106 protein-coding genes and 4 pseudogenes (1 of these 110 only partly in view) are annotated in these 113818 nt (G+C 59.6%); 41 read left to right on the top strand and 69 right to left on the bottom strand.

Going from position 1 to position 113818, the window contains the following annotated elements; all coding sequences use genetic code 11:
* The 3 genes from J5M57_RS01705 to J5M57_RS01695 all read left to right on the top strand — a co-directional run.
* On the top strand, positions 1 to 233 hold the 3' portion of the coding sequence (locus J5M57_RS01705) for a Mor transcription activator family protein (protein ID WP_207848927.1). 130 nt of this gene lie to the left of the window's left edge; the window shows 233 of its 363 coding nt (coding positions 131-363); its start codon lies beyond the left edge, outside the window; the stop codon is at positions 231 to 233.
* Positions 234 to 390: 157 nt separating this feature from the next.
* Positions 391 to 573 carry a hypothetical protein gene (locus J5M57_RS01700; RefSeq protein ID WP_207848928.1) on the top strand — a complete coding sequence of 61 codons (183 nt, stop codon included), beginning with the start codon at positions 391 to 393 and terminating at the stop codon, positions 571 to 573.
* Positions 574 to 658: 85 nt separating this feature from the next.
* Positions 659 to 1243, top strand: coding sequence for a hypothetical protein (locus J5M57_RS01695; RefSeq protein WP_207848951.1), 585 nt, complete (start codon positions 659 to 661; stop codon positions 1241 to 1243).
* Between the two features lie 330 nt (positions 1244 to 1573).
* On the opposite strand, the gene J5M57_RS01690 is transcribed toward J5M57_RS01695, so the two are convergent.
* Positions 1574 to 2380, bottom strand: a complete 807-nt coding sequence (locus tag J5M57_RS01690; protein ID WP_207848929.1) for a glycosyltransferase — start codon at positions 2378 to 2380, stop codon at positions 1574 to 1576.
* Positions 2381 to 2597: 217 nt separating this feature from the next.
* Between J5M57_RS01690 and J5M57_RS01685 the strand changes: the two genes are divergently transcribed.
* The gene (locus J5M57_RS01685; RefSeq protein WP_207848930.1) at positions 2598 to 3410 is read left to right on the top strand and encodes a VanW family protein; all 813 of its coding nucleotides are present in this window, start codon (positions 2598 to 2600) and stop codon (positions 3408 to 3410) included.
* Positions 3411 to 3447: 37 nt separating this feature from the next.
* On the opposite strand, the gene J5M57_RS01680 is transcribed toward J5M57_RS01685, so the two are convergent.
* The 16 genes and pseudogenes from J5M57_RS01680 to J5M57_RS01610 form a co-directional block, all read right to left on the bottom strand.
* A complete protein-coding gene (locus J5M57_RS01680; protein ID WP_207848931.1) occupies positions 3448 to 3945 on the bottom strand; it encodes a hypothetical protein in 498 nt (165 codons plus the stop codon).
* Complete coding sequence (locus J5M57_RS01675) at positions 3938 to 4132, bottom strand: hypothetical protein (RefSeq protein WP_347709563.1); 195 nt, start codon at positions 4130 to 4132, stop codon at positions 3938 to 3940. The genes J5M57_RS01680 and J5M57_RS01675 overlap by 8 nt, the downstream gene beginning before the upstream one ends.
* Positions 4044 to 4346, bottom strand: coding sequence for a hypothetical protein (locus tag J5M57_RS29130; RefSeq protein ID WP_347709564.1), 303 nt, complete (start codon positions 4344 to 4346; stop codon positions 4044 to 4046). Before J5M57_RS29130 ends, J5M57_RS01675 begins: the two co-directional genes overlap by 89 nt.
* Before the next feature lie 103 nt (positions 4347 to 4449).
* Positions 4450 to 5061 carry an SMI1/KNR4 family protein gene (locus J5M57_RS01670; RefSeq protein WP_207848933.1) on the bottom strand — a complete coding sequence of 204 codons (612 nt, stop codon included), beginning with the start codon at positions 5059 to 5061 and terminating at the stop codon, positions 4450 to 4452.
* Positions 5062 to 5222: 161 nt separating this feature from the next.
* Positions 5223 to 5609, bottom strand: a complete 387-nt coding sequence (locus J5M57_RS01665; protein WP_207848934.1) for an Imm50 family immunity protein — start codon at positions 5607 to 5609, stop codon at positions 5223 to 5225.
* A 10-nt stretch (positions 5610 to 5619) separates the two neighbouring features.
* The gene (locus J5M57_RS28890; protein ID WP_347709676.1) at positions 5620 to 5775 is read right to left on the bottom strand and encodes an HNH/endonuclease VII fold putative polymorphic toxin; all 156 of its coding nucleotides are present in this window, start codon (positions 5773 to 5775) and stop codon (positions 5620 to 5622) included.
* 243 nt (positions 5776 to 6018) lie between these two features.
* A pseudogene (locus J5M57_RS01655) lies at positions 6019 to 6365 on the bottom strand (RHS repeat-associated core domain-containing protein); the annotation flags it as partial.
* A gap of 54 nt (positions 6366 to 6419) precedes the next feature.
* Positions 6420 to 6665, bottom strand: coding sequence for a hypothetical protein (locus J5M57_RS01650; RefSeq protein WP_207848935.1), 246 nt, complete (start codon positions 6663 to 6665; stop codon positions 6420 to 6422).
* A 207-nt stretch (positions 6666 to 6872) separates the two neighbouring features.
* On the bottom strand, positions 6873 to 7178 hold the full coding sequence (locus J5M57_RS01645; protein WP_207848936.1) for a hypothetical protein: 306 nt from the start codon (positions 7176 to 7178) through the stop codon (positions 6873 to 6875).
* Positions 7179 to 7546: 368 nt separating this feature from the next.
* Positions 7547 to 7837: a hypothetical protein gene (locus tag J5M57_RS01640; RefSeq protein ID WP_207848937.1), complete on the bottom strand. Its 291-nt coding sequence runs from the start codon at positions 7835 to 7837 to the stop codon at positions 7547 to 7549.
* A pseudogene (locus tag J5M57_RS01635) lies at positions 7837 to 8604 on the bottom strand (RHS repeat-associated core domain-containing protein); the annotation flags it as partial. The pseudogene J5M57_RS01635 and the gene J5M57_RS01640, both read right to left, overlap by 1 nt.
* Before the next feature lie 208 nt (positions 8605 to 8812).
* Positions 8813 to 9199, bottom strand: coding sequence for a hypothetical protein (locus tag J5M57_RS01630; protein ID WP_207848939.1), 387 nt, complete (start codon positions 9197 to 9199; stop codon positions 8813 to 8815).
* Complete coding sequence (locus J5M57_RS01625; protein ID WP_243435186.1) at positions 9200 to 13858, bottom strand: RHS repeat-associated core domain-containing protein; 4659 nt, start codon at positions 13856 to 13858, stop codon at positions 9200 to 9202.
* Positions 13858 to 14595 carry a DUF4123 domain-containing protein gene (locus J5M57_RS01620; RefSeq protein ID WP_207848941.1) on the bottom strand — a complete coding sequence of 246 codons (738 nt, stop codon included), beginning with the start codon at positions 14593 to 14595 and terminating at the stop codon, positions 13858 to 13860. The genes J5M57_RS01625 and J5M57_RS01620 overlap by 1 nt, the downstream gene beginning before the upstream one ends.
* Complete coding sequence (gene tssI / locus J5M57_RS01615; RefSeq protein WP_207871952.1) at positions 14585 to 16627, bottom strand: type VI secretion system tip protein TssI/VgrG; 2043 nt, start codon at positions 16625 to 16627, stop codon at positions 14585 to 14587. Before tssI ends, J5M57_RS01620 begins: the two co-directional genes overlap by 11 nt.
* A 131-nt stretch (positions 16628 to 16758) precedes the next feature.
* The gene (locus J5M57_RS01610; RefSeq protein WP_003226246.1) at positions 16759 to 17274 is read right to left on the bottom strand and encodes an Hcp family type VI secretion system effector; all 516 of its coding nucleotides are present in this window, start codon (positions 17272 to 17274) and stop codon (positions 16759 to 16761) included.
* A 407-nt stretch (positions 17275 to 17681) separates the two neighbouring features.
* On the opposite strand from J5M57_RS01610, the gene J5M57_RS01605 reads away from it, so the two are divergent.
* Positions 17682 to 18359, top strand: a complete 678-nt coding sequence (locus J5M57_RS01605) for a type 1 glutamine amidotransferase domain-containing protein (protein WP_207849903.1) — start codon at positions 17682 to 17684, stop codon at positions 18357 to 18359.
* 109 nt (positions 18360 to 18468) lie between these two features.
* Here J5M57_RS01605 and J5M57_RS01600 read toward each other — a convergent pair whose 3' ends face one another.
* From J5M57_RS01600 to J5M57_RS01575, 6 genes are all read right to left on the bottom strand, one after another.
* Positions 18469 to 19857, bottom strand: coding sequence for a VOC family protein (locus J5M57_RS01600; protein WP_207849902.1), 1389 nt, complete (start codon positions 19855 to 19857; stop codon positions 18469 to 18471).
* 88 nt (positions 19858 to 19945) lie between these two features.
* On the bottom strand, positions 19946 to 21166 hold the full coding sequence (glcF, locus tag J5M57_RS01595) for a glycolate oxidase subunit GlcF (RefSeq protein WP_207849901.1): 1221 nt from the start codon (positions 21164 to 21166) through the stop codon (positions 19946 to 19948).
* Between the two features lie 2 nt (positions 21167 to 21168).
* On the bottom strand, positions 21169 to 22218 hold the full coding sequence (glcE, locus tag J5M57_RS01590; RefSeq protein ID WP_169841275.1) for a glycolate oxidase subunit GlcE: 1050 nt from the start codon (positions 22216 to 22218) through the stop codon (positions 21169 to 21171).
* Positions 22218 to 23717: a glycolate oxidase subunit GlcD gene (gene glcD / locus J5M57_RS01585; RefSeq protein ID WP_169841276.1), complete on the bottom strand. Its 1500-nt coding sequence runs from the start codon at positions 23715 to 23717 to the stop codon at positions 22218 to 22220. Before glcD ends, glcE begins: the two co-directional genes overlap by 1 nt.
* Before the next feature lie 184 nt (positions 23718 to 23901).
* Positions 23902 to 24828 (bottom strand): alpha/beta fold hydrolase, encoded by a 927-nt coding sequence (locus J5M57_RS01580; RefSeq protein WP_064588099.1) that lies wholly within the window; start codon positions 24826 to 24828, stop codon positions 23902 to 23904.
* A gap of 21 nt (positions 24829 to 24849) precedes the next feature.
* Positions 24850 to 26301, bottom strand: a complete 1452-nt coding sequence (locus J5M57_RS01575) for an NAD(P)/FAD-dependent oxidoreductase (protein WP_207849900.1) — start codon at positions 26299 to 26301, stop codon at positions 24850 to 24852.
* Between the two features lie 190 nt (positions 26302 to 26491).
* Between J5M57_RS01575 and J5M57_RS01570 the strand changes: the two genes are divergently transcribed.
* Both J5M57_RS01570 and J5M57_RS01565 read left to right on the top strand, forming a co-directional pair.
* Positions 26492 to 27565, top strand: coding sequence for a diguanylate cyclase (locus tag J5M57_RS01570; RefSeq protein WP_207849899.1), 1074 nt, complete (start codon positions 26492 to 26494; stop codon positions 27563 to 27565).
* A gap of 122 nt (positions 27566 to 27687) precedes the next feature.
* Positions 27688 to 28920 (top strand): M20/M25/M40 family metallo-hydrolase, encoded by a 1233-nt coding sequence (locus J5M57_RS01565; RefSeq protein WP_207849898.1) that lies wholly within the window; start codon positions 27688 to 27690, stop codon positions 28918 to 28920.
* A gap of 284 nt (positions 28921 to 29204) precedes the next feature.
* Here the strand turns inward: J5M57_RS01565 and J5M57_RS01560 are convergent, their stop codons facing one another.
* The 8 genes from J5M57_RS01560 to J5M57_RS01525 form a co-directional block, all read right to left on the bottom strand.
* Positions 29205 to 30074 carry an oxaloacetate decarboxylase gene (locus J5M57_RS01560; protein WP_064588095.1) on the bottom strand — a complete coding sequence of 290 codons (870 nt, stop codon included), beginning with the start codon at positions 30072 to 30074 and terminating at the stop codon, positions 29205 to 29207.
* 185 nt (positions 30075 to 30259) lie between these two features.
* A complete protein-coding gene (gene astA, locus J5M57_RS01555; protein ID WP_207849897.1) occupies positions 30260 to 31294 on the bottom strand; it encodes an arginine N-succinyltransferase in 1035 nt (344 codons plus the stop codon).
* Positions 31295 to 31355: 61 nt separating this feature from the next.
* A complete protein-coding gene (locus J5M57_RS01550) occupies positions 31356 to 32372 on the bottom strand; it encodes an arginine N-succinyltransferase (protein WP_207849896.1) in 1017 nt (338 codons plus the stop codon).
* Positions 32373 to 32491: 119 nt separating this feature from the next.
* Positions 32492 to 33841: an APC family permease gene (locus tag J5M57_RS01545; protein ID WP_083368685.1), complete on the bottom strand. Its 1350-nt coding sequence runs from the start codon at positions 33839 to 33841 to the stop codon at positions 32492 to 32494.
* Positions 33842 to 33928: 87 nt separating this feature from the next.
* Positions 33929 to 34681, bottom strand: a complete 753-nt coding sequence (locus J5M57_RS01540; RefSeq protein WP_207849895.1) for an N-formylglutamate amidohydrolase — start codon at positions 34679 to 34681, stop codon at positions 33929 to 33931.
* A complete protein-coding gene (locus tag J5M57_RS01535) occupies positions 34665 to 35996 on the bottom strand; it encodes a glutamine synthetase (RefSeq protein ID WP_169841283.1) in 1332 nt (443 codons plus the stop codon). Before J5M57_RS01535 ends, J5M57_RS01540 begins: the two co-directional genes overlap by 17 nt.
* Positions 35993 to 36637, bottom strand: coding sequence for an isochorismatase family cysteine hydrolase (locus J5M57_RS01530; RefSeq protein WP_083368687.1), 645 nt, complete (start codon positions 36635 to 36637; stop codon positions 35993 to 35995). The genes J5M57_RS01535 and J5M57_RS01530 overlap by 4 nt, the downstream gene beginning before the upstream one ends.
* 2 nt (positions 36638 to 36639) lie before the next feature.
* Positions 36640 to 37494: a MurR/RpiR family transcriptional regulator gene (locus J5M57_RS01525; protein ID WP_083368688.1), complete on the bottom strand. Its 855-nt coding sequence runs from the start codon at positions 37492 to 37494 to the stop codon at positions 36640 to 36642.
* A gap of 332 nt (positions 37495 to 37826) precedes the next feature.
* On the opposite strand from J5M57_RS01525, the gene J5M57_RS01520 reads away from it, so the two are divergent.
* Both J5M57_RS01520 and cobF read left to right on the top strand, forming a co-directional pair.
* Positions 37827 to 38396 carry a histidine phosphatase family protein gene (locus J5M57_RS01520; protein WP_207849894.1) on the top strand — a complete coding sequence of 190 codons (570 nt, stop codon included), beginning with the start codon at positions 37827 to 37829 and terminating at the stop codon, positions 38394 to 38396.
* Positions 38396 to 39151: a precorrin-6A synthase (deacetylating) gene (cobF, locus tag J5M57_RS01515; protein WP_207849893.1), complete on the top strand. Its 756-nt coding sequence runs from the start codon at positions 38396 to 38398 to the stop codon at positions 39149 to 39151. The genes J5M57_RS01520 and cobF overlap by 1 nt, the downstream gene beginning before the upstream one ends.
* 135 nt (positions 39152 to 39286) lie before the next feature.
* Here the strand turns inward: cobF and ftrA are convergent, their stop codons facing one another.
* A complete protein-coding gene (gene ftrA / locus J5M57_RS01510; RefSeq protein ID WP_207849892.1) occupies positions 39287 to 40261 on the bottom strand; it encodes a transcriptional regulator FtrA in 975 nt (324 codons plus the stop codon).
* A 102-nt stretch (positions 40262 to 40363) separates the two neighbouring features.
* Here ftrA and J5M57_RS01505 point away from each other — a divergent pair, with 102 nt between their 5' ends.
* The 4 genes from J5M57_RS01505 to J5M57_RS01490 all read left to right on the top strand — a co-directional run bounded on the left by J5M57_RS01505 (position 40364) and on the right by J5M57_RS01490 (position 44103).
* Positions 40364 to 40792 (top strand): rhodanese-like domain-containing protein, encoded by a 429-nt coding sequence (locus J5M57_RS01505; protein ID WP_169841287.1) that lies wholly within the window; start codon positions 40364 to 40366, stop codon positions 40790 to 40792.
* Between the two features lie 327 nt (positions 40793 to 41119).
* Positions 41120 to 41899 (top strand): ABC transporter substrate-binding protein, encoded by a 780-nt coding sequence (locus J5M57_RS01500; protein WP_064588083.1) that lies wholly within the window; start codon positions 41120 to 41122, stop codon positions 41897 to 41899.
* A gap of 200 nt (positions 41900 to 42099) precedes the next feature.
* Positions 42100 to 43212, top strand: coding sequence for a M14 family metallopeptidase (locus J5M57_RS01495; protein WP_207849891.1), 1113 nt, complete (start codon positions 42100 to 42102; stop codon positions 43210 to 43212).
* A gap of 174 nt (positions 43213 to 43386) precedes the next feature.
* Positions 43387 to 44103, top strand: coding sequence for a prolyl oligopeptidase family serine peptidase (locus J5M57_RS01490; RefSeq protein WP_207849890.1), 717 nt, complete (start codon positions 43387 to 43389; stop codon positions 44101 to 44103).
* Between the two features lie 3 nt (positions 44104 to 44106).
* Here J5M57_RS01490 and J5M57_RS01485 read toward each other — a convergent pair whose 3' ends face one another.
* Complete coding sequence (locus J5M57_RS01485; protein WP_207849889.1) at positions 44107 to 44673, bottom strand: hypothetical protein; 567 nt, start codon at positions 44671 to 44673, stop codon at positions 44107 to 44109.
* A gap of 91 nt (positions 44674 to 44764) precedes the next feature.
* On the bottom strand, positions 44765 to 45547 hold the full coding sequence (locus tag J5M57_RS01480) for a hypothetical protein (RefSeq protein WP_207849906.1): 783 nt from the start codon (positions 45545 to 45547) through the stop codon (positions 44765 to 44767).
* Positions 45548 to 45679: 132 nt separating this feature from the next.
* Between J5M57_RS01480 and J5M57_RS01475 the strand changes: the two genes are divergently transcribed.
* Both J5M57_RS01475 and J5M57_RS01470 read left to right on the top strand, forming a co-directional pair.
* Positions 45680 to 46216, top strand: coding sequence for a chalcone isomerase family protein (locus J5M57_RS01475; RefSeq protein WP_207849888.1), 537 nt, complete (start codon positions 45680 to 45682; stop codon positions 46214 to 46216).
* A 144-nt stretch (positions 46217 to 46360) separates the two neighbouring features.
* On the top strand, positions 46361 to 47680 hold the full coding sequence (locus J5M57_RS01470; protein ID WP_207849887.1) for an Nramp family divalent metal transporter: 1320 nt from the start codon (positions 46361 to 46363) through the stop codon (positions 47678 to 47680).
* A 225-nt stretch (positions 47681 to 47905) separates the two neighbouring features.
* On the opposite strand, the gene J5M57_RS01465 is transcribed toward J5M57_RS01470, so the two are convergent.
* From J5M57_RS01465 to J5M57_RS01455, 3 genes are read right to left on the bottom strand one after another with little or no spacing between them, the layout of a single operon-like run.
* Positions 47906 to 49087: an acetyl-CoA C-acetyltransferase gene (locus J5M57_RS01465; protein ID WP_207849886.1), complete on the bottom strand. Its 1182-nt coding sequence runs from the start codon at positions 49085 to 49087 to the stop codon at positions 47906 to 47908.
* A gap of 11 nt (positions 49088 to 49098) precedes the next feature.
* The gene (locus tag J5M57_RS01460) at positions 49099 to 49764 is read right to left on the bottom strand and encodes a CoA transferase subunit B (RefSeq protein WP_083368698.1); all 666 of its coding nucleotides are present in this window, start codon (positions 49762 to 49764) and stop codon (positions 49099 to 49101) included.
* A gap of 26 nt (positions 49765 to 49790) precedes the next feature.
* A complete protein-coding gene (locus J5M57_RS01455; protein ID WP_207849885.1) occupies positions 49791 to 50489 on the bottom strand; it encodes a CoA transferase subunit A in 699 nt (232 codons plus the stop codon).
* 231 nt (positions 50490 to 50720) lie between these two features.
* On the opposite strand from J5M57_RS01455, the gene J5M57_RS01450 reads away from it, so the two are divergent.
* Positions 50721 to 51596 carry a LysR family transcriptional regulator gene (locus tag J5M57_RS01450; RefSeq protein WP_207849884.1) on the top strand — a complete coding sequence of 292 codons (876 nt, stop codon included), beginning with the start codon at positions 50721 to 50723 and terminating at the stop codon, positions 51594 to 51596.
* A 114-nt stretch (positions 51597 to 51710) separates the two neighbouring features.
* Here the strand turns inward: J5M57_RS01450 and J5M57_RS01445 are convergent, their stop codons facing one another.
* From J5M57_RS01445 to J5M57_RS01430, 4 genes are all read right to left on the bottom strand, one after another.
* Positions 51711 to 52553, bottom strand: coding sequence for an NAD-dependent protein deacetylase (locus tag J5M57_RS01445; RefSeq protein WP_207849883.1), 843 nt, complete (start codon positions 52551 to 52553; stop codon positions 51711 to 51713).
* 142 nt (positions 52554 to 52695) lie between these two features.
* On the bottom strand, positions 52696 to 53742 hold the full coding sequence (locus tag J5M57_RS01440; protein ID WP_207849882.1) for a class I SAM-dependent methyltransferase: 1047 nt from the start codon (positions 53740 to 53742) through the stop codon (positions 52696 to 52698).
* 169 nt (positions 53743 to 53911) lie between these two features.
* Positions 53912 to 55240, bottom strand: a complete 1329-nt coding sequence (locus J5M57_RS01435) for an ATP-binding protein (protein ID WP_207849881.1) — start codon at positions 55238 to 55240, stop codon at positions 53912 to 53914.
* Positions 55237 to 55977, bottom strand: a complete 741-nt coding sequence (locus J5M57_RS01430) for a response regulator (protein ID WP_169841298.1) — start codon at positions 55975 to 55977, stop codon at positions 55237 to 55239. Before J5M57_RS01430 ends, J5M57_RS01435 begins: the two co-directional genes overlap by 4 nt.
* A 294-nt stretch (positions 55978 to 56271) precedes the next feature.
* On the opposite strand from J5M57_RS01430, the gene J5M57_RS01425 reads away from it, so the two are divergent.
* On the top strand, positions 56272 to 56535 hold the full coding sequence (locus J5M57_RS01425) for a DUF2790 domain-containing protein (RefSeq protein WP_207849880.1): 264 nt from the start codon (positions 56272 to 56274) through the stop codon (positions 56533 to 56535).
* Between the two features lie 272 nt (positions 56536 to 56807).
* Complete coding sequence (locus J5M57_RS01420) at positions 56808 to 57620, top strand: class I SAM-dependent methyltransferase (protein WP_207849879.1); 813 nt, start codon at positions 56808 to 56810, stop codon at positions 57618 to 57620.
* A gap of 120 nt (positions 57621 to 57740) precedes the next feature.
* On the opposite strand, the gene tuf is transcribed toward J5M57_RS01420, so the two are convergent.
* Positions 57741 to 58916, bottom strand: a complete 1176-nt coding sequence (gene tuf, locus J5M57_RS01415; RefSeq protein WP_169841301.1) for an elongation factor Tu — start codon at positions 58914 to 58916, stop codon at positions 57741 to 57743.
* Between the two features lie 343 nt (positions 58917 to 59259).
* Entirely contained in the window at positions 59260 to 59982 is a 723-nt protein-coding gene (gene pcsA, locus J5M57_RS01410; RefSeq protein WP_169841302.1) for a phosphatidylcholine synthase, read from the bottom strand.
* A 250-nt stretch (positions 59983 to 60232) separates the two neighbouring features.
* On the opposite strand from pcsA, the gene J5M57_RS01405 reads away from it, so the two are divergent.
* On the top strand, positions 60233 to 60991 hold the full coding sequence (locus J5M57_RS01405) for a tellurite resistance TerB family protein (protein ID WP_207849878.1): 759 nt from the start codon (positions 60233 to 60235) through the stop codon (positions 60989 to 60991).
* Between the two features lie 115 nt (positions 60992 to 61106).
* Here the strand turns inward: J5M57_RS01405 and J5M57_RS01400 are convergent, their stop codons facing one another.
* Entirely contained in the window at positions 61107 to 61565 is a 459-nt protein-coding gene (locus J5M57_RS01400) for a transposase (RefSeq protein WP_207849877.1), read from the bottom strand.
* Between the two features lie 325 nt (positions 61566 to 61890).
* On the opposite strand from J5M57_RS01400, the gene J5M57_RS01395 reads away from it, so the two are divergent.
* Genes J5M57_RS01395 through ligD form a run of 3 tightly spaced genes read left to right on the top strand, consistent with a single transcriptional unit; the run spans position 61891 to position 66855 of the window.
* Complete coding sequence (locus J5M57_RS01395) at positions 61891 to 63270, top strand: iron-containing redox enzyme family protein (protein WP_207849876.1); 1380 nt, start codon at positions 61891 to 61893, stop codon at positions 63268 to 63270.
* Between the two features lie 10 nt (positions 63271 to 63280).
* A complete protein-coding gene (locus tag J5M57_RS01390) occupies positions 63281 to 64234 on the top strand; it encodes a class I SAM-dependent methyltransferase (RefSeq protein WP_207849875.1) in 954 nt (317 codons plus the stop codon).
* Positions 64235 to 64251: 17 nt separating this feature from the next.
* Positions 64252 to 66855: a DNA ligase D gene (ligD, locus tag J5M57_RS01385; protein ID WP_207849874.1), complete on the top strand. Its 2604-nt coding sequence runs from the start codon at positions 64252 to 64254 to the stop codon at positions 66853 to 66855.
* On the opposite strand, the gene J5M57_RS01380 is transcribed toward ligD, so the two are convergent.
* On the bottom strand, positions 66856 to 67266 hold the full coding sequence (locus tag J5M57_RS01380) for a hypothetical protein (protein ID WP_243435279.1): 411 nt from the start codon (positions 67264 to 67266) through the stop codon (positions 66856 to 66858).
* Positions 67267 to 67346: 80 nt separating this feature from the next.
* On the bottom strand, positions 67347 to 67661 hold the full coding sequence (locus tag J5M57_RS01375) for a DUF2388 domain-containing protein (RefSeq protein ID WP_025111286.1): 315 nt from the start codon (positions 67659 to 67661) through the stop codon (positions 67347 to 67349).
* 187 nt (positions 67662 to 67848) lie between these two features.
* On the opposite strand from J5M57_RS01375, the gene J5M57_RS01370 reads away from it, so the two are divergent.
* Together J5M57_RS01370 and mqo are read left to right on the top strand one after the other, a co-directional pair.
* Positions 67849 to 69462, top strand: a complete 1614-nt coding sequence (locus tag J5M57_RS01370; RefSeq protein ID WP_207849872.1) for a methyl-accepting chemotaxis protein — start codon at positions 67849 to 67851, stop codon at positions 69460 to 69462.
* A 532-nt stretch (positions 69463 to 69994) separates the two neighbouring features.
* Positions 69995 to 71638: a malate dehydrogenase (quinone) gene (gene mqo, locus J5M57_RS01365; protein WP_207849871.1), complete on the top strand. Its 1644-nt coding sequence runs from the start codon at positions 69995 to 69997 to the stop codon at positions 71636 to 71638.
* A gap of 636 nt (positions 71639 to 72274) precedes the next feature.
* On the opposite strand, the gene J5M57_RS01360 is transcribed toward mqo, so the two are convergent.
* The 3 genes from J5M57_RS01360 to J5M57_RS01350 all read right to left on the bottom strand — a co-directional run bounded on the left by J5M57_RS01360 (position 72275) and on the right by J5M57_RS01350 (position 75152).
* The gene (locus J5M57_RS01360) at positions 72275 to 72706 is read right to left on the bottom strand and encodes a nuclear transport factor 2 family protein (RefSeq protein WP_207849870.1); all 432 of its coding nucleotides are present in this window, start codon (positions 72704 to 72706) and stop codon (positions 72275 to 72277) included.
* Positions 72707 to 73251: 545 nt separating this feature from the next.
* On the bottom strand, positions 73252 to 74118 hold the full coding sequence (locus J5M57_RS01355; RefSeq protein ID WP_207849869.1) for a CAP domain-containing protein: 867 nt from the start codon (positions 74116 to 74118) through the stop codon (positions 73252 to 73254).
* Positions 74119 to 74378: 260 nt separating this feature from the next.
* Complete coding sequence (locus tag J5M57_RS01350) at positions 74379 to 75152, bottom strand: alpha/beta fold hydrolase (protein WP_207849868.1); 774 nt, start codon at positions 75150 to 75152, stop codon at positions 74379 to 74381.
* 112 nt (positions 75153 to 75264) lie between these two features.
* On the opposite strand from J5M57_RS01350, the gene J5M57_RS01345 reads away from it, so the two are divergent.
* The gene (locus tag J5M57_RS01345; protein WP_207849867.1) at positions 75265 to 76209 is read left to right on the top strand and encodes an aldo/keto reductase; all 945 of its coding nucleotides are present in this window, start codon (positions 75265 to 75267) and stop codon (positions 76207 to 76209) included.
* Between the two features lie 174 nt (positions 76210 to 76383).
* A complete protein-coding gene (locus tag J5M57_RS01340) occupies positions 76384 to 76587 on the top strand; it encodes a hypothetical protein (protein WP_207849866.1) in 204 nt (67 codons plus the stop codon).
* A 9-nt stretch (positions 76588 to 76596) separates the two neighbouring features.
* Here the strand turns inward: J5M57_RS01340 and J5M57_RS01335 are convergent, their stop codons facing one another.
* The gene (locus tag J5M57_RS01335) at positions 76597 to 77490 is read right to left on the bottom strand and encodes a LysR family transcriptional regulator (RefSeq protein ID WP_207849865.1); all 894 of its coding nucleotides are present in this window, start codon (positions 77488 to 77490) and stop codon (positions 76597 to 76599) included.
* 210 nt (positions 77491 to 77700) lie between these two features.
* Between J5M57_RS01335 and J5M57_RS01330 the strand changes: the two genes are divergently transcribed.
* On the top strand, positions 77701 to 78132 hold the full coding sequence (locus J5M57_RS01330) for a cupin domain-containing protein (RefSeq protein ID WP_207849864.1): 432 nt from the start codon (positions 77701 to 77703) through the stop codon (positions 78130 to 78132).
* Positions 78133 to 78244: 112 nt separating this feature from the next.
* On the opposite strand, the gene paoC is transcribed toward J5M57_RS01330, so the two are convergent.
* The 5 genes from paoC to J5M57_RS01305 all read right to left on the bottom strand — a co-directional run bounded on the left by paoC (position 78245) and on the right by J5M57_RS01305 (position 84585).
* A complete protein-coding gene (gene paoC / locus J5M57_RS01325) occupies positions 78245 to 80443 on the bottom strand; it encodes an aldehyde oxidoreductase molybdenum-binding subunit PaoC (protein WP_207849863.1) in 2199 nt (732 codons plus the stop codon).
* The gene (locus tag J5M57_RS01320; protein ID WP_169841316.1) at positions 80440 to 81396 is read right to left on the bottom strand and encodes a xanthine dehydrogenase family protein subunit M; all 957 of its coding nucleotides are present in this window, start codon (positions 81394 to 81396) and stop codon (positions 80440 to 80442) included. The genes paoC and J5M57_RS01320 overlap by 4 nt, the downstream gene beginning before the upstream one ends.
* The gene (gene paoA / locus J5M57_RS01315; protein WP_268241012.1) at positions 81393 to 82040 is read right to left on the bottom strand and encodes an aldehyde dehydrogenase iron-sulfur subunit PaoA; all 648 of its coding nucleotides are present in this window, start codon (positions 82038 to 82040) and stop codon (positions 81393 to 81395) included. Before paoA ends, J5M57_RS01320 begins: the two co-directional genes overlap by 4 nt.
* Before the next feature lie 321 nt (positions 82041 to 82361).
* Positions 82362 to 84116, bottom strand: coding sequence for an L-lactate permease (locus J5M57_RS01310; protein WP_207849905.1), 1755 nt, complete (start codon positions 84114 to 84116; stop codon positions 82362 to 82364).
* A gap of 196 nt (positions 84117 to 84312) precedes the next feature.
* Positions 84313 to 84585 (bottom strand): hypothetical protein, encoded by a 273-nt coding sequence (locus J5M57_RS01305; RefSeq protein ID WP_207849862.1) that lies wholly within the window; start codon positions 84583 to 84585, stop codon positions 84313 to 84315.
* Between the two features lie 302 nt (positions 84586 to 84887).
* Here J5M57_RS01305 and J5M57_RS01300 point away from each other — a divergent pair, with 302 nt between their 5' ends.
* Positions 84888 to 85967, top strand: coding sequence for a hypothetical protein (locus tag J5M57_RS01300; protein ID WP_207849861.1), 1080 nt, complete (start codon positions 84888 to 84890; stop codon positions 85965 to 85967).
* Between the two features lie 2 nt (positions 85968 to 85969).
* Entirely contained in the window at positions 85970 to 86323 is a 354-nt protein-coding gene (locus J5M57_RS01295; RefSeq protein ID WP_064588048.1) for a DUF1428 domain-containing protein, read from the top strand.
* 116 nt (positions 86324 to 86439) lie between these two features.
* On the opposite strand, the gene J5M57_RS01290 is transcribed toward J5M57_RS01295, so the two are convergent.
* On the bottom strand, positions 86440 to 86634 hold the full coding sequence (locus J5M57_RS01290; protein ID WP_150605187.1) for a hypothetical protein: 195 nt from the start codon (positions 86632 to 86634) through the stop codon (positions 86440 to 86442).
* A 105-nt stretch (positions 86635 to 86739) separates the two neighbouring features.
* Between J5M57_RS01290 and thpR the strand changes: the two genes are divergently transcribed.
* Positions 86740 to 87279: an RNA 2',3'-cyclic phosphodiesterase gene (gene thpR / locus J5M57_RS01285; protein ID WP_207849860.1), complete on the top strand. Its 540-nt coding sequence runs from the start codon at positions 86740 to 86742 to the stop codon at positions 87277 to 87279.
* Positions 87280 to 87581: 302 nt separating this feature from the next.
* Here the strand turns inward: thpR and J5M57_RS01280 are convergent, their stop codons facing one another.
* From J5M57_RS01280 to J5M57_RS01260, 5 genes are all read right to left on the bottom strand, one after another.
* The gene (locus tag J5M57_RS01280; RefSeq protein ID WP_083368726.1) at positions 87582 to 88679 is read right to left on the bottom strand and encodes a polyamine ABC transporter substrate-binding protein; all 1098 of its coding nucleotides are present in this window, start codon (positions 88677 to 88679) and stop codon (positions 87582 to 87584) included.
* 169 nt (positions 88680 to 88848) lie between these two features.
* A complete protein-coding gene (locus J5M57_RS01275; protein ID WP_207849859.1) occupies positions 88849 to 89724 on the bottom strand; it encodes an ABC transporter permease subunit in 876 nt (291 codons plus the stop codon).
* Positions 89721 to 90602 (bottom strand): ABC transporter permease subunit, encoded by an 882-nt coding sequence (locus J5M57_RS01270; protein ID WP_169841920.1) that lies wholly within the window; start codon positions 90600 to 90602, stop codon positions 89721 to 89723. The genes J5M57_RS01275 and J5M57_RS01270 overlap by 4 nt, the downstream gene beginning before the upstream one ends.
* A gap of 29 nt (positions 90603 to 90631) precedes the next feature.
* Positions 90632 to 91774, bottom strand: a complete 1143-nt coding sequence (potA, locus tag J5M57_RS01265; protein WP_003226103.1) for a polyamine ABC transporter ATP-binding protein — start codon at positions 91772 to 91774, stop codon at positions 90632 to 90634.
* A 368-nt stretch (positions 91775 to 92142) separates the two neighbouring features.
* Positions 92143 to 92904, bottom strand: coding sequence for a gamma-glutamyl-gamma-aminobutyrate hydrolase family protein (locus J5M57_RS01260; RefSeq protein WP_064588042.1), 762 nt, complete (start codon positions 92902 to 92904; stop codon positions 92143 to 92145).
* Positions 92905 to 93186: 282 nt separating this feature from the next.
* On the opposite strand from J5M57_RS01260, the gene J5M57_RS01255 reads away from it, so the two are divergent.
* From J5M57_RS01255 to J5M57_RS01235, 5 genes are all read left to right on the top strand, one after another.
* A complete protein-coding gene (locus tag J5M57_RS01255; protein WP_064588041.1) occupies positions 93187 to 94563 on the top strand; it encodes a glutamine synthetase family protein in 1377 nt (458 codons plus the stop codon).
* A 266-nt stretch (positions 94564 to 94829) separates the two neighbouring features.
* The gene (locus J5M57_RS01250) at positions 94830 to 96320 is read left to right on the top strand and encodes an aldehyde dehydrogenase (protein ID WP_207849858.1); all 1491 of its coding nucleotides are present in this window, start codon (positions 94830 to 94832) and stop codon (positions 96318 to 96320) included.
* A 51-nt stretch (positions 96321 to 96371) separates the two neighbouring features.
* Positions 96372 to 97655: an FAD-binding oxidoreductase gene (locus J5M57_RS01245; protein ID WP_169841320.1), complete on the top strand. Its 1284-nt coding sequence runs from the start codon at positions 96372 to 96374 to the stop codon at positions 97653 to 97655.
* A gap of 450 nt (positions 97656 to 98105) precedes the next feature.
* Positions 98106 to 98654, top strand: a complete 549-nt coding sequence (locus tag J5M57_RS01240) for a cupin domain-containing protein (RefSeq protein WP_003226097.1) — start codon at positions 98106 to 98108, stop codon at positions 98652 to 98654.
* A gap of 55 nt (positions 98655 to 98709) precedes the next feature.
* On the top strand, positions 98710 to 99525 hold the full coding sequence (locus J5M57_RS01235) for a hypothetical protein (RefSeq protein ID WP_207849857.1): 816 nt from the start codon (positions 98710 to 98712) through the stop codon (positions 99523 to 99525).
* Positions 99526 to 99598: 73 nt separating this feature from the next.
* Here the strand turns inward: J5M57_RS01235 and J5M57_RS28885 are convergent, their stop codons facing one another.
* Positions 99599 to 99886 carry a fructose-bisphosphate aldolase gene (locus tag J5M57_RS28885; RefSeq protein ID WP_243435278.1) on the bottom strand — a complete coding sequence of 96 codons (288 nt, stop codon included), beginning with the start codon at positions 99884 to 99886 and terminating at the stop codon, positions 99599 to 99601.
* A 511-nt stretch (positions 99887 to 100397) separates the two neighbouring features.
* Between J5M57_RS28885 and J5M57_RS01225 the strand changes: the two are divergent.
* A pseudogene (locus J5M57_RS01225) lies at positions 100398 to 100814 on the top strand (cupin domain-containing protein); the annotation flags it as partial.
* Between the two features lie 279 nt (positions 100815 to 101093).
* On the opposite strand, the gene J5M57_RS01220 reads toward J5M57_RS01225, so the two are convergent.
* Positions 101094 to 101381: a hypothetical protein gene (locus tag J5M57_RS01220; protein WP_207849856.1), complete on the bottom strand. Its 288-nt coding sequence runs from the start codon at positions 101379 to 101381 to the stop codon at positions 101094 to 101096.
* Positions 101382 to 101622: 241 nt separating this feature from the next.
* On the opposite strand from J5M57_RS01220, the pseudogene J5M57_RS01215 reads away from it, so the two are divergent.
* A pseudogene (locus J5M57_RS01215) lies at positions 101623 to 102157 on the top strand (cupin domain-containing protein).
* Between the two features lie 659 nt (positions 102158 to 102816).
* Here the strand turns inward: J5M57_RS01215 and J5M57_RS01210 are convergent.
* From J5M57_RS01210 to J5M57_RS01200, 3 genes are all read right to left on the bottom strand, one after another.
* Entirely contained in the window at positions 102817 to 103560 is a 744-nt protein-coding gene (locus tag J5M57_RS01210) for a DUF4225 domain-containing protein (protein WP_207849854.1), read from the bottom strand.
* A complete protein-coding gene (locus tag J5M57_RS01205; protein WP_207849853.1) occupies positions 103553 to 104053 on the bottom strand; it encodes an Hcp family type VI secretion system effector in 501 nt (166 codons plus the stop codon). The genes J5M57_RS01210 and J5M57_RS01205 overlap by 8 nt, the downstream gene beginning before the upstream one ends.
* A 217-nt stretch (positions 104054 to 104270) precedes the next feature.
* Positions 104271 to 104558, bottom strand: a complete 288-nt coding sequence (locus J5M57_RS01200; RefSeq protein WP_207849852.1) for a fructose-bisphosphate aldolase — start codon at positions 104556 to 104558, stop codon at positions 104271 to 104273.
* A 592-nt stretch (positions 104559 to 105150) separates the two neighbouring features.
* Between J5M57_RS01200 and J5M57_RS01195 the strand changes: the two genes are divergently transcribed.
* The 4 genes from J5M57_RS01195 to J5M57_RS01180 all read left to right on the top strand — a co-directional run bounded on the left by J5M57_RS01195 (position 105151) and on the right by J5M57_RS01180 (position 108673).
* Entirely contained in the window at positions 105151 to 105564 is a 414-nt protein-coding gene (locus tag J5M57_RS01195) for a hypothetical protein (protein ID WP_064588035.1), read from the top strand.
* Between the two features lie 244 nt (positions 105565 to 105808).
* On the top strand, positions 105809 to 106231 hold the full coding sequence (locus tag J5M57_RS01190) for an HD domain-containing protein (protein ID WP_207849851.1): 423 nt from the start codon (positions 105809 to 105811) through the stop codon (positions 106229 to 106231).
* Between the two features lie 140 nt (positions 106232 to 106371).
* A complete protein-coding gene (locus tag J5M57_RS01185) occupies positions 106372 to 107391 on the top strand; it encodes an AbrB family transcriptional regulator (RefSeq protein WP_207849850.1) in 1020 nt (339 codons plus the stop codon).
* Positions 107392 to 107887: 496 nt separating this feature from the next.
* A complete protein-coding gene (locus J5M57_RS01180; RefSeq protein WP_207849849.1) occupies positions 107888 to 108673 on the top strand; it encodes a DeoR/GlpR family DNA-binding transcription regulator in 786 nt (261 codons plus the stop codon).
* Between the two features lie 105 nt (positions 108674 to 108778).
* Here the strand turns inward: J5M57_RS01180 and J5M57_RS01175 are convergent, their stop codons facing one another.
* The 3 genes from J5M57_RS01175 to chrA form a co-directional block, all read right to left on the bottom strand.
* Positions 108779 to 110062, bottom strand: a complete 1284-nt coding sequence (locus tag J5M57_RS01175; RefSeq protein ID WP_207849848.1) for an FAD-binding oxidoreductase — start codon at positions 110060 to 110062, stop codon at positions 108779 to 108781.
* Positions 110063 to 110212: 150 nt separating this feature from the next.
* A complete protein-coding gene (locus J5M57_RS01170; RefSeq protein ID WP_207849847.1) occupies positions 110213 to 111577 on the bottom strand; it encodes a glutamine synthetase family protein in 1365 nt (454 codons plus the stop codon).
* Between the two features lie 528 nt (positions 111578 to 112105).
* On the bottom strand, positions 112106 to 113449 hold the full coding sequence (gene chrA, locus J5M57_RS01165; RefSeq protein ID WP_169841327.1) for a chromate efflux transporter: 1344 nt from the start codon (positions 113447 to 113449) through the stop codon (positions 112106 to 112108).
* Positions 113450 to 113818: the final 369 nt, after the last annotated feature.

Here is a 113818-nt window from a genome sequence, read left to right as displayed (position 1 = left end):
GCATGGCGGCTCACTGGGGAGGTCAGAACGTTTATTTCCCCATGGGGTTGTCGGTCAAGGTGAGTCGTCGGGATCGCCAGATCTACGACGAATTCAACGGCTCCAATCACAGCGACCTGGCTCGCACGTATGGCGTTTCGATTCAGTGGATTTACAAGATCGTCAAAGCCGTCCGAAAGGAGGAGATGGCTCGCCGCCAGGTCGATATGTTTGCCCCGCTCACAGACGATTAAGCGGGGCGTCTTTATTGCGCCCACTGCAACGGAATTACACAAACCATCCCAACCTGTGCCAGCCTATCCCGGAATGGCCCAGGTTTATCTCACGTTCCCCTTGGTATTTATCTCAGTCCTGAACAACTGGACGACCCTGAAGCCTGAGGAGCCCACCATGAAACCCGTCCCCCCCAGCGAACACCCTGACCAACCGCGGCCACCGGGAGAAACCGAGCGCGACAACGACGCCCTGCGCCCGACCGACCCCAAACAGCGCGAGGACAGCAGCAAAGGCACCGCCAGCGGCGAATCCACCGCGCAAGAGACCGCCGCATCACAAACAAAAGCCAAGCCCTGAGCACCGTCTATGCTCAGTGGCACCTCCGGCGCCATACACACGTTGGTGCCGGTTGCTGCCACTCATTACAGGGAAAGTACCGCTTATGAAGCTTCGCGCTCTGGCCAAGGCCATCACCCTCACAACCGTATTGTCCGCCACCAGCTTCGGCGCCATGGCGGCCGATATTCCGCTGTCCGCCACCGTCGAGGCCGATCAGGTCACCACCAAAGTGCTGGTCGTCGACGCGGCCAACCATCAGGTCGTGCTCGAAGGTGCTGAAGGTCGCCAAGTCCATGTTCAGCTGAGCGACAAGGCGAAAAACCTCGACAATCTCAAGGTCGGCGACCTGGTGAAACTCGAAGTTCAACGTTCTGTCGCCGCTTACCTCGACACCGATGTGGATAAAGGTCTGCCTGGCACCGTCGAGCGTACGGGCGAACTGCGCAATGCGCCGGGCAGTGAAAACCCGGGTGGTGAAGCGTACCGGCAGATTCAGGTGCAGCTGAAAATCACCAAAATTGATTTGAAGAATAATCAGGTCACCCTGGAGAACCCTCAGGGACAGTCGAAAATCTTCGACGTGAAGAAGCCGGAAATCCAAGCCAAGCTGAAAGATCTGAAAGTCGGGCAGAGCGTAGTTGTCACTTATACCGATGTATTAAAAGTGACCAGTCAGCATGAAAGTTGAGCATTAACTCTACAAGAGGGTTGTTCTTGTACAGATTATTGTATGAGAACAATCATCTGAAAGGTGTTGTGCCTTGCGTCGAAAGTTTTATGAAAGGTAATCGTCGATAAATATCTATTAACTTCTTCGTACATAAAATTTACATTTGTGTACGACGACATATCTGCCAACTTCTATTAAAATCCTTCCCGTTCGCCCAGTGTCAGGGCTCTTTACCGGTGCATGGATTGCCAGGCCATTACACTGGGCGAACACCTCTTCGGAGCGGATGTATACAATTTCAGATAAAAAAAGGGCGACTTTGAAGTCGCCCTTTTTTTGTGTTCGCGATCAAGCCGATGCCTGCCCCTGAAAGCGTTTGAGGGTGGCCTCGTACATTCTGGTCCGGCGGTGGTTTTTGCCGTAGGTGCCGGCAGCTGCGACGGTTCCTGCCTGGATGTGATCCAGATAGCGGAAAATCTTGCGCGGCGCCAGCAGCTTGATCCCGTAGCCCAACGCTGTCATTTGATCCTGCAGGGTATAACCGGGTACTCGGTCATCCATGCAAAAGTGCAGTCCGTGGGACTTCATCAACTTGGCGTTCCACAACGTGCAGAAACTCTTGAGATGAGTTTCCCGATAAGGTTTCGGCTCTTTGCTGCGTAAACCCAATGAGGTTTTGGCCCGACGGACATAATGTTTGCAAAAGCGCGAAGTTAATCGCCAGGTGTCTCTCAACACTCCACGATTAATCTGTTCGACACACCCGACTGCGGCGATCCCTGAAGTCTTCGTGCACTCATTCAGCATCATCACAAAGACTTCCTTGTCATAGACAAAGGTGTCGGTGTGCAGCAGAAACAGATAGTCGGTTTCAACTTTCTCCAGCGCCATGTCCAGCGCCTTGCCATGGGCAATATGCCCGGCTTCTTTGCCGGGGGAGGGACGTTCGATCAAATTGATCCAGTCCAGCGAGCGCAAGTAATCGAGGCTGGCATCCGCCGAATCATTGTCCACCACCCATACCGGAATGCGTTGTGCCTGAACGTGCTGGCGCAACAGCTCCAGGCACATGCGGGTGATGTCCGGGGTTTTGTAATTTACCAATACAAGACTGAAATTCGGCTGCGTAACGGCTGGTAAATCAAACTGGCTCATGTCGGGAAGCTCATCCACGGTTGATCGACGGCAAGTGTCTGTCGAGCCGGGATGCTAGCGACGCAAGCTTAGTTGAAACTTAATTTGCCGTTCAGCAAGTGAGTCGAAGTGTGTCGAGCCAAGACATCTCAGGCACGACGGAAGCTGGCCCACACGCTAAACTGCGCGCCTCTTTTCACGCTTCAAGGAACAAACGGCGCCCGCCGTAGAATCACGGATGAAACCACTCTCCCTCTACCACCCGGCCCTGTACTGGCTGCGCGTGTGGCAAAAAAGACTGTTCCGCCAGATCGCCTGGCACTGCTCCAGCAAACGCTACGCGCGCCTTGTTGCCGGCGCTGACCGTCTGCCATTTCGCTACCTGAAACACACCTCGAAACTCATCCGCAAACTCGGCGACTTCGACCTCGCCCTGCAACACAACAAAGTCATCAACCTCAAACTCGCCGTCGCCGCCATCGACGGCCTCATCATCGCCCCCGGCGAACACTTCTCCTTCTGCCGCCTCGTTGGCCGCCCCACCCGCAAACGCGGCTACGTCGAAGGCATGGAATTGTCCTTCGGCGAAGCGCGAAGCGGTATCGGCGGCGGAATCTGCCAACTGAGCAACCTGATCCACTGGATGGCCATTCATTCACCGCTGGTGGTGGTCGAGCGCTCCAACCACAGCTTCGACCCGTTTCCGGACGAGGGGCGAGTGCTGCCATTCGGTTCCGGCGCGGCGATTTTCTATAACTACGTTGATCTGGTGCTGCATAACCCGACGGATCGGACTTTTCAGTTGAAGTTGAACGTGGGGCAGACGCAGTTGGAGGGTGAGTTGCTGTGCGATCAGGTGCGGGCGTATCGGTATCACGTGTTTCAGGAAAAGCACCGGTTTGTGCGGGAGGGGGAGCGGGTGTATCGGGAGAATGAGATCTGGCGGGAGGTGCGGGAGAAGGGGCAGGTGGGGGAATTGGTGGAGAGGGTGAGGTTGTATCGAAATCGGGTGGTGGTTAAGTATGAGGTGGCGGACGAGTTGATCGGGTAGGGCGCGCCAATCGCAACATGATATTGGCGCCCACTGGTCAGTTTCTGAAATAGAGCTCATCCAGTTGGCGTTTGCGTATGGACAGATACTCTTCCCATACCTTGGGGAAGTCTTCATCTTTGGTAAGCGGGAAGGTCAGATAGACGTACCTTCCAACCACACTGATATATTGCCTCGCACGCTTGAAGGCCGGTTGTTCGTAAGCTGCCACGCTTACGTCGTAGGCGTCATGGTAGTGATGGATGCTAACTCGGTGCGGGGCGATCATGCACCGCGAAAAATCGATGACCCAGCAGCTATCAACGGCTGTACTCAAATAACCGTAAACACCATCGCTGGATAGGCGAATGCACGAGTTAGCCTGGGCGCCGTCGTCATCGTTGACCAAAATGATCTGGTCCGAGAAGTAACTGATATTTCTGCCGTCAGGCCCTTGCAGGAGCAAGCTCCAGCCTTCGGCTCCCATGCGGAACTCACCGTTGTTTTCGAAGGTGGCGGTCCAGTTGTTGGCGAGTGTGATTTGATGTTTATTCATGGGTGCTCATGTAAACAGAAGGGCCACAAAGTAATGGGTATTTTGTTTTGAACTCTAATAGAGAGTTTTCATTTTCTGCGCGGATAAAAAAATACTCGTCAATCTTCTCTATTCTGATAGTGAGGCTCTCTTGAGTAGGTATGTTTTTTAAGAATAATTCCTTGGCTCCGTTGCAGCTCAAGCCAATGCGGCAAGTGTTGAATCCCATCTTTGTCCATTTTCCAGGTGCGGAGTCGGGGGTTTCTGGGGTTAGCTTGCTTTAAGGAATGCTCTGGGATATCGCTAAGATTTATAGTTAATTCGATTTTTTTGGTTGCAAGGTTAATGTTTCGCCCAAAGCCGAGACTTCTATATCCAACAAAGCGAGGATCGGTAAGCTTTTCTGATGATTTAAATATCATGGCGTTGTTCCTGGTTATGGCAGAGTAATAGGGGGTAGACCACACCTATAAAATCGAATGTAGAATGCCCCCGCTCCTTATCAGATAGCTCATGGTTGAAAACTTAGGTTCTAAGTTCGACGTATTCTTCAAAGAATGAATAGAAGTTGTCTGCTATTTTTTTGGACTGTTTTTTCTTAAATAGATCGTAGCTAATGATCTGTCCGTTCCCCGTGGGTTCGCAATCAATTGCCCAGCAAATTTCGTCATCTTTTAAGTAGATGACGGCAAAGTTACTAGGTAGTTCAAACTCGGTTCGGCAGTACGCGGTGCTGTAACTTACATTCCCGCCATTATCTAATGTCGCATCATTGTTCTCAATTCCGCATATCTCTGAGCCGGCTGCTCCTCCGCCACCGCATACACTCAAGAAATCAACGAAATCTTCAGGTAGCTTTAAACCTAAAATGGTTTCGAGTTTTCTAATTTGCTCAGTAGTGGCAGGGCCGAGCCAGAAAGTTTCTTCGTCGGAGTTTTCGAGCTTTGTTATCAAATATTGATAGTTGTACATGATTTTTGCTCGCTCAAAGTCTTTGACTCGTTCTTTCCAATATGCTTTTCTAAATTTTGCATACTGTAATTCTAGCTTTGGGTCATTCCTGAAGCTGTCACCGTCTTCAATGGTGTCGTGAAGTTCTTTATGATATTCCTTTGACCAGCAAGCGGCCAGAGGCATCGCGCTGATACTCGGTCACCAACGCACTGCCGTCGTCGCCGAATTCAATTTTCTTCAGCAACTGCCCATTGAGGTCGTACTCTCAGGCCGTGCGACGACCGTCGAAGCCAGTTTCCTGTTGGATCAGTCCGTTTGAGTAGTCATCGAGTGAGCGCGTTGCGCTACACGGCGTCGTCATTGTTGTATGCCGTAATATTGGCTACAGTGATGTTTTTTGCTTGGCATATGGCTATACAATTATTTTCAAATTTGATTGTGACTTTATAATTTGAGTTTTCTTTCTCGATTTTTAAGGTGGTGGTGCCGCTAAAGTTGAAGTTTTCTACGTTAAATTTTTCTATGTCTATTATGTAGAGCTGAAATTCATATTCATTGTAATTCTTTTCCAGCCACTTTTTAGGAGCTGTTTGCTCTATTTTGCTGGATAATTTTAAGCATATAGAGTTTCCGTCCAGCATGACGTAAGACGTACGCATGCTTGAGGGGGAATATGTTTCTCCGAAAATAGATGTCCACTGTTTTTTGTTCGATATTGATGATGTCCACATTTTAGATCACTCAAAATACGTAATGATTGGCCACACTTCTTAGAAGGAGTGTTTTGGTTCGATCAGCATTTCCAGTTTCGGGGTTGTATTCTCTAACATTAAAGTGTGGTTTGCGCGATGCATGTGTAGAAGGATATTCTTCGTGCCCATGCGAGTGTTCCTGGATGACGACGCGTTCATTGTCAATGATTTCTATAATGGTACTCTCTCGTCATCACGGTATTGCCTTGAGCACCACGTACGAAATCGGTACCCCCATTAGGAGCCTCCTTGGTAAGAGCGATCCGTTTCACGTCAGTTGGTTCTGTTGTCGTTGTAATTTTCGCATCATGTTTGCGTCTTGGAAGGCGGCTCTTCGGAATTCATAGAGTTTATCACCCCTTTTGAGTTTCTTTTGCTCGGTCCATCCAGTCAAACCCCGCGGGTCAATCCAACCTACGGGGTTAGGTACGTACAGCTGTTCAACCCACCGATAAGTAGGATCGGATCCGACGCCAAAAACTGTCTACTACTTTGATTGTAGTAGCGGTTCCGGTTGTAATGTAACCCTGTCTCGGCATTGAAATACTGACATTGGAAGCGCAGAAGATTATCAATCTCCCTGACGTCCAGCGCAGCGAGGTTACCGTAGGCACGGTACTTCGCGGACCACATGATCTCGCCGCTTTAATCAGTGAGTTCTTGCGGTGTCCCAAGTTGATCAAACTGATAGTAGAAAGGCCTAGCTTTACGTGGGCCTTCGCCATCAAGCATTGCCGATATTAAAATAGATCTGTGCCCTTTGCCCCGTACCCTTTGTCGTCCCAGAGGTCACGACTCCGTTGCCTGAGTGTTACGAGGCGTCTCACAAAAATTAATTTCGCCTTCGCTACTAATACAGCCAATGACTCCAAGGTCGCCTGAGAAAAAATAAGTGTGTTGAGGAATCTCCGAAAATAACCAGAAGGTTTTTTTGAGGTTGACAACTCTTATCTTGTATGAGTTCTCAGTGAGAGAGTCGCCAATAAAAATTATTTCGGAGATGTTGAGATCGGTTATTTTATTGGTGATATCCATAAAGGCTTGATCCGCATCATTTCTAATGTAGCTCAAGCTGTTGGGGAATGAGCCCCAGGCGATCTTTGATCCGGAAAATGGAAATGCTTTGTTGATATTTAAGATAAAATTGACGTGCGCTTCGCTTTTCAGTTTTTCGAAGTTGATATTGGAGTCCGATAGCTATTTTTCAAGTTCTTCGTCGAAATAACTCATTTTTTAAATGCCTTACGCCATTTTTATTTTGCTCAGAGTTTTTTCTAGTACTTTATCAAGTTCTACCCAGGTTTTAGCATTTTCGCTGTAAATGGGCGACTCCCAGTTTTGATTTGAGATTAGTGAAGTTCTAAAGGAGCCATCTTCGCTGAATTCTGGGTACCATCCAATATCTATTATTTGCTCGAGTGGCAGTGATGCCTGTAAAAGATCTTCCTTCAATTCGTCGATTATAAGTGTGATGTCGGATCCAACTAGGTTGGAGATATCATCGAGAGTTATTTTACCGCCGAGCGTGATTATCTTCTGAATGTTCATGGCTTATTTTTTTCTTCTTGGTTGATTTTTTGAAGGCGTCTTCAGATATTGGATGTCCATGAATGGTGTTCGCACTCAGCTTCACCCTCGTATACCGGAGTAAAAGGGGGCGTATTTATTTTTGCGTATTTCTTCGCCGATCTGAATTGAGCGAAAAATAAATCTGTCATATTTTTTATTCTAGGGTTTTTAATTGGTCGCAGATTGAAATATAGCAAAAGGGCGAAAAATTTTTTCATTATCTTCGGGGGCAGTGGAAAATAAAACTGTTCCCTTTAACCGCTGTCCAGAAACTGTAAGCGTCAGGCGGGCGCGGATTGCATCTATATAAGCAAAATCCGTTGAGATTTATATGTTTGAAAACTAAGTTAGTGTTTCCAAAATTTAATCCCTTCCATGTGGCGCTCAATGTCATCCATATCATCATCTCCAAGTGTTGAATCAAAATTCTTGCTTATGATTTTTCTTATTTTGGCAAGGCGTTGGGTTACTCCTTCGTTATCAATGAAATCAGTGGTGGCTTTTTGGTAGTCTTCGATTGGTTTATCGGAGTAATAGCTGCCCATCTTGTGCAGTGAAATTAATATGAACTCGATATCTGCAAGGACTTCGAGAGCATCTTCTCCGTTAAGTACTATTTTTTTGTTGGTTTCTAACATTATTTCCGCCGATTAAATGTGGGGTTTTCGAGCGTCACATTTCCTATGATCGTAAGCTCCATTGTGACGTATCTAGGGTTCTTGCCCCATTCAAGTTGAGAGTCGGGCACATCTGTTTCGATGTAATCACTGCCGCGCCCTCTGCCAATTTGATACTTATCTTCAGCCTCGAGTTGGCTCAAAGGCTTTTTATTGGCAGGTTCTACGTAGACACGATTGTTATCCTGCGCTTGGATTACACCATCATTCTCGATGCCAGTAGAGCCCTTTCTGTTGGTGTAATGCCGGACTCGAGTTGTGCTTTCTCCGTGTGGTGCGGGAGCAGGGGCGGTAGGTCCGCCTTCATTGGCTCTCGCTTTTTCTGTAGGGTTACCGACATTACCGGTAGATTTTGATTTTTTCTTTGGGCACTCACTATTCAGCCCTAACGGATCCACCCACCCCGTAGGTTTAGGCACGTACTGGTAGTTGTTCAATCCGCCCGCAAGCTTTATCGGGTCCGGCGTCAAAAACCGTCCAGTGCTCGGATTGTAGTAGCGATGCCGGTTGTAGTGTAGGCCCGTCTCGGCATCGAAATACTGACCTTGGAAGCGCAGCGGGTTATCAATCTCGCTGACGTCCAACGCAGCGAGGTTGCCGTAGGCGCGGTACTTCGCGGACCACATGATCTCGCCGCTTTAATCAGTGAGTTCTTGCGGTATCCCAAGTTGATAAAACTGATAGTAGAACGGCTTAGCTTTATATGGGCCTTCGCCATCAAGCATTGCCGATATTAAAATAAATCTGTCCCCTTTATCCCGCACTTTGCTTTAAGTTTTATGCTGATTTTCATTCGAGAGTCAATGTGTCACGAGTTCGAAATTTCTATTATTTATACTTGGTTTGTTTAGGTGTAAAATTTCGATAGCGATAGGGTGGAGGTTGTTCAGAGGGTCGGCTACATTTTATTTAAAAAATTGGTGTTATTTTATTTTTTCATATGTTGGTTGGGTGGAGGAAGGTTTTTTTTGCAATTATATCTACGAATATCGGGAGTCTTTGTTTCGTTTGCTCAAGTGAGATTAGTATTATTGATTCTCCCATTTTTAATACTCCACAACCGTCTTCCTCAATAACGATTAACTCTGCTGTGATGTATGTGTGGCATATGTCGAATGATATCGAAGGGATGTTTTTTTTGGAGGGGGTCAGGTTTTCTCCCCAAATAAAATTATCATCGATATTGATTTCGACGTCATATATTTGATTTTCTTTAGGGGGTGAGCCAATAAATACTGAAAAGCCTTTCCCATAGGGTGTTGAATACTCGACAAGTATTTCGTTGGCTGTGCTTTTGATTATGCTTGATATCGTAATGTTCATCTATTTTGCTCCCAGTGGAACCCGTATTACTGTGTTGTCGACATTCATTACATTATTTATTAGATCTAATGTCCAAGTTTCTTCATGGTAATGATGTTTATTCGGTTTGCTATTCATTTCGTGGCTGCCATACCGAATACTTCTCTTGCCGTCGGCAGATACAATTCTATCGTTGTCTGGTAACCCAGTCCTAGGATGAATATTTGTATACGGCCCCTCACCTAAGAAATCTTCCCATCGTTTTACAGCATCTTGTGGTTTTACTGGCTTACTTCCATAAACCTCATTGTGATATCCCTGACCGATAGGCGGTGGTTCTGGGGGAGCAGAAGGTCCAGCATCTTTGACTGTGTTTCCCGAAGTAGACCCAGGGGTTCCACCTTGCGGTAGCTTTTTATCTGCGTCAGGGCAGTTACCGCTCAACCCCAAAGGATCCACCCACCCCGTAGGGTTAGGCACGTACTGGTAGCTATTCAAACCGCCTGCAAGCTTGATCGGGTCCGGCGTCAAAAACCGTCCAGTGCTCGGATTGTAGTAGCGATGCCGGTTGTAGTGTAGGCCCGTCTCGGCATCGAAATACTGACCCTGGAAGCGCAGCGGATTATCAATCTCGCTGACGTCCAGCGCAGCGAGGTTACCGTAGGCGCGGTACTTCGCGGACCACATGATCTCGCCACTGTAGTCGGTGAGTTCCTGCGGAGTGCCCAGATGATCGAGCTGGTAGTAAAACGGCGTGGCTTTGCGCGGGCCTTCGCCATCGAGCATCGCCAATGGACGGAAGCTGCCGGGCTCATAGATGTAGCTGCGGTAGCGGTTGTCGGCGCTTTCAGCGATCAGTCGTTCGCCTTGCCACAGGAACTCCGTGGTCTGGCCGTCGACGGTTTTTTCGATGCGTCGGCCGAAAGCGTCGTATTTGTAGGACGCGGTGCTGCCACCCGGCAGGCTGACGCCGATGAGACGGTGCTGGCAGTCGTAGCGGTATTCGGTGACAAGTTTCTGCCCGGCGCCGCGACGTTCGCGGACGAGGTTACCGTAGGCGTCATAGTCGTAATGGCGGTCACCCTGCATCAGCAGGCGGTTGCCTTTGACGTTGGCGAGGTTGGCGGTGCCTTCGTTGTTCTGACCCAGCAGGTTACCCGCTGGGTCGTGGGCGAAGCTTTCCGGTGTGGCGCCGCGCACGCTGATCAGGCGATCAAGCGGGTCGTAGTGGTAGCTGCGATTGCCTTTGCGGCTGTCGTCGATACCGGCGAGATTGCCGTTAGCGTCGTAGTTGTAGCGACGCTGAAACAGGTTCTTGTCTCGCTGGCCGACGGTGTGGGCTTGCAGGCGGCCTTGTTCATCGTATTGGTATTGGCTGAGCAACAAGCCTTGCTGGCGCTGTTGTTCGCGACCGGCGCTGAACTGGTGAGCGGTCAGACGTGAGCCGTTGAGGTCGATGCTGCTGAGCAGACCGCCGGGGTGGTGACGGTAGTCGAGTTTGCTGCCATCCGGGAGGCGGCAATGGCTCAGCTGGCCGACGCTGTCGTACTCGTAACGCAGGGTGCCCCAGCCTTGGTGTTCCTCGATGAGGCGGTCTTGCAGGTCGTACTTGTAGGCGAGTGGCCAATGGCCGTCGTCGACGTTTACCAGACGACCCAGGGCGTCGTAGTTGTAGTGAATTTCTTCGCCATCGGCGAGGGTTTTTACCAGCAGACGGCCAGCGGTATCGCGCTGGTATTCGGTAACGAGTTCGCTGCCGTCATCGCCGAATTCGGTTTTCTTTAGCAACTGCCCGTTGAGGTCATATTCGTAGGCCGTGCGACGACCGTCGAAGCCAGTTTCCTGCTGGATCAGGCCGTTCGAGTAGTAATCGAGCTGGTAATGCTCGCCGCGCTCGTTTTCGATGTCAGTGAGCAACAGACGCGAGTTGTCGTAGCGGTAGCGCAGTTGGCTGCCGTCCGGATTGATACGGCGGCTTACCAGGTGCAGGTTGTCGGCGTATTCGTAGCGGGTTACACGGCCGAGTTCGTCCCGTTCGGCGGTGACGTTGCCATAGGCGTTGTAGGTGAAGGCACGTGTTGCGCCGCCCGGCAGCGTGACTTGTGCCAGACGGTTGGCCGCATCCCACTGGTATTGGGTGATGGCGCCGGACTCTTCCTGGCGGGTGATCTGACGACCCAGTGCGTCGTAGCGATACTTGCGTTGACCTCCGTCCGGCAGGCGCTCTTCCAGTAACTGCCCGAGGTTGTTCCAGCCGAGTTGATGGCGGCTGCCGTCGGGGTGGCGGATCTCCAGCAGGCGACCCTGGGCGTCGTAGCTGTACAGCGTGGCATTGCCGTCCGGATCGATTTGCTGGGTGATGTCGCCCTGACGGTTGCGTTGGTATTTCCAACGGGCTTTGCCGCGATGAACATCGCTGACGAAACCATTGATGTATTCGTACGTGGTGGCTTCGTCTTCCGGCGGGATGACGGCAGTCATCAGTCCGTTGTCGTCGTATCGGTATTCGGTAACGGCCCCCAACGGATCCTTTTCTGCGATCAATTGGCCTTTGTCGTTGTACGCCTTGAGATGTTCGGCGCCGTCTGGATCAATCTTGCTGATCAGCCGTGCATGGTCGTCGTGGGTGTAGACCTCTTCGCTGCCATCGGCGTTGGTTACCGTTACGCTGCCTTTATCGTCCCAGGCGTAATGCGCTTCCATCTGCGAGAAATTGGCCCAGTGACGGATGCAGCGAGACAGTTTGCCTTCGTTCTCCCACTCCCAGTAGAAGGCCGCGCCACCTGCCAGTTGCCGCTCCAGAATCACGTGCTGATCGTTGTAGCGATAACGCTCGGCTTCGCCGGCTGCGTTCTTCGCTTCGATCAGACGGTGCTGTGCGTCATAGTTGTACGTCACCAGCGTTTGAACGGTGTTCCAGGCATCTTCCAGGTTGTCCGCTGGCAGGAACTGTTGATAGTCCACAGCGATAATGTGTTTGCGGTCGTAACGCAGCAGCAGTGCGCGACCGGCACCGTTATCGAGGCGTTTGATTCGACCATGAATATCGCGCGTAACGTGCAGCCGATTGCCATAGCTGTCGCTGATGGCAATCAGGGTGGCGCCTTTGCTGTTGAAGCGGAAGTGGTAGAACGATGGGCGTTTGCCTGCCTGCGCCAGAACCAGTTCTGATGGATCGTCTCCGAGAAATATCGCGGCCTTCGACAGGCTGTTGGTAATTGCCGGACGTTGTTCGCTTGGGAGGGGGAAGGGCGTTGCGCGGTTTTCGTGGTCGGTCCAGATGACTTCGTCGCCATTGACCTCGATGCGATGCGCCAGAGCATGACTCCAGCCATAGCCCAGACCACAGTCGATTTCCACCGCACTGGTTCGGTAGAGGCGTGTCCATTCAAACGGCAGCAGGCCGTCAAGTTGGCCGTCGGTCAGGGTCAACAGCTCTTCACCGGTCACCATCGAAACCGGGCAACCGTTGGTACAGGTATCGGCGGCGGGCTCTGCGCTTTTATCGGCGTGAGTCTTCGCCTGTTTGGACGCATCGTCAGCTATTTTGCCATCCGCGAGTTTTGCGTTTTTCTTCCCGTCAAAACGCAACTCCGAAATACCGTTTCTAACCTTCGCCGCCACGCCTCGTGCCGCAACAGCGGTGTACTTCGCGACGTACTCCATAAAGCCATTGATGATCTTGAACAGCGACTTCACGAAACCGATGACTGCGTTGATGACCAACTCACCGTACTTCTTCAGTCGGGCGGCGAGGTAGATAACTCCGGTGCCTTCGGCCGCGATGGTCAGTACCACACCAATCACGATGTCGATCGCGATGCCGACGACCATTGCCGTGGTCGCTTTCGCTATGTCGCCAGCCATCTTCATTGGCGGTAAGCCTGCCAGCCAGATCACTGCACTGCGTACCAGCAAAAACAATGCGGCTTCGTCACTGGCCAGCAACATGGCCTTTTTCATGATGTCCGGCGAGCTTTTGGCAACCTTGATCAGCTCGTCTGCTCCGGTGCCGAGATCTTTCGCAAACTTTCCCGGATCCTGCAGAATATCGAGCACCTGATTGATGCCATCCCACACGCCCTTGATGGCCTCCCAGCCACCTTCAAGAATGCCGGTGCCAATGGCCATCGCGGTGCCCGAGGTGGAAAGGTTCGACCATTGTGGCTTGAACCCTGCCCACTCTTTACGCAGGAAACCTTCGAGGTCTGCGGTCACGCCACTGTATGCGCTGAAGAGGGTGTCAATCTGCGCTGGCGTCACTTCGTTGTGAACGCGGATCTGGTAATACTTGCCGGGGATACCTCCGGTCCACGCCGCCTTGCCTTGAGCGTCGAGTTTGACTTTGCTGATTGCACCGCCTTCCACGGCGACGATTTCAACTTCGATATCACCGACAGGGATGTCGTAGACCGACTCGAATTTACTTTCGATCAGCAGCGGGCCCTGGAGCGGACACTGAGCCACGTTCGAGGAGAAATCACCGTCGGTCATGCTCACCGATTTACTGGTGTCGCCAACCTTGATCACACGCTCCATGCCTAGCAGTGAGGGCAGGTCTGCGGCTCGACTGGCCTTGTCGGCGGCTCTCGCGTACCAGGTTTTGGTTTGTTCCTGATACAACTTCAGACTGTCCTTGAAGGTGTTCAGTTGGTTGTCAACAAAGGCAACGCGATCCATCAGCCTTGCTCCAGAATCAGGTGGTTTAACAGTGCTTCTTTAAGGTTTTTCGGCGCATCCGGGCGGCGCACGAAACGGCTGACTTTCAGCTTCAGGTTGTTCTCTGGCCAAGCGTTGTATATGTCCGGACGTTCTTCTTCGAGCCATTGCAGGAGATTGCCAATCAGTGTCGAAGGGTTTTCCTTGGTCAAACTGTCCAGCAACGGCTTCGGCACTTCCCACCACGGCCAATCCTTCACCTTCGGCAAAACCCGTGTCCCAACCTCCAGCGTTTGCCCGTTAATCAGATACCGCTCAAACACCGGCAGTACTTCTCCGGCCTTGTCTCCCAGCCCCTTCAGAATCGGGTAGATATGCCTGCCATCCCAGAAGCGGAAAAACACCTCAGTCCCGTCAGGCATCTTCACTTGTGTCAGGCTGCGCAGGTGCTCGAACACGTCGTTCGGTTCGGCGCGTGAGACGGCCAGCCAGCCCCAGTCGAGGGCGTCGGTTTCGGCGATCCAGGGCAGGAATGCCGAGTTCGGTTTGAGTTCGGTGACGTAGGGCATCACCGGTTGCCAGGTGGAGTAGGGCGTGCCGCCCCAGATCGGCAGGAGCTGGGCGGTGGGTTCGGTCAGGTACAGGGTTTTCAGCGCGTCGGCATCGCTTGCTGCGCTGACGATCAGGTACAGGCGCTCGCCAGTTTGTAACGGCTGTTGTGCCAGCCAGTCCTTGGGTGTCAGTCGATCAGATGGCACAGGCACCTGCCTTGCATTTTTCGCATTCTTCGCAGAACGGCGCGTTACGTTTGAGGGTATTGATCTGGGCCGGGGTCAGGACCTGGCCGGCTTTGTCGGCGTCGGCTTGTTTCAGCACGCCGGGCATCAGCGGGGCGGCGCCGGTGCCGCTGCCGGGGCTGCCGCCGGAGTTCATGTTGATCACCGGGCCGCTCATGGTCACGCCGCCGGCGTCGATCTTGATGAAGCTGCCGCCGCCGATCAGGGTCAACTCGGCGCCGGCTTCGAGCACGACTTTCATGCCGCTGCTCAGGTGGATTTCCTGGCCGGCGTCGATGAATTGGCCGGTGCCGATCTTGATGTGCTGGTTCACGCCCACGGTCAGGTGGTCGTTGGCGCGGGCCTCGACTTTGCGGTCGGCGTAGACGGTGTGGTGTTCTTCGGCCTTGAACTCGGTGTAGCTGTTCTGCTCGACGGTGTCGTGGCGTTCGTTGCCGACGCGGATTTTCTGGTCGTGCTCGATGTTTTCGTCCCAGTCGCGCTGGGCGTGCAGGTAGATCTGCTCCTGACCTTTTTTGTCTTCAATGCGCAGTTCGTTGTAACCGCCACCGCCCATCGAGCTCAGGGTCTTGAAGGTGCTACGGGTCTTGTTCGCCGGCAGCGCGTAGGGGACGGTGTTTTCCTTGTGGTACAGGCAGCCGCTGATCAGCGGTTGATCGGGGTCGCCTTCAAGGAAGGTGACCAGCACTTCCATGCCGATGCGCGGGATAGCGATGCCGCCGTATTGGGCGCCGGCCCAGGCGCTGGAGACGCGCAGCCAGCAACTGGTCTTGTCGTCAGCCTGGCCTTCGCGGTCCCAGTGGAATTGCACTTTGACCCGGCCGTACTGGTCGCAGTGGATCTCTTCGCCTTTGGGGCCGGTCACCACGGCGCTCTGACTGCCGAGGATGCGCGGTTTCGGGTGACGCAGGGGTGGACGGTTCGGCACGTCCCACGGGGTCGCCTGAAAACGGTTGCGGTAGCCCTGATGGAAATCGTCTTTCAGCGCGGTGGTGTCGCTGGTCACCGATTCTTCCAGCACTTGCGGCTGTTTGCCTTCGTGCAGGACTTCGGTCAGCAGCCACAGGTCGTTCCATTTGGCTTTCGGGTGCTCGGTCAGGGCGAGGAAATGGCCGCTGACGAGCAGTGGCTGGTCGCTCTTGCCTTCGGCGAGCTGGAAATCGCTGCGGTGGCGTTCGAGGGCGCGTTTGGCCAGGTGCTTGCCGCGCTCGCGATCGATGAACCGGCCCGGGTAATCGTAGTCTTCGAGGTCGGGCAGGGCGTCGCCACGGTTTTCGCTTTCCAGCGTCAGGCGTGGTTTTTCGAAGTCGTAGTCGCGGCGCGTGGTGCGGCTGGTGCGGGTTTCCAGGCGCAGGTCGAAACGCTTGATCACCGGGTTGCTGGCGACCATGCCGGAGTCTTGCTGGTAGGCCACCGGCTTGAGTTTCGGGAACACCGTCTGGTCATCGCCGAACACCAGCTTGTGCGCCGTGGCGCTGTGCTGGAAGTGGTAGTGGATACCTTCTTCCTCGCACAGGCGCTGGATGAAATGCAGGTCCGATTCATCGTATTGCACGCAGTAGATGCGTTCGGGATAGATCGAACCGGTCTTGAATTCGTAGGCGTTGCTCTGGATGCCGTGCTCTTCGAGGACCATGCCGATGATTTTCGGCACCGTGAGGTTCTGGAAGATGCGTTGGTTGACGCGGTGCGCCAGGTACGACAGTTGCGGGCGCAGGGTCACCGAATAACGGGTCAGGCGTTTGCCCGAGTCACCTTGCGCGGCGCGATAGATCTGGCCGTGGATGCCGCTGCCATCGGGCGACAGCTGCAGGAAGGCCGGTTTGTGCAGCAGGGTTTCGAGGTCCAGCGACGGCTGCTCACTGACCAGCTCCACCTCAAACACAAAAGGCTGGCTGATGGCTTCCCGGCCGGTCAGGGTGAATACCTGAAAATCGGCGGAGAGCCCTTCGATGGTCAGGGCAAAGTGGGTTTCATTGGCCGGCGCGAACATCCCTTGTTCCTCGTGCTGTACAGCGGCGTTCGTCGACTACCGCCAGGCGGATCAACGCACGCGAAATTCTGGAGGGGCGTAAACAACATCGACCAGCAGGGCTGGTCGATGCTTGTAACGATCAGCCGTAATTAAACGACTGGAGCACGCCAGTCATCGGAACCCGAAGTACCGGATACTTCGTGGGTCCAGGTGATTTTGCGGTAGGTGAACTGCACTTCTTCCAGGTGGGTGAAGTGCGAGTTGCCTGGATCCTGGCAGTTGTGCATTTTGTTGTTGATGGCGACGATGATCGCGTCTTCCAGTTTGGTGGTGTAGTAGTGCTCTTGAGTACCTTGAGCAGAAGTACGGTACCACTGGATAACGATTTCGCTCATGCGCTCGCCGGAGGTCAGAGCGGCTTGCAGCAGAGGCGAAGCCTTGTCGTAGACCTTGGTGATGATCACTGGCTTGTGAACGCGCTGACCGGTTGGCTGACCGGATTGTGGGTCACGCGGGATGATCACGTCGTGGCTGAAAGCCTGAACCATAACCTGGTCTTCGTGGCCTTCCTGGTAGGTGTTGCCAACGGAGTCGGCGGTGAAGGCGCCGGCAGTGATCAGGCCTTGTTTTTCGCCGGTAACCGACATGTACGCTGGTGTTGCCATGGGGTGCTCTCCTTGCGGATAAATTTAGGGTGCCCGGGAGGCGGAATCGCCCGGTGGGTGCCTGACTGTTATCAAGGAGCGTGCCAGGTTTGTTGAAGGTCCCGGGAACCGGGGGTGGAGCGGCTCTGGACTGCGGTTGGGACGAAGTTTTCTGCGCAATCGAGGTCGAAAGTGCGCAACTTCTTGCGCAGTACTGCGCAAGAAGTTGCGCACTTGGCTGCGAGCCATGCCAATCAAGGCCTGTAGCGTGATCGGCGGTCGTTTTCGCCGGACAAGTGCGCAAGAAGTTGCGCAGTAAGGCCAAGTGCCAGTTTCGAGCGGTTGAAACGATCCGCCTGCATCGAAGGTCAATCACTCACGAGCGCGCCGAAGGCGTACGAACATTCCCCACATCGAGTGAGAGCGACATGAAAATCCTGATGGTTTTAACGTCCCACGATCAATTGGGTGATACCGGCAAGAAAACCGGTTTCTGGCTGGAAGAATTCGCCGCGCCGTACTACGTGTTCAAGGACGCCGGCGCGCAACTGACGCTGGCCTCGCCCAAGGGCGGCCAGCCACCGCTGGACCCCAAGAGTGACGAGCCTGACGCACAGACCGCCGCGACCGAGCGCTTCCGCAAGGATTCCGCCGCCCAGTCGGCACTGTCCTCCACGGTTATGCTGGACACGGTGAAGGCTGCCGACTTCGATGCCGTGTTCTATCCCGGTGGGCACGGCCCGCTGTGGGACCTGGCTGAAGACCAGCATTCCATTGCGCTGATCGAAGCGTTTTATAACAGCGGCAAGCCAGTTTCAGCGGTGTGCCATGCGCCTGGCGTGTTGCGCCATGCCAAGGACGCGGACGGTCAGCCGCTGGTCAACGGTAAGCAGGTGACCGGTTTCAGCAACAGTGAAGAGGAAGCGGTAGGGCTGACCAACGTGGTGCCGTTTCTGGTGGAGGATGAGCTCAAGGCCAAGGGCGGGGTTTTCTCCAAAGGCGCGGACTGGTCGAGCTACACCCGTGAGGACGGGTTGCTGCTGACGGGGCAGAATCCGGCGTCGTCGGAAGAGACGGCGTTCGCCTTGTTGTCGCGACTGCGCTGATAGCAGCACTTGATTCTGTGGCGAGGGAGCTTGCTCCCGCTGGAGTGCGCAGCGCTCCCAAAACAAGGGCCGCTTCGCAGCCCAGCGGGAGCAAGCTCCCTCGCCACGGTCAGCTCAGTTTCAACCGCAATGCTTGGGCGCATTCTTCAATCGAACGCCGCTGCGTCTCGGCATACAACCCCAGTTCATCAATGGTCGAACGCCCCAGCGCCTGTTCGAACGCCTGACGGTTCGAGTGTTCGCCGTAGTGCGTTTGCGCTGCGTCCCCAAGGTTCGACTGAAAAATCCCCGCGGCACTGACCGGCAGGAAATCTTCGTACACCAATGGTTCGGCTTTCACATGACCGTCGCGGAGCAAATCCTCCAGCGATGCTGACGAGAGACTACCCGCGGCCAAGCCTTTTTCCGTAGGGAAGTAGCGAAAGTACGCCAGCTCCTGCTCACGCATACCGTCGACGCTGTCAGGAAATTCGCCAAAGTGCCGGGTCATCAGTGCGTTGTAGCGCGCGGCATTGCCTTCGTTGGGGAAGTCACCCAGTTCATCGCGCGCGGCATTCAGCAGGCGGTCATACAGCGCCCTGCCTTTGGGCGTCAGCGCCGCACCGCGTTGTTCGATCTCGCCGAAACGCGCGCTGTGGCTGCCGTGGGTGTCGTGCTGGTCGGTGAAGGCGATCGGCTCGTCCAGCGCCTTGAAACTGGTCTGGCGCAGCAGGATCGGGCATTGCCGGCGCGGCGGGCCTTCGATCACCGCTTTCGGGGTGATGCCGTGCACCGGCATTTGCGCCTGGACGATGTCGATGTCCAGCGTGCGCGGGGTCAGGTGATTGATGTGCGGGCCTTTGAACGCCACCACGTCAGCGATCAAACGGTGTTGGGCGCTGAGGGTCTGGTACTGCGCGGCGGTGACAGTCGCGCTGTGATGCCAGCGAAAGGTCTCCAGTGCCTGCAGGACAAATTCCGCCGCCTCATGCTCATTCAAACCACCGGCCGCTTCGGCTTGCTCGATCAGCTTCAGCGCCTGCGGGGTAAAGATCGAACGCTGGTTCAGCACCGCTTCGGCAAAGGCGCGCAACTCGGGATCTTCGATCAACTCCAGCCTTAGCAACGAGGTGAATACCCGAAACGGGCTGACCTGCAGCGCCGCTTCATGCACCGCGCGAAATGCCGTGGAGTGCACCGGCACGCCCGCCGGGGTCAGGTCGTAATAACCCACCGGTTGCATGCCCATCACTGCGAACAGGCGGGCAAGCGTTGCCAGCTCTGTGCCGGTGCCGACGCGGATGGCGCCGTGGCGCTCCATGTCCAGGCGCTCGATCTCGCCGGTGCTGCGCAGTTGTCGGGCGATGTGCGGTTCGCGGGCCAGCACCTCGCGGTTGGTCTGTTCCACCAGTTCCATCAGCGCGCCGTACAACGGCACTTCTTCGCGGTACATGTCGGACATCGCTTTAGAGAAGCGTTGGCGGATCAGGTCAGGGCTGACGAAAGGCTGCACGGTCATGAAAAAAATTCCTGCCACGGTCACGTAAAGGATGGAGGAAAAGATCGCAGCCTTCGCCGGCGGCGGCAAACGAAGAATCCTACGAACTTCATTCTGCCAACGACTGATCCACCAGTTCGATCCAGTGCATCACCTGCGTGCGTCCGGCGCCGGCCAGATGATTCTGGCAACCGATGTTGGAGGTGACAATCAGCTCCGGGCGTCCGCTTTCCAGGGCGTTGAGGCGGTTGTCGCGCAGTTGCCGGGCGAGGGCCGGTTGCGTCAGCGAATAGGTGCCGGCCGAACCACAACACAGATGGCCGTCCGGCACTGGGGTGAGATTAAATCCGAGACGGGTCAGCACCGCTTCCACCGCGCCGCCGAGTTTCAACGCGTGTTGCAAGGTGCAGGGGCAGTGCACGGCGATCCGTCGTTGGGTCGCGGCGCACACCTGTTCCAGCGGTTCCTGCGCGAGGAGCTGCACCAGGTCCAGCGTCCGCTCGCCGATCTGCCGCGCCTTGGCGGCGTAGCGCGGATCCTGTGCCAGCAAATGCCCGTAATCCTTGATGAACGCCCCGCAACCACTGGCCGTCTGCACGATGGCTTGCGCGCCGTTTTCCAGGTGTGGCCACCAGGCGTCGATGTTCTGCCGGGCGCGGTCGAGGCCCTTGGCCTGGGCGTCGAGGTGGTAGTCCAGCGCGCCACAGCAACCGGCTTCTGTCACCGGGGTGACGCTGATCCCCAGCCGATCGAGCACCCGCGCCGTCGCGTCGTTGGTGTTTGGCGACAGGCCCGGCTGTACGCAACCTTCAAGCAGCAACACCCGACGCGCATGGCGTGGCGCAGGGCGCGAGCCAGATACCGGCGCGCGTTGTGGCAGTTTGCTTTCGAGGATTTGCGGTAACAGCGGCCGGAACGTCGTGCCGACCCGCAGCAAGCCCTTGAACACCCCGGGATTCGGCGCCAGTGCGCGCAAGCCCTCGCGCAACAGACGTTGGGCGGCGGGGCGCGGCACGGCCTTGTCGACCACTGCCCGGCCGATGTCGAGCAGGTTGTGATAGTCGACGCCGGAGGGGCAGGTGGTTTCGCAGTTGCGGCAGGACAGGCAGCGATCCAGATGCAGTTGTGTCTGCTCGGTGGCCGGTGCGCCTTCGAGAACTTGCTTGATCAAGTAGATGCGCCCACGCGGCCCGTCGAGTTCATCGCCGAGCAATTGATAGGTCGGGCAGGTCGCGTTGCAGAACCCGCAATGCACGCAGGTCCGCAGAATTTTTTCCGCCTCGGCAGCACGCGGCAGTTGTCTGGCTTGTTCGCTGAGGGTGGTTTGCATGGCTAGAACTCCGCGTACATCCGGCCGGGGTTGAACAGCCCTTGCGGGTCGAGTTGCGCCTTGAGTTGCCGGTGATAGCGCAGCAATGCCGGGGCCAGCGGCTGGAACGGCGTGTCGCTGGCGCCATGGGTGAAGCAGGTGGCGTGGCCGCCGAGTTCCTGGGCGAGCATCTGAATCTGTTCATGATCGGATTTCAGCCAGCGTTGCGCGCCGGCCCAGTCGATCAACTGCTGGCCGGGCCAGTCCTGCGGCCCGAGATTATTCGGCAGCGACAGGCGCCACAGCGGCATGCCTTCGTCAAAAAATGCCAGGCGGTGTTCGTTCAAATCGCGCCAGAACACCGAGTCCAGCGGTTCGCCGCCGAGCCGTTGATGGGCGGCAGTCACCGAGCCTTCGCCGCCTTCCAGACGCAGGTACAGGCTTTGCCCATCGTGACAGGCGCCACTGATCGGCAAGGGTTGCTGGCCCCATTCAGCCAGTCGGGTCAGTGCTCGGGCGCAATCGAGGTCGAGGCGAATGCTCAGGCACTGGCGCGGTTTTGGCAGGACTTTCAGCGAGACTTCGGTGAGCGCGCCGAGGCAGCCGAAACTGCCGGTCAACAGGCGCGACAGGTCGTAGCCGGCAACGTTCTTCATCACTTCGCCGCCGAAACGCAGGTGCTGGCCGAGGCCGGTGATCACCCGGGTGCCGAGGACAAAATCGCGTACCGAGCCAGACCATGGCCGCCGTGGCCCGGACAGTCCGCAAGCGATCATCCCGCCGACGGTGGCGCTGTAGTCGAAGGCCGGCGGCTCGCACGGCAGCATCTGCCCGGCCGCGTCGAGGACGTCCAGCAACTCGCGCAACGGCGTACCGGCGCGCACGCTGACCACCAGCTCCGTCGGTTCGTAGCGCACGATGCCGCGGTGCACGCGGGTGTCGAGCACTTCGCCGGCCACCTCGCGACCGAGAAACGCCTTGCTGTTGCCACCCTGGATTTTCAGCGGGGTGGCGTTGGCCAGGGCCTCGTTGACCTGATCGAGCAGGGCGCTGCTGGCGTCGACGTCGGCCATCAAAAACGCTCCAGTTCGGGGAATGGCAGTTGTCCGGCGTGAATGTGCATCGCGCCGAATTCCGCGCAGCGATGCAGCGTCGGAATGTTCTTGCCGGGGTTGAGCAGGCCTTGCGGGTCGAACGCGGCTTTGACCGCGTGGAACAGGCTCAGCTCAGCGCTGTTGAATTGCGCGCACATCTGATTGATTTTCTCGCGGCCAACGCCGTGCTCACCGGTAATGCTGCCGCCGACCTGCACGCACAGTTCGAGAATCTTCCCGCCCAAGACTTCTGCGCGATGCAGTTCGCCGGGCTGGTTGGCGTCGAACAGGATCAACGGGTGCATGTTGCCGTCGCCGGCATGGAACACGTTGGCGACACGTAAACCGTACTCGGCAGCGAGGCGAGCGATGCCTTGCAGCACGCCGGGCAACTCGCGACGCGGGATGGTGCCGTCCATGCAGTAGTAGTCCGGCGACAAGCGGCCGATGGCCGGAAAGGCGTTTTTGCGCCCGGCCCAGAAGCGCACGCGCTCGGCTTCATCCCGGGCCTGCCGCACCTCGCTGGCGCCGGCCTGAAGCATGACGTCGCGGACCCGCCGGCAATCATCGTGAACGTCGGCTTCGACGCCATCAAGTTCGCACAACAGGATCGCCTCGGCATCGACCGGGTAACCGGCGTGAATGAAATCTTCGGCGGCGCGGATCGCCAGGTTGTCCATCATCTCCAGGCCGCCGGGGATGATCCCCGCCGCGATGATGTCGGCCACGGCGCGGCCGGCCTTTTCCACCGAGTCGAAACTGGCCAACAGCACTTTGGCGACCTGCGGTTTGGGCAGCAGTTTGACCGTAACTTCGGTGATGATCCCCAGCAATCCTTCGGAGCCGGTGAACAGCGCGAGCAAATCAAAACCCGGCGCATCGAGGGCGTCGCTGCCCAGGGTCAGGCGTTCGCCTTCGATGGTCAGCACTTCGATCTTCAGCAGGTTGTGCACGGTCAGGCCGTACTTGAGGCAATGCACGCCGCCGGCGTTTTCCGCGACGTTGCCGCCGATCGAGCAGGCGATCTGCGACGACGGATCCGGCGCGTAATACAGGCCGAACGGCGCCGCCGCCTGGGAAATCGCCAGGTTGCGCACCCCGGGCTGAACCCGCGCAGTGCGGGCCGCCGGGTCGATATGCAGGATGTTGTTGAACCGCGCCATCACCAGCAGCAGGCCTTTTTCCAGCGGCAAGGCGCCGCCCGACAACCCGGTGCCAGCGCCACGGGCAACCACGGGTACGTTGTGTTGATGGCAGAGTTTGAGCAGCGCCTGCACCTGATCGAGTCGCCGGGGCAGGGCGACCAGCATCGGCGTGGTGCGATAGGCCGAAAGCCCGTCGCACTCGTAGGGCTTGAGTTCGTCTTCGCGCCAGAGCAGGTCAAGATCCGGGATGGCGTGCTGCAGGGTTTTCAGCAGTTCAGCCTTGTTCACCGCCGGTAGCGGGCCATCGAGGCGTTCGTCGTAGAGAATGTTCATTCCGACCTTCCGAATCTTTGTCGCCGGGACGGTTTGTTGTGGCGAGGGAGCTTGCTCCCGCCGGGCTGCGCAGCAGACCTGAGAGGGATGCCGTGTCGAGGCAGGCAAGCCGTATTCGCTGGATTACGGCCGCTTCGCGCCCCAGCGGGAACAAGCTCCCTCGCCACGATCCCGGCAGTGGGTTTCATCGCTGATTGCCCAGAAACTCCCGATACAACCGCGCGGTATTCCCCGGCTGTTCAACCATCGGCATGTGCCCGACGCCGTCCCACACGTCGACCCGCAGGTTGGCAATACCCTTGCTCCAGATCGGCACGCTGCTGACGTCGATCAAGCGGTCCTTGCGTCCCCACAACAGCAGCGCCGGGCATTTGATGTCGGCCAGTTTCGGCTCCATCGGCGGGCTGGCGCGAAAGTCGCGGAAGATCTCTTCCAGCTCATCGCGCTGGCGTTCGTAACGCTGGGCGATCGCGTCCAGTACCAGCCCGGGCACCCACGGTGGCGAGGCCATGGTCATCGCATAGAACTGGCGAAACTCTTCCCGGGAATTGATCAGAAACGGGTTATGCCCGCGCGCCAGATGCCGCTCCATGTCGCTGGCCTGCGGTGCGGTGACGCCGGCCGGGTCGATCAGCGCCACCGAGGCGATCCGCTCCGGGTAAGTCGCCGCCAGCCATGCCGCGATGTAGCCGCCCATCGAGTTGCCGATCACGTGCACTTTTTCCACGCCACAGACGTCGAGCAACTGGATCATGCGCTTGGCCTGCAGCGGAATGTCATAGCCACCACCGGCCTTGAACCCGGTTTCACCGTGGCCGGCGATGTCCGGAATGATCACCCGGTACTGCCGGACGAAATGCCGGGCGAAGCGCAGCCACAGGTTCTTGTCGGCGCTGTAGCCGTGCAGCATCAGGATCGCGCTGGCCGCTTCATAGGGGCCGCCTTGCCACGTCGATACGCTCATTTCAGCGATCGGCACCTCGATTTTATGCAGCTTATACAGCTTGGCTTCGAGGGCCGTACTCAGGTCGTACAGCCAATGGCCGACCGCCGGGTAACTCAACCAGCTCCAGGCGACGAAAACCGCGAGAGCGACAAACAGCAAAAGCATCGACGTCTTCCTTTTACGTGTTCAGGACAGAATGTGGTCAGCCGGTTTCAGCGCCCGGGTCAACCGGTAGTAGCTGAAACTGAAGCCCGGAAATATCGCGATCACATGACCGCTTTTGCTCTGATACCAACTGTGACAGCCGCCGGACTTCCATACCGTGCGTTCCATCTCACGGTGGATCATTGCAGTGTAGGAACGTTCCGCTTCGGCGCGCACCTCGATGCTGTGCAGGCCCTTGGCCTCAAGGGTGTGGATGCAATCGAGGATGTAGTTCATCTGCGCCTCGATGATGAACAGCGCCGAGGTATGCCCGATGCCGGTGTTCGGTCCGGTGACGATAAACAGGTTGGGGAAGTCCGGCAGGCTGGTGCCCAAATAGGCGCGCGGGTACTGCGCCCAGACATCCTTGAGCTGTACGCCGTGCTTGCCGGTCACCGGGTAGGACACCACGCCGTCGGTGGCGTCGTAGCCGGTGGACCAGACAATCAGGTCGACCTCAATGTGCTGGCCGTCCGTAGTGGTGATTCCGCTTTCATCGATTTCGGCGATGCCTTGCTCACGACTGTGCAGCGTGACATTAGGCCGGGTCAGCGCCGGGTAATAGGTGCTGGAAAGCAGGATGCGCTTGCAGCCGATGGTGAAGTCCGGGGTGAGTTTTTCGCGCAACAGCGGATCCGGCACCTGTTGCTTGAGAAAGCGCAGCGCCTGACGCTGGACCAGGTGAATCGCCGGTCTGGAATATTTGAAGGCGATCACCCGGGTTTCGAATTGCCAGTAGAGCAGCCAGCGCAGCAGCTTGTACGCCGGTTTCAAGCCCAGCAACCAGCGCTGAAAGCGCCCGAACGTGCGATCGGCCCGAGGCAATACCCAGTGCGCTGTGCGCTGGAACACATGCAGGTGCCCGACCTCGGGGGCAATCGCCGGAATCACCTGCGCGGCACTGGCGCCGCTGCCGACGATGGCCACGCGTTTACCCCGGTAGTCGTAGCTGTGATCCCAGTTGTTGGTATGAAAAGTCTTGCCCTGAAAGCGCTCCAGGCCGGGGAACGCGGGGATCACCGGTTGGCTCAGCGGGCCGCTGGCATTGATCACGAACTGCGCGTAGAAGACTCCGCGGCTGGTCTGCACCGCCCAGCGCTTTTCCGCCTCGTGCCATTCAATGCGTTCAACATTGGTTTGCAGCTCGACACGTTCGCGCAGGCCGAAATGCTCGATCACGTATTGGGTGTATTGATGCAGTTCGGCCTGGGCGGCGAACATCTGCGTCCAGCGATACGGCGCGAACGACAGCGAATACAGCGGCGAAGGCACATCCACCGCTGCGCCGGGGTAGGTGTTCTGACACCAGGTGCCGCCGAAAAAGTCGCGCCGTTCCAGCAGGCGGAAATCGTCGATCCCGGCCTTGAGCAAATTGACCGCCGCACACTGGCCGCCAAATCCGCTGCCGATGATCAACACTCGGTAGGTCTGCATGGGCCTCCTTCTTATAGTCGTTTTTCCGTTTTCATCCTTTCAGGTATAGCTAAATATTTGCCCTGTGCGCGGCGGCGATGCCCCGGTATTCAGCGGCTGGCCGGTGATGGCTATTTAATCGCTGCCTGTTAGACTTCCAGCACATCCGTCTGACGGTGTGCGCAGGTTCCGTTGAGTGGTCGAGGCCCTTATGCGAAACAAGGGGGGAAAGGGACTTTCACTGGCCAGGAGGCTTTATACATCGCGAACCCTCGGCCTGGTGCTGGGGCTGTTGTGCGTGAGCGCGGCGATGTACCCGCTCGAGCCGCCGCTGTGGGTCTGGGCGCTGATGTTGTTCAATGGCCTGCTCTGGCCGCATCTGGCGTTTCAATGGGCCCGTCGTGCCAGCGTTCCCTACCACGCCGAACACCGCAATCTGTTGGTCGACGCATTTATGGGCGGCTTCTGGGTCGCCGCTATGCATTTCAATCCGCTGCCCAGTGCTACCACGATCTCGATGATGGCGATGAACAACGTTGCCATCGGCGGACTGCGTTTTCTCGCGGCGGGCCTGGCGGCGCAGATCCTCGGCATCGGTGTCGGCCTGGTGGTGTTCGCCCCGGCATTCATCCCGCAAACCTCACCGTTGCAGCTCTACGCATGCCTGCCGTTGCTGATGCTGTACCCGTTGGCGCTGGGCTGGATCTGCTTTCGTCAGGCCTACACGCTGGGCCTGCACAAGCGTGAACTGCTGGCGCTGAGCCGCACCGACAGCCTCACCGGGCTGCTCAACCACGGCGCCTGGAAGGATCAGCTGGAAGTCGAGTTTCAACGCTGCCGCCAGCAGAAGCAGGGCGCGGCCATCGCGTTGATCGACATCGACCATTTCAAGCCGATCAACGACACCTACGGTCACGTCGCCGGCGATATCGTGCTGCGCCAGTTGAGCAAGATGCTCAAGCAGAATTTGCGCGCCGCCGACGTGGCCGGGCGTTACGGTGGTGACGAATTCTGCGTGATCCTGCCCGACCTGCCGCTGTTCAACGCCGCCCAGGCCATGGAAGCCTTGCGCGAACGTTTCGCCACCTTGGGTTACGAGCAGAACCCGGCGCTCAAGGTCAGCCTGAGCATTGGCCTGGCCGCCTACGATCCGAGCCATGGCGACGCGACCCGGTGGCTCAACGATGCCGATCAGGCGCTGTACGAGGCCAAGGCCACCGGGCGCAATCGAGTGATCTGCAACAGTGATGATCGGCCGAAACACGAAGTGCTCGATTCGGTCTGACTGCCCACCACAATTCCTGCAGGTGTTCGGTGTCCGCCGCAGAGATGTCGCATCCGGTATAGAGCCTTGCGCCGATGTCAGGTACGGTTTAATCCCCCCCGACGCGAAACAAGGATCGATTCATGACGTTCTCATTTTCCCGCTCCCTGCTGGCCGCCAGCCTTGGCCTGTCCCTTGCCTTCAGCACCGTCAACGCCTTCGCCGAACCGCACAAGCAAGTGCTGGCCGACGCCGAGCAGTATCAACCCGAAGCGCTGAAACTGCTGGAACGGCTGGTCAATATCGACTCCGGCTCCGGTTATGAACCGGGCTTGAAACAGGTCAGCGAGATCGCCATCGATGAGCTGAAAAAACTCGGCGCGACCATCGAGCTGGTGCCCAATACCCCGGAAAAATCCAACCACGTGCTGGCGACCTTCAAGGGCACCGGCAAGGCAAAAATCCTCTTGATGGCGCACATGGACACGGTGTTCAAGGAAGGTTCCGCCGCCGAACGCCCGTTCCGGATCAAGGACGGCCGCGCCTACGGGCCGGGGGTGATGGACGACAAGGGCGGCATCGTCGCCGGGATCTACGCGCTGAAAATTCTGCAGAACCTCGACTTCAAGGACTACGCGCAAATCACCTTCCTGCTCGACGCCAGCGAGGAAACCGGCTCGGACGTCGCCACCGACCTGATCAAGAAAACCGCCAAGGCCCATGACGTGACCCTCAACCTTGAGCCGGGGCGTCCGGCCGATGGCCTGGTGGTGTGGCGCAAGGGCAGTGCGACCGCGCTGGTCGAGGTCAAGGGCAAGGCTGCGCATGCCGGGGTGGCGCCGGAGCTGGGGCGTAACGCGGCAATGGAGGCGGCGCACCAGATTCTGCAACTGGGCAAACTCGGCGACGAGGCGAAGAAAACCACGATCAACTTCACCGTGCTCCAGGCCGGCGATCGCACCAACGTGATCCCGGATCACGCCAGCGCCAAGGCTGACGTGCGCGCGGCGGTACCGGAAGAGTTCGACCGGATCGAGAAAGACCTGGCGCGGGTGTCGCAGGACAAGCTGATCGCCGAAACCGAAGTCACCACCAGCCTCAAGCGCGGCCTGCCGCCGATGCCGCAAACGGCGGAGTCGGATCGCTTGATGGCCATGGCCCAGGGGATTTACGGCGAGATCGGCCGCAAGCTGACCGAGGAGGGCAGCGGTGGCGCGGCGGATGCCAGTCTGTCCGCCGGGGTTGGCACGCCGACGCTGGACGGTTTCGGGATTGTCGGCGGCAATATTCACACGCCGGAGGAATACGCCGAAGTGGCGAGCGTGGCGCCGCGGATTTATCTGTTGTCGCGGATGATCATGGAGTTGGCCAAATAGGCACAGCTTGAACAGTGTTCAGGGATGAAGCGACAGGCCCCATCGCTGGCAAGCCACCCGCAGTGGATCTTCAGTGAACGCAGTCTCTGTGTTCGACACAGATCAAATGTGGGATCGAGCCTGCTCGCGATGGTGTCGGCACAATCAATAGCCATACAGCCTGATCCACCGCCTTCGCTGGCAAGCCAGCTCCCAGAGTGTTGGGTGGTGACCACCCATCGATGGTCTGCCAAATAACCTGTGGGAGCGGGCTTGCCCGCGATGGCGTCAGCCCGGCCAACACGTCACTCCTTGACGCTCATGTATTCCTTCGCCCACAGGATGTAGTCCTCAGGCTGGGTGTAGGTGTGCGTCAGCTCGGTGGCGCTCAGGTCCGAGGCCTGGGTGAAGATCTGCCGCTGTTCGCGCAGGCTGTCGTAGGTGGCCTTGATCGCCGCGAAATACGCGCCGTGACCGTCGATGGTCACGCGCACGCCCAGTTCGGCCAGGCGTTTGTCGTCGCGCAGTGCCGGGTTGCCGTAGGTGACCAGCATCAGCGGCACGGTCAAGTGTTCGGCAATTTGCTCGAGCTGATCGAAGTCCTGAATCCCGACCATGCAGATGCCGTCGGCACCGGCGGCCTGGTATTGCTTGGTGCGGCTGATGATTTCCTGGTTCGGCAGGATGCCGGCGTTGGTGCGGGCAATGATCGCCATTTCCGAATCGACCCGCGCTTCCAGCGCCGCGCGGATCTTGCCGACGCCTTCGGCGACCGAGATCAGGTCGGTGGATTTGCGGCCGAATTGTGCCGGCAGCAGGGTGTCTTCGATGGTCAGGGCGGCGACGCCGGCGCGTTCCAGTTCGACGATGGTGCGCATCACGTTGAGGGCGTTGCCGTAGCCGTGGTCGGCGTCGGCGATCACCGGCAATTGGGCGACGCGGCCGATGCGGGTGGCCTGTTCGGCGAATTCACTGAGGGTGATCAGGGCAAAGTCGGGGGCGCCCAGTACCTGCAACGAGGCCACGGAGCCGCCGAGGATCCCGACTTCAAAACCCAGGTCGGCGGCTATGCGCGCGGACATCGGGTCGAACACCGAGGCGGTGTGGTAGCAGGTGTCGGAAGCCAGCAATTGACGGAAGTTACGGCGCAAATCTTGATGGGAAAGCCTGGTCATACGAGTTCCACCAATACAAAGGAATGGAACGGCTTGAGCAAAGGTGTCAACGCCGAAGAATGAAAAGGCTATCACGCGAATGGGTCAGGGTTCATGACGAATTTGCGAGTGAGGCGTTGATGACGGTTCCAGCGGCTGAAAGGTTTCATCTGCAATCAGCGGATTTTCAGTGGCAGGGCCCGAGATCAGGCCGCTACCGCCTGTTGCTGTTGCCTGGGCAGCAGCACCGCGCGCACCGAATTGCCCGGTTGCAATTGCAGGCGCTTGGCGGTGAGGCGGTCGACCACCAGGGAATTGCCGACCTGACGACCCGCGGCCACGGTGATGCGGCAGTTTTCCAGGCGCCGGTTGTGGATCAGCCATAACGGCGCCTGATCATCCGGCGTGCCCAGGCTCAGGGTCAGCGCCAGGCTGTCGCGCACGGTACGAATGCTGCCGATCGGTGCTTCGATCACCGGGCCGCCGTCGAAGATGTCGATGTAGCCCTTATGGGTAAACCCTTCTTCGCGCAGGATCTTCAGCGCCGCTTCGGTGTTGGGATGCGGTTGGCCAATGACCGCTTGTGCCTGTTCGGTCAGCAGACAGGTGTACAGCGGCTGGCGCGGCATCAGTTCGGCGATGAACGACTTGTTGCCCAGGCCCGACAAGTGGTCGGCGTGGCTGAAGTCCATCTTGAAAAAGTGCCGGCCCAGGCTGTCCCAGAACGGTGAACGACCAAGTTCATCGGCGCTGCCGCGCAGTTCGGCGATCATCTTCTCGCCAAACAACTGCGGAAACTCGGCCACGAACAGCAAGCGTCCCAACGACAGCAGCCGCCCATTGCTGCCATGGCGATGGTCGTGGCTGAGGAACAATGAGCACAGTTCCGACTGGCCCGTCAGTTCGTTATTGAGGAACAGCGTAGGAATCTGTCGCGAAATGCCCAGATCCGGCGCCGAACTCACGGTCAGGCCAACCCGGTAGTTGTACCAGGGCTCACGCAGGCCCACCGCCCCGGTCAGGGCGCTGACGCCGACCACGCGCAGGTCGTCGTCTTCGAGCACGAACAGATAATCGGCGTCGGCCCGCTCGACCTGCTCGGCGAACGCGCGCTGAGCCCAGCGCACCCGATGGGCGAGGCGGTCTTCATTGGCCGGCAGGGTGGTGAACCCCGGGCCGGCCTGTTGCACCAGGGTCATCAGCGCTGGTAGATCGCTGACTTTGACCGGACGGACGATCATGCGGTAACTCCTTGTACGCGCCTGTTCGGGCACTGTCGTTGGGTGTGCAGCCGGGCGTGGTTCACAGGGCTGTCAGCCTGATCGTGCTGCCATCGCTGATATTCAGCGCCGCACACAGGTCCGGTGTGAGCGACAGCGGTTGATCGGGCTGGTAATCCAGATCGGCGACGATGGCCCGGAAGCCCTGTAGTGCGTCGTTGCTCAGCAGATAGCGGCCCCGGGCGTCGATCTGCGGTTGCTGGCGCACGGTGGCAGTCTGGCTGAGGGCTATCGAACGGATGTTCGCGGTGCGCGCATACAGGGTCGGGCCGGCGTCGAACAGGTCGATGTAGCTGTTGGTTTCAAAGCCTTCACGTTCGAGGATGTCGAAGGCTTCCTGGCCGTCAGGGTGAATCCGGCCGATGCATGCCTGCGCCGCCGGGGGCAGCATCGGCACGTAGATCGGGTATTGCGGCATCAGTTCGGCGAGAAAGGTGCGGCTCTGCAGGCCACACAGGCGCTCGGCCTCGACGTAGGGCAGGTCGAAAAAATGCTTGCCCAGGGCGTCCCAGAACGGCGAGTGGCCGTTCTCGTCGCTGTAACCGACGATTTCGGTGATCACCGCATCGGCAAACCGTTGTGCGTGGGCGGCGATGAACAGCAATCGCGCCCGCGACAGCAATTCGGAAAAGGCGCTGCGCACCAGCGCGTTGTCGATGTGAAAGCCGCGCAGCAAGGTGTGGTCGTTGAGGTCGTGACACAGCGACAGCGCCGGCACGCCGTGCTCGATGTTCAATTCCCGCGAGGCACTGGTGAAGTGGCGGTTGCGCAGGCTGTAGAACGGTTCGTTGAAACCGGCAGTAGCGAGGATCTCCGAGCAGCCGACCAGCCGTTGTTGCTCGAGGTCTTCCAGCACGAAGAAGTAGTTCTCAGGGCCTTGCGCCTGAATGTCGCTGTCGAACGAGGCGCAGGAGCCGGTGATTTTTTCGCGCAGGCGCTCGCTGTCGTCCGGCAGCGACGTGACGCCGACCAGACTGTCGCGGGCCAGTTGCTGCAATTGCGGCAGGTCGGTTGGCTCGACTGGGCGTAAGACCAGCATGGATGCACTCCTGTATCAAAGGGTTCGGTGATCCCCACCGAACCTGACTATCACTGTCGGTTGCCACGCTTTAAAGCGGCGGTCGCCTGATTTGTTGTCAGACGCCGCCCTTTTTCTTGTCAGCCATTGCTCGGGTCAGGCAGCGCGGTGCTGGCGCCGAGCTTGTTCAGGAAGAACAGGTACACCAGGCCCAGGGCGATCCAGATCAGACCGAGTTTCTGCGCATCGACGCCCATGTTGTACATGATGGCGGCGACGATGATGAAGCCGATCACCGGGCAGATCAGATGGCGTACGACCTGACCGGATTTCTGCCGACGCCAGTAGTAGTTGATCACTGTCAGGTGCAGCAGCATGAAGCCGCTGAGGGCACCGAAGTTGACCAGCGAGGTCAGGGTGTCGACCGAATTGATGAACAGGTAGCAAATCACCAGCGACAGCACCGCCACCAGGTAAATGCTCAGGTACGGGGTGTTGTGCTTCGGGTGCACCTTGGCCAGCACTTTCGGCAGCTTGCCGTCGCGAGCCATGCCGAACAGCAGGCGCGACACGGCGGCTTGCGAGGTGATCGCCACCGCCACGCCCCAGGCCAGCGCGGTCGCCACACCGGTCAGGGTGGCCAGCCAGCTGCCGGCGGCAATTTCGGCGATTTCATAGAACGCGGTGTCGGCTGACTTGAAGCCCATGCCGGCCGCCAGATCGGTGGCGATCCAGGTCTGCACGACGAAAATCGCGCCCATTACCACCAGGGTGATCAGCGCGGCTTTGCCGACGCTTTTGCCCGGGTCGCCTTTGATTTCTTCCGCGAGGGTCGAGATCGCATCGAAGCCGAGGAACGACAGCACCGCAATCGACACCGCTTGCATCAGCAGGGCGAAGTTGAACGTTTCCGGGTGATACAGCGGCGCCAGGGTCAGTTCGCCGTTGCCCCCACCGTTGTGCAGGGCGTTCCAGGCGTAGAACAGGAAAATCCCCAGCACCACCAGTTGCGCCAGCAGGAAGATGATGTTCATCCGTGCGGTGAAGGTGATGCCACGCAGGTTGACGAACGTCGCGCTGACCAGGAACGCCAGAATGAAGCCGACTTTCGGAATGTCCGGGTACAGATGGTTCAGGGCCATCGCTGCGTAGACGTAGAGCAGCGGCGGAATCAGCAGGTAATCGAGCAGCATCAGCCAGCCGGCGATGAAACCGACGTGCTGATTGAGGCCACGTTGCGCGTAGGAATATACGGAGCCGGCAATCGGAAATGCCCGCGCCATGCTGCCGTAGCTCAGCGCGGTGAACAGCATCGCGACCATGCCGATGATGTAGGCCAGCGGCACCATCCCGGGCGCCTCGGCATTGACGTAGCCATACACGCCGAAGGGGGCGATGGGGATCATGAAGATCATCCCGTACACCACCAGGTCGGTCAGTGTCAGGCTACGTTTCAACTCCTGTTTGTAGCCAAACTCTTCTATTTCCATGAAGCGAACTCCTTGTCAGCCTATCCAGCGTTTTTAGTTGTTATGTCGATCCGTCGGTTACAGCGTCAGCAGTTTTAACAGCATTGGTTACAGCAGGGGCGCCAGGCGCTCGGCCCACAGCGCGGCGGCTTCGGAGCTGCGCAGCAGATCGTTGCGCACCTCGATCAGCACCGACTCCAGGCCTCGGGCATCGCCGTGCACCGGCACGGTCATGTCGCCCAGCGGATCAATCCGGTACGGCTGGTTGCCCGCGACTTTCAGCGGGTACTGGCCGAGGCCGTTGATCACCCGCTGCGCATAGGCGCTGGCCTGACCGAACAGCACGCCGACTTCCAGCGAGCGCGGCTGGCCGTAATACACCGGGGTAAAACTGTGAATCCCTACGACCCGCACCGGCTGGCCCTGCGCGACGCGCTCGTCGATCAAGGTCTGCAACTGGGCGTGAAACGGTTTGAACAGCTTCTGGCGCCGGTATTCGCGGGTGGCCTCATCCAGGTCGCGGTTGCCGGGCACCTGATAAATCTCGCTTTGCGCCGGGATGCTGTCAGGGGCATGCCGGGGCCGGTTGAGGTCGATCAGCAGCCGTGAATAGTTGGCGCTCAACAGCGTCGCCCCAAGTTTTTCCGACAGCGCTTCGGCCAGTTGCAAGGCACCGATGTCCCAGGCGATGTGTTCGCGCGCGGCTGCATCGTCCAGGCCCAGATTGTTCAGGGCTTCGGGGATGTAGCGGCTGGCGTGCTCACACACCAGGATCAACGGATGCGATGCATCTTCGCGGCTCAGGTTGTAGACCGGGCGGGTATACAACCCCAGCTCGGCGGATTCAGTACAGGCGTGCATAGTGCTCACACAGGTCAGCGGGCGAGAGCTGTTCCGTCAGCGCCAGTTCCTCGGTTTTAAGGGCGTGATAAGTGTCGAGCAACGGCTTGGGCAGCCATTGGTTGAAGGCTGCACTGTCACGCAGGCAATCCAGCGCCTGGGCCAGCGAGGCGGGCAGGGCAACGATGCCCCGGGCCTTGCGTTGCTCGTCGTTGAGTGAATCGGGAATTTCATCAGTGATCGCGTTCAGCGCCAGACGCTGTTCGATGCCCAGCCGTCCGGCGATCAGCAGCGCGGCCATCGCCAAGTGCGGCGAGGCGGTGGCGTCCATGGCGCGGAATTCCAGGTTGTACTGCGCCGCCACGGACTTGCCGCCCAGGCTCACGGTCGGGCAGATACGCAATGCCGCTTCGCGGTTCTGCTGCCCCAGGCAGGCGTAGGACGCGCTCCAGTGATGTGGCTGCAAACGCTCGTACGACACCGGCGTCGGCGCGGTGAACGCACACAGCGCCGGCAGGTAATGCAGGACCCCGGCGGCCCAATGCTGGCCGAGGGTCGACAGGCCGTTGCTGGTGCCCGCGTCGTAGAGCATCGGCAGGCCTTGCAGATCGAGCAGGCTGATGTGCAGGTGCACGCCGTTGCACACCGCGTCGGCCTTGGTTTTCGGCGCGAAGCTGACGTCGACGCCCATTTGCCGGGCGATTTCGCGGGTGATCTCGCGCACGTTGACCGCGCGATCCGCCGCTGCCACGCCGCGGGTCGGGCGGCAGGTGATTTCGTATTGATGCTTGCCGTATTCGGGCAGGAACATTTCCGGCTCGACGCCGCCGGCGCGCAGGGCACTGAGCAGCCAGCCGCCGAATTCGGCGCCCTGACGCTGGGCTTCGAGAGAGAACGCCAAGTGTTCGGCGAAGCCGGCATGCAGGTTGAATTCGTGTTCGAACGCGGCGTTGACCTGCAACCCGAGGTCGTCGCGATAGCGCTCGATTTCATCGCGCAAAAGCGTGCGCGGGCAGGCGCTCCACGGGCGGCCATCGGTTTCGCGGATGTCGCCGTGGATGAAGTCCAGCGCCGGGGCTGCAGCGTCCGGGCCGTTGCCGACGGTGACGCGGCTGGCAAGATCGGGGATCAGCCGCAAATCGCCATAAGCGCCCCACGGGTTGCTCGAGGCGATGATGTCCTGGGGCGTCAGCGCACTGTTGGCCGGCACCCAGCCGCAACCGGCGGCTTGATAATGCTCCAGCTCGTCGGTGGGAAACGAGCGGCCACGGGTGATGCCGATCAGGTCGGTGGTGACGATGGTGGTCATCGGCAACGGCGTCAGGCGTTCGCTCATGGGCGCATCTCCTGCAACCGGCCGAGCACGGTTTGCGTGTCGGTGATCCAGCAATAGCCCTTGATCGCGTTCAGGCAGGCGTCGTGTCGCGCCTGGGTGTAGGTGGCACAGGCGTCTTCGACCAGCGTCACCAGATAGCCACGGTCGGCGGCGTCGCGCACGGCCATGTCGACGCATTGGTCGGTGACGATGCCGGCAATGATCAGGTGACGGGTTTCGAGGTTGCGCAGCACGTAATCGATGTTGGTCGAGTTGAACACCCCGGACGAGGTTTTCGGCAGCACGATTTCGTTTACCACCGGGGTCAGGTCGTCGATGATCCGCGCCTGCTCACTGCCCTTGGGCAGGTGCATGTCCGACAGTTTGTGGTCCAGCGAGCGGTCGCGGCCGTCGGCGGTCAGGCTCTCGATGATGGTGTGCAGCACGTTCTGCCGCGCTTCGCGAAAGGCGCTGAGCAACCGGCGTTGATTAGGCACCACCTGCATGTGCGCACGGGTCAGGAAATATTCGGCGTCCGGGCCGTCGAGGTGCGGGTCGAACTGCGGTTCGAGCCAGGCACGCTGCATGTCCACCAGCAACAACGCGGTGTGGTCGGTGACAAACGGCAGATCCCGCGGCGAGCGGTGGGGAAGGCTGAACATCCTTATTTATCCTCCAGCAGGTGGGTGTTGAACTCATTGCGCATGGCATCGATGCCTTCCAGGCGATCGGCCAGATCCGGGCTGCGCAGGGTCAGGCAGGCAATCAGCGCTTCGACCTGGGCCAGCGCCGGCACCATGGTGTCGAACGGCGAGGCCGATTCCACCGGGGCGCTGATGATCAGGTCAGCCAGTTCGCGCAGCGGCGAGGCATAGATGTCGGTGAACAGCACCACCCGCGCGTTACGGCTCTTTGCGGCACTGGCCACGCGCAAGGCCTGGGTCTGGTAGCGGCGATAGTCGAACAGCAGCACCACATCCTGACGTTGCAGATCGAACAGCCGGTCCGGCAGTTGCGCGTTGTCTTCCAGGGCAAAGCAGCCGGGCCGCAGCAGGCGCATGTGATTGAGCAGGTAGTTGGCCATCAGGCCGCTGAAGCGTCCGCCGAAGCAGTAGATCTGGTGCCGGGTGTCGAGCAGCCAGTCCAGCAGAATGCGCACGTCTTCGGGCTGGGTCAGGGCCTGGGTTTCCACCAGTTGGCGCTGACTGTCGGCCAGATAATGGCCCCAGGCATCGTCCTTGTTCAGCTGCGAACGCGGCTGCAACAGTGTGCGTGGTGACCGCAGGCGGTGGTCCATGTCGCTGAGCAGGGCGTCCTGAAATTCGGCATAACCGCCGAATCCGAGCTTCTTCACCAGCCGCACGATGGTCGGATCGCTGACGCCGGCGTGTTCGGCCAGACGCGCCATCGGACCCAGGCCGTTGCGTGGATACTGGTCGAGCAGCGCGCGAATCACTTTGCGCTCCGACGGCGTCAGTTCCAGGCCGGGATCGGTGATCAAGTCTCTTAGAGGGGGCATCCGGGCTCCTGCTGGATGAAGGGGGTGTCGAATTTGTTTCACAATTCGCTAAAACAGTATTTATGTAACTCAGGTTACATGTCTAGTGAATTTTTACCGGTAGCGATTCAGCGTTTAAATAACGTGAGAGGCCTGTGTAACAAGGGCTACACCGATGTCGCTGGTCTTTGTAGTCCATTGCCCATCGGCGTGTAAGACATTGCCGTTTTTTCACCTTCAGCAGGTTGGAAGCCGAGGTTTCGAGCTCACCCGCGCGGCCCGGTTTGCGGCACAATTGCCGCAAGACCGGCCGTTTGCAGCCGATTCAACGATATTCAGCGAGTGCAAACCCTGTGCAATCCACCCGTTTGACTTTGATTTGCCATGCTCGAACCGTCGCACAGAAATTGTCGCGTTTTCCTACGAACGAGCCTGTTGAAAATCAGCCATTGGCGCTCGAAGTGCTGGCGAAACAGTTCGCTAGCGCCACGCGTCTGCTGTGCGGGCCGGAATTGCGCACGCGCCAGACCGCCGAGTGGTTCGGTGCGGCACCGCAAGTGGACGAAGCGTTGCGCGATTGCGATTGGGGGCGCTGGCACGGGCAAGCGATCAAGGAGCTGCAACTGAGCGAGGCCGAGGCCTTGCAGGCGTGGATCAACGATCCGCAGGCGGCACCCCATGGTGGCGAATCAGTGATTCAGCTGGGCACGCGGGTCGCGGGATGGCTGCACAGCTTGCAGGCCACGCCGGGACACGTCGTGGCGATCACCCATCCATTCGTGGTGCGCGCTGCGTTAACGCAGGTGGTGCAGGGGGCTGCGTTCAACGCCATCGATGTCGAACCGCTGTCAGTGGTCGAGTTGCGGTTCAACGGCATCTGGCGGCTACGCTTGCCGGGTATCGATCTTGCGGGAGCACAGTGATGAAACGACTGCTGGTCATCGGCATCGGCGCGGGAAACCCCGACTACATCACCATGCAGGCGGTGAAAGCGCTTAACCGCGTGGACGTGTTCTTCCTGATGGACAAAGGCCAGAGCAAGGACAAGCTGCTCGACCTGCGTCGTGACATCTGTGAACGCTACATCACCAATCCTGGCTATCGATTCGTCGAAGCCCACAGCCCGGAACGCGAGCGTGGCGACGTGGACTACACCCGTGCGGTCGAAGATCTGAACCGCGCCAAGCAGGAGACCTTCGAACGGTTGATCAATGAGGAACTGTCCGACGCTCAGTGTGGTGGTTTCCTGGTCTGGGGTGACCCGGCGCTGTACGACAGCACGATACGCATCCTGCGGGCGATTCTGGCCTCGGGCCGCTGTGCTTTCGAGTTTGAAGTGATCCCCGGCATCACCAGCGTTCAGGCCCTGGCCGCGCAACACAAAGTGCCGTTGAACAGCATCGGCCAGCCGCTGGAAATCACCACCGGCCGGCGTCTGGCGGCGGGGCAGGTGAGTGACACGGACAGCCTGGTGGTGATGCTCGATGCCGAAGATGCCTACCGCCATGTTGCGGATCAGCAGACCGAGATTTACTGGGGCGCCTACCTGGGCACGCCGGATGAGATCCTGATCAGCGGCAAGCTCAAGGACGTGGCGCAGCAGATCGAGCGAACGCGCAAGGCGGCGCGGGCCGAGCATGGGTGGATCATGGATACCTATTTGTTGCGCAAGCCCTGATCTGTTTGGCGTCGGCGCGGGCCTCATCGCGGGCAAGCCCGGCTCCCACAGGTTTCCGGGGTGAAATAGATTTGTATGCACGACGCAAAACCTGTGGGAGCTGGCTTGCCAGCGATGGCGTCCTTAAGGTCAACGTCAGGAAATCGCTTTGACCCCTCGCCCAAACCGCTCCCGATACACCGACGGCGGCACCCCGACCACCCTGCGAAATGCCACGCGAAAACTTTCCACCGAACGGTAACCACAGCGCAGGGCAATCTGTTCGGTGTTGTGTGCCGTGCTTTCCAGCAGTTCCCGCGCCCGGGCCAAGCGTTCGTGTTGCAGCCAGGCCTTGGGCGATTGTCCGCTGGCCTCGCTGAAACGCCGCAGAAAGGTGCGCTCGCTCATCGCCGCTTCGCTGGCCAGATCACGCACTTCCAGCGGCTGGTGCAGGCGCTCGCGGGCCCACTGCATCACCCGCGACAGGTCGTTGCGCGGCGTCGGGCTGACCGGTGTGGGAATGAACTGCGCCTGCCCGCCGGTGCGTTGCGGCGACATCACCAGTCGTCGCGCAACCGCATTGGCGACCTGAGTGCCGAAGTCCCGAGCCACCAGATGCAGGCAGGCATCGATCCCGGCGGCGCTGCCCGCCGAGGTGATCAACTGGCCGGAATCGACGTACAGCACGTCCGGATCCACCGCAATCGCCGGGAAGCGCCGCGCCAGTTCATCGCTGTAGCGCCAGTGCGTGGTCGCGCCGTGGCCGTCGAGCAAGCCGCTGGCGGCCAGCACAAATACGCCGGAGCAGATCGATAACAGCCGCGCGCCCTGGGCGTGGGCCTGGCGCAATGCTTCGAGCAGGGCCGGTGGCACCGGGGCTTCACGGTCACGCCAACCGGGAATAATGATGGTGCGCGCTTGCGCCAGCAGCTCCAGGCCGCCGTCGGCCAGTACGTGAATACCGCCCATGGCGCGCATCGGCCCTTGATCAACGGCGACGATGCGATGCTCGTACCACGGAAAATCGAATTCCGGCCGCGACAGGCCGAAGATCTCCACGGCAATCCCGAACTCGAAGGTACAGAGGCCGTCGTAGGCCAGAATCGCGACCAATCCAGGTGAATCAGGCATTTGGCGGAAAATTCCCGGTGAGTGTCTTGCGCGCCACTGTAGCGCCAAGTGCCGGCCCGATAAAGTCTGTTCATACCTCAACCGATGTAGGAGCCACACAGCATGACCAGCCTGGTTCGCGAAATTCCTGCCGCGCCGTCGGCCATTGCCCTGATGCACTTCAGCAACCGTCTGACCTTTGAAACCGATTGTTCCGACGTCTTCAGCAGCCAGGAGGCCGGTAACGTCGATTTTGTGCTGGTCGATGTGCGCGGTCCGCTGGCGTTCGAACGCGGTCATGTGCCGGGCGCGATCAACATCCCGACCCGTTGGCTGACCGCCGAGGGCCTGGCGGATTATTCGAAGAGCACACTGTTTGTGGTCTATTGCGCCGGCCCGCACTGCAACGGCGCCAACAAGGCGGCGGTGAAACTGGCGGCGCTGGGCTACCCGGTCAAGGAGATGATCGGTGGTGTGACCGGCTGGCTCGATGAGGGCTTTTCACTGAGCGTCGAACAGCCCGCCAATACCCCCATCGCCTGCGAATGCTGACTGTTTTGCAGGCACTGCCGCAGGCTGCGATCTTTTGCCTTTGTTTTTAGAATCAACAGCAAAAAGATCGCAGCCTGCGGCAGCTCCTACATGAGCACCAGGCAGCCTTTTTGAGGGTTTGTCCTACAGCCTTTGCACCATGTCGGCGCACCGTTGATCCCGGTCAACGCGTGCGCCGATTTTCTGTAAGTATTTGTCGCTTAAAAACAATTTGCCCTGTGCGCGCCGCCATAGACTTCCGGCCACTTCGGTTTTCGCTGCTCAATGGCCATGACCGAACGCCAATCGAAAGCTGCCAATAAAAGCCTCCGCACACAGGAGTAATAAATGAAGAAGCTAGTGATGTTCGGTGCCCTGGCACTGTCGATGTTGTCCCTGACCGCTGTGGCCGCAGACGCCAAGCCGATCCGCCTCGGGATCGAAGCCGCTTACCCGCCATTCTCGATGAAAACCGCTGACGGCAAACTGACCGGGTTCGACGTCGATATCGGCGATGCGCTGTGCAAGCAGATGGACGTCAAGTGCGTGTGGGTCGAGCAGGAGTTCGATGGCCTGATCCCGGCACTGAAAGTGAAGAAGATCGACGCGATCCTGTCTTCGATGACCATCACCGACGACCGCAAGAAAAACGTCGATTTCACCATCAAGTACTACCACACCCCGGCGCGCTTCGTGATGAAGGAAGGCTCCGGCGTGACTGACCCGCTGACTCAGCTCAAGGGCAAGAAAGTCGGCGTGCTGCGCGCCAGTACCCACGACCGTTACGCCAGCGACATGGCCAAGGACGCCGGGTTTGAAGTGGTTCGCTACGGCTCGCAGCAAGAAGCCAACCTCGACATGAAATCCGGCCGTCTGGACGCGATGCTGGCCGACTCGGTCAACCTGAGCGACGGTTTCCTGAAGACCGACGCCGGCAAAGGCTTCGAATTCGTCGGCCCGACCTACGAAGACGCCAAGTACTTCGGCGGCGGTGCTGGCATTGCGGTACGCAAGGGCGATACCGAGCTGGCCGAGAAATTCAACAAGGCCATCACCGAAATCCGCGCCAATGGCGAGTACAAGAAAGTCCAGGACAAGTACTTCGACTTTGACGTATACGGCCATTAATACGCTGTAGGAAAAAAGTGGCCCCGTTTGCGCGGTGGCCACTTTTTTTGTGCTCTGATTCATAGGAGAACTCTGTAGGAGTGAGCCTGCTCGCGATAGCGGTTTAACATTCAGCCACTTTAGTGCCTGACAAACCGCTATCGCGAGCAGGCTCACTCCTACAGAGGATCTGCGTGATCCAGCCATTCAGGAGTTTTCTCATGCAACGCATCGACCATGTTCTGCCCTGGAGCCACTTGGGCAGTGAGCGTTCCCTCAGTGTCTTTCGTTACGGCGCGGGCAGCCGCAAGGTCTATATCCAGGCCAGCCTGCACGCCGACGAGCTGCCGGGCATGCGCACCGCGTGGGAACTTAAACAGCGCCTCAATGAGCTTGAGCAGCAAGGGCGTCTGCAAGGCGTGATCGAGCTGGTGCCGGTGGCCAACCCGATCGGTCTCGACCAGCACCTGCAAGGCAGCCACATGGGCCGCTTCGAGCTGGGCAGCGGCAAGAATTTCAACCGCGCGTTTGTCGAACTCAGTGCCCCGGTGGCCGCGCGGATCGGCGAGCGGCTGGGCAGCGATGCCGAGGCCAACATTGCGCTGATCCGTCAGACCATGGGCCAGGTGCTGGATGAGCTGCCAGCCCCGGCCTCGCAACTCGAAGCACTGCACCGCCTGCTGCTGCGTCACGCCTGCGATGCCGACATTACCCTCGACCTGCATTGCGATTTCGACGCGGCGATCCACATCTACGCGCTGCCGCAGCACTGGCCGCGCTGGCAATCGCTGGCGGCGCGACTGAAGGCCGGCGTCGCGCTGTTGTGCGAAGACTCTGGTGGCAGTTCGTTCGACGAATCCTGCTCTTCGCCATGGTTGCGTTTGGCGCGGGCGTATCCGAACGCGGCGATTCCCCCGGCCAACCTCGCCACCACCCTGGAACTGGGCAGCATGGGCGACACCCGGGTCGATCAGGCGCAGGCCAATTGCGAAGCGATTCTCGGCTTTCTTGCCGAACAGGGATTCATCAGCGGCGAATGGCCAGCGGCGCCGCAGGAGTGCTGTGAAGGCATGCCGTTCGAAGGCACTGAATACCTGTTCGCCCCGCACCATGGCGTGGTCAGCTTCCTGCGCAATGCCGGGGAATGGGTCGAGCAGGGCGATGCGCTGTTCGAGGTGGTGGATCCGCTGAATGACCGCCTCACCACCGTCCGTGCCGGCACCAGCGGGGTGCTGTTTGCGATCGATCGCGGGCGTTATACCCAACCGGGGATCTGGCAGGCCAAGGTCGCTGGGCGTGAGCCGATTCGGGTGGGCAAGCTGATCAACGACTGAGTCCAGGCCTCACGCCGTCCAATGTAGGAGCTGCCGAAGGCTGCGATCTTTTTGATCTTGCTCTTAAAAGTCAAAGTCAAAAGATCGCAGCCTGCGGCAGCTCCTACAGGGGTGGGGCAGGTTAAGTCTGTTAGGCTCCACCGATGACCCCTGCATCCCGCGAAGGAAGGCTCTATGTTGAAGGCATTTGCCCTGTTAACCCTGCTGGTGTCCAGCGCCGTCCACGCGCAAACCACGCTGCAAAGCGACTTGCCATTGAAGTACATCGAACAGGTTCACCCAGACGCGAACAGCCGGCCGCTGGTGATTTTCCTGCACGGTTACGGCAGTAACGAAGCCGATCTGATCGGCATGAAGTTCCAGCTCCCGGCGCAGTACAACTACCTGTCGGTGCAGGCACCGCTGGCGTTGGGTGAGGGGCGTTTCCAGTGGTTTCGCAAGAAAGGCGAAGGCGCCTACAACGGTGAGACCGATGATCTGAAGGCCAGCGGTCAGAAGCTGCGGGAGTTTGTCGCCCAGGCGGCGAAGAAATATCACGCCAGCCCGGACAAGGTGTACCTGATCGGCTTCAGCCAGGGCGCGATGATGACGTACGAGGTGGGCTTGCGTCCGCCCGCAGCAGTCGGCGGCATCGCGGCGTTGAGCGGACGGCTGTTGCCGGTGTTGAAAACCGAGCTCAAGGCCGAGCAGCCACCGTTGCCGCTGAAGATCTTCATCGGCCACGGCACCGCCGATGATCGGGTGCCGTACCGCGACGGCACCGAGGCCAATGCGCTGCTGCAAAAACTCGCCTACATCCCCGAGTTTCACGCCTATCCCGGCGTCGGCCACAGCATCAGTGCGGCCGAACTGCGGGATTTGAACGCCTGGCTGCAGCAGCTCAATCCCTAAGGATCATTTGTCCTTGAGGATGGTTTTCACCAGCGCATCGTGACCGCGCTTGTCGCTGACCCGGGAAATCACCTGGACCAGCGCCATGCGCTTGCCGGACGCGGCGAGCAGGGTGGTGTTGAGGGTCTGGCCGCCGCCCTGGGTGGCGGTGCTGTCGACCTGACGCACACCGAGGCCACTGCTTTTCTGGGTCAGGCTTTTTTCGCTGAGCTTGTTGAAGTCCGGCAGGGCCTTGCGCTGGTCATCGATGAAACTCGCCAGGCTACCGTCGAGAAATTCATTGTCGTTGTCCTTGACGCTGGCGCCACCGGCGATCTGGTTTTCCGCCGCGATGACCACGGTCTTGGTGGCCTGGTTGGTGTACATCGTGCCCTTGGCACCGGTCGGGCCGGCCGGCAACGGGTCGGCGGTGAAGCCTTTGGGCAGGACGAACGTGAACTTGCCGTCGAGCATCGACACGCTGTTGGCCGGGGCTTTTTCCTTGGCCTTGGCCGCCTGGGCATTGAGGGCGCCGAGACCGGCGACCGCCGCCAGCAACAGGACGACGGCTTTCTTGCTGAGCAATGACATGTGAATCTCCGAGGGATGGTCGCGCCAGGGCGGCGATGATCCCACGGAGCGTGCATGGCATTCCAGCGCGGCCTGTCGCACAGGTATGGCGTCAGCCTTGGAGCTGTCGGCGTTTGGCCGGTGCTGGTCGGGCCAGCAGTTTGCGGGTGACCCCGAGCATCGCCACCGACACCGCGACAGCGGCGATGAATCCGCTGAGGCCCATGCTTGGCAGAGTCAGCGCCGACACCAGGCAAAACGTCGAGAACGAGTACATGCCGATCGCCGTCGCCCGCAGCAATGCTGCGGTAAACGCCGGGCCGCGGGTCTGTTGCGAGAACACCGCCATCACGCTGCCGAGCACCGGGAACACCGCGAGCAGGCCGCTCCAGCGCTCACCCACGGTGCTGGCAAGCATCGTCACCAGCAGCGTCAGCGCCGCTCCGGCAATCATCCGCCAGAGCAGTTTGTCCGACTTCGGCGCCGGGCCGTTCAGTGCAGGTTGTACGTGGGGGAACAGGTACGGCGCCGCCAGCAGGGCAGTCGCCGCCGCTGCGAGCGAAAACGCCAGCGACGGCGCAATCAGCGACAACACCAGCGCCAGCGCGGCCCACACGGACAGGGAAATCGTCAGCGCCCACGGCCAGTTCGCCCGCTGCGCCACCTGCGCATAGGTGGCGCAGAACGCGATCATTGCGAACATCGCCGACAGCGCCGCGACCGCCGATTGCGCGGCGAACAGTGGCCCTTGTTCGATGGCGAGAAAAAACAGAATCGGCCCGACCACCACCGGCAAACCCGACAGCCACCCGGCCACGCTCGGGCCCCAGCGCTTGCCGGCCAAGGAAATCAGCAATAGAAAACCGGGGATCAGAAGCAATTTGAGCATCAGCACGCGGGCGGCCTCGGGCAGGGAAGTGGCCAAGGTAACCGATTGGCGCATTGATCGACAATTTTTGTATACAAAGCCCTGAGCCGATATCCGCTATGCTCTGGCTATGAGGGTTTACCGGGAGTTGATGCCGCGATGAGCAAACCATCGAAGTTGCTGCGGGGGTGTTGTGGCATCGGCTTGTGGGCGTTGTTGCTGACGCCGACCTGGGCCAATTGGCAGGATGCCGTGCCCGGCGCGCAAATTATCGGCACCGGCAATTTCAGTGTGTTCGGCTTCGACGTCTACAACGCGCGGTTGTGGAGCGCGGCACGCCCGTTGTCCATCGAAAAGCCCTTCGCCCTGGAGCTGATCTACCAGCGCAAGATCTCCCGCGATGATCTGGTGCAGGCCAGCGTTGAAGAGATCAAGCGGCTGGCGGGCTCAAGCGTCAGTAAGGCGCAATTGGACAAGTGGCAAGGGCAAATGCAGCAATCGTTCGTCGATGTGCAGGCCGGCACGCGCATCACCGGGGTGTATTTGCCGGGGCAGGGTGCGCGGTTTTTTGTCGGTCAGCAGTTACAGCACGAGATTGATGACCCGCAATTTGCCCGGGCGTTTTTTGATATCTGGCTGGATCCGCGGACCCGTAACCCCGAGTTGCGTAAGCAGTTACTGGGTGTGAGTCGTTAAGATCAAAACATCGCAGCCTGCGGCAGCTCCTACAGTGCAACGCATTCCAATGCAGGAGCTGCTGAAGGCTGCGATCTTTTGCTCTTCAAGGGTTCAACTGAAACGTCTAAGCTGCGACTTTCCGACTTGTTTCTGGATGTGTGCGTGAAATTCAGCTTACCCAAAATCGCCACTGCGCCGTTCTGCCCGCCGGAAGTGGCCGGCAGTGTCGCGGTTGACCCGAACGCCTCGTTCTTCAAGCGCGTGCTGCGCTTCGCCGGTCCCGGCTTACTGGTGTCGATCGGCTACATGGACCCGGGCAACTGGGCGACCGCCATCGAGGCCGGTTCGCGTTTTGGTTACAGCCTGCTGTTCGTGGTGTTGCTGGCGAGCCTGGCGGGGATGGTCGTGCAGTGCCTGTGTTCGCGCCTGGGCATTGCCACCGGGCGCGATCTGGCGCAACTGTCCCGCGCGCGCTACAGCACGCCGACCGCACGCCTGCAATGGGTGCTGGCGGAAATCTCGATCATCGCCACCGACCTGGCCGAAGTGCTCGGCTGTGCCTTGGCCTTCCACTTGCTGCTCGGTTGTTCGCTGACCTTTGGCATCGCCCTGACCGCCTTCGACACGCTGCTGGTGCTGGCCCTGCAGAACCGTGGTTTCCGCCGCCTGGAAGCGATCATGCTGGTGTTGGTGGCGACCATCGGCGTGTGTTTCTTCGTCGAACTGGTGCTGATCAAACCTTACTGGCCGGACGTGTTCGCCGGCTTCAAGCCGTCGCTCTCGGCGATCAGCGACGCCGCACCGTTGTACCTGGCGATCGGCATTCTCGGCGCGACAGTGATGCCGCATAACCTCTACCTGCACACCTCGATCGTGCAGACGCGGATGATCGGCACGGACCTGGCGAGCAAGCAGGATGCGGTGAACCTGGCGCGCATCGACACCATCGGCTCGCTGGCCCTGGCGCTGTTGGTCAACGCGGCGATTCTGATTCTCGCGGCAGCGGCGTTTCACCAGTCCGGGCATACCGACGTGGTTGATATTCAGGACGCCTATCACCTGCTCGACCCGCTGGTCGGCGGCGCGCTGGCCAGTGTGCTGTTCGGTGTGGCCTTGCTGGCGTCGGGGCAGAGTTCGACCTTCACCGGGACCATCGCCGGGCAGGTGATCATGGAAGGCTATCTGAACCTGCGGATTCCCTGCTGGCAGCGGCGTTTGATCACTCGTGGGCTGGCGCTGATCCCGGCGTTCATCGGCGTGTGGCTGATGGGCGACAACGCAGTGGGCAAGCTGCTGGTGTTGAGTCAGGTGGTGTTGAGCCTGCAACTGCCGTTTGCGCTGTACCCGCTGATCCGCATGACCAGCGACAAGCAACTGATGGGGCCGTTTGTGAACCGGCTGCCGACCCGGGTGCTGGCGTGGGGGTTGTTTGCGCTGATCAGTGGGGCGAATGCGTGGTTGATTCTGCAGATGGTGGTGTGACTGAGGGTTTTGTAGCGTCTGAGCTGGCCCTATCGCGAGCAGGCTCACTCCTACAGTTGTAACGTGTTTCCCTGTAGGAGTGAGCCTGCTCGCGATGGGGTCGGCCGATTCAAAGAAAATTCTGGATAGATAAAAAAACACCCGGTGCAACGCAAGTCGCACCGGGTTTTTGTTGCCAGCGAGCAGCGGATGTCGTGGATCCACCGCCCGCTGTGAACTCGGGGGTTAAGCGCGTTCCAGCGCCAGCGCCACGCCCTGGCCGCCGCCGATGCACAAGGTCGCCAGACCTTTCTTCGCATCACGCTTGATCATCTCGTGCAGCAGGGTCACCAGCACCCGGCAGCCCGACGCACCGATCGGGTGACCGAGGGCGATGGCGCCGCCGTTGACGTTGACCTTGTCCAGATCCCATTGCAGGTCTTTGGCCACCGCCAGCGATTGCGCGGCGAAGGCTTCGTTGGCTTCGATCAGGTCCAGCTGGCCGATGTTCCAGCCCGCCTTGTCGAGGCAGCGACGGGTGGCCGAGACCGGGCCGATACCCATGATCGCCGGGTCAACACCGGCATTGGCGTACGCGGCGATTTTTGCCAGCACCGGCAGGCCCAGGGCCTTGGCTTTTTCGGCGCTCATCAGGATCACCGCAGCGGCGCCATCGTTCAGCGACGAAGCGTTGCCGGCGGTGACGCTGCCATCCTTCTTGAACGCCGGGCGCAGTTTCGCAAGGGATTCGGCGGTGGTGTCGCCGCGTGGTTGTTCGTCAACCTTGAACGCCAGCGGGTCGCCTTTGCGCTGCGGAATCAGGATCGGGGTGATCTCATCAACGAAGCGACCCGCCTCGACGGCAGCCGCGGCTTTGCGCTGCGAGGCGGCGGCGAAAGCGTCCTGTTGCTCGCGGCTGATCTCGTACTTGTCGACCAGATTTTCCGCGGTGATGCCCATGTGGTAATCGTTGAACGCATCCCACAGACCATCACTGATCATGGTGTCGACGATTTGCGCATGACCCATGCGCAGACCGGTGCGTGCGCCCGGCATCACGTAGTTGGACAGGCTCATGTTTTCCTGACCTCCGGCGATGATCACCTCGGCGTCGCCGCAACGGATCGCCTGCGCGCCCAGATGCAGGGCTTTCAGGCCGGAGCCGCAGACCTTGTTCAGGGTCATGGCTGGCACGGCGTGGGGCAGGCCGGCCTTGATCGCAGCCTGACGCGCCGGGTTCTGGCCGGCGCCGGCAGTCAGCACCTGGCCCATGATCACTTCATCGACCTGCGCACCGTCCAGACCGGTTTGTTCGAGCAACTGGCGGATCACCGCCGCGCCCAGATCCACCGCGGACACCGAGGCCAGTGAACCCTGGAAACTGCCGATGGCGGTACGGGTGGCGGCAACAATTACGACGTCTTGCATTTTCGAATTCCTCACTGGGCAGCGAACTGCATTTCCGGTACGTGATCCGGGACGATCAGTTTACCAGCGGTTTTGGCGACGATTTCCTCGACGCTGACGCCAGGTGCGCGTTCCTTGAGGACAAAAGCGCCATTTTCGATTTCCAGGTAGGCGAGGTCGGTCAGCACGCGCTTGATGCACCCGGCGCCGGTCAGTGGCAGGCTGCACCTGGATAACAGCTTGGACTCACCGTCCTTGGACGCGTGGGTCATGATCACGATGATGTTGTCGGCACCGGCCACCAGGTCCATGGCGCCGCCCATGCCCTTGACCAGTTTGCCGGGAATCATCCACGAAGCGATGTTGCCTTCGACGTCGACTTCGAACGCGCCCAGCACGGTCAGGTCGACATGCCCGCCACGGATCATCGCGAAGGATTCGGCGGAGTTGAAAATCGACGCGCCGATGCGGGCGGTCACGGTCTGTTTGCCGGCGTTGATCATGTCGGCATCGATGGTGTCTTCAGTCGGGAACGGACCCATGCCGAGCAGGCCGTTTTCCGATTGCAGCATGACTTCCATGCCTTCGGGAATGTAGTTGGCGACCAGGGTCGGAATGCCGATACCGAGGTTCACGTAGAAGCCGTCCTGCATTTCGCGGGCGACGCGCTGAGCCATTTGTTCGCGGGAAAGTGCCATGTTGTTGTTCTCCGTCTGGGCTTGAGTTATTTGCGGATGGTGCGCTGTTCGATGCGTTTTTCGAACGTGCCGCAAATGACCCGGTCGACGTAGATGCCGGGGGTGTGGATCTGCGACGGATCCAGCTCGCCGGGTTCGACGATTTCTTCGACTTCGACCACGGTGATCTTGCCGGCGGTGGCGGCCAGCGGATTGAAGTTCTGCGCGGTGTGACGGTAGATGACGTTGCCGAAATGGTCGGCTTTCCAGCCTTTGACGATGGCGAAGTCGCCGGTGATGGACTCTTCCATCAGGTACTTGCGCCCTTTGAATTCGCGCACTTCCTTGCCTTCGGCGACCGGGGTGCCGACGCCGGTGGCGGTGAAGAAGGCCGGGATGCCGGCGCCGCCTGCGCGCATTTTCTCGGCGAGGGTGCCTTGCGGGGTCAGGATGACTTCGATCTCGCCCTTGAGCAGTTGCTCTTCGAACAGTTTGTTTTCGCCGACGTAGGAGGCGATGACTTTGCCGATCTGGCGGTCGGTCAGCAGCACACCGAGGCCGAAACCGTCGACGCCGCAGTTGTTGGAGACCACGGTGAGGTCGCGGGTGCCCTTGCGCTTGATCTCGGCGATCAGGTTTTCCGGGATGCCACACAGGCCGAAGCCGCCGGCGATCACGGTCATGCCGTCTTCAAGACCTGCCAGAGCTTCCTCGTAGGAACTCACGCGCTTGTCGAAACCTGCCATATGCACCTCTTTTATTGTTTGTCGGGCGGCTGGCTAGCCGAATGACTGGAGTGTCTCGCTGGAGGATATATTTGTTAAGTTGATTTTTAAGGTTGATTAATAGATAAAACTCAACAATAGATTCCGTTTACCTGTAGGAGCTGCCGCAGGCTGCGATCTTTTGCTCTTGTCTTTCAACGTCAAACGATCGCAGCCTGCGGCAGCTCCTACAAGGATCAAGGCGTATTCAGTATGACCATCAAACAGATCCGCGCCTTTCTAGCCGTCGCCCAGAGCCTGAGCTTCGCCGTGGCCTGCGAGCGCCTGCACCTGTCGCAGTCGGCGCTGAGCCTGACCATCAAGGCGCTGGAAGAGGGGCTGGGCGGGCGGCTGTTCAGTCGCAACACGCGCAACGTCGCGCTGACCGCCGAGGGCGAATCGCTGCTGCCGCTGGCCCGGCGTCTGATCGCCGACTGGGACAACGCCGAAGACGAAATGCGCCAGCGCTTCAGCCTGCAACGCGGGCGGGTGACGCTGGCGGCGATGCCGTCGTTTGCCGGCAACCTGCTGCCGCCGATTCTCAAGACGTTTCGTGCGCGCTATCCGAACGTCAACGTCACGGTCAACGACGTGATCAACGAGCAAGTGCTGGAAATGGTCCGCGACCGGCAAGTGGAGCTGGGCGTGGCATTCGAACCGATGCAGAACACCGCGCTGACGTTTACCCCGCTGCACATGGACCGCTTTGTCGCCGTGGTGCCGCGGGATTCGGCGCTGGCCGGGCGCCGCGACATCGACTGGCAGACCTTGCTGCAGGAACCGTTCATTACCCTGCAACGTCCGTCGACGGTGCGCGTGATGCTCGAAGAACACTTGCAGGCCCGAGGCATGAAGCTGCCGGTGGAGTTTGAAAGCCATCAGCTGGCGACGGTCGGGCGCATGGTCGCCAGCGGGCTGGGGGTGAGTGCGGTGCCGGCGTTGTGTGCCGAGCAGATGCTGGAACTGGGTGCCTGTTGCCTGACCTTGAACGACTCGGTGGAGCGGGCGATTGGTGTGTTGACCGAGCCGGGCAATGAGCTGTCGGCAGCGGCGCAGGCGTTGTTCGATATTCTCAAAGCCGAACACTGAACTGCGATCCCATCCCTGTAGGAGCTGCCGCAGGCTGCGATCTTTTGACGTTGTTTTTAGAAGCAAGATCAAAAGATCGCAGCCTGCGGCAGCTCCTACAGGGGGCGTGCGGATTCAGGTGGTCAAGTGTTGCGCCAGCAACGGCAGCAGCTGTTCGCACGACGCCTCGATCTTCAAATCCAGCAAGTCATCGGCGCGGGTCTTGCCCAGGTTGATCGCCATCAACGGCTTGCGGCGATCGGCGATCACCCGGCACAAGCGAAACGCCGAATACGCCATCAACGACGAGCCCACCACCAGCAATCCTTCGGCATTTTCCGCTGCAGCCATGGCCCGAGCCGCTGTCGGCGGCGCCACGTTCTCGCCGAAGAACACCACGTCCGGCTTCATCCGCTCGCCTGCGCAATACGGGCACTGCGGGGTTTGAAAGCGTGCTTCGAACGCCGGATCGAGCAGCGTATCGCCGTCCGGCGCCTGCACCGCATCGACTCCGGCCAGGTACGGATTCTGCTCGACCATCCGCTGCTGAATGTCATCGCGTGCGCTGCGCTGACCGCAGTCCAGGCACAGCACGCGGTGCAGGCTGCCGTGCAGTTCGATCACATCCGGACTGCCGGCCTGATCGTGCAGGGTGTCGACGTTCTGGGTGATCAATCCGCTGATCTGCCCCTGGCGCTGCAATTGGGCCAGTGCGGTGTGCGCCGCATTGGGTTGCGCCTGACGCACCCGCGGCCAGCCGAGCATGGCGCGCGCCCAGTAGCGACGACGGGATTCGGGGGCGGCGAGAAATTCCTGATACATCATCGGCTGCCGACCCCGACGCACACCTTCACTATCGCGGTAATCCGGAATGCCCGACGGCGTGCTGATACCGGCGCCGGTCAGCACCACAAAGCCGCCATCGGCCATGGCCCGGTGCAGGGTGTCGAGGTGTTTGCGGGTCGGGCTGTCGAGCATGGTCAGCACTCCGGGGCAGATGAATGCCTTGCAGGTTAGCACTGACCTTTGTGGCGAGGGAGCTTGCTCCCGCTGGACTGCGCAGCAGGCCTGCCTTTGTGGGCGTTTCGCAAGCGCCCTCGCCACAGGTGATCGCGGTGAGCTATTTGCGTGCCTCCAGAATCAGATTGAACGGCGTCTGCGTCGCCCGGCGAAAGTGCTTGAACCCGGCCTCGGCAAACACCTTGCGCAAACGCATTTCACCGGCCTGGGCACCGAGACCGAGGCCAACTTCTTGCGACAGCGAATTCGGTGTGCAGATAAAGGTCGACGCTGCGTAAAACAGCCGTCCGACCGGGTTGATGTTGTCGTCCAGCGCGTCGTTGGCGAACGGCTCGACCAGCAGCACCGTGCCGTCGTCCTTCAACGACTCGTAGGCATGCCGGGCCGCGCCGACCGGGTCGCCCATGTCGTGCAGGCAGTCGAAGTAACAGATCAAGTCATAGTCGCCGCCCGGGTAGCTTTTGGCGGTGTCCTGGAAGAATGTCGCCCGGCTGCTGACCCCACCTTCTTCGGCGCGCTGAGTAGCAACGGTAATCGACGGGGCGTGGTAATCGAAGCCGACGAAATTCGAGTTGGGAAACGCCTGGGCCATGATCACCGTCGAAGCACCGTGACCACAGCCGATGTCGGCAACTTTGGCGCCGTGTTCGAGCTTCGCGACGACGCCTTCCAGTGCCGGCAGCCATTCAGCGATCAAGTGACCTTTGTAGCCGGGGCGGAAGAAGCGTTCGGTGCCGCTGAACATGCACGGATGATGATCGCCCCAGGGCAGGGCACCGTTGCCGCGCATGGCCTTGACCAGTTTGTCCTTGTCGTGGAAAAACGACGCCACCACACCGAGCCCGCCGGCGACGTACACCGGCGAGTCCTCGACGGCCAATGCCAGCGCCTGTTCTTCCGGCAGGCGAAACTGGCCATCTTGATGCTCCATGTAGCCGGAGGCAGCGTGGGCGCTGAGCCATTCACGCACCAGTCGGGGGTTGCAGGTGGTCTTTTCGGCGAGGGCTTGCGCGGTGATCGGCTGACTGTCGGCCATCGCCCGATACAGCCCGAGTTCTTCGCCAACGATGACGTTCGCCAGCATCGCGGCGCCGCCCATGTCGTTGACCAGTTTGCCCATGAATGCGTTGAGTCGGGCCTCGTCCATCACATGTGCTCCTCAAACAGGATCACAGTCCGGCGGCGTTGAAGGTCGAGGCATACCCCACCGGGCGGTGGTCATGGATGCGGGCAGGGCGATGGTTGCGTCCTGCAGCCCCCTCGACTGGGTCATCAGTCAGTCTAGCCGGGCCGGGGCAACCTGCAGGGTTTGTGGCTCACGTTATTTCCCTTGTGGGCCAGGAGCGTGGCAATTTCAGTTCAGCACACAAACCACCGCCCTCGCGATTGCTCAGGGTCAGCGAACCGCCGAGGGCCATCGCCAGTTGCTGGGCGATCGCCAGTCCGAGGCCGGTGCCGCCGGTGCTGCGGTTGCGCGAGTTTTCCACGCGATAGAACGGCTCCAGGACCTTTTGCAACTGGTCTTCGGCAATGCCCGGTCCGCGATCCATGACCTTGATGGTAAGGCCCGCGCCGGTTTCGACCTGCAATTGCGCCGCCCCGGAAAATTTCAGCGCGTTATCGGTGAGGTTCACCAGCACCCGGCGCAGGGCTTGGGGGCGGGTGTCGATCACTGCCGCGCTCTTGCCCTGCAACTGCACGTCCTTGCCCATGTCCTGATAGTCGAACACCAGGCTGTCGAGGAACGAGTCGAGGTCGGTGCGGCGGCTTTCCTCGGTCGAGCCGTGGATGCTGCGGGCGTACGCCACGCCTTCGCGCACCAGATGCTCCATCTCGCCGAGGTCATTGCACAGTTTGTCTTTTTCCACCGAGTCGTCCATGAACTCTGCGCGCAGCTTCATGCGGGTGATCGGGGTTTGCAGATCATGGGAAATCGCCGCCAGCAGTTGCATGCGCTCTTTCAGATACGCGGCGATGCGCGCCTGCATTGCGTTGAAGGCCCGCGCGGCGTGCGCCACTTCCGTCGGGCCTTGCTCATCGAGCATCACCGGGTGCGCGTTGGGATCGAGGGTTTCCACCGCGTTGGCGAGGCGGGCAAGGGGGCGGATGGCAATGCGCACCGCCAGCCAGGTGCAGGCGATCAGCAGCGCCAGTTGCCCGAGCAATACCCCTGGCAGCCACGGCGACAGCGGCGGCATGGCCGGACGCACATCGAGGGTCACCGGGCTGCCATCGCTGAGGCGAACATGGGCCTGAAAGTGTTTTTTCTCCCCGGCAAACCGAGTGAAGGTCAGCGGATGGGCACCGCCGATCGCGGCGGTGATCGAGGTCACGGCCACCGGCACCTCGTCGGCATCGGCGTCGAGCGGTGCACCGGCTTCGCCGTCGCTCAACAGATAGTCGTAGTTGGTGCGGGCCAGTCGGCTCAGCCAGGCGGGGCGTTCCTGCATGGGCAGGCGGTCGAGGATCGCGATCGAAGTCGAGACATCGCTTCGCATATTGCCGAGCATGGTGCTTCTGGCACTCTGGAAACGCTCGTAATACTGCGCGCCGAACGACAGCGCCTGAGCGAGGATCAGCCCGACCAGAAAGATCAGCGACAAGCGCGACGCCAGGGTGCGCGGCCACTGCAGTTTGAGGCTCATGCCGAGGCCCCGAGGATTTCTACCGGCAACGAGAACACATAGCCCTCACTGCGCACGGTCTTTATGTAAGCCGGTTCGCGGGCGTCGTCGAGCAGACGCTGGCGCAGGCGACTGACCAGCAGATCAATGGAACGGTCGAACAGATCGGCCTCGCGACCTTGGGTCAGGTTGAGCAACTGATCGCGACTGAGCACCCGCTGCGGGTGATCGAGGAACACCCGCAGCAAGCGGTATTCGGCGCCACTGAGGGCGACCAGCGTACCGTCCTGATCCAGCAGGTGTCGGGCCGAGGTGTCCAGTTGCCAACGACCGAAGGCCAGCAGGCGACCGCTTTCGGTGACCACCAGGTTCGGCGGCAACATGCGCGTACGGCGCAGCACGGCGTTGATGCGTGCCAGCAGTTCACGGGCGGCGAACGGTTTGGTCAGGTAATCATCGGCGCCCATTTCCAGGCCGATGATGCGGTCGGTTTCATCGTTGCGCGCGGTGAGCATCAGCACCGGCGTGGCCTTGTGCTTGCCCACGCGCAATTCGCGACACAGCTGCAGGCCATCGTCACCGGGCATCATGATGTCGAGCACGATCAGGTCGACGGTATTGGCTTCGAGAAAGCTGCGCATCTGCCGGCCATCGGCAACCACGGTGGTGCGCAGGCCGTTCTTTTTCAGGTAATTGCCGACCAGCTCGCGGATCTCGCGGTCGTCGTCGACGATGAGAATGTGATCGACATGTTCCATCGGAGAACCTCTATCAAAGGGCGATGCCGTGCAGTCTATCGAGACTGTTGCGGTTCGCCTGCCCGGGTTTGTATTGCAGTGTATCTGGCGCAACGCCGGATACACACCAACGCAAAAGCGCGAGTTTTCCAGGGCTTTGTATCGCTGTGTATCTCCGGGCGGCGGGGATACACAGCGAGTCATACCGAGCGTTTCCAGACACACACGCGATACCTCGGGCGCCTCAAATAGGCGCCATCGAGGCCCACACCGATGGCCTCGGCCCAAACCCCTACATGCCCCGAGGAAACCGCCATGACCAGCAAATCCGTGATCGCCGCCTGCCTGTTCGCCGCCCTGAACATTTGCACCCTGTCGGCCCGCGCCGAAGCCGATGCCAGCCCGCACACCTACACCTACGGCACACACCTGGACGTGCAGAAAGTGCTGTCGATGACCCAGGACACTTCGGTGACCTGCGGCATTGTCGATGCGCGCATGACCTACCTCGATTCGGCGGGCGAGACCCAGGTGCTGGATTACCGCAAATTCGCCGACGGCTGCAACAACGAGAACTGAGTGCTTATCGGCATCGACCGTCGCTGGCCATCCCTCTAAATGGCTCACAGGTCGCGCACCATGAGCCATGGGTCGTTGTCCCCGGCGCGGAAGTGCTCCAGCAGTGTCCAGCCGCGCTGACCCCGACGGTGTTTCGAGGGCTTTACAAAAGCTCGCCATTCATCGGCCCGGCGCCCGTTTTAAAGGCTCTTCGGACGATTGGCAGGGACGCCGGCGACCCTCCACGCGATAGTGAGTTGGCCAGTCCACCCACCTGCTGCGGAGCATGATTGATGAGCACCCCCATTGATCTGACGGGCCTGAAAGAACGCCAGAAAGTCGCCTGGGCCAGCGGCGACTATGCGCTGATCGGCACCACCTTGCAGATTGTTGGCGAAAACCTTGCCGAGGCCTGCGACCTGCGCTGCGATGAAGAGGTGCTGGATGTCGCCGCCGGCAATGGCAATGCCACCCTCGCAGCGGCGCGCCGGGGCTGTCGGGTGACCTCCACCGACTATGTCGCGGCGCTGCTGGAGCGCGGGCAGGACCGGGCGCGGGCCGAGCATCTGGACGTGACTTTTCAGGTCGCCGATGCCGAAGCGTTGCCGTTTGCCGATGACAGTTTCGATACGGTGCTCTCGACCTTCGGCGTGATGTTCGCCCCGGACCAGCCCACCGCCGCCACGGAGCTGGCGCGGGTCTGCCGGCGGGGCGGGCGGATCGGTCTGGCGAACTGGACACCGGAAGGCTTCGTCGGCCAGATGTTCAAGGTGCTGGGTCGCCACGTGCCACCGCCCGCCGTGGCCCAGCCGCCATCGAATTGGGGCACCGAAACGTGGTTGCACAGCCACTTCGACGAACGCCAGTTTTTGCTGCAGGTGACGCGCCGCAGCTTCAACTTTCGCTATCGCTCGGCGGCGCATTTCATCGACATTTTCCGCCACTGGTACGGACCGGTGCACAAAGCCTTCGCGGCGTTGCCACCGGAAAGCGCCTTGGCGCTGGAGAGTGATCTGGCGGATCTGTTGAACCGCTCGAACCGGGCAGGCGAGGGCTCGCTGGTGGTGCCGAGCGAGTATCTGGAGGTGGTCATTACCAAGCGCTGAATGGCGGAACAGCGCCAAACCCTGTGGGAGCGAGCCTGCTCGCGAAGGGGGTGCGGCAGCCGAATATTGCTCTGCTGACACACCGCCATCGAGAGCAGGCGCAAGCCTGCGGAAAACGTTTCAGTCTAAGATTTCGGACACTACGCCCGCACCGACTGCTCGACCGCCTTCACGGATCGCGAAACGCAGACCTCGCTCCATTGCGATTGGCTTGGTCAGTTCAACTGTGAGTGTCACATTGTCCCCCGGCATTACCATTTCACGGTCCCCTGGCAATTCGATCGATCCGGTTACGTCAGTCGTACGAAAGTAGAACTGGGGTCGATAATTATTGAAGAATGGGGCATGACGCCCGCCTTCATCCTTCGACAATACATAAATACTGGCGGTAAATTTCTTGTGAGGCTTGATTGATCCTGGCTTAGCCAGCACCTGGCCACGTTCAATGTCTTCGCGCTGGAGCCCGGCCAGCACAACGCCGGCATTATCCCCTGCCTTGGCCTGATCCAGCCGTTTGCGGAACATTTCGGCGCCAATGCAGGTGGTTCTTATCGTGTCCCGTAGGCCGACTATTTCCATTTCCTCGCCAACGTTGATAACACCCCGCTCAACGCGACCCGTCGCCACAGTACCGCGATCTGCAATCGAGAAAACATCCTCCACAGGCATCAGAAACGGTTTAGTTTCAGCTTTCGGGGCAGGAGAAAAGGTGCGCTGCATTTCGTCCAGCAGTTTCCTCACGGCACTGACGCCCATCAGACCCTGACCCTGGCCATTCAACGCCATCAACGCGGAGCCGCGTATGACGGGTACGTTGTCATATTGATGGGCACTGAGCAGGGTTTGTACGTCGACTGCTACTTTGTCAGCCTGAGTGTCACTGTCGCTTTCCCAATGGTTCAGGAAAACCACGATGTTTGAAACACCTGTCTGGCGTGCCAGCAGGATGTGCTCGCGGGTTTGCGGCGTTGGCCCATCTTTGACCGAGCAAACGAGGATTGCTCCATCGAATTGGGCTGCCCCGGTGATCATGTTTTTTACGTAGTCCGCATGATCCGGACAGTCCACATGCTCAAAGTAGAAACTGTTCGTTTGGTACTCTACGTGCGCAGTGTTGATGGTAATGCCGCGAGCTTTTTCCTCCGGTGCAGAGTCGATATCGCTGTAAGCCTTGGCTTGCCCACCAAATGCATTGGCGCAGACGGTAGCCAATGCGGCAGTCAGTGTGGTTTTACCGTGGCCTTTTTGTCCGAGGGTGCCGACGTTGATGATGGGTTTGTCAGTCTTGGCGACCATGATGATGAGCTCCCGTGAGTAGCGGCTAATCGAATTTTCGATTTCACGGTAGCGAGTTCAGCGTAACGGCGGCAGCTGTCAAAGTTGACAGTTGACGGTGATTCAAGGAGTGACTATGAGCGCCACTTAACACCGACTAATCAGCTGTTTTAATTGCGTTCAGCGCTAAATGGAAAGTGTTAGTAGTGAATGAGTCTAGAGGCATGATTAAGCATCATGGAGATCCCCCTGTGGGAGCGAGCCTGCTCGCGAATGCGCTGTGTCAGTACAATGAACTACTGACTGAATAAACGCCTTCGCGAGCAGGCTCGCTCCCACCGGGATGGTGTCTGGCTGCCCCGACCTATTTCACCTGCGACCGATCAAACCACTCCAGCGCCGTGCGCCAGATGCAGATCCCCAGGAAGTAAGCCGACATCAGCAACCACAAGCCCATCACCAGCGGGTTGATCACCGGGTGGTTGAGCACCAGCGACAGGCTGCACAGCAACCAGATCGCCGTCACCGCGATGTTGATCGGCATGAAGCGGCGCACGCGGAACGGGTGCAGGAATTTCATCCGCGTCACTGTCAACAGCGCCAGGCCTATCACGGTGAGGAAGGTGATCCACGGCCCCGGGCCAATGATGTACAGGCATAGGGCGACCACGTTCCACGCGGCGGGGAAGCCGACGAAATAGTTGTCCTTGCTCTTCATATTGACGTTGCAGAAACAGAACAGCGACGACACCAGAATCAGCGACACCGTCAGCAACAGGGTGTAGTCGGGCAGGGGAATGTAGCGGTAGATGAACAGCGCCGGGATGAACACATAGGTCAGGTAGTCGATCACCAGATCGAGGATCGAGCCGTCGAAACTCGGCAGTACCGATTGCACATTGACCTTGCGTGCCAGCGCACCGTCGAGACCGTCGACGATCAACGCCACGCCGAGCCACATCAGGCAGTGGGTCGGCTGGTTTTCCAGCAGCGCGAGGGTTGCCAGGAATGCAGTGACTACGCCGGTCGCGGTAAAGCCATGGGCGCCCCATGCTTTGAGCCTGGCGATGTGTACGGTCGATATCACAGGGGCGTTCTCCAGAAAAATGAAGCAAGCCGGGTATCACCCTTGGGCAAAGGGCGCCGGCAAACCGGGTCGGGGTTGCAGTTATCGACCGGTTTGGCCGGGATAAGGTTCACCACCTTTGAATCTTAGCTGGCTGTACAAAAAATACCTTGGCGAAATCCGCCGGTGTCGGCCAGACGGTGCTGGCGCGATGGCTGCGGCGGTCTATCGTTGCCTGACGCAGTCAATGCCAACGCCTGAGGACAAGATCATGAATACCAGCGATTTGCTCGAACAACTGCTGCGGGGCCAGGCCTCGACGGGACAACAAAGTGGTACCCCGGCCGGTGGTGGTCTGGGTGGGCTGGGCGGCTTGCTCGGTGGTCTGCTCGGCGGCGGTGCAAGTGGCGGCGCGGCGCAGTCCGGCGGCTTGGGTGGGCTGGGTGGCTTGCTCGGCGGTCTGCTCGGCGGCGGTAGCAGCGGTGGTTTGGGCGGCGCGCTCGGCGGCGCGCTGGGTGGCGGTACACAAAGCCGTTCTGGCGGTACCAACTACGCGGCGCTGGCCTCACTGGGGATGATGGCGTTCCAGGCGTATCAGGCCTGGCAACGCAGTCAGGCATCGGCCGCACCTCAACAGATTCCGCAAACGGCCAATCTGCTGGCCGGGCCCGAGGTCGAGGAACACAGTCACGCGGTGCTGCGAGCGCTGATTGCGGCAGCCAAGGCCGACGGTGAGATCGACGCCCGGGAGCAGCAGATGATCAAAGGTGAAATCAGCAAGCACACCGACGATCCGCAACTGCAGCAGTGGTTTGAAACCGAAGTCGCCAAACAGTTGGAAGCGGCCGAAGTCGCGCAGGCCGCCAACGGCGATCAGGGCATGGCCGCCGAAATGTACCTGGTCAGTGTGATCATGGTCGACGACCAGCAGGACGCCGAACGCAACTACCTGGATGAACTGGCCGCCGCACTGAAAATCGACCCGCAATTGCAGGTGCATCTGGAGCAGCAGGCCAAGGGGACTGTTTAAAGCAGAATCAAAAGATCGTCCGCACGCGGCCCGAACCTGCGGCAGCTCCTACAGAGGATCGGCGGTTTACTCCAGATACCTGTAGGAGCTGCCGCAGGCTGCGATCTTTTGCTCTTCAGAGCCAGATTGCGTCCCACAAAGGGTAATCACCCAATCGCTGCACCAGACCAGCCCGCAATGGATTCATGACGATATATCGGGCAGCCGCCTTCAAATCTTCATCGCGACGCAAGGCCCTGTCGTGATATCCACGTTGCCATAGGCCGCCCTGTCTACCGGACATCAAATTGATTGACCGGCAACTTCTTGCCTTTACACGACACATCAATTGCGCCAAAGACCCTCGTTTCAACTCGACCAGCCAATGCAGAGGGTCCGGCATGATCACCCAAGCCAAAGATTCAACCAATCCTGCCTCATCTGCCGCGCGCATCTGTGCAACCAACAATCGTCCGATTCTCCAGTCGGTAAAAACCGGCCGACGCTCTTCAACCACCGCCGTCAGCAAATAAACCCGCCCAACCTCCGAATAACGTCCCTTGCGCAAACTGCACGCTGTTGCAGCCTCAGGCATTCCATTGCCCCCCGTGATCATCGTCTTGGAACACTAGCGTTTCCTAGGCCAATCGCGAATCCAGCTCATTACACGATGTAAATGTAGGAGCTGCCGAAGGTTCGGGCCGCGTGCGGACGATCTTTTGATGTTCAAAAATCAAAAGATCGCAGCCTTCGGCAGCTCCTACAGGGGTCAAGTGATCGAATGAAAGAGAATTGGCGCTAATCAGGCCGTCCGTCAGGGCAATTTTCATGTCGATTGAATTTTTCTCCGTGGCGGTTGCTCTGCTGCTGTAGAGGCGTGAAACAACGCCCTGACAGGCCAACCGACCGAGACCCCTGACATGAATGCCCTGACTTCCCTGCAAGCGCCGAGTGCGCAGCAACAGCCGATCATTGCTGCTGGTGATCTGCGGCGTATTTATGAGGCGCTGCTGATCGAGGATCAGCCTGAAAATCTCGCGCAGGATTTTCTCAGCGAACAGTTGCAGCGCGCCGCGCAGTTGCCTGAGGCGCTGCCGCAGGATCCGTCTGCCTGGCAAGCCTGGGTCGCCGAGCACTGCACCGAGGTTGCCCGGCAATACGCCGACTATTTGCAACAGCGTCAGGCTGGCGGGCCGCGCCAATACTTCAGCAACAAGGCGCACGCGCTGTACTTTCTGCAAGCGGTGGCGCCGACCAAACTGGTTGATGGCGCGTGGCTGTACGGCTTGCTGGCGCAATGGCGCGACCCGCGTTTCGACGGATTGTTGTGCACCTATCTGGAAGAACTTGGCGACGGCAATCCTGCGCAGAACCATGTGGTGATCTACCGCAAACTGCTCGCCGAGCACGGCCTGCAGGACGCCAGCGCTATCGCCGATGAACGCTACCTGCAAGGCGCGTTGCAATTGGCGCTCGGCGCTTGTGGCGAGGCCTTGCTGCCGGAGGTGATCGGCTACAACCTCGGTTACGAACAATTGCCCCTGCACTTGCTGATCAGCGCCTATGAACTCAGCGAGTTGGGCATCGATCCGTACTACTTCACCCTCCACGTGACCATCGACAACGCCAGCACTGGCCATGCGCAAAAAGCCGTGCAGTCGGTGCTCGACCTGCTGCCGCTGGAGGCCGATCGTGGCGAATTCCTGCGCCGGGTGTCGCTGGGGTATCGACTCAATGACCTGGGGCAGGGCAGTCACGCGATCATCGAGGGTTTTGATCTGGAACACGAAGTACTGGCGATGCTCGAGCGCAAGCGTCCGTTCGGTCAGCACATGCACTCGGACTACTGCCGCTTCGAAGGCAAAACCGTCAATCAGTGGCTGGCCACCCCCGAGCAGTTGCCCGGGTTCCTGCAGGCGATGCAGGACAAAGGCTGGATCAAACGCAACGAGGACCCGCAGGCCAGCCGCTTCTGGCAGTTGATCGACGGCGACGGTGCGGCGATGTTCGGCGTGTTCAGCCCGTATGAAAAACAGCTGCTGCACGACTGGATTGCTGGCGACTGGACGCCATCCGACCAACGCAAGGCGCCAAGACGCAGCCGTCAGGTTGCAACCCCGGACGCCGCCGTCCCCGAACACGATCCCGATGTGCAACGCCTGAGCGCCGCCCTGCAAGGTCAGGACGGCCACGCGCAGATGGCAACGCTGATCCCGTGGTTGTCACCGGCCCGGCATGCCCACCCTGCAGGGCTGCTCGCAACCCGTCGCTTCATCGAACTCAAATCCAGCCTGCGCTAAGGACATTTTCATGAATCAGGAAGAACAACTGTCTGCCAACGATCTGACACTGCTGCAACTCGGCCGGCGCTTGCAGGCCGACGGCTACCGCTTCATCACGCCAACGCCGTTGACCCATCAGCGGGTCAATCAGCGTGACGAAGGGCAGGTGGCCGATACCCTGCGCGATGTGTTTGGTTGGTCGCGCCCGTTCGAACCGGGGCTGTTGTCTGCTGACGAGCAGCGGCAATTGCAGGAAGCCCAAGTGATCGATGTTTACGACGGCCGCTTGAAGAGCCGGGTGCGCTGGTCGAGCCTGGATGACTTGCTCTTCGTTCACTCCGGGTTTCCCACCGATGCTGCCGATTCGGTGTTTTTCGGCCCGGACACTTACCGTTTCGCGCAACTGATTCACGCGCATCTGCAACAGAGCTTCGCGCCGATTCAACGTGCCGTGGACATCGGCTGCGGCGCGGGTGTCGGGGCTATTCTGATTGCCCGCGCGCGGCGTGAAGCCGAGGTGCTGGCGGTGGATATCAATCCCGCTGCGCTGCGCCTGACCGCAGTCAACGCGGCGTTGGCCGAGGTTGCCAACGTCCAGGTGCAGGCCAGCGATGTGCTGCAGGGCACCGACGGCAGCTTCGACCTGATTGTCGCCAACCCGCCGTTTATGGCCGATCCGGCCGGGCGCGCTTACCGCAATGGCGGTGGCACGCTGGGTGCCGGATTGTCGTTGCGCATCGTCGAGCAGGCGCTCAATCGGTTGGCGCCCGGTGGTTCGTTGCTGCTGTACACCGGCGTGGCGATGGTCGATGGCCGCGATCCGTTTTTCGACACCGTTGTGCCACGGCTGGACTCGGCGCGGTTCGGCTGGACCTATCGCGAGCTGGATCCCGACGTGTTCGGTGAAGAATTGTTGAACCCCGGTTACCAGCGTGTGGACCGGATCGCCGTGGTCGCGCTGACCGTGACCCGCATTGGCTGACACAAGGCAGGTGCGCCATGAACAGGAACCTCGACGACTACAACCGCATGCGCGATTTCTCGGCGACCTCCGAACCCGCCGCCGTCAAGCGCCGTGGCCGCAGCAAGGCCACTGAACATGCGCTGCAGTTCTGCATCCAGAAGCACGACGCTTCGCACCTGCATTACGACTTTCGCCTTGAACTCGATGGCGCGCTGAAGAGCTGGGCGGTGCCCAAGGGGCCGTCGCTCGACCCCAAGGTCAAGCGTCTGGCGGTGCATGTCGAAGACCATCCGCTGGATTACGCCACGTTCGAGGGCAGCATTCCCGAAGGGCATTACGGCGCCGGCGATGTGATCGTTTGGGATCGTGGCGTGTGGATTCCGCAGGAAGACCCGGCCAAGGCCTACGCCAAGGGCAAACTCAAGTTCGAGTTGCAGGGTGAAAAACTGTCCGGGCTCTGGAACCTGGTGCGCACGCACATGCCGGGCAAGAAGGAGAACTGGTTTCTGATCAAGCATCAGGACAGCGCCGCGCGCCCGCAAGACGATTACGACGTGTTGAGTGCAGAGCCGAACAGCGTGCTCAGCGAGCGCACCTTGATCAGCCAACCGAGGCTCGCCGCCGAGCAAGCCAAACCGCTGAAAAAAGCCCCGGCCAAACCGCGCAAAGCGGCGTCCGGCACGCTCACCGGTGCGCGCAAGGCCAAACTTCCGGCACAACTCAAGCCGCAGCTGGCGACTCTGGTCGACAGCGCACCTGGGGGGCAGTGGAGCTACGAGATCAAGTTCGACGGCTACCGGATCATGGCGCGCATTGATCACGGCGAGGTGCAGCTGTTCACCCGCAACGGCCACGATTGGACGCACAAGCTGCCGCAACAAGCGCAGGCACTGGCCGAGTTGAGGCTGGAATCGGCGTGGCTGGACGGCGAAGTGGTGGTCACCAACGAACACGGTGTGCCGGACTTTCAGGCGCTGCAAAACGCCTTCGAAGCCGGGCGCAGCGGCAGCATCATGTTCTACCTGTTCGACATGCCGTATCTCAACGGCGTCGACCTGCGCGAAGTGCCGGTCGAGGAGCGCCGCGCGGCGCTGTCCACGGTGCTCGGCGGGCATGAGCAGCCGTTGCTGCGCTTTTCCGAAGCCTTCGACGAAACCCCGGACGCGCTGCTCAATAGTGCCTGCCAGATGCAGATGGAAGGGCTGATCGGCAAACGCCTCGGCTCGCCCTACGTGTCGCGGCGCAGCGGTGACTGGATCAAGCTCAAGTGCAAACATCGGCAGGAGTTCGTGGTTGTCGGCTACACCGATCCGAAAGGCGCGCGCAGTGCGTTCGGCGCGTTGCTGCTGGGCCTGCACGATCGCGACAGCGGCGAGTTGCGCTACGCCGGCAAGGTCGGCACCGGGTTTAACGAAACGACGCTGAAAAGCATCCTCGCCCAGCTCAAGCCGTTGCAGGTGAAGAAGGCCGTCGTGGTCAATCCGCCGAGCGGCTTCGACGCCAAAGGCGTGCACTGGCTCAAGCCGAGCCTGTTGGCGGAAGTGGCGTTCGCCGAGATGACCAAGGACGGCTCGGTGCGCCACGCCGTGTTCCATGGTTTGCGCAATGACAAACCGGCCAAGGCCATTACCGAGGAGCGAGCGACCCCCGTGAAGACGTCAGCCAAAGCCAGTCCAGCGAAGAAAGCAGCTCCATCAAAAAAAGCCGCTTCATCTGCGACGAAAGCCGAGGCGGCGCCGTCGCAGCTTGGCCTCGCCAGCGGCAAAGTGCGCATCACCCATCCCGACCGGGTGATTGATGCGGTCAGCGGCACCACCAAGATGCAACTGGCCGAGTATTACGCCAGCGTCGCCGAGTGGATCCTGCCGCAACTCAAGGAGCGCCCGGTGGCGCTGGTGCGAGCGCCGGACGGCATCGCCGGCGAACTGTTCTTTCAGAAAAACGCCGAGCGCCTGGCCATCCCCGGCATCACCACGCTGGACAAGGACGTCACCGGCCAACCGGTGATGCTGATCAACAACGCCGAAGCGCTGATTGGCGCGGTGCAGATGAGCACGGTGGAACTGCACACCTGGAACGCCACGACGGTCGATCTGGAAAAACCCGACCGCTTCGTTCTCGATCTTGACCCCGACCCTGCGCTGCCGTGGAAAAGCATGGTCGAGGCCACCGCGCTGACTCTGACCGTGCTCGATGAACTGGGGCTCAAGGCCTTTCTCAAAACCAGTGGCGGCAAGGGCATTCACCTGGTGGTGCCGTTGACCCGCAAGCATGGCTGGGACGAGGTCAAGGACTTCAGCCATGCGATCGTCAGTCACATGGCCAAGCTGTTGCCCGAACGGTTTTCCGCAGTGTCCGGGCCGAAAAATCGCGTGGGGCGAATCTTCATCGATTACCTGCGCAACGGTCTGGGCGCCACCACCATTTGTGCCTACGCGGCGCGCACCCGCGAAGGGTTACCGGTGTCGGTGCCGTTGTTTCGTGAAGAAGTGGGGGAAATCAAGGGTGGCAATCAGTGGAACATCAGCAACGTCCATGAGCGCCTGAACGAGGTCGGCGACGCGCCATGGGCCGATATGAAGAAAACCCGCCAGAGCATCACCGCAGAGATGCGCAAGCGGGTTGGCATGAAGAAATGATCAGGTGTCGCGCAGCAAGTCGTGGGCGTTGAGCAGTTCGAAGGCAATTTTCGGTTGATTGTTCAGCCCTCGACGAATGGCCGCCGGGATGGCTTTGCGTGTCTTGCGGCACAGCCCCGGCAGTTCCTCGATCTGAATCTCGATACCCAGCATGCTGCGCACCTCATGAAACCCCGGGGCGACTTCCACGCGCATGCCCAACTGCTCGTACATACGCGTTTGCAGATGCCGCAGATCGGCGAGGTCTTTGAGTTGCTCAAGACGTGCGAGGAGGATTTTTTCCTGGTCGCGGGTCAGACGCAGGATGCGCAAGTCCGTGCCGGGCGTTTCCAGCAACGATTCGCGCCCGCAATCGCAGGCGCCGGGCGGGCAGGGTGAGCGCAAAGGCGCCACAGGCGCAAGAGTCGTCATGGCCTCCATCATAGAGGCCGTCAGACCGTTTTGCCTATGCGCCTTCGGCAGCCGTCCATCGGCCGCCGCCTGCGTGACCGTTACTGATTCAGACCTTCGTAATGCACCAGAATCGCATTGGCGAGGTCTTCATCGCTGGCGTTCAGCCCAGGATTGTCGTGGCGCACCTGTTGCAGCACCGATTCAAGATAAACCCCACGGATGGCACCGCCGCTGGCGACAAACGCAGACAGGTCGTCACGGGCCGGAATCACCATTTTGTGATCCTTGAAGGTCGAGTACAGCGAAGCCGAAACGCCCGCCGAGGTGGCGACGTCTCCGGCATCAACACGAGCCAGGGCCGAGCCGACAGGAAGGCAGAGCAGGAGAGAAGAAACGAGCACTAACTTGCGCATGACGGTGTTCCTCCACAAGCGCGAAGCAAAAAGGAAGGACTGCATAATGTGAGAGGGGCGCTGCGTGTCGGAGTTCCATCGATGCTGAAGGATACTTGCTGAAGCGCTCGGCTGCGGCGCGTTTGCACAAATAGGCTTAACTGAAACCTCACAGGCGCATTCACGCGAGCCTCAGGAGGAACCCACGGTGTCAATCAAATTGCGTTTGTTGTTGCTGATTGCAACCAGTCTGCTGACAGCGCTGATCGTGAGTCTGGTCAGCTACGTGGGGAATACGCGCATGTCCGGCGCGGTAAACGACAACGCGGTGAGCATGACCGCGCTGCGCAATCACATGGAAGCCGACATGATGCACGATGCGCTGCGCGCCGATGTGTACTCGGCGCTGCTGGTGGGCCTGGGTAAAAGCACCGGCACGGCGGCCGAGGTGCGGGATTCGATCAACGAGCACGCGACACACTTTCGCGAAGTGCTGGATGAAAACCTCAAACTGCCGGTCAATCCGCCGCTCAAGACGGCGTTGGAGCAGATCAAACCCAGCCTGGACACCTACATTGAGGCGGCCGAGCGCATCGTCGGCCTGGCACTGGACAACCCGGACAGTGCGCAACGGGAATTGGGCACGTTCAACGCCGCGTTCAGTCGGCTCGAAGAGCAAATGGCGGCCCTCAGCGAGTTGATCGAAAGCAACACCCGCGACACCCGTCAAGCCACCGAAAGCGCGATCCGCAATGCCAACATCGCCCTCGCCGTGGTGTTGCTCGCCAGCCTGTTGCTGTTGTTGGCGCAAGGACGCTGGGTGACCCGCAGCATCATGGGGCCGCTGAAGTCCGCCAACCACATTGCCCAAAGCATCGCCCACGGCAACCTCAGCGAGCCGATCAGCGAACCTGCGGGCAAGGACGAAGCCAGTACGCTGATCCGCAGCCTGGCAACCATGCAACGCGACCTGCGCAACATGATCGATGTGGTGCGGCGCAACGCCCACGGCGTCAGCGGCATGAGCGAGCAACTGAGCCACGGCTGCCATCAGGTGGCCGACAGCAGTCAGCAGCAAAGCGTCGCCGCCGGCACCATGGCCGCCGCTGCCAGCCAGATGACCGCCAGCATCGAGGAAATCACCCGCCATGCTGAACGCGCGCTGAGCATGGCCAATCAGGCCGAGGCGCTGGCCAAGAGCGGCGGGCAAGTGATCCATCAGGTGGTCAGCGACATGGATGACATCGCCCGCTCGGCGCAGCAATCGGCACAGGTGATCCGCACGCTGGATCAGGAATCCGAAGGCATCTTCAACATCATTCAGGTGATCAAGAGCATTGCCGACCAGACCAATCTGCTGGCGCTCAACGCCGCTATCGAAGCGGCACGGGCCGGCGAGCAGGGCAGGGGCTTTGCGGTGGTCGCCGACGAAGTGCGCAGCCTGGCCGCCCGCACCAGCGCCTCAACCCAGGAAATCGCTGCCATGGTCGCGCGCATCCAGCACAGCACCCGCGAGGCGGTCAGCAGCATGGAGGCCGGCGTGGCCCAAGTCGACAAGGGCATGGCGGTGACGGCCGAAGTGGAACGGGCGATCCGCGAAATCCTCGACGCCACCCTCAGCACCACACAACTGGTCAACGACATCACTCGCACCATCGGCGAGCAAAGCCAGGCCAGCAACGAGATTGCCCATCAGGTGGAAATGATCGCCGGGATGTCCGAGGGCAACAGCAAGGTGATCGGGCAGACGGCCAATACCACGGATGAGCTGTCGAGTCTGGCGGGGGCGTTGGCGCTGTCGGTGGATCGGTTTCGGCTGTAAGGGCATGGTTGGAGCCCGGCCGGATGTGGTGTCCGGTCTGCCGTTATCGCGAGCAGGCTCGCTCCCACTTTGGAATGCATTTCCCCCGTGGGAGCGAGCCTGCTCGCGAAAAGGCCGGTCCTGGCCTGCACATTTTGCTAAAAGCCTTCAGCAAGCCGCTATTGAGGTCATGTTCAGCCCGGATCGGCCGATAAACGCCCAGAGCGGAAAAAGACTCTCAAGTCGGGAACAGACGCGCGGGTTTGCCCTGACGTGATATTCTTCGCGCCAACTTGGTTTGACCTAATTCGGTCTGCCTGCCTTTTGGCGGGCTGACGGGATCCCTGTCGCTCAAGTAGCTGAAGCCAATAATGATAAAAAGTCAGTTCAGAAGGGACATTAACTGAGGTCGATGCGGTACATCGGCCTTGTGTGCCCACCCGTCAAAATTGCAGTGTGAAGGTGCCCGCGACCCTGGCCTGAGTGTCGCGACAAAAGGCCCTCATACCCACAACAGCGGCGGGCGGAAGGCGTTTTATCATAGGTGCAACGGATGTTTAAGAAAGTGAACACAGCCTTGCTCGGGCTGGCTTTGGCGATGGGGATGTCGTCCGCCAATGCTGCAGAAGCAAAGAAAGTTGACGTCCTGCTGATCGGCGGCGGCATCATGAGCACCACCCTGGGTGTGTGGATCAATGAGCTGGAACCGAGCTGGTCGATGGAAATGGTCGAGCGCCTTGATGGCGTCGCCCTGGAAAGCTCCAACGGCTGGAACAACGCCGGTACCGGTCACTCGGCGCTGGCCGAGCTGAACTACACCCCGGAAGACGACAAGGGCAACGTAACGATCCCGAAAGCCGTCGAGATCAACGAAGCGTTCCAGGTGTCCCGTCAGTTCTGGGCCTGGCAGGTTCAGCAAGGCGTTCTGAAGAACCCTCGCTCGTTCATCAACACCACGCCGCACATGAGCTTCGTGTGGGGTGATGACAACATCAAGTTCCTGAAAAAGCGCTACGAAGCCCTGCAAGCGAGCCCGCTGTTTGCCGGCATGCAGTACTCCGAAGACCCGGCTGTGATCAAGAAGTGGGTCCCGCTGATGATGGAAGGGCGTGACCCGAACCAGAAAATCGCGGCCACCTGGAGCCCGCTGGGTACCGACATGAACTTCGGCGAAATTACCCGCCAGTTCGCCGGTTACCTGCAGACCAAGCCTAACTTCGACCTGAAACTGTCGAGCGAAGTCGAAGACATCACCAAGAACGCCGACGGCACCTGGCGCGTCAGCTACAAAAACCTGAAAGACGGCACCAAGACCGAAACCGACGCCAAGTTCGTGTTCATCGGCGCCGGTGGCGGCGCTCTGCACCTGCTGCAGAAGTCGGGCATTCCTGAAGCCAAGGAATATGCTGGCTTCCCGGTAGGCGGCTCGTTCCTGGTGACCGATAACCCGGCCATCGCCGAGCAGCACCTGGCCAAGGCCTACGGTAAAGCCTCGGTTGGCGCACCGCCAATGTCGGTTCCGCACCTGGACACCCGTGTTCTGGATGGCAAGCGCGTCATTCTGTTTGGCCCATTCGCGACCTTCAGCACCAAGTTCCTGAAAGAAGGCTCTTACCTGGACCTGCTGACCAGCACCACCACCCACAACATCTGGCCGATGACCAAGGTCGGCATCAAGGAATACCCGCTGGTCGAGTACCTGGCCGGTCAACTGATGCTGTCGGATGAAGACCGTCTGAACGCGCTGAAGGAATACTTCCCGAACGCCAAAGCCGAAGACTGGCGCCTGTGGCAAGCCGGCCAACGCGTGCAAATCATCAAGCGTGATGAAGCCGCTGGCGGCGTGCTGAAACTGGGCACCGAAATCGTTGCTGCACAAGACGGCTCCATCGCCGGCCTGCTGGGCGCATCGCCAGGCGCGTCGACCGCTGCACCGATCATGCTGAGCGTGCTGCAGAAAGTCTTCAAAGACAAAGTCGCGACCCCTGAGTGGCAAGCCAAGCTGCACCAGATCGTTCCAAGCTACGGCACCCAGCTGAACAGCGATCCGGCCAAAGTGGCACAAGAGTGGGCGTACACCGCCAAGATCCTCGAACTGCCAACGCCGCCGGTCATCGGTCAGGCTGCTCCGGCTGCACCAGCATCTGAAAAAGCTGAAGCACCGAAGGAAAACGCTGCACGTGACATGGCGCTGTAACTAGACGCCAGATACACAAAAGCCCACTGAACCGGCAACGGTCAGTGGGCTTTTTTTGAGCAATACAAATCAGTATCGATCTGTGCCAATTCACCCGTTCAAGGGAGTCTCCTATCGGCTATTTGTCACAGAAACATTGTCCATATGCGCGATAAGTATTCGCCTTTCTTCATGGATAGATAGGATCGTGCATATACCATTGTGAATAAACTGCATCACTTCCTGTCCTGTTGCCTCTGTCTTTTTTACAAGCTTCGCAAATACAGTAGAATTTGTGTTCCTTAGGTAATGGGCTCCCTTTGAGTTCATTTGGGGAGCCCGGGCTGCCTGCGGGTATCGATACGCCTGGCACCTGACTTTTTCCAACTTGGTCTTTGAATACCATTTTCATCTCTCCTTGTTTGTAGGCATCAATCATCTGACGAGAACCCGCATGTGCAGCGAATCCCAATGATTGAACCTCAGGTTAATCATCCTTCCTTTTTTATTAACCTGTAAAATCTGACAGTTCTTTATATTTTTTTTTCATTTCCGAATTAAGAATGAAAAGGTATCGGATATAAGTTTTTTAAAATATTTCATTAAATAGCCCACTAAACCAGTCACGGATCAGTGGTATTTGTTTCGCCGCCGTTTCTAAGCGGGCTTGGTGCTCACCAGATAGGCGCCAAGCCGCCGGCCCATCTCTTCGCCGAGGGCCTGCAACCCACTCAACGGGCGCACCATCACCTCAAACTCGACAATCTTCCCGGCCTCATCGAAGCGAATCATGTCGATCCCCTTCAACTCCTTCGCCCCCACCCTGGCACTGAACTCCAGCACCACATTCAAACCGTCGGCAGTCACCAGTTCGCGGTGGTATTTGAAATCTTCGAACACGTCGAACACGGTGTTGAGGATCATCGTCACCACTGGCGCACCGGGGTAGGGGGTGTGGGCCATGGGCGAGCGGAACACCGCGTTCGGCTCGAGCAGTTCGGGCAAGGCTTTGAGGTTGCCGGTACGGATCATCTCGTGCCAGTGCTTCAGGGATTCGGCGGCGTTGGGGTGCAGGTTCAGTTCGGACATTGACCACTCCTGGGATTGTTGTTGTTCTTCACGCGACGGCAATCACTCTAGTTCAAAGAGGCGGATCACGAACCTTTGTGTGCTGATCTGAATACCGGGCTATGGGCAGAGCGGATCAGATGGGCATCTGATCCGTATTTTTCTCTTGGATCTGCCTCTGTAACCGGTTCAGTCAGGCGCTCAGAATACCCCTGCAAATTCGGTCACTCGCGGCAGTGCTTCATCCCGAAGCGCCCGGTGCACCGCAAGCTCAGCATTAAGGAGAGCAGCATGAACAAGATGGCGATTTTCCTGGGTGGGTTTCTGACATTGACCATTCTGATCGGGATGCTGGCGACGATTTCTCCGGTTTGACGGGTAGCCTGAAGAAAACCCACCCACCCAAGTAACCGGTATCAGCCCTCCCTGAAGTGCCGACCTTCGGGAAACTCTGGGAGGCTGATCCCGGCAGAAATCCGCAGGCTCGCCCCTGTGTTTTCGCAGACACCGGACAACAGGCCGGTGCGAGCCCGCTGGCGAAAGGGCCCGCCGCTTCACTGCAAAAATCATGGCGCGCCAAACAGCATTGTCCAGTAAACCCCTTCATCACTGCGCGCCTCGCTGGCAAACCCGGCCCCCACCTGGGTAAACATCGGGTTCATCAAATTCGCACAATGCCCCGGACTGGCCAGCCATCCGGCCATGGCTTTGCCCGGTGAACTCTGCCCGGCGGCGATGTTTTCACCAATCTGTCGGCCCCGATAACCCGCTGCCCGGGCGCGATCTGCGGGCAGATCTCCATCAGGATCGCGGTGCGCGAAGTAGTTGCCGTAAGCCATGGCCTTACTGTGGCCCTGAGCCGCCGCGCCCAATGCGGCGTTCCAGCTCAACGGCCTCGCGGCGGCGAAACGCTGGCGCCCGCACATCCTTGGGCGCGCGCGGGCGGCGTTGACCTCGGCGAGCAGCGCTTGGCCGACGTTGCGGGTGTCGCCGACATGACTGTCGAGCACCGGTCGGGCCAGCACCACTTGCCATTCACCGCGGGAACGGCTGACGCCAATGTCGGCGTATTGGGCGTCGAGCAGCGCGGTGCAGTGGCTGTCTTGCAGCTGTTCAAAGGCTTCTTCGGCATCCCCGGCACCGATGATGCGGATACTGCGTACCGCCACTGCCGCATAACCCGCGGACTTCAACGTCTCGCGCAAGCCACCGCCGTAGCCATAGCCGATCGGCAGCGCCAGATTCGATTTCAACGACAGTGGCGCCAGACGTTGCGCCGGCCGACGATCGCAGCGTTGCGGATGGGCGCGGTAGTCGTTGATGGCGGCCACCAGTTGCCGCTCCTCGCTGGCGTGAGCGGTCTCGGTGAACAGTGGGGAAAGGATCAGCAGGCACAACGAAACGAAGCGGTATGGGCGAACGGTGTGGCGCATGGGACGGCAAGCTCTGGGAAAAGGACAGTGCTGAAGTGGGCGACCGCAGGGTGCGGCGCCACTAGGACTGGGCTTTTGAGACTTGGTTCATGCTGGCCAAAAGGCTTTTTTGCTGGGTTGATGAAGGGCGGGCCTGAATGTTGTGTTGCATGGACTGGCGCCTTCGCGAGCAGGCTCGCTCCCACAGGGAGCACGCATTGCCAAGGTGAGAGCGAGCCTGCTCGCGAAGCGGCCAGTCCAGGCAATGCAATAAACAGACATCAGCGATTGAGCACATCCCCCATCCACTGCAGATACTGCTCCCGCTCGGAAATCGAGTTATGCCCCGCGTCCGGCACCACCCGCAGCGTCGCCACGCCTTTGGGGAAATGCGCCAGCAGCCGCTGCGTGCTGTCCCGTGGAATCACTTGGTCATCGCTGGCCGCCAGCAGCAACGTCGGCACCTGGATGTGCGCGGCATAGCGGCCCGACTCGAAACGGTCCTTGAGCATCCACTGCACCGGCAGCCACGGGTATTGGCGAACGGCGATTTCTTCGAGGCTGTTGTACGGCGTCACCAGAATCAGCCGGCTCGCTGGACGCTGACTTGCCAGCCGTACCGCCACCCCGGATCCCAGGCTGCGCCCGATCACGGCAATCTGCGGATGGCTGGCGTACACCCGGTCGAACAGGGCCAGTGCATCTTCGGCGATCGCTTCCTCCGAGGGCGCGCCGCCGCTGCCGCCAAACCCCCGGTAGTTCATCAGGAACACTGCGTAATCGGGAAAGGCCTGGCTGAACGACGGCAGGTTGCGCGACACGTCCTCGGCGTTGCCGCCAAAGTAGATCAGCGCCTTTGGCCCGGCGCGTTCGCGAACGCTCACCCAGACATCGGCATCCGGCATCGACAGTTTCAGCCGCGAATCCGGCGTGGCGACGGCGCTCTCGGTCTGCGGGAAATAGATCAGCGAGCGCTGAAACACGAACACCGCCGCACACAGCGCCAGGTACAGCGCGACAATCAATGCGACGAGTGACAGGACGGTTCGGGACATTCGGCTAACTTTAACGGGACGCGCAGGTGCGTAAAGGCAGTGTAGTTCAGCGATAGGTGCTGATCGCCATGCCACACACCCTGCAACAGATCCACGCAGCAGGAGCACCGGCATGCGCCACACTGAGGGTTACTCGCGGCGCCGCCTGCTCACGCTGGCTGCCGGGGTTTCGGCGGTTTTCACTTTGCACCGGGCGTTGGCCACCGCCACCTCGCCGAACACTTCAGGAGGCCAGACCATGCAGACCCGCGCCATCCCTTCCAGCGCCGAATTGCTGCCCATGGTGGGCCTGGGCACTTATCGCGGCTTTGATGTCGCGCCGGGCGATCCGGCTTACAAGCCATTGCCGGCGGTGCTCGACGAGCTGTTCAGAAAGGGTGGCACGCTGATCGACAGCTCACCGATGTACGGCCGTGCCGAGCAAACCACCGGCGAGCTGCTGTCGATCCACGAACCGCGTTCCCCCGCGTTTCTGGCGACCAAGGTCTGGACCCGCGGGCGCGAGGAGGGCATCGCGCAGATGGAACACTCCTTCCGCCTGCTGCGCACCGAGCGCATCGACCTGATGCAGATTCACAATCTGCTGGACTGGCAGAGCCATCTGCCGACCCTGCGCGAATGGAAAGAACAGGGACGCATCCGCTACATCGGCATCAGCCATTACACGTCTTCGGCCTACGACGAAGTCGAAGCGCTGCTCAAGGCCGAACCGCTCGACTTCCTGCAAATCAACTACGCCCTCGATGATCGCAGCGTGGAAAAACGCATTCTGCCGCTGTGCCGTGATCGTGGAGTGGCGGTGATCTGCAATCGGCCGTTCGGTGGAGGCGGGTTGCTCGCGCGGCTCAAGGGCAAACCGTTGCCGGCCTGGGTCTCGGACGTTCAAGTCAACAGCTGGCCGCAACTGGCGCTGAAATACCTGCTGGCGAACCCGGCGGTGACCTGCGTGATTCCCGGCACCGGCAATCCGCGCTACATGGCGGATAACGCCGGCGCCGGGTTCGGGCCGATGCTCACCGATGCGCAGCGGTATCAGTTGATTGAGTGGGTAAAATAACAGGCCGCACCACGGCCCTCTCAGGAGCGAGCAACGTCGGTTTTTGCACAGATTATGCCGGGTTAAGCGTCCTGTTATTTCCAAACCCTCTAAGCAACTGTCAGATATGACAGTTGGCGAAGCCGTTGCTGCGAACAATCATGGAGATCCACGTTTCGATAGGGAAGAACCTCCATGAACCGGGTCTGCCGGATGTTGACCGGCGTTGTCGCGGCCTGGCTGTTGGCGGCCTCCATGAGTGCCTGCGCAGAGACAGCGGAGTACATCTGTCTGGGATATGAGCGCGGACAAGAGGCAACGGTGATCGCCAGTTCGACAGCGGAAGCCGTCGCGCTGGCCAAATCTTACTGGCGCAGTGCCGGGTGTTATAAAAAGTGATCGGCGCGATCAGTGGCGGTAGCGCAACGCCTCCAGCAACAAGGCAAACGCCGGTGCGGCCTGCCGCCGGCTCGGGTAGTACAGGTGATAACCGGCAAACGTCGGGCACCAGTCTGCCAGCACTTGCACCAGACGCCCGTCGGCCAGGTGCGGGGCAACGATGTTTTCCGGGATGTAGCTGAGGCCGAAACCGTCCAGCGCGGCGTCGAGCAGCGGGTAGACGCCATTCAGGGTGACTTGCCCGGACACCCGCACCTTGAGGCTTTCGCCGTCCTTCTCGAACTCCCAGGTGTACAGCCCGCCGTTAGTGGGCAGGCGCAGGTTGTTGCAGGCGTGGGCGGTCAGGTCTCGCGGCGTCTCCGGCCGGGTACGGCTGGTGAAGTAAGCCGGAGAGCCGACCACCGCCATGCGCATGTCCGGGCCGATGCGGGTGGCGATCATGCCTTGCGCGACGTCTTCGCCCAGGCGGATGCCGGCGTCGAAACCTTGCCCGGCAATGTCGACGAAACCGTAGTCGCAGATCACCTCCACGGCGATGTCCGGGTATTTCGGCAGAAACTCCTTGAGCACCGGCCTCAGCAGCCAGTTCAACGAATGGTCGGTGGCGCTGATGCGGATGCGGCCGGCCGGGGTTTCGCGCAGGTTGCTCAGGGCCGCCAATTCGACTTCGATCTCTTCGAAACGCGGGCCGATGGTCTGCAGCAAATGTTCGCCGGCCTCGGTCGGGGAGACGCTGCGGGTGGTACGGGTCAGCAGGCGCAGCCCCAGGCGCGCTTCGAGGGCGCGAATGGTATGGCTGAGCGCCGATTGCGAGACGCCAAGTTTGGCCGCCGCTTTGGTGAAACTGCGCTCGCGGGCCACGGCGAGGAAGGCGAGCAGGTCACTGGCGTTTTCTCGAAGCATTGATGAGTGTCCTGCATAAGTTTTTTCGAATTCTAGTCGATTATCTGAACAGTACGGCTCGCTAAAGTGCTGGAAGTTTTCCTGTAGGAGCTGCCGCAGGCTCGGGCCGCGTTCGGACGATCTTTTGACTTTGTTTTCAGGATCAAGATCAAAGATCGCAGCCTGCGGCAGCTCCTACAGGGAGGTCTCTTACAGATTTGGAGTCTTGTGATGAATTCAGTTGCTGCCAATGCGCCGTTCTCAGGCGTCACCGTCACCGCCAATGGTTCACAACCCTCGGCCAAAGGCCCGGCGGACTGGTTCACCGGCACCGTGCGTGTCGATGCGCCGTTCAAGGGCAGCGATGCCGCGCGTGTCAGCGGCGCCACGGTGACATTCGAGCCGGGCGCACGTACCGCGTGGCACAGTCATCCGTTGGGTCAGACGCTGATCGTCACCGCCGGTTCAGGTTTTGTGCAGGAATGGGGTCAGCCGGTTCGCGAAATCCGCCCCGGCGATACCGTGTGGATCGCGCCGCAAGTGAAGCACTGGCACGGCGCCGCGCCGACCACGGCGATGACGCACATTGCGATTGCCGAAGTGCTGGATGGCGAAGTGGTGGAGTGGCTGGAGCAGGTAAGCGCGGCGCAATACCCGCACTGATCCCTGTAGGAGCTGCCGCAGGCTGCGATCTTTTGCGCTTGTTTGAAGAAGCTAAAGTCAAAAGATCGTCCGAACGCGGCCCGAGCCTGCGGCAGCTCCTACAGGGGGGGAATCAGGTCATCGGCGGCAAAGAATCGAGAACCTTGTCCAGCGTAATCGGATACTCGCGCACCCGCGCCCCGGTGGCGTTGTAGATCGCATTCGCCACTGCCGCACTCACGCCGCAAATCCCCAGTTCCCCCACACCCTTGGCTTTCATCGGCGACGAAATCGGATCGGTCTCGTCGAGGAATACCACCTCCTGATGGGGGATGTCGGCATGCACCGGCACCTCGTACCCGGCCAGGTCGTGGTTGACGAAAAAGCCCAGCCGCTTATCCACCGCCAGCTCCTCCATCAACGCCGCGCCGACGCCCATGGTCATCGCCCCGATGACCTGACTGCGCGCCGCTTTCGGGTTGAGAATCCGTCCCGCCGCGCACACCGCGAGCATGCGCCGCACGCGGACTTCACCGGTTGCCGCGTCCACCGCCACTTCGACAAAATGCGCACCGAAGGTCGACTGCTGATACTGCTTGGCGAGGTCGGCGAACTCGATGCTGTCCTCGACCTCGACAGCGCCATCTTTCGCGGCATCACGCAGCGGCAGAGTCTTGCCACCGGCACGCACCTGACCGTCGACAAACTCGACATCGCTGCCGCTCAAGCCGAGTTTGCCGGCCACCGCTTCGCGCAGTTTCATGCACGCGGCATACACCCCGGCGGTCGAGCAGTTGGCGCCGAACTGGCCGCCGGAGCCGGATGACACCGGGAACGTTGAATCACCCAGGCGCACGCTGACATCCGCCAGTTGCACGCCCATCATCTCGGCCGCTGTCTGGGCGATGATGGTGTAGCTGCCGGTGCCGATGTCGGTCATGTCGGTTTCCACCGTGACCTTGCCGTCGCGCTCCAGGCGTACCCGGGCGCCGGACTTCAACAGCAAATTGTTGCGGATCGCGGCGGCGACCCCCATGCCGATCAGCCAGCGACCTTCGCGACGGCTGCCGGGTGTGGCGTTGCGCTGGTTCCAGCCGAATTTTTCGGCGCCGGTCTGCAGGCATTCGATCAGGCGCCGCTGCGAGAACGGGCGCTCGGTTTTCACCGGATCGACCTGGGTGTCGTTGAGAATGCGGAACTGGATCGGGTCGAGCTTGAGCTGCTCGGCCATCTCGTCCATGGCGATTTCCAGCGCCATCAAGCCCGGCGCCTCACCTGGCGCGCGCATCGAGTTGCCTTCGGGTAGGTCCAGCGGTGACAGACGCATGGTCACCCGGCGGTTTTCTGCGGCATAGAGCAACTGACTCGGCTGCGCCGCGACTTCGACCTTGCCGTCCTTGAGGTTGCCCGACCAGCCTTCGTGGGCGATGGCGCTGAGCTTGCCGTCCGCCGTGGCACCCAAGCGAATGCGCTGGATTGTGGCCGGGCGGTGGGTGGTGTTGTTGGCCATTTGCGGGCGGGCGAGGGCGACTTTCACCGGGCGGTTGGCCAGGCGCGCGCCGAGGGCGGCGAGGATCGCGTCGGCGCGGATAAACAGTTTGCCGCCGAAGCCTCCACCAATGTACGGCGAGACCAGGCGTACGTTTTCCTTGGGCAGGCCAAGGGTGGTGGCGATGTCGCCGACGCTCCAGGCGATCATCTGGTTGGAGGTCCACAAGGTCAGATGATCACCTTTCCACGCCGCCAGTGTGGCGTGCGGCTCCATCATCGCGTGGGACTGATCGGGGGTGGTGTAGGTCTGGTCGAATTGCACCGGCGCGGCGGCGAACGCCTTGTCGAAGTCGCCGTGGGTGACGTCGGGCAGTTCTTCTTTGTCTTCGACACCCTGGTCGCGCACGCTGGCCAGATCGAACTCGCCTTTGGCTGCGACGTAATCCACCTTGACCAGTTGCGCCGCAGCACGGGCCTGTTCAAAAGTCTCGGCGACCACCAGCGCCACGGCCTGATGATAGTGCTGCACTTCGGGCCCGGCGAGCAGCGGCGCCGAGTTGTATTTGCCCTTGCCGAGCTTGCCGGCATTGGCGGCGGTGACAATCGCCAGCACACCCGGTGCGGCTTCGGCCGCGTCGAGATCAATGTGGCTGATACGGCCCTTGGCGATCGCCGAGCCGACCATGAAACCGTAGGCCTGATGCTCAACCGCGTGGTGCTGCTCATAGGCATAGGGTGCCTGGCCGCTGGTTTTCAGCGGGCCTTCAACGCGGTCGGTGGGTTTGCCGATGACCTTCAATTGATCGATCGGGTTGGTGGTGGCGGGCGTGTCGAACTTCATGCTTCATCCCTCGCTTGCGCCAACACCGAGCCGAGCGTGCGCTCGACCAGGGTCAGTTTGAATTGGTTGTCATGGGTTGGCGTGGCACCGTCGAGCAGGCGCTGGCTCACGGCTTTTGCGCCGTTGGGCAGCAACGCGTCGGCGTCTTCGACCCGCCATGGTTTCGGCGCAATGCCGCCCACCGCCACGCGACCGCTGCCGTCCTTTTGCAGGATCAACCCGACCGATACCAGGGCAAAGGCATACGACGAACGATCGCGCACCTTGTGATAAATGTGCGTGCCGCCGACCGGGGCGGGCAGGGTCACCGAAGTGATGAACTCGCCGGGGGTGAGGCTGGTTTCGATGTTCGGCGTGTTGCCCGGGAGCTGATGGAAATCGGCGATGGCGATGCTGCGTGTGCTGCCATCGGGTTTGACCGTTTCAACCTGCGCATCGAGCGCGCGCATGGCAATCGCCATGTCGCTGGGGTGGGTGGCGATGCAGGCGTCGCTGACGCCGATCAGCCCCAGTTGCCGACTGACCCCGCCAATCGCCGCGCATCCGCTGCCGGGCTGGCGCTTGTTGCACGCCTGATTGACGTCATAGAAGTACGGGCAACGGGTGCGTTGCAGCAGGTTGCCGGCGGTGCTCGCCATGTTGCGCAACTGGCCGGAAGCCCCGGCGAGCAAGGCGCGAGAGAGCAACGCGTAGTCTTTGCGCACGCGGCTGTCGGCGGCCAGATCGGTGTTGCGCACCAGTGCACCGATGCGCAATCCGCCTTCGGGTGTGGCTTCGATTTGATCGAGGCCCAGGTGGTTGACGTCGATCAGGTGCAGCGGGGTTTCGATGTCGAGTTTCATCAGGTCCAGCAGGTTGGTGCCGCCGGCGATGAACTTGGCGCCTTCGACTTGCGCCGCCAGCGCTGCGGCTGCGGCGGGGGAATCGGCGCGGCTGTAATTGAACGGCCTCATGCCGGCACCTCCGCAACTTCAGTGATGGCTTCGATGATGTTGGAATAGGCGCCGCAGCGGCAGATGTTGCCGCTCATGCGCTCCTGGAATTCGCTGGCAATCAGTTGCGGTGCGTCGGTCAGGCTGGGGCTGACGTGGCTGGGAATGCCCTCGCGGATTTCCTTGAGCACGGATACCGCCGAGCAGATCTGCCCCGGCGTGCAATAGCCGCACTGGTAGCCGTCGTGCTTGATGAACGCAGCCTGCATCGGGTGCAAGTTGTCGGGCATGCCGAGGCCTTCGATGGTGGTGATCTCACGGCCTTCGTGCATCACCGCCAGGGTCAGGCAGGCATTGATCCGGCGGCCATCGGCGATGACGGTGCAGGCGCCGCACTGGCCATGGTCGCAGCCTTTTTTGCTGCCGGTCAGTTGCAGGTGCTCGCGCAGGGCATCGAGCAGGGTGGTACGGTTGTCGACTTCAAGGGCTCGGGGTTTACCGTTGACGTTGATCGTTACTTTGGCCATGGCCGGTTGCTCCAGACTGGCCGCGTAGGCCTTGAGGCTAATAAAAGGCGGCATTGCAAACGCAGTGGCGGTCACGGCACCGAGGATCAGGAATCTTCGTCGGGAAATCGTCATGCTTCGATTCCTCTCTGGCTTAATCAGGACGGCAGGGATAGAAAGGCCCAATCGGGCGCGCCGGCATGCTTGCCGGTCTCGTTCTTGGAATGACCTGCGCGGAGGGGAAAAGGTTTTTGCGGATTTGCGCTATAGAGTTATGCGCATGGCTCATCAATCTGCTGAGTGGCGCTGAGCTAAATGTGGGTGGGGCGGTGCGACGATTCGACTGGCTCCCGAAGGCGGTGGGTCAGGTCGTCTCTGGTCGAATGACATGGCGCTTTCGCGAGCAGGCTCGCTCCCACAACGCACACGCGTTCCGACTGTGGGAGCGAGCCTGCTCGCGAAGAGGACGTTACGACCGACTCAATGCCCGCCGACCACCATATGCGTAAACGGCGCCACGTACGCCTGCAACGTCACCAGCCCGCCCACCAGCGTCGCCAGCACAATCGAGTGGAAGAACACGTAGCGCAGAATCTCGCCCTCATGCCCATACCAGCGGGTGGCGGTGGAGGCGACCACGATCGATTGCGCATCGACCATCTTGCCCATCACCCCGCCGGAACTGTTGGCCGCCGCCATCAGGATCGGGCTGATGCCCAGCTGTTCCGAGGTCACCCGTTGCAGCCCGCCGAACAACACGTTCGAGGCCGTGTCCGAGCCGGTCAACGCCACGCCGAGCCAGCCGAGCAGGGTGCCGAACATCGGGTAGAACACCCCGGTCGCGGCAAACGCCAGACCCATGGTTGCATCCAGCCCCGAGTAGCGCGTGAGGAACCCCAGCGCGAGCATCGCGGCAATGGTGATCAGCGAAAACCGCACCACCCACAGCGTGCGCAGGTATTGCTTGAGCAACTGCGGGATCGAGTAGCCCATCAGCAGCCCGCCGACAATCGCCGCCAGCAGAATGCCGCTGCCGGTGGCGGTGAACCAGGTGAACTTGTAGATCGCCTCTTCGGCTTTCGGCGCCGGGACCACAGGCGGGACTTTCTGCACTTGCAGGTGCAGGGTGGTGAAGGTCAGCGCCGGCGAAAAAATCGGGTTGGCCTCGTTGAGCGGTTTGCCTTGCGGATCGAGTTTCACCGAGTGGGTCACCGGGTCCAGCGCCGGGCGCACGTCGAAAATGTTCTTGAAACCCTGGGTGCCCCAGGCAAACACGAACACGGTGAGGATGATCCATGGCATCCACGCGCGCATCACTGCGGGGCGCGCCTGATCACTGAAGGCAGCGCTGGCGGTGACTTTTTCTTCCTCGACCCGCGAGTTGTCGACGCGCCCCGACAGCGCGGCCGAGGTGTACACCGTCGCCGGTTTCCAGACCCGCAGAAACAGGGTCAGACAAGCCATGGAAATCAGTGCGGCGATCACGTCCACCAGCATCGGCCCGTGGTAGTTCGAGATGAGGAACTGCGGCACCGCGAAGCTGACCCCGGCCACCAGAATCGCCGGCCAGATTTCCAGCATCTTGCGCCATCCGGCAAACGCCCAGATCAACCAGAACGGCACCAGCACCGAGAAAAACGGCAGCTGCCGACCGACCATCATCGACAGTTCCATTTCATCCAGGCCGGTGACCTTGGCCAGGGTGATGATCGGCGTGCCGAGCGCGCCGAATGCCACCGGGGCGGTGTTGGCAATCAACGCCAGACCCGACGCGGCCAACGGCGAAAACCCGAGGCCGATCAGAATCGCCCCGGTCACGGCCACGGGCGTGCCGAACCCGGCCGCCCCTTCGAAAAACGCACCGAAGCAGAAAGCGATCAGCAATAACTGCAAACGCCGGTCATCGGTGATGCGTGCGAGGGAATCCTGCAGCACTTTGAACGAGCCGTTCTCGGTGGTCAGGCGGTGCAGAAAGATGATGTTGAGCACGATCCAGCCGATCGGCAGCAAGCCGTTGGCCGCACCGAACAGCGCTGCCGAACCGGCCATGCTCGCCGGCATGCCGAAGGCGAAGATCGAGATCAGCAGCGCCGATGCCAAGGCGAGCAGGGCGGCCAGATGCGCCTTTACGTGAAAGAACGCCAGCGCCGCGAGCATCACCACCACCGGAACGGCGGCCATGAGCGTGGAGATCACCGGATTGCCGAACGGGTCGTAGATTTGCTGCCAGACCATGGTCCACCTCTGCTTGTTGTTATCGAGGCGCAGGTCCGTTGCGTCGGGGGTGATAACCAGCAGTATAGGTGGCATTTCGCCGCCGTCCGGGTGCGGACGGCGGGCCGATCAACGGTCGTGGCCGGTCAGTGAATCCAGGTCCGTTTGTTGGGTGGTTTCAGGGGCTGCGTTCGCGCAACGGGAACGTCCTCGGCAATTAAAAATGAGCGCTCGCCCGGACGCTGGAATGCGCAGGCGCAGAGGCCTCGAGATCCAGCAAATGGGTGGCGAGTATGTCGCTCAGAAAGCGGAACTGATCGTTGATGCCGACCACTTCATTGCTGAAGTGATTGCTCGCGGCGGGCATCAGCACATCGTCGAAATCTTCGTTGAACACCAGCGCCTGCGCTTTGCGCGACACCACGTGCTGTTGGTAATAGTTGCTGCCAAACACCGGGAAACTGACGGAGAGTGTGATGGGGCGAATCATGATGGGTACTCCTCGTTGCGTCTCGGATGGGGTAATCGTGCCTCTGCCGGGCGGCGGGCGGAAGGCAATCGTGGCGATGGTGAATATCGACGGCGTTGATGGTTGAGACAGCGGGTGAACTCACTGCCCTTATCGCTGGCAAGCCAGCTCCCACAGAGATCTCCAGTGCGCACATATTTGATGAGCATCCGAAGAACCTGTGGGAGCTGGCTCGCCAGCGATGGCGGCGGCACATCCAGCCTCCCGGAAACTGACACACCTATACTCAATGCTGTCTCCCTCCATTCAAGGACGCCACCACCGTGAACCTGCGTGCGCTGAGCCTTGCCGCACTGTTTCTGCTGGCGGGCTGCGCCTCCTCGGCCCGGGCCCCGGTGGCGCCGCCGGCCGTGGTGGTGTCGCCGGCGACCTGGCAACAGATCGACCGCGACATCGTCAGCGCCTCGCAACAGTCCACCGAGCAGGTCAAGGTATTTGCCCGTGGCTCGATGGAACATTGGCGCACTCGCGTCTATCAGCAAACTGAAGAAAATTTCATCCCGTGGTTCAGCAGCTACTGGACCCAGGAATGGCTGTCGATGAAGGTCAGTTGGTACACGATCAACGCCGGCGGCGAGCAGGATGCGTCGGCCAAGCGTCTGGCGAGCTATCTGCTTGAGCAATATCAGGAAAGGGTGTTGGCGCCGGTGGCGGTGGAGATCGATCCGGACGCGATTCTCGGCCAGGCCACGGCGTTTTATGCGCAACTGATGGCGCAGCAGATGCCGCTCATCGCCCAGCGTTACGGCGTGCCGCTGGCTCAGCTTAACGGGCGTCTGCAAAAGGTTCCGGCCATCGCCCTCGGGCCGCCGCCGGCGCGGGATGCGTCGCTGTATCAGATCATCAGCACCGAACCGCTGAACACCTTGCCGGCGTACGCCGCGCTGATCGACAAGATCCACACCGAGGGCGGCAGCAAGGGGATCGCCTCGACCGACGCCGGCATGGCCCCGGTGGCCAAACGCGCCAGTCAGCGGATGGAAGCCGAAATGGCCCCGCGCGGCGCGGCCAGTGCCGTGGCGGCTGCGGCGGGCAAGCTGGTCGGCGGGGTGATCTCGATCGGCGTGGCGGGCATCCGCGCGATCCTCCAGGCCAATGACCGGCCCGACAGCGAAGCGCTGATCCGCAGCAGCCTGGGCGGCACCTTCGACAAGGCCTGGGCGAAATTACTGCAGAACCCGAATACCGGGGTCATGGCCGCTACGCTGCACATCGCCGGGCAGGTCGAAGGCCGTCTCGGCGGGGGCGAGCAACCGCCGGTCGGGTTGGGGGTGAATCGTGTCGAGTGGCGGCCGCCGCAATCGACTACTCAGCAGATCGAACCCAACGTGCAAGGAGAGTGATCATGGCTTACATCGATATTTTTGTGGCACCCGTGCCGAATGCCAATCGCGAACAGTACAAAAAACACTGTGAGATCGCCGCCAGGTTGTTCAAGGAATACGGGGCAAAGGACGTGGTTCAGTGCTGGGGCGATGACGTGCCGGACGGCAAAGTGACGTCATTCCCGATGGCGGTAAAACTCAAGGAAGGCGAGACGGTTTCGTCCGGCTGGCTGATCTGGCCAGACAAAGCCACCCGCGATGCCGGCATGGCCAAAATGATGGAAGACCCGCGCATGCAACCGGACGTCAACCCGATGGGGTTTGATGGTCAGCGCATGATCTTTGGTGGCTTCAAGAACATTCTTGAATCCTGATGCCTGCACAAATCTCTTGTAGGAGTGAGCCTGCTCGCGATGGCGTCTGCTGGTACAAAACCTGAGTGCCGGACCGACCGCCTTCGCGAGCAGGCTCGCTCCCACATGGGCTGTGGTCACTCTGCCGAGGGCGTGATCCGGCAGCCCTTGCGGTTGCGAATCTGCTCGTCCGTCGGCCGTTCGCGGACGAATTCGAAACGCGGTTCTCCTTCGCTGTAATGCACCAGCCAGCCCCATTCCAGCTCGGTTTCATCCTGCCCGGGGTTGGGTGGTCTGGCCCACCACGGTTCTTTGCTGAGGATCTCGCGCATGGCGGCCTCCGGTTCGATGGCAATCCTTGAACTATAGCCGGGTGTCGCGAGTCGTCAGGGAAGGCTGTGTAGAATCGGCCGATCGACGAGCGAAGGAGCAGGGCCATGACCGATGATGCGCGCAGGGATGAACCGTTCAAGCGACTGTTTTTCGCCCTCGACTGCCCGCCACCCCAACGCAAGGCCATTGCTCAGTGGCGTGGCGATCTGCGGTTGCGCACCGGTAAACCGGTGCCGGCGGATAACTTTCACCTGACGCTGCTGTTTCTCGGTGCCGTGCCGCTGGCGCAGATCAATGAAGTCTGCGAGGCCGCGAGCAACGTGCGCACGCCGGGTGAAACGTTAAGGATTGCGCTGGATCGCCTGCAGGTCTGGCATCGGGCCGGGATCCTGTCCCTGGCACCCGAGCAGGCGCCGCCGGCGTTGTTGAGCCTGGTGTATGCGCTGGAACAGGCGATGCTGCCGTTCGGCTTCGAAGCGTCGCCGCGCGAATTTCGCCCGCACCTGACCCTGGCCCGGGACTACCGCGCAGCGGAGCCGGAATCCGCCACACCGGCGGAATTCTTCCTGCGCGCTGAACGCTTTGCCTTGTTCGAATCGCACAAGGGTCACTATCGGATTCTGCAGGATTGGCCGCTGAATTGAGTGCACAAAAAAAGGCGCCCGAGGGCGCCTGAAATTCACCTGAGCCGAGGGAGCCAGGTGAGGCCGTTCATTGCAGGGTGCAGCGGTGGTAAGGCGCTGCGTGAACGGGAAACCATTAAGTGGCTTGAGCTCTGCACATTCGGGGTTTGGCTCTGTTTGAATCTGATCTCAAATCCCTGTGGGAGCTGGCTTGCCAGCGATGGGGTCAGGACATCCTGCATCATTGTTGTCTGACCCACCGCCATCGCTGGCAAGCCAGCTCCCACAGGTTTTCCGGTGTGTTCAATTAAAGTCCTGTCGGTTTACTTACCGAGCTTCACCCGGGTCCAGCCACGGGTCATGATCCGCTGCGTGGCAATCGGCTGATCCGGCACTGCGTACAGCGTCGCCATCACCGCTTGCGACGGGTACGAGCCCGGATCGTTGCGGATCGCTTCGTCCACCAGCGGCGTCGCCGCCGAGTTGGCGTTGCTGTAGCCGTTGCTGTTGGTGATCTCGGCAATGATGTCCGGGCGCATCAGGAAGTTCATGAACCGGTAGGCGTTGTCGACGTTGGCGGCATCGCGCGGGATGGCGACCATGTCGTAGAAACTGCCGGCACCTTCCTTCGGAATGCTGTAATCGATCTGCACTTTGTTGCCGGCTTCCACAGCGCGGGCCTTGGCCTGCAGCACGTCACCGGAATAACCGACCGCCACGCAGATGTTGCCGTTGGCCAGGTCCGAGATGTACTTCGAGGAATGGAAGTACGCCACGTACGGGCGGATCTTCATGAACAGCGCTTCGGCTTCGAGGATGTGCGCCTTGTCCTTGTCGTTCACCGGATAGCCCAGGTAGTGCAGGGCGGCCGGGATCATTTCGGTCGGCGAGTCGAGGAAGCTGATGCCGCAGGCTTTGAGTTTTTCCGCGTTTTCCGGCTTGAACAGCAAGTCCCAGGAGTTGGTCGGGGCATTGGCGCCGAGCACTTCCTTGACCTTGGCCGGGTTGAAACCGATGCCGATCGAGCCCCACATGTACGGGAACGCGTGAGCGTTGTCCGGATCACTGGCGGAGGCGTTTTTCAGCAGCACCGGGTTGAGATTCTTCCAGTTCGACAGCTTCGATTTGTCGAGCGGCTGATAGACCCCGGCCTTGATCTGCTTGGCCAGGAAACTGTTGGACGGCACGACAATGTCGTAACCGGATTTGCCCGCCAGCAAACGCGCCTCGAGGGTCTCGTTGCTGTCGAACACGTCGTAGGTCACCTGGATGCCGGTCTCGTCTTCGAACTTCTTGACGGTGTCCGGCGCGATGTAATCGGACCAGTTGTAAACACGCAGCACCTTGTCGTTGGCCTGGACGCCCGTGGCGATTGCGCCCATTAAGGACAGTGTCAGCAGAGTCCTGCCAAACATTTTCATCGGTACAACTCCATTCTTTTTATTCAAAAACACAACACAAAACCTGATGTACACACAGCTCTGTGGCGAGGGAGCTTGCTCCCGCTTGAGCGCGCAGCGCTCACAAGCTTTTGGGTCTGCTGCGCAGTCCAGCGGGAGCAAGCTCCCTCGCCACAAGAGCAATCTTGCATTAAGCAGTCGCTGCGGATCGCTGAGGCTGCCACGACTCATTCGCCGTCTGATCCATCGCTTCCTGGATCGCCTTCTTGCGGTTGGCTTCTGCCTTGCGGCCGAAGTACCAGACCAGGAAGGTCACCAGCGACACCGCCAGCAGAATCAGGCTCGCCACGGCGTTGATCTCAGGCTTCACGCCCAGGCGCACCGCGGAGAACACTTCCATTGGCAGCGTGGTCGAGCCCGGGCCGGAAACGAAGCTCGCCAGCACCAAGTCATCCAGCGACAGGGCGAACGACATCATCCCGCCCGCTGCCAGCGACGGCGCGATCATCGGAATGGTGATCAGGAAAAACACCTTGAACGGCTTGGCCCCCAGATCCATCGCGGCTTCTTCGATCGACAGATCCAGTTCACGCAGGCGGGCGGAGACTACCACCGCCACATAAGCGGCACAAAACGTGGTGTGGGCGATCCAGATGGTGACGATGCCGCGCTCCTGTGGCCAGCCGATCAGTTGTGCCATCGCCACGAACAGCAGCAACAGCGACAGACCGGTGATCACTTCCGGCATCACCAGCGGCGCGGTGACCAGGCCACCGAACAGGGTGCGGCCCTTGAAGCGCGTCACCCGAGTCAGAACGAAGGCGGCGAGGGTGCCCAGTGCAACGGCGGCAATCGCGGTGTAGCAGGCGATTTCCAGCGAGCGCACGACCGAGCCCATCAGTTGCGTGTTGTCGAGCAGGCCGACGTACCACTTCACCGACCAGCCGCCCCACACCGTCACCAGTTTCGAGGCGTTGAACGAGTAGATCACCAGGATCAGCATCGGCAGATAAATGAACATCAGGCCGAAGATCAACATGAACTTGGAAAAACCGAAGCGTTTCATCCCCGTGCCTCCATCTCTTTGGCCTGGCTGCGGTTGAACAGCAGAATCGGCACAATCAGGATCAACAGCATCACCACTGCCAGGGCGGATGCCACTGGCCAGTCGCGGTTATTGAAGAACTCTTGCCACAGCACGCGACCGATCATCAGCGTCTCCGGACCACCCAGCAGTTCCGGAATCACGAACTCGCCAACCACCGGAATGAACACCAGCATGCAACCGGCGATGATCCCGTTCTTGGCCAGCGGCACGGTGATTTTCCAGAAGTTGTTGAAGTTGCTCGAGCCCAGGTCCGACGCGGCTTCCAGCAGGCTGCCGTCGTGCTTCACCAGGTTGGCGTACAGGGGCAGCACCATGAACGGCAGATACGCGTAGACCACGCCGATGTACACAGCCGTGTTGGTGTTGAGGATCTCGATCGGGTGATCGGTCAGCCCCGTCCACATCAGAAATGCGTTAAGCAGACCGTTGTTGCTGAGGATGCCCATCCACGCGTAAACGCGGATCAGGATCGCGGTCCAGGTCGGCATCATGATCAACAGCAGCAGGACGTTTTGCGCTTCCTTGCTCGCTTTGGTGATCGCATAGGCCATCGGGAAACCGATCACCAGGCACATCATCGTGCTCAGCGCCGCGACCTTCAGCGAACCGAGGTAGGCCGACAGGTACAGCTCGTCTTCGCCGAGCATGGTGTAGTTACCGATGTTCAGCATCAGCTGGAATTTCTGTTCGGCGTAGGTGTAGATCTCCGAGTACGGCGGGATCGCCAGCGCGGCTTCCGAGAAGCTGATCTTCATCACCAGGAAGAACGGCAGCATGAAGAACAGGAACAGCCAGATGAACGGGATGCCGATGACGAACTTTCGCCCGCTGGGCACCAGGCGCAGGAATTGCTGATTGAAGGTTCTCATGAGCGCAGTACCACGCCGCTGTCGTCTTCCCACCACACGTAGACCTTGTCGTCCCAGGTCGGACGCGCGCCACGGCGTTCGGCGTTGGCCATGAACGACTGGACGATCTTGCCGCCGGGCAGTTCGACGTAGAACACCGAGTGGCCGCCGAGGTAAGCGATGTCATGCACCTTGCCTTCGGACCAGTTGTAGCGGACCTCGGGCTTGATCGTGCTGACGAGCATTTTTTCCGGGCGGATGGCGTAAGTGATCGACTTGTCCTGCACCGAGGTGCTGACGCCGTGGCCTACGTAGATCTTCTGCTGCAAGTCCGGACTGTGGATGATCGCGTGACCTTCCAGGTCTTCCACCACGGTGCCGTCGAAGGCGTTCACGTTGCCGATGAATTCGCAGACCATGCGGCTGACCGGCGCTTCATAGATGTCCACCGGGCTGCCGATCTGGGCGATCCAGCCCAGGTGCATGATCGCGATGCGCTCGGCCATGGTCATGGCCTCTTCCTGGTCGTGGGTCACCATCACGCAGGTCACGCCGACGCGCTCGATGATTTGCACCAGTTCCAGCTGCATCTGCGAACGCAGTTTCTTGTCCAGCGCGCCCATCGGCTCGTCGAGCAGCAACAGCTTCGGACGCTTGGCCAGGGAGCGGGCGAGGGCGACGCGCTGACGCTGGCCGCCGGACAACTGATGGGGTTTGCGTTTGGCGTATTGGGTCATGTGCACCAGACGCAGCATCTCTTCGACCCGGGCGTCGATTTCGCTGGCCGGCAAACGGTCCTGCTTCAAGCCGAAGGCAATGTTCTGCGCCACGGTCATGTGCGGGAACAGCGCGTAGGACTGGAACATCATGTTGATCGGCCGCTCGTACGGCGGCATGTCGGTGATGTCCACGCCGTCGAGCAGAATCCGCCCTTCAGTCGGGCGCTCGAAACCGGCGAGCATGCGCAGCAGGGTCGATTTGCCCGAGCCGGAGCCACCGAGCAGGGCAAAGATTTCGCCCTGATGGATCTCCAGGGACACATCGTCCACGGCGGTGGTTTCGTCGAACTTCTTGGTGACACGGTCGACTTTCACCAGAACCTTTTTTGGTTGCTGGTGGCCTTCAAGTGCCTTCCGGTAAGTGCTGGAGGCGTTTGCCATGTGAAACTCCCAACAGGTTTCGTTCGCTCGGCCAACGTGGCCGGGCTTAAGTGGATTGCAAGCCTGTAAGCGCAATGTCAGTCGTTACACATCCCTCTGTAGGAGTGAGCCTGCTCGCGATGAGGCCATCTCAGTCGACATCTTTTTTGACTGGTCTATTGCTATCGCGAGCAGGCTCACTCCTACAGGGGAATTGCGCATGCCTGACTGACCTTGCACTGCCGAGGTCTTGGTCGGCGCCGCCGTCCTGGCTGCCTGGGTCGTACTTGTTGTTATTACGGTTTGTTGTTTTCACGGATGACGGATGCGCACACGCGCAACCGCCGACCCCGTGGGGGCAGTAAACAGTGTTGAAATCCTGGGTGGTGTCAGCGCTGGTTGCGTCGCGCCGCCCGTTGCCGGCAAGCCTCACCGAACGCCTGGAAAATCTTCAGGTAGTTCGGGTTGTCCAGTACCTGCCATTCCGGGTGCCATTGCACGCCGAGGGCAAAGGTCGGGCTGTGCTCGACCGAGATCGCCTCGATCAGGCCATCCGGCGCCACGGCTTCGGCACGCAGGCCGGGCGCGAGGCGGTCGATGCCCTGGCTGTGAATCGAGTTGACCTGGAACTCGCCCGGCAACGCCAGCGCTTCGAACACGCCACCGGCCAGCACCGTGACGGCATGCGCCGGTGCGTACTGCACGGCCACGTCCGGACTGTCGGCTTCGCGGTGATCGAGCATGCCCGGCAACTCGTGCACCTTCTGGTGCAGGCTGCCGCCGAAGGCTACGTTCATTTCCTGGAAGCCACGGCAAATGCCGAGTACCGGAACGCCCGCCGCAATGGCTGCACGCAATAAAGGAAGGGTGGTGGCGTCCCGCGCCGGATCGTGATCCGTGCCGGGGGCGCTGGCCGGGCCTTGATAGTGGAAGGGTTCCACATTCGAGGGCGAGCCGGTCAGCAACAGACCGTCGAGTTGACCGAGCAGGTCTTCGATTTCAGTCAGTTTGCCAAGGGAAGGAATGACCACGGGAAGACCCTGAGCGCCAACGCTGACAGCACGTACGTACTTGTCGCCGCTGATGTGATAAGGGTGCAGGCCAATCTGTTTGACGCACGCAGTAACGCCGATCAATGGCTTGAATGCCATTTTTATTCACCTCGAAGTTTGACACTTGAACGAGCTTTTCCGGAGCTTAGCCTCGTTGATTTTAATTAACAACTGCCATGTAAAAAATTCTAAACGCCGTTCATCAAATCTTCATGATTCCAGGCCTTGTGGCGCCTGCATTGACACGCAAGTGTTAAAAAAAGCCCGAAAAATAAACGCTGAACGGCCAGGTGTTCGCTATTGACTTCACTTTGCCTTTCGGATTGACTGGCTCGGCGAAACAGCAGTGAACATAATAATTAACAGCTAAATAGGTGCATCATGTCGGTCCCTCTGCGTGCCGTTCAACTCAACGAAGCAAACGCATTCCTTAAGAAATATCCTGAGGTTTTGTACGTCGACCTTCTGATTGCGGATATGAACGGTGTGGTGCGCGGCAAGCGCATCGAACGCACCAGTCTTCACAAGGTTTACGAGAAAGGCATCAACCTGCCGGCCTCGCTCTTCGCCCTCGACATCAATGGCTCCACGGTGGAAAGCACCGGCCTGGGTCTGGACATCGGCGACTCGGACCGCATCTGCTACCCGATCCCGGGCACCCTGAGCATCGAGCCGTGGCAGAAGCGTCCAACCGCCCAATTGCTGATGACCATGCACGAGCTGGAAGGTGAGCCGTTCTTCGCCGACCCGCGTGAAGTGCTGGCCAACGTCGTGCGCAAGTTCGATGAAATGGGCCTGACCATCTGCGCCGCGTTCGAACTCGAGTTCTACCTGATCGACCAGGACAACGTGAACGGCCGTCCGCAGTCGCCGCGTTCACCGGTTTCCGGCAAGCGCCCGGTGTCGACTCAGGTGTACCTGATCGACGACCTCGACGAATACGTCGACTGCCTGCAAGACATCCTCGAAGGCGCGAAAGAGCAGGGCATCCCGGCTGACGCCATCGTCAAGGAAAGTGCCCCGGCGCAATTCGAAGTCAACCTGCATCACGTCTCCGATCCGATCAAGGCCTGCGACTACGCCGTTCTGCTCAAGCGTCTGGTGAAGAACATCGCCTACGACCACGAGATGGACACCACCTTCATGGCCAAGCCGTATCCGGGCCAGGCGGGCAACGGTCTGCACGTGCACATTTCGATCCTGGACAAAGAAGGCAACAACATCTTCGCCAGCGAGGATCCCGAGCAGAACGCCGCGCTGCGACACGCGATCGGCGGTGTGCTCGAGACCCTGCCTGCGCAAATGGCTTTCCTCTGCCCGAACGTCAACTCGTACCGCCGCTTTGGCGCGCAGTTCTACGTGCCGAACTCGCCGAGCTGGGGCATCGACAACCGCACCGTGGCGGTCCGTGTGCCGACCGGTTCGGCCGACGCCGTGCGCATCGAACACCGCGTCGCCGGTGCCGACGCCAACCCGTACCTGTTGATGGCCTCGGTGCTGGCCGGTATCCACCACGGTCTGACCAACCAGATCGAACCGGGTGCGCCGGTGGAAGGCAACAGCTACGAGCAGAACGAGCAGAGCCTGCCGAACAACCTGCGCGACGCATTGCGCGAGCTGGACGACAGCGAAGTCATGGCCCGCTACATCGATCCGCTGTACATCGACGTGTTCGTCGCGTGCAAGGAAAGCGAGCTGGCCGAGTTTGAGAACTCGATCTCTGACCTTGAGTACAACTGGTATCTGCATACGGTGTGATGGTTTCGGCCCTCAAACGCCAAGAGCCCCTCACCCTAACCCTCTCCCGGAGGGAGAGGGGACTGACCGGGTTGCCTTGAGATATCCGGCGACCTGAAAGTTCCAGTCGATTATGGATTCGGCAAAGATTTTTCAGGTCGGCGGAGATTCTGAACATCCCCCAATCGGTCCCCTCTCCCCCCGGGAGAGGGCTAGGGTGAGGGCAGCCATCTCAAGCCAGACGCAACAATCCGACACCCCCAATTCCCCCTTGTCGAGCCACAACAATGACCAACACCCGCAACGACTGGGAACAACGCTTCCAGTCCCTGAGTATCGAATCCCGCGCCTTCATCAACGGTGAATACCGCCCGGCGATCAGTGGCGACACCTTCGAATGCCTGAGCCCCGTCGACGGCCGTTTCCTCGCCTCCGTGGCCAGCACCGATGAAGCCGACGCCAACTTCGCCGTCGAAGTCGCGCGCCAGTCGTTCAATTCCGGCGTGTGGGCCAGCAAGGCCCCGGCCGAACGCAAGCGCATCCTGATCCGCTTCGCCGATCTGATCCTGCAGCACCAGGAAGAACTGGCGCTGCTGGAAACCCTCGACATGGGCAAACCGATCAGCGACTCGATGAGCATCGACATCCCGGCGACCGCCAACGCGATCCGCTGGAGCGCTGAAGCCATAGACAAGATCTACGACGAAGTCGCCGCCACGCCGCACGACCAACTCGGTCTGGTGACCCGCGAGCCGTCCGGCGTCGTCGCCGCCATCGTGCCGTGGAACTTCCCGCTGATCATGGCCAGCTGGAAGTTTGCTCCAGCATTGGCAGCGGGTAACTCGTTCATCCTCAAGCCTTCGGAAAAATCGCCGCTGACCGCGATCCGCATCGCCCAACTCGCGCTGGATGCCGGTATACCGAAAGGCGTGTTCAACGTCCTGCCGGGTTTTGGCCACACCGTTGGCAAGGCGCTGGCGCTGCACATGGACGTCGACGTGCTGGCTTTCACCGGCTCCACCGCGATTGCCAAGCAACTGATGATTTATGCCGGTCAGAGCAACATGAAACGCGTCTGGCTCGAAGCCGGGGGCAAGAGCCCGAACGTGGTGTTTGCCGACGCCCCGGACTTGCGCGCAGCAGCCCAGGCTGCCGCCGGCGCCATCGCCTTCAACCAGGGCGAAGTGTGCACCGCCGGTTCGCGTCTGCTGGTCGAGCGTTCGATCCGCGAGCAATTCATTCCGCTGCTGGTGGAAGCGCTGCAAGCGTGGAAACCGGGGCATGCGCTCGACCCGGCGACCACCGTCGGCGCGGTGGTCGATCAGCGACAGCTGGACAACGTGCTGCGCTACATCAGCATCGGTCGCGAGCAGGGCGCCGAGCTGATTGCCGGCGGCCAGCGCACCCTCGAAGAAACCGGGGGCCTCTATGTGCAGCCGGCGATCTTCGATGGCGTGACCAATGCGATGACCATTGCCCGCGAAGAAATCTTCGGCCCGGTGCTGTCGCTGATCACCTTCGACACCGTTGAGGAAGCGCTGCAGATCGCCAACGACAGCATCTTCGGCCTCGCCGCCGGCGTCTGGACCAGCAACCTGAGCAAGGCGCACACCTTCGCTCGCGGCTTGCGTGCCGGCAGCGTGTGGGTCAACCAGTACGACGGCGGCGACATGACCGCGCCGTTCGGTGGCTACAAACAGTCGGGCAACGGTCGCGACAAATCGCTGCATGCGTTCGACAAGTACACCGAACTGAAAGCGACCTGGATCAAGCTCTGATTTTCTAAAGCGGTGGTCGCCTTTGACGGGCGACCTTCGGAGAACAATAAAATGAAACAACAACACGTAAACAGCTACTACGCCGCCACCCGTAATGAAGTCATCGACTTCCCGACCCTTGAAGAGTCGGTCGAGTGCGATGTCTGCATCATCGGCGCCGGCTACACCGGCCTGTCCTCAGCGCTGTTCCTCACCGAGGCCGGCTACAAAGTGACGGTGCTGGAAGCGGCAAAAGTCGGCTACGGCGCCAGCGGCCGCAACGGCGGGCAACTGGTCAATTCGTACAGCCGCGACGTCGACGTGATCGAAGAACGCTACGGCGACAAGACGGCAGAAATCCTCGGCAGCATGATCTTCGAGGGCGCCGACATCATCCGTTCGCGCATCAAGGAATATGACATCAAATGCGACTACCGCCCGGGCGGTATTTTCGCAGCGATGAACAAGAAACAACTCAACGGTCTGGCCGAGCAGAAGCGCAGCTGGGAGCGTTACGGCAACCGCAATCTGAAGATGCTCGACGCCGCTGACATTCGTCGCGAAGTCGGCTCCGACGCCTACGTTGGCGGCCTGCTGGACATGCAGGGCGGTCACGTTCACCCGCTGAACCTGGCGCTCGGTGAAGCCGCAGCCATCGTGCGTCTGGGCGGCAAGATCTACGAGCAATCGGCTGCCGTGGAAATCAAATACGGTGAGCCGAACGTCGTGCGCACCGCCAAAGGCCAGGTGCGCGCCAAGTACCTGCTGATCGCCGGCAACGCTTACCTGCCGCAAGGCCTGGACAACCGCGTGACCGCCAAAAGCATGCCGTGCGGCTCGCAGATCGTCGTCACCGAACCGTTGACCGAAAAGCAGGCGCGCAGCCTGATCACCAACAACTACTGCGTCGAAGACTGCAACTATCTGCTGGATTACTACCGCCTCACCGCTGACAACCGTCTGCTCTACGGCGGCGGCGTGGTCTACGGCGCGCGCGAACCGGATGACATCGAACAGCTGATCCGCCCGAAGATCCTCAAGACCTTCCCGCAGCTCAAAGACGTGAAAATCGACTACCGCTGGACCGGCAACTTCCTGCTGACCATGTCGCGCATGCCACAATTCGGCCGCATCGAGAAAAACGCCTACTACATGCAAGGCTACAGCGGCCACGGCGTCACCTGCTCGCACCTGGCCGGCAAACTGATCTCGGAGATGATCCGCGGCGACGCCGAACGCTTCGACGCCTTCGCCTCGCTGCCACACATGCCCATGATCGGTGGCCGTACCTTCTCGGCTCCGCTGACCGCTCTCGGCGCCGTCTACTACTCGCTGCGCGACCGCTTCGGCATCTAAGTTACCTCCCCGGCGGCGGTCCCCAAGACCCCGCCGGTTTTTTTACCTGCCAGTGCATGCACCATCCATCTGACGGAAACACCACAGATCAAATTGTAGGAGTGAGCCTGCTCGCGATGAGGCCAGTGCAGCCACCCTCACTCCCGCTGACACACCACAAAACCTGTGGGAGCTGGCTTGCCAGCGATAGCGGTCTTTCAGCAAAAGGGATGTTGAATGTGCCACCAATCGCTGGCGAGCCAGCTCCCACAGGTTTTGCATTTACTTCGCAATTAGCACCAGCAGGCTCTTTTGCCCCACCGTCCATCGAACCTGCTGAGCAACACCGGCAAACGTGATTTAATAGCCGCCTTTCACGGTTCCGGGACACGGGAGCAACGTGATCCGCGCCTCGCGCGGCACCCGCCACCCACCCCCATTGCCCTTAAGTACTACTCACATAAGGCTGTCATGGATACGGGTTCTCGACTCAAACTAGTACGCGAAAGCTACAAACTCTCCCAGCGCGAGCTGGCCCGGCGTAGCGGCGTGACCAATGCCACCATCTCCCTGATCGAACAGAATCGCGTCAGTCCTTCCGTCAGCTCCCTGAAAAAGCTGCTCGAAGGCATCCCGATGTCCCTGGCCGACTTCTTCACCTTCGACCAGCCCCCGCGCGAACACCAATACGTCTTCCGCGCCAACGAACAACCCGACCTCGGCCGCCACGGCCTGCGCCTGCTGCTGATCGGCGCCTCGGTCCCAAGCCGCCAGATGCGTTTACTGCGCGAGCAATACGCACCGGGTGCGAGCTCCGGGGAAGAGCCGATCGTGCATGCGGAAGGCGAGGAGTGCGGACTTGTTACGCGTGGCACGGTTGAGTTGACCGTGGATGGGCAGGTGAGCGTTTTGAATGCGGGGGATGGGTATTATTTTCCGACGACGCTGCCGCATAAGTTCCGGAATATCGGGGCGGATGAGGCTGAGATTATTAGTGCGAATACGCCGGCTAACTTCTGAGATCCGGTAATTATAAGGAATGATAGGAAGCCGTCGTTGATAGGGAGCCTAGGCTGTGGCAGTAAATAAAACAATTGAATTCTTCAATAAGCTACTAAGTGAGCGTCATAACGATCTAAAGGTGTCAGCGGAAGCACTGATTTTAGAGCTGGCGGGCGATGATTATGAGCAAAAAAGAACACTGGCTCAAAAAACTTATGATCTCGCTTTTACGCTGAGTTCGATTATTCCTGGGGCGGATGTTCCGAACTGGCTTAGAGAGGTTCTGGGTTGCCTCGAAAGCTATATTTCAGGGCGCTGGACTGGTGGTTATTTTATAAAGCAATACTACAAACTTCTTCCTTTAGTTTTAAATCATCAGTGGGGACTAGATGATGAGGAAAACTTTGCGTTGGATTTTGACGGTGTATTTGAGCTTTACAGAAAAGAAAGTCGCCTACCTGAGCTATTCGATAAAATCATTGCTCTGCTTGAATCGATCAAAGACAGTGGGGAGATCGATAGTCTGAATATGATGGAGGCATTGGCGAAAATTGTTGCGACCCTGAAAAGCGGTAAGGAAGGGTCGTATTTTTCGTTGGATGGTGCTTGGAAGTTTCTTATGAGCTTTGCCAGTAATTACCTTTGGGCTGAGTTGGAAAAAGTACCATTGTTGGGCACAGCCTTCGAGGCGCTGAGGAAAACAGTTGAAGAAACCGACAGGGAAATGGAAAAACTGCACACGTCGGTCCAGCAAGAGTTAGATCGGAAAGTTAAGCAGGAAATCAGGATGTTTCGTAATACGGGTATTGGTTTTATTTCCTATAGCCGTCAAGGCGGTTTGCTGGAAGTCAGTACGCCATCGAGTGCGGATGTCGATATTCAAGCCTGAGTTCAGTGTCATGTAAAAACGGAATCAAGTAGGTGGCGGATTTATTTGTGCAAGTCCGTCACCTTCAAGTTTTTTAGCCAAAGACACCCAACCCTCGTTGCTCTATAACTCGAAACACATCACTCACGTCCTGCACCATGATTCTGGCGATGTTGGTGACTGTGTTGATGTCATGGTCGGCGTGATCGGGAAGGTGGATGCAGGCCATGAGGTCGAGGTATTTAAGCACGGCGTTCAAGCGTTCGGAGACGCAGGCGTGGAGCTCGGGTAGTGGGGCGTTAGTGTCGATGAGAAGAACGGGGTGGTCGGTGGCGGGGTGGGACATTTTTGCGTAGTGGTGGAGCGGCTTGTCCGTAGGCATAAGTAAAACTTCCTCGTATCTGGGAGAGAAGCCACTGCCATTCGCTGCGAGTCGAAGGGTGGTAGCCATGTGCGGGTTCGCAGACCGAGGATACGAGGAACCCGGCAGACCCGAAGGTCTCCCACACACAGCCACCATTGAACGGATTTTCGGACGCTGATGCGACCGCCGCCGTTTTTTTGGGGGCGCTAGGTTACTACACGTATCGTCGGGGCTGCGAAACCCTGTCTCTGAAAAGTCAGCGACGACACCACTCTAGTCAGCCATTTCAGCCACAACAACCGACCTGTAGGACGCAAAACCAACCCTGTGGCGAGGGAGCTTGCTCCCGCTCGGCGACGCAGTCGGCGTATTCCGGCGCATGCGGTGGACCTGGAGAAAAGGACTGGCCGGTTTTGGGTCTGCTTCGCAGCCCAGCGGGAGCAAGCTCCCTCGCCACAGGTGGTGTTTTCCTACGAAGTTTTCAGACATCGAATTTCGTGAGTTTTTTTGAGGATGACCTTTCGTCCTCAGCTCACTGAAAAAGCTGCTCGAAGGCATCCCGATGTCCCCGGCCGACTTCTTCACCTTCGACCAGCCCCCGCGCGAACACCAATACGTCTTCCGCGCCAACGAACAACCCGACCTCGGCCGCCACGGCCTGCGCCTGCTGCTGATCGGCGTCTCGGTCCCAAGCCGCCAGATGCGCTTGCTGCGCGAGCAATACGCGCCGGGTGCGAGCTCCCGGGAAGAGCAGATCGTGCATGCGGAAGGCGAGGAGTGCGGGCTGGTGACGCGTGGCACGGTGGAGTTGACTGTGGATGAGTCGGTGAGTGTGTTGAATACCGGGGATGGGTATTACTTTTCTACGACGTTGCCGCATAAGTTCCGGAACATTGGGGCGGATGAGTCTGAGCTTATTAGTGCGAATACGCCGTCGAATTTTTGATAAGTGTTTGGTTGGTCTGCCATTATTGAATTTTCGTCCAGTATTGCAACGATAGTATGTATGTTGGCGCTTGAAAGTGCTTTCTGCAGTTGTCGAGTCGGAAAAACATTTAAAAACGGTATTATTGCAGGCCTGATCCAACTGCGACGCTTCGCGCTTTCATGGAAGTGGTTTAAGTGATAAGACTTTTTTGTTTGATTTACGAAATCTTGAATCACCTACCCAAAAGTCGACAGTGACGGCTTTTCGGTAGGTGTCAAAGGTTGTCATAGGTAAATTTCAGACGCTCTTCCCGAGTTTCCAGGGTCCGAGTGAGTCCTCATTTTTCGAAGCATTGAATCCGTGTTTTTCGGGAGCCTGATTGAATTCTTCTGCTGGAACAAATTTTCCCGTCCAAGATTGGTACCACCAGCCGGCCTTTACTTGGTCGGGACAAATCATTTTCATTTTTTCTGGAATGTTATCTAGAATTTGCGTGTCTCCATAATCGTATTCGGTTGACACAACTTGTAACGCATCATGTTTCTCGTTTGCGACTAAATAGGCAATTTTCGGTTTAGTAGCCATCTCGATTTCTCTCCTAGAAGCAAAGATTTTTGACTCGCACTTCACTCTATGATTAAGCTCAAGCTATATACACCTGTAATAATTGACAGGTTTTTAGCTTTTTTTGCTATAGGTAGAAATCATTTGCGGAATATGGAGTTTTGTCGAATTACGATGTTTAAACTCTTCTCTGCCGAAAAAGGTGACGGCCGAAAAAGATGACTGATCTATTTTCATTGAGTCGTTTTCACATAAGGCTGTCATGGATACGTGTTCTCGACTCAAACCAGTACGTCTCCCAGCGCGAGCTGGCCCGGCGTAGCGGCGTGACCAATGCCACCATCTCCCTGATCGAACAGAATCGCGTCAGTCCTTCCGTCAGCTCCCTGAAAAAGCTGCTCGAAGGCATCCCGATGTCCCTGGCCGACTTCTTCACCTTCGACCAGCCCCCGCGCGAACACCAATACGTCTTCCGCGCCAACGAACAACCCGACCTCGGCCGCCACGGCCTGCGCCTGCTGCTGATCGGCGCCTCGGTCCCAAGCCGCCAGATGCGTTTGCTGCGCGAGCAATACGCGCCGGGTGCGAGCTCCGGGGAAGAGCCGATTGCTCACTCGGAAGGTGAGGAGTGTGGGTTGGTGACGCGGGGAACTGTTGAGTTGACCGTGGATGGCTCGGTGAGTGTTTTGAATGCGGGAGATGGGTATTACTTTCCGACGACGCTGCCGCATAAGTTTCGCAATATTGGGGCGGATGAGGCTGAGATTATTAGTGCGAATACGCCGGCTAACTTCTGATTGATGCTTTAGGTAAAAGCCATACGCTGTAAGTAAATCCGACGCCTTGTTGAAGGGCGTCGGATTTTTTTTGAGTCGAGGAAAGGTTTGTAGGTTTGATGGTTTTTATTTGTAGGATCACTCTGAATTAATGCGTGATGATGCGAGGTTTATGGTGTTATGAGTTTTCGTGCATGTTTACATTGGTGTTGATAATTGTGCGCTTCTTTCTTGGTTGGTCAGGATTTTGTTTTTTGGAACTCAATTAATTGTTTTTAATGGTTTAATGCGGGTGGTGTCGTGAAGTTGAGCATTCGATTTCTGTGTCAGGTTGTCCTTCTGTTCTTTTTAACTGTCGCATTTAGCTATATTTTCGCGATGGTTCTAATAAATTTTATGAGTCAGATTTTACCGCTGGAAGGACTGATCAGGAAATTTGCTGAGGGCTTCATGTTTCTGATTTATCTGTATGTAAATTTATTCTACTGCTTTCCCGATCAGGTAGCTGAGTTGCGAGGTCGACATGCTGGGTCTAGACGCTATCCTGCTTGGGTAAGGCATTTCATCGCTGGCAGTTGCGCACTTATATTTGAAGAGGTTGCTTATTACTTTATTAGCGATACTTGGAGTTTTTCAGAACTGCTGTATAGGTTACTGAGTATTTCGGTGTTCTTCGCTTTTTACGGATATTTTATGTCCGGGAAAGAATTTAAAGGTGGACGGTGATTTTTGTTGTTGGTTTGTTGTGTGACTTCGTTGTCGATGTTTCTAATAGTGATGCCGTCAATCAAGGCCTCAAAAGCGAGCGATACTTTCCCCATTCTCTTATAGGCCCGCTCATAATTCATAGGGTCGCGAATGAATAGCTCCACTGAGTCGGGTTTTCGAACTGGTTGAAGTATGCTGAATATAGAGAGCCCTATGTCAACACCAAAATAGGCAATATTTCCATGGGAAGAGTCACCCGCTAAGAATTGATAGATTTTGCGGATTGGACCAACTACCGCTGGGTTTTCAGGGCCGTAGTAAATGTTTGCTAGTCCTTCATAGATATTGTTAGCTCCATGTAATGAATAGGCGGTGCCGGCCACTGCGTTTTTTGGTGTTCTGGAAGCGAAATATACTGAGGCGATGTGGATTTGCATCATCCCCGCGGCAACACCTACACCGTTCTGAGCATAGAACGATACTTTGTTCAATAAATCAGAGTGTTCTTCCCTGAGCTCCTGCAGCCCTTGTTTGGCGCTCATAAAACCTTCATCCACCGCCCGAATAACCTCATTCGCATAAGACGAAACGATCTCGCTAAACCGGAGTTGGCTGAAGCTATCGTACAACTGAGTCGCGCCGATCTGGCACCCGAATGCGACCAGATCGGAAGCAGCGCGGGTGACGTCGTTGATGTCACACGAATCCTCATTCATCGTCATTTCCCCACGTGCTGTAGCCGCACGTGCCTGCCTGAATGTGCGTCCAACTGATCTCTCGGTAAGTGAATGACACCAGTTCCTGTGGCTGTGCGTCGTTCAAGTGAATGGCATGGGGGACCTGGAGGTTGATGTGGGCGATTTTTGCGCCGCTTATGTGGATTTTGAAGTATTTGTCTTGCGTGCCAACGGGGGAGGTTCGGTAGAAAAAGATGGTGCAGTCCAGCACTTCGCGTTCGTGAAGTGCTGCGGAGAGGAGGGGAGAGGATTTGTCGATGTTCTTGGTGATCATGATCGGCAAGTGCTTGCCACGGTCGGCAGTGACGCCGCCGTTATTGCCGGTGGTCATGTTGTGGGAATAGGCCAGGACCATGATCTCGTCGAGGTGACCTAACTGACATTTGTTGCCGATTGAGTTTGTGTCGGAGCAACCGGCGGAGATCAAGCCTTGACGGTTTCCGGTAATGCTCATGTAGCTGTGGTTGGCCATGGAAGCTCTGCTTTATTGACTGGAAAACTCTTGTTTGAAGAGTAACCATCAACTAAAGCCGGGACAGTGAGGCGCTGGTTCGCTATTGGTGAAGTTCAGACGCGTCTTACAAGGGGCGCGGAACTCAGGAGGTGATTATTCCCAAGTGCCAACGACGTTATCGCTGGTTGGATGACCGGGCGTTTATGAAGTTGGCACTTTGGCAATTTGTTGGTTATCAGGCTGGCGCGTCGAAACCTCGCTGCTCGATTACCCGAAACACATCACTCACGTCCTGCACCATGATCCTGGCGATGTTGGTCACAGTGTTGATGTCATGTTCGGCGTAGTCGGGGAGGCTGGTGCAGGCGATGAGGTCAAGGTATTTGAGGACGGCGTTGAGGCGTTCGGCGAGGCAGGCGTGGAGTTCGCGCAATGGGGCATCGGCGTCGATCAGGAGGACAGGGCGGTCGGTGGCGGGGTGGGACATGTGCGCGTAATGGTGGAGCGGTTTTTTGATCGTCATGGGTTGCACTCTTCAATGGGTCGGAAAGTGCCACCTTTCTGCTGCGAAACAAATGGGTGGCAGCTGTATGCGGGTTCGCAGACCGGAGAAGAGTCAAACCGGCAGACCCGAAGGTCTCCCACACACAGCCGCCATAAAATGAAGCGGTGGCGGATTTTGCCACAGTTGTCATTTAGCGGTGTGTGCCACTTCTGAGGGCTGCGAAACCCATCGCTGACTGCAGTCATCGACAGCCCCACTCTAGTCAGCCATTTCAGCCACAACAACCGACCTGTAGGACGCCAACCCAACCCTGTGGCGAGGGAGCTTGCTCCCGCTCGGCGACGCAGTCGGCGTATTCCGGCGCATGCGGTGGACCTGGAGAAAAGGACTGGCCGGTTTTGGGTCTGCTTCGCAGCCCAGCGGGAGCAAGCTCCCTCGCCACAGGTGGTGTTTTCCTACGCGTTTTTCAGACTCAAAAATCTGCGCGGATCTTATTTGGTTGTTTGAACTTTCCTCAAAAGCGATGTCAATTTGATGGCGTGTCGCGACGCTCATTGAGAATGGATCAAGCAGTGCCAGGCTGATTCCTGGCAACCCAGGGAAGTGTGAGATGAAACTGATTTTTGCGATGTTATTGATGTTCAGCGGTTACACGTTTGCCAGTTGTTCCAGCATCAGTGACAGCGATCAACGCAACTATTGCCAGGCCACGCAGGAAGGCAGTACCTGCTCCTCGATCCGGGATAGTGATTTGCGAGCGTCCTGTGAAGCTGAGAAGGGCAGTACCTGTTCGAGCATTCACGACAGCGACCAGCGTGCTTACTGCGAGGCAAAAAAGGGCAGCACGTGTTCCAGCATTCATGATTCGGATTTGCGCGCAATGTGTGAGGCTGAGAAAGGCAGTACCTGCTCCAGCATCCATGACAGCGATCAGCGTGCATTTTGTGAGGCGAAGAAGGGCAGCACGTGTTCGAGCATCCATGATTCGGACCTGCGCAATCAGTGTGAAGCAATGAAGCGCTGATTGATCCGCTGCCTCCATACGTAAAAAGGGACACCCAATGGTGTCCCTTTTTCATGGGCGACAGAAACGTGATTCCCGGACTGCCCAGTCAAACTTTTCACTTGTCACCACCCGGTTCATCGTCAAAGGTTCCCCCCATTGGCACCACGTCGTAGACTGCGAAACGAGTTGTAACACCTCTCCCACGGACGGAACCGCGCATGATCGAAATCGGCAGCCGCAACAACGCCCCCAAGGAAATCCCATGACCCAGACACTCGAACGCGCCATCGCCATTGCCGCCACCGCGCATGCCGGGCAGGTGGACAAGGGCGGTGCGCCGTACATTTTGCATCCGCTGAAAGTCATGTTGCGCATGAGCACGCTGGAAGAACGCATCGTCGCCGTGTTGCACGATGTGGTCGAAGATTGCGGTATCAGCCTCGAGGACTTGCGCAAGGAAGGTTTCAGCGAAGAGGTGTTGAGCGCTATTGCGTCGGTGACCAAGGTGCCGGACGAGTCCTACGAGGATTTTGTCGACCGGGCGGCGCAGAACCCCATCGGGCGGGTGGTGAAACTGGCGGATCTGGAAGAGAACAGCGACCTGTCGCGGATTGCCTCGCCGAGTTGGGAGGATCTGGAGCGGATCGAGAAATACCGCCGGGCGATTGGCCGGTTGCGCGCGTAAGAACGAATACACCCCTGTAGGAGCTGCCGAAGGCTGCGATCTTTTGATCTTGCTTCTAAAAATAAAAGCCAAAAGATCGCAGCCTGCGGCAGCTCCTACAGGAGAGTGGGATACCTCAGGAAATAGCCAGGAAGGCGACTATGAAATCCATTCTCTGTTTGTTGATGGCTGCCGGTTTCGGCGCGCTGTTGCAGTTCGAAGGCGTGCCCCATGGTCTGCTGTTGGGGTCGATTGTTGTCACCGCATTGTTCGCCAGCAAAACCGGCATTGCGCCGGCAACGCCTTATGGACTGGGCTACATCCAGGTCACGCTGGGCATCGCCACCGGGCTGATGTTCGAGGCGTGGGACAGTGCGACGGCGTCGGCGATGCTGCCAAGCCTTGGCGTGCTACTGATATGCCTGACCGTACAGATCGCCCTCGCCGGATGGTGGCTGACACGCGGCGCGGGTTGGAATCGCACTGATGCGCTGTTGGCGGTTTATCCCGGCGCACTGGCAGCGGTGTTCGATTTACTCGAGTCGGAGAAGGCCTCGAGCAAGGTCATCATCGTGCACCTGATGCGCTTGCTGCTGATCACCGTGCTGGTCAGTTTGCTGATTCCCGGCCAAACGGCCATCGCGGTTGCCGTCGGCGATCCCTTGACCACGGGCATGGCATTGACCGCGCTTTCGGTGATCGCGCTGAGCGTGCTGCTTGGGCGCTTGCTGCTGGTAATCGGCGTCCCGGCGCCGTTCATGCTCACCGCGATCATCATCACGGCGGTGTTTGTGAAGTCAGGATGGCTGCACGGTTTTCACATGCCCGACTGGAGTTTGAACCTGGCAGCACTGATTCTCGGTGTGCGGATCGGTTCAAGGTTTCAAGGCCTTGGCGTCGCGGAGCTTGGGCGTCACGGCCGTACGGCTTTGGTTTCGGTCGGCTTGATGATCGTGGTCGCGGCGGCATTTGCGGAAGTGGCGGCACGCTGGTTGGGCAGCGATGCACTATCGCTTTGGCTGGCCTACATGCCAGGCGCGATCGAGACGATTGCGATTGTCGCGTTTGGTGGCGGGCTGAATGTGGTGTTTATCCTGACTCATCATTTGAGCCGGATGGTGCTGCTGCACTTTGCGCCAGCGTTGTTGGTGCAGGTGCGGCGCGCGCGCGAAGAAGCTTGAAGCCCCTCTGTGGCGAGGGAGCTTGCTCCCGCTGGGCTGCGAAGCGGCCCCAAACCGAGAGACCGCGGAATTTCAGGTTTGCCGGGGGCGCAGGTTTTGCGGCGACTGCGTCGCCGAGCGGGAGCAAGCTCCCTCGCCACAAGGGTTCGGCTACCTCTAGAGCGTGTGCGCTGCAAAGCTCTCAAGACCGCGTGCTCCGCGACTCATCCTGACGTGTGAGCGCAAATAGTTGCGAGACAATCTGACGCCTCAAGCATGGCCCAGGGCAATCGCAAACGACACGACGATCATGCACGCAAACGCAAAATTGAGATTCATCCGCTGTTCATCCTGAGCCTTTTTAAAGTGGGGCCATTCTGAACAGGCGCACTGCAAAGAAAAAATTCGGCGTGTTGATTCCAATGATCGAAACAATTGATACCGACTGGATTGTGTTTGCCCGGGGCTTTCGCTAGCCTCGGCAAACCTGCAACTACAAGCATAAACAGGCACAACCATGCACGATCATTCGGTCACCGAACTGCCGTCCCTGCGCCGGCAGAAAATCCTTCTGATTCTCGAACGCGACGGCAAGGTCATGGCCTCGGAGTTAAGCCAGCACTTTGCCGTGTCCGAAGACACCATCCGCCGGGATCTGGCCGAACTGGACAACGCCGGGCTGGTGCAGCGGGTGCACGGCGGCGCACTGCCAAGGCCCAAGGACAGCGGCAAGGATTACTTCACTCGTCTGGAAGAGACTGACGAGGTGAAGGTGCGGCTGGCGCAACGGGCGGCGCAAGAGGTCGAGGACGGGCAGATCGTGCTGTTCGATTCCGGCTCGACCACGTTGCAGGTGGCGCGCTCGTTGCGCGCGGATATCCAGATCACGGCGGTGACCGCCGCACCGATGACGGCCATTGCCTTGTCCGAGTACAAGGGGGTGAAGGTGATTCTGGCCGGAGGGCAATTGAATCCGCGCACGATGTCGGCCGGCGGGCATGAGGCGGTGCGGTTGCTGGCCGGGATCAAGGCGGATCTGGCGTTTACCGGCGTCTGCGCGATTCACCCGGAGGTGGGCATCACCTCGCTGCACTTCGATGAAGTGCCGGTGAAACAGGCGCTGCTCGACAGCGCGGCGCGGGTGATTGCGGTGACCACGGCGGACAAGCTGGGGGCGGTGGAGCCGTTTGTGGTGGCCGCGTGCACGCGCCTGCATACGCTGATTACCGAGCGGCATGTGGCGTCGGGGAGTGTCGAGGATTATCGGCGGTTGGGGATTGTGGTCGAGCAGTTGGCGGATTGAGATTTTGTGGTGGAGCTGATGGCCTCATCGCGAGCAGGCTCACTCCTACAGGGGATCGCATTCCAAAATGTAGGAGTGAGCCTGCTCGCGATATGGCCAGTGCAATCACCGCAACTTTTCGAGCATTTGGTAATACCACATCCCCGCCGCCAGCAACGGGTTACCGAGCAAATCCCCCATCGGCACGCGGATGTGCTGGCACTGCGCAAAGGTGTCGAACTGTTCCATCTGCCCGGTGATCGCCCGGCTCATGATTTCGCCCATGATGTGCGTGGTGGCGATGCCGTGTCCCGAGTAGCCCTGGCAATACCAGACGTTGTCCGAGAGCTTGCCCAGTTGCGGGATGCGGTTGATCACGATGCCCATCGCGCAGCTCCACTGGTAGTCGATCTGCACCCCTTTGAGCGCCGGGAAAGTCTGCTCGATGCATGGGCGCAGTTCCGCGGCGATGTCCCGTGAGTCCTTGCCGCTGTAGTTGGCGCCGCCGCCGAACAGCAGACGACCGTCAGCCGTAAGACGGTAGTAGTCGAGGACGAAACGGCAGTCGTACACCGCCAGATCCTCGGGGTTGATCTGCCGTGCCAGATCACCGAGCGGCGCGGTGGTGACGATGCCGCCCATGGCCGGGAAAATCTTGCCCTTGAGCTGGCCCGGTTCGAGCTTGTGATAGACGTCGCCAGCGAGCATCACCTGATTGGCATCGATCTGACCGTGGGCAGTGCGCACGCCAGGCGTATCGCCGTGAATGATCTCCAGCACTTCGCTGTTTTCGAAGATCAGCGCACCGAGACTCTCCGCCGCCCGCGCTTCGCCGATGCACAGATTGAGCGGGTGCAGGTGCATGTTGCGGGTGTTCTTGATTGCGCCGTGGTAGAGCTCGCTTTGCAGCAAGTCGCGCACCTGGCTGCGGTCGAGCAGGCTGACTTCATCACCCAGGCCACGGCGCACGGCTTCTTCGTAATCCTGACGCAAACCCTCCATGTGGCTCGGCTTGTAGGCCGCGTGCAGATGGCCGTGCTTGAGGTCGCACTGGATGGCATATTTCTCGACCCGCTGCCGGATGATTTCGTGCCCGCGCCAGCGCAGATGCCAGATGAAATCGTCGACCTCATCACCCAGCTTCGGGCGCATCTGTTTGCGCATCGCGCCGTCGCCGGAGAGGCTGCCGGTGACTTGCCCGCCATTGCGCCCGGTGGCGCCCCAGCCGATTTTATTGCTCTCGACGATGGCGACTTTCAGGCCTTTTTCGGCGAGCTCGACGGCGGTGGCGACGCCGGTGAAGCCGCCGCCGATGATCACCACGTCGACTTGATGCCGGCCTTGCAAGGTCGGGTAGTCGGTGTCCTGGTTGAGGGTGGCGGTGTAGTAGGAATTGCAGCGTTGGGTCATGTCAGTGTCCACACAAAATTCGAGTTCGGTACGCGGTCCCCTGTAGGAGTGAGCCTGCTCGCGATAGCAGTGTGTCAGTCAAATCAGTGTTAACTGACAGATCGTTATCGCGAGCAGGCTCACTCCTACAGCGGGATCAGTGGTGAGTCTTCAGGCTTCGGTCAGATACCAACGCCAATCCTGCTCACCCACCTCGGCCATGAACTGCCGGTACTCGGCGCGTTTCACCGCCAGGTACACCCCGAGAAATTCCTGGCCCAGAGCATCCCGTGCCCACGCGGAATTCTCCAGCGCCTGTAGCGAAGTCAGCCAATCGGTCGGCAGCAATTGCTTGGCTTGCGCATAGCCGTTGCCCTCGACCGGCGCGCCCGGATCAAGATGTTCGCGAATGCCGCGATGGATCCCGGCGAGGATCGCAGCTGCCGCCAGATATGGGTTGGCGTCGGCGCCGCAGATGCGGTGTTCGATGTGCCGGGTGTTGGCCGGGCCGCCGGGCACGCGCAGGCTGACAGTGCGGTTGTCGACGCCCCAGGTTGGCGCCAGCGGTGCGTAGCTGTTGGCCTGGAACCGGCGGTAGGAGTTGGCGTTGGGGCAGAACAGCAGCAGCGTATCGAGCAGCGAGGCGAGCATGCCGCCAATTGCCGTGCGCAGCAGCGGGGTGCCGGCCGGGTCTTCGGAGGCGAACAGATTTCGGCCCGCAGCATCGGCAAGACTGACGTGCATATGCATGCCGGTGCCGGCCAGATCATCGAACGGTTTGGCCATGAACGTCGCTTGCATGCCGTGCTTGTGCGCCACGGCTTTGACCAGGCGTTTGTAGCGCACCGCCTGATCCATCGCCTGCAGGGCATCGCCGTGTTCGAGGGTGATTTCCACCTGGCCCGGCGCGTATTCGGAGATCGCCGTGCGCGCCGGAATACCGTGCAGTTTGCAGGCGCTGTAGAGGTCGGCGAGGAACGGTTCGATCTGCTCCAGCTCGCGCAAACCGTAGACCTGCGTGTGTCGCGGTCGCCCGCCGTCGGCGTCCAGCGCCGGCTGCGGACGGCCGTTGTGGTCGCGTTTGGCGTCGAGCAGATAGAACTCCAGCTCGCACGCCATCACCGGGTGATAACCCTCGGCCTTGAGGCTGTCGATGACCTTGATCAGCAGGTGACGCGGGTCGGCAATGCTTGCCGGCATGCCCTCGGTCGGGTGCATGCTGACCTGCACCGCTGCAGTCGGAATCTGCCGCCACGGCAGGCGCACCAGACTGCCTTCGAGCGGGTAGGCGCGGCAGTCGATGTCGCCGACATCCCACACCAGTCCGGAGTTCTCGACGTCTTCGCCCTGCACGGTCAGGCCGAGGATGGTGCTGGGCAGCGGGCGACCGCTTTCGTACACGGCGAGCAGTTCTTCGCGGTGCAGCAACTTGCCGCGCGGCACGCCGTTGGCGTCGAGGATGAACAGCTCGATCATGTCGATATCAGGGTTCTGTTCAAGGAACAGGCGTGCGTCTTCGATGGCTGCGAATTTCATGGTCAATCACTCACGATGGCGCCGCACAGGCGCGCAGAGTCGGGCCGGACGCATAAAGGGCGTCCCGGCAGGGATTTCAAATGCAGATCAGTCAGAGGTGACACAGAACCTGTGGCGAGGGAGCTTGCTCCCGCTGAGGCGCGAAGCGGCTCTCGCTGTTTGATTCAGGGGAGGGGACTGCTGCGCAGTCCATCGGGGATGAATCCCCTCGCCACAAATGGATCTTTTCTGACTGACAGAAATCAGCAGGCGATATCCGGCGGGCGTGCGGAGTGACGCAGCTTGGAACGGCGCAGGGCCATGGGGAGATTGACGATGCGATTCATGCGCGGCCCCTGTGACAGAGGGCGCACACAGCGGAGACGTTCAACCTTTCTGGTTGTTGTGGTGACGTACTCATAACGCGTGTTTCCGTTGGCGGAAAACGTCGGTGGCGGGGCAGGCCCGTCGACCGGTGTGCCCGGATAGTAAGGGGCAATCTGCGGGCGTGTAAACCGCTGATTGTGCCCCTGTACCGTTGGCCAACGCTCAGCGCAGCAGGTGGAAGCCCAGCCCGGCAAGGGCGCAAACGATCAACACTTCAATCACGCCGCGTTTGAAAAGAAACAGCGCCAACGCCGCCAGCAGCGCCAGCCCGATCGAAAACAGATCCGGCTGCCCGGCAAAACCGCTCGGCCAGAACACGTGATATGCGAAAAAACACGCCAAGTTGAGAATCACCCCGACCACTGCCGCAGTGATCGCGGTCAACGGTGCGGTGAACTTCAGTTCATTGTGCGTTGATTCCACCAGCGGCCCGCCGGCGAGGATGAACAGGAACGAGGGCAGGAAGGTAAACCAGGTCACCAGCGTCGCCGCCAGTGCACCGGCGGCGAACGCATGTTCCGCGCCAAATGCCGGTTGCACGTAACCGCCGATGAAACCGACAAACGCCACCACCATGATCAGCGGCCCGGGTGTGGTTTCGCCGAGGGCGAGGCCGTCGATCATCTGTGTCGGCGTCAGCCAGCCGTAATGCCCGACCGCGCCCTGATAGACATACGGCAACACCGCGTAAGCGCCGCCAAACGTCAGCAGCGCGGCCTTGGTGAAGAACCAGCCCATTTGCGTGAAGGTGCCGTCCCAGCCGAACAGCGCAGTCAGCAGCGCCATCGGCAAACACCATAGCGCCACGCCAACCAACAGCAAGCGCCACAGCTTCGGCAGGCTGAATCGCGCATGTTCAGGCGTCGGCGTGTCGTCATCGATCAGCGCCGGGCCGAAGGATTTTGCGTTGCTGCGATGCCCGCCATTGCTGAAGCGCTGCGGCGCCAGTCGCCCACCGAGATAACCGATCAGCGCCGCCCCGAGCACGATCAGCGGGAACGGCAGGTTGAAGGCAAAGATCGCCACGAATGACGCCCCGGCGATGGCCCACAGCCAACTGTTTTTCAGCGCCCGCGAGCCGATGCGATGCGCCGCGTGCAACACAATCGCGGTCACCGCCGGTTTGATTCCGTAGAAAATGCCGGCCACCACCGGCACGTCGCCGAGCGCGATATACAGCCACGACAGCGCAATCAGGATGAACAGCGACGGCAGCACGAACAGCGCCCCGGCGATCACCCCACCCCAGGTGCGATGCAACAGCCAGCCAATGTAGGTCGCCAGTTGCTGGGCCTCGGGGCCGGGCAGCAACATGCAGTAATTGAGCGCATGCAGGAATCGCCGCTCGGAGATCCAGCGCCGGCGCTCGACCAGTTCCTGATGCATGATCGCGATCTGCCCGGCCGGGCCGCCAAAGCCGATGCAGCCGAGCTTGAGCCAGAAGCGCCAGGCTTGGCGCAGGGTGACGGGAGCGGGGCGGGGCAGGTTGTTGGGCGCTGTGCTCAAACGAAACTCCGGAGTTTAATCCTGGCGGAGTGGCTATCTAATCAGACTTTCAACCCTCACCCCAGCCCTCTCCCAGAGGGAGAGGGGGCCGACCGAGGTGTCTGGCGTCATCCATCGACCTGAGAGATCGAGTCGATTATGGATTTGATCTTAAGCCATACGCCTGCGCGTGAAGGGGCCGACCGAGGTGTCTGGCGTCATCCATCGACCCGAGAGATCGAGTCGATTATGGATTTGATCTAAAGCCATACGCCTGCGCGTGAAGGGGCCGACCGAGGTGTCTGGCGTCATCCATCGACCTGAGAGATCGAGTCGATTATGGATTCAGAGCCAATCTTTCAATTCGGTGAATTTCTTCAATATTCCCCA

Origin of the sequence: Pseudomonas sp. 86_A, from assembly GCF_017491705.1 — a bacterium.
Classification (GTDB): domain Bacteria; phylum Pseudomonadota; class Gammaproteobacteria; order Pseudomonadales; family Pseudomonadaceae; genus Aquipseudomonas; species Aquipseudomonas koreensis.
Note: the sequence above shows the minus strand (reverse complement) of the source record. Positions and strands in the feature narration are given on the sequence as shown.

Bases quoted from the DNA above. Each gene is read 5' to 3' on its own strand.
- J5M57_RS01700 (WP_207848928.1), top strand. From the start codon at position 391: ATGAAACCCGTCCCCCCCAGCGAACACCCTGACCAACCGCGGCCACCG.
- J5M57_RS01695 (WP_207848951.1), top strand. From the start codon at position 659: ATGAAGCTTCGCGCTCTGGCCAAGGCCATCACCCTCACAACCGTATTG.
- J5M57_RS01690 (WP_207848929.1), bottom strand. From the start codon at position 2,380: ATGAGCCAGTTTGATTTACCAGCCGTTACGCAGCCGAATTTCAGTCTT.
- J5M57_RS01685 (WP_207848930.1), top strand. From the start codon at position 2,598: ATGAAACCACTCTCCCTCTACCACCCGGCCCTGTACTGGCTGCGCGTG.
- J5M57_RS01680 (WP_207848931.1), bottom strand. From the start codon at position 3,945: ATGAATAAACATCAAATCACACTCGCCAACAACTGGACCGCCACCTTC.
- J5M57_RS29130 (WP_347709564.1), bottom strand. From the start codon at position 4,346: ATGATATTTAAATCATCAGAAAAGCTTACCGATCCTCGCTTTGTTGGA.
- J5M57_RS01670 (WP_207848933.1), bottom strand. From the start codon at position 5,061: ATGCCTCTGGCCGCTTGCTGGTCAAAGGAATATCATAAAGAACTTCAC.
- J5M57_RS01665 (WP_207848934.1), bottom strand. From the start codon at position 5,609: ATGTGGACATCATCAATATCGAACAAAAAACAGTGGACATCTATTTTC.
- J5M57_RS01650 (WP_207848935.1), bottom strand. From the start codon at position 6,665: ATGGATATCACCAATAAAATAACCGATCTCAACATCTCCGAAATAATT.
- J5M57_RS01645 (WP_207848936.1), bottom strand. From the start codon at position 7,178: ATGAACATTCAGAAGATAATCACGCTCGGCGGTAAAATAACTCTCGAT.
- J5M57_RS01640 (WP_207848937.1), bottom strand. From the start codon at position 7,837: ATGTTAGAAACCAACAAAAAAATAGTACTTAACGGAGAAGATGCTCTC.
- J5M57_RS01630 (WP_207848939.1), bottom strand. From the start codon at position 9,199: ATGAACATTACGATATCAAGCATAATCAAAAGCACAGCCAACGAAATA.
- J5M57_RS01625 (WP_243435186.1), bottom strand. From the start codon at position 13,858: ATGGATCGCGTTGCCTTTGTTGACAACCAACTGAACACCTTCAAGGAC.
- tssI (WP_207871952.1), bottom strand. From the start codon at position 16,627: ATGTTCGCGCCGGCCAATGAAACCCACTTTGCCCTGACCATCGAAGGG.
- J5M57_RS01610 (WP_003226246.1), bottom strand. From the start codon at position 17,274: ATGGCAACACCAGCGTACATGTCGGTTACCGGCGAAAAACAAGGCCTG.
- J5M57_RS01605 (WP_207849903.1), top strand. From the start codon at position 17,682: ATGAAAATCCTGATGGTTTTAACGTCCCACGATCAATTGGGTGATACC.
- J5M57_RS01600 (WP_207849902.1), bottom strand. From the start codon at position 19,857: ATGACCGTGCAGCCTTTCGTCAGCCCTGACCTGATCCGCCAACGCTTC.
- glcF (WP_207849901.1), bottom strand. From the start codon at position 21,166: ATGCAAACCACCCTCAGCGAACAAGCCAGACAACTGCCGCGTGCTGCC.
- glcE (WP_169841275.1), bottom strand. From the start codon at position 22,218: ATGGCCGACGTCGACGCCAGCAGCGCCCTGCTCGATCAGGTCAACGAG.
- glcD (WP_169841276.1), bottom strand. From the start codon at position 23,717: ATGAACATTCTCTACGACGAACGCCTCGATGGCCCGCTACCGGCGGTG.
- J5M57_RS01580 (WP_064588099.1), bottom strand. From the start codon at position 24,828: ATGCTTTTGCTGTTTGTCGCTCTCGCGGTTTTCGTCGCCTGGAGCTGG.
- J5M57_RS01575 (WP_207849900.1), bottom strand. From the start codon at position 26,301: ATGCAGACCTACCGAGTGTTGATCATCGGCAGCGGATTTGGCGGCCAG.
- J5M57_RS01570 (WP_207849899.1), top strand. From the start codon at position 26,492: ATGCGAAACAAGGGGGGAAAGGGACTTTCACTGGCCAGGAGGCTTTAT.
- J5M57_RS01565 (WP_207849898.1), top strand. From the start codon at position 27,688: ATGACGTTCTCATTTTCCCGCTCCCTGCTGGCCGCCAGCCTTGGCCTG.
- J5M57_RS01560 (WP_064588095.1), bottom strand. From the start codon at position 30,074: ATGACCAGGCTTTCCCATCAAGATTTGCGCCGTAACTTCCGTCAATTG.
- astA (WP_207849897.1), bottom strand. From the start codon at position 31,294: ATGATCGTCCGTCCGGTCAAAGTCAGCGATCTACCAGCGCTGATGACC.
- J5M57_RS01550 (WP_207849896.1), bottom strand. From the start codon at position 32,372: ATGCTGGTCTTACGCCCAGTCGAGCCAACCGACCTGCCGCAATTGCAG.
- J5M57_RS01545 (WP_083368685.1), bottom strand. From the start codon at position 33,841: ATGGAAATAGAAGAGTTTGGCTACAAACAGGAGTTGAAACGTAGCCTG.
- J5M57_RS01540 (WP_207849895.1), bottom strand. From the start codon at position 34,681: ATGCACGCCTGTACTGAATCCGCCGAGCTGGGGTTGTATACCCGCCCG.
- J5M57_RS01535 (WP_169841283.1), bottom strand. From the start codon at position 35,996: ATGAGCGAACGCCTGACGCCGTTGCCGATGACCACCATCGTCACCACC.
- J5M57_RS01530 (WP_083368687.1), bottom strand. From the start codon at position 36,637: ATGTTCAGCCTTCCCCACCGCTCGCCGCGGGATCTGCCGTTTGTCACC.
- J5M57_RS01525 (WP_083368688.1), bottom strand. From the start codon at position 37,494: ATGCCCCCTCTAAGAGACTTGATCACCGATCCCGGCCTGGAACTGACG.
- cobF (WP_207849893.1), top strand. From the start codon at position 38,396: ATGAAACGACTGCTGGTCATCGGCATCGGCGCGGGAAACCCCGACTAC.
- ftrA (WP_207849892.1), bottom strand. From the start codon at position 40,261: ATGCCTGATTCACCTGGATTGGTCGCGATTCTGGCCTACGACGGCCTC.
- J5M57_RS01505 (WP_169841287.1), top strand. From the start codon at position 40,364: ATGACCAGCCTGGTTCGCGAAATTCCTGCCGCGCCGTCGGCCATTGCC.
- J5M57_RS01500 (WP_064588083.1), top strand. From the start codon at position 41,120: ATGAAGAAGCTAGTGATGTTCGGTGCCCTGGCACTGTCGATGTTGTCC.
- J5M57_RS01495 (WP_207849891.1), top strand. From the start codon at position 42,100: ATGCAACGCATCGACCATGTTCTGCCCTGGAGCCACTTGGGCAGTGAG.
- J5M57_RS01490 (WP_207849890.1), top strand. From the start codon at position 43,387: ATGTTGAAGGCATTTGCCCTGTTAACCCTGCTGGTGTCCAGCGCCGTC.
- J5M57_RS01485 (WP_207849889.1), bottom strand. From the start codon at position 44,673: ATGTCATTGCTCAGCAAGAAAGCCGTCGTCCTGTTGCTGGCGGCGGTC.
- J5M57_RS01475 (WP_207849888.1), top strand. From the start codon at position 45,680: ATGAGCAAACCATCGAAGTTGCTGCGGGGGTGTTGTGGCATCGGCTTG.
- J5M57_RS01465 (WP_207849886.1), bottom strand. From the start codon at position 49,087: ATGCAAGACGTCGTAATTGTTGCCGCCACCCGTACCGCCATCGGCAGT.
- J5M57_RS01460 (WP_083368698.1), bottom strand. From the start codon at position 49,764: ATGGCACTTTCCCGCGAACAAATGGCTCAGCGCGTCGCCCGCGAAATG.
- J5M57_RS01455 (WP_207849885.1), bottom strand. From the start codon at position 50,489: ATGGCAGGTTTCGACAAGCGCGTGAGTTCCTACGAGGAAGCTCTGGCA.
- J5M57_RS01450 (WP_207849884.1), top strand. From the start codon at position 50,721: ATGACCATCAAACAGATCCGCGCCTTTCTAGCCGTCGCCCAGAGCCTG.
- J5M57_RS01445 (WP_207849883.1), bottom strand. From the start codon at position 52,553: ATGCTCGACAGCCCGACCCGCAAACACCTCGACACCCTGCACCGGGCC.
- J5M57_RS01440 (WP_207849882.1), bottom strand. From the start codon at position 53,742: ATGGACGAGGCCCGACTCAACGCATTCATGGGCAAACTGGTCAACGAC.
- J5M57_RS01435 (WP_207849881.1), bottom strand. From the start codon at position 55,240: ATGAGCCTCAAACTGCAGTGGCCGCGCACCCTGGCGTCGCGCTTGTCG.
- J5M57_RS01430 (WP_169841298.1), bottom strand. From the start codon at position 55,977: ATGGAACATGTCGATCACATTCTCATCGTCGACGACGACCGCGAGATC.
- J5M57_RS01425 (WP_207849880.1), top strand. From the start codon at position 56,272: ATGACCAGCAAATCCGTGATCGCCGCCTGCCTGTTCGCCGCCCTGAAC.
- J5M57_RS01420 (WP_207849879.1), top strand. From the start codon at position 56,808: ATGAGCACCCCCATTGATCTGACGGGCCTGAAAGAACGCCAGAAAGTC.
- tuf (WP_169841301.1), bottom strand. From the start codon at position 58,916: ATGGTCGCCAAGACTGACAAACCCATCATCAACGTCGGCACCCTCGGA.
- J5M57_RS01405 (WP_207849878.1), top strand. From the start codon at position 60,233: ATGAATACCAGCGATTTGCTCGAACAACTGCTGCGGGGCCAGGCCTCG.
- J5M57_RS01400 (WP_207849877.1), bottom strand. From the start codon at position 61,565: ATGCCTGAGGCTGCAACAGCGTGCAGTTTGCGCAAGGGACGTTATTCG.
- J5M57_RS01395 (WP_207849876.1), top strand. From the start codon at position 61,891: ATGAATGCCCTGACTTCCCTGCAAGCGCCGAGTGCGCAGCAACAGCCG.
- J5M57_RS01390 (WP_207849875.1), top strand. From the start codon at position 63,281: ATGAATCAGGAAGAACAACTGTCTGCCAACGATCTGACACTGCTGCAA.
- ligD (WP_207849874.1), top strand. From the start codon at position 64,252: ATGAACAGGAACCTCGACGACTACAACCGCATGCGCGATTTCTCGGCG.
- J5M57_RS01380 (WP_243435279.1), bottom strand. From the start codon at position 67,266: ATGACGACTCTTGCGCCTGTGGCGCCTTTGCGCTCACCCTGCCCGCCC.
- J5M57_RS01375 (WP_025111286.1), bottom strand. From the start codon at position 67,661: ATGCGCAAGTTAGTGCTCGTTTCTTCTCTCCTGCTCTGCCTTCCTGTC.
- mqo (WP_207849871.1), top strand. From the start codon at position 69,995: ATGTTTAAGAAAGTGAACACAGCCTTGCTCGGGCTGGCTTTGGCGATG.
- J5M57_RS01360 (WP_207849870.1), bottom strand. From the start codon at position 72,706: ATGTCCGAACTGAACCTGCACCCCAACGCCGCCGAATCCCTGAAGCAC.
- J5M57_RS01355 (WP_207849869.1), bottom strand. From the start codon at position 74,118: ATGCGCCACACCGTTCGCCCATACCGCTTCGTTTCGTTGTGCCTGCTG.
- J5M57_RS01350 (WP_207849868.1), bottom strand. From the start codon at position 75,152: ATGTCCCGAACCGTCCTGTCACTCGTCGCATTGATTGTCGCGCTGTAC.
- J5M57_RS01345 (WP_207849867.1), top strand. From the start codon at position 75,265: ATGCGCCACACTGAGGGTTACTCGCGGCGCCGCCTGCTCACGCTGGCT.
- J5M57_RS01340 (WP_207849866.1), top strand. From the start codon at position 76,384: ATGAACCGGGTCTGCCGGATGTTGACCGGCGTTGTCGCGGCCTGGCTG.
- J5M57_RS01335 (WP_207849865.1), bottom strand. From the start codon at position 77,490: ATGCTTCGAGAAAACGCCAGTGACCTGCTCGCCTTCCTCGCCGTGGCC.
- J5M57_RS01330 (WP_207849864.1), top strand. From the start codon at position 77,701: ATGAATTCAGTTGCTGCCAATGCGCCGTTCTCAGGCGTCACCGTCACC.
- paoC (WP_207849863.1), bottom strand. From the start codon at position 80,443: ATGAAGTTCGACACGCCCGCCACCACCAACCCGATCGATCAATTGAAG.
- J5M57_RS01320 (WP_169841316.1), bottom strand. From the start codon at position 81,396: ATGAGGCCGTTCAATTACAGCCGCGCCGATTCCCCCGCCGCAGCCGCA.
- J5M57_RS01310 (WP_207849905.1), bottom strand. From the start codon at position 84,116: ATGGTCTGGCAGCAAATCTACGACCCGTTCGGCAATCCGGTGATCTCC.
- J5M57_RS01305 (WP_207849862.1), bottom strand. From the start codon at position 84,585: ATGATTCGCCCCATCACACTCTCCGTCAGTTTCCCGGTGTTTGGCAGC.
- J5M57_RS01295 (WP_064588048.1), top strand. From the start codon at position 85,970: ATGGCTTACATCGATATTTTTGTGGCACCCGTGCCGAATGCCAATCGC.
- J5M57_RS01290 (WP_150605187.1), bottom strand. From the start codon at position 86,634: ATGCGCGAGATCCTCAGCAAAGAACCGTGGTGGGCCAGACCACCCAAC.
- thpR (WP_207849860.1), top strand. From the start codon at position 86,740: ATGACCGATGATGCGCGCAGGGATGAACCGTTCAAGCGACTGTTTTTC.
- J5M57_RS01280 (WP_083368726.1), bottom strand. From the start codon at position 88,679: ATGAAAATGTTTGGCAGGACTCTGCTGACACTGTCCTTAATGGGCGCA.
- J5M57_RS01275 (WP_207849859.1), bottom strand. From the start codon at position 89,724: ATGAAACGCTTCGGTTTTTCCAAGTTCATGTTGATCTTCGGCCTGATG.
- potA (WP_003226103.1), bottom strand. From the start codon at position 91,774: ATGGCAAACGCCTCCAGCACTTACCGGAAGGCACTTGAAGGCCACCAG.
- J5M57_RS01260 (WP_064588042.1), bottom strand. From the start codon at position 92,904: ATGGCATTCAAGCCATTGATCGGCGTTACTGCGTGCGTCAAACAGATT.
- J5M57_RS01255 (WP_064588041.1), top strand. From the start codon at position 93,187: ATGTCGGTCCCTCTGCGTGCCGTTCAACTCAACGAAGCAAACGCATTC.
- J5M57_RS01250 (WP_207849858.1), top strand. From the start codon at position 94,830: ATGACCAACACCCGCAACGACTGGGAACAACGCTTCCAGTCCCTGAGT.
- J5M57_RS01245 (WP_169841320.1), top strand. From the start codon at position 96,372: ATGAAACAACAACACGTAAACAGCTACTACGCCGCCACCCGTAATGAA.
- J5M57_RS01240 (WP_003226097.1), top strand. From the start codon at position 98,106: ATGGATACGGGTTCTCGACTCAAACTAGTACGCGAAAGCTACAAACTC.
- J5M57_RS28885 (WP_243435278.1), bottom strand. From the start codon at position 99,886: ATGCCTACGGACAAGCCGCTCCACCACTACGCAAAAATGTCCCACCCC.
- J5M57_RS01220 (WP_207849856.1), bottom strand. From the start codon at position 101,381: ATGGCTACTAAACCGAAAATTGCCTATTTAGTCGCAAACGAGAAACAT.
- J5M57_RS01210 (WP_207849854.1), bottom strand. From the start codon at position 103,560: ATGAATGAGGATTCGTGTGACATCAACGACGTCACCCGCGCTGCTTCC.
- J5M57_RS01205 (WP_207849853.1), bottom strand. From the start codon at position 104,053: ATGGCCAACCACAGCTACATGAGCATTACCGGAAACCGTCAAGGCTTG.
- J5M57_RS01200 (WP_207849852.1), bottom strand. From the start codon at position 104,558: ATGACGATCAAAAAACCGCTCCACCATTACGCGCACATGTCCCACCCC.
- J5M57_RS01195 (WP_064588035.1), top strand. From the start codon at position 105,151: ATGAAACTGATTTTTGCGATGTTATTGATGTTCAGCGGTTACACGTTT.
- J5M57_RS01190 (WP_207849851.1), top strand. From the start codon at position 105,809: ATGACCCAGACACTCGAACGCGCCATCGCCATTGCCGCCACCGCGCAT.
- J5M57_RS01185 (WP_207849850.1), top strand. From the start codon at position 106,372: ATGAAATCCATTCTCTGTTTGTTGATGGCTGCCGGTTTCGGCGCGCTG.
- J5M57_RS01180 (WP_207849849.1), top strand. From the start codon at position 107,888: ATGCACGATCATTCGGTCACCGAACTGCCGTCCCTGCGCCGGCAGAAA.
- J5M57_RS01175 (WP_207849848.1), bottom strand. From the start codon at position 110,062: ATGACCCAACGCTGCAATTCCTACTACACCGCCACCCTCAACCAGGAC.
- J5M57_RS01170 (WP_207849847.1), bottom strand. From the start codon at position 111,577: ATGAAATTCGCAGCCATCGAAGACGCACGCCTGTTCCTTGAACAGAAC.